This is a genomic window from Streptomyces sp. NPDC057623 (assembly GCF_042800355.1).
Classification (GTDB): Bacteria; Actinomycetota; Actinomycetes; order Streptomycetales; family Streptomycetaceae; genus Streptomyces.
This window is the reverse complement of sequence record NZ_JBHVGZ010000023.1, coordinates 1-113,956: the sequence shown is the minus strand read 5'-3', so window position 1 is coordinate 113,956 and position 113,956 is coordinate 1. Positions and strand designations below refer to the sequence as shown.

The window sequence follows — 113,956 nt, the reverse complement described above, 5'->3', positions numbered from 1 at the left end:
GCATCCGGGCGAACTCCAGGCCGATCCCCGACGTACCGCCCACAACGAGGACGCTGCTCATGACTCCAGGACCTCCCTCAGATACTCCCAGTCCCGCGTGAACCGGTACGAGTGGCGCGGCGGCGGCTGCGGTGCCTGTGTCTCCAGCCAGCGCAGCGGCCCCTGGCCGGCGTTGGCGAAGCCGTGCACACAGCCGGCGCCCGCCCAGGCGCAGTCGCCGGGGCCGAGCCGGTACCGCTCGCCGTCGAACTCCGCGTCCGCCTCCCCTTCGAGGAACAGGTACGTCTCCTCGAAGGGGTGGTCGTGCGTGCCGGCGACGCCGTCGGGCGCGTACCGCACCATGAACATCGTCGAGGCGACCGCGCCCAGGTCGCCGTCGACCATCATCTTCACGCTGATCCCGCTGTACACGAGCAGCGCGGTCCGCATGCTCGCCGACACCGCGAGGAGGTCCTGCGACTGCTTGCCGGGGTCCAGCTGCGCGGGTTCGAAGTGGCCGAACGACCGGGTGCGGGGGTCGCGGACGTCGAGGCGGACGGGGTCCCGCTCGGGCAGTGCGGGTACCGCCTGGGTGTCGTGGCCGTAGCGGGCGCGTGGCACCGGGGCGAGCATGTCGGCCCAGCGTCCGCCGGTGTCCCCGGCGCCGCGCCAGGCGTGCGCGACACCGGTCGCGAGGAGGCCGTAGTCGCCCTCTTCGAGGAGGTACGACCCCTCGGGCAGGTCGAGGATCACGGCCCCGTCGAGCACATGGAAGCTCTCCTCGTACGAGTGCACATGGGCGGCGACCCGACCGCCGGGCCGGATCTCGCACAGGCCGAAGCCGGTGTGTACGCTGCCGTCGCCCTCGCCGACCAACTCACGCCGCCGGTAGCCGAGTTCGTCGTACGGCGGCGGATCGGCGAGGTCGGCCGCGCGGCGCACCAGATGCCGGGTCATGCCGCGCTCCTCGCCTCCTTGGCGGCCAGGAGCCGGTCGCGGGACTCCTGGACCAGTCGCCGGGCCCGGTCGAGGTCGGCCAGGAGCCTGCCGTCGCGCTTGCGGATCACCCCGTCGACGATGGCCGTGTCGACGTTGGAGACGTCCGCCGACAGGGTCACGGCGGCCGCCGCGTCATGCACCGGGGCGACGTTCAGCGCGGTGGCGTCGATCGCGACGACGTCGGCGCGCTTGCCGGGGGTCAGGGAGCCGGTGCGGTCCTCGACGCCGGCGACGTGGGCGCCGTTGCGTGTCGTGATCTCCAGCAGCTGACGTGCCGTCAACATGGTTTCGGGCACGGGGAGGTTGGCCTTCCAGCAGTCGGCGTTGACGCGGGCGCGTTCGGCGCCGAAGGCCGCGCGGATCTGGGTGAACATGTCGCCGGGCACCGTGGTGACGACGTCGATGCTGAGCGACGGCCGCAGCCCGTACTCGATGGCCTTCATCACGGGCGGCCAGCCGTGCCCCATCTGTAGCTCGACCTGTGGTGCGATCGAGACCGTGCCGCCGCTGTCGGCGACCATCTGCCACTCTTCCTCGCTGAAGTAGCAGCAGTGGACGTAGGTGGTGTCGGAGCCCAGGAGCCCCAGGCCATGGAGCTGTTTGACCATGCCGAAGCGGCCCGCCAGGCGGCCCATCGCCACGTGCACGGTGATCGGGATACCCAGCTCGCGGGCCAGCGCCCACTCGGCGGTGACGACCTCGTCGGTGCAGAAGCCGGGGCCGCGGGTGGCCAGGGCCATGGTCAGCAGGCCGTCGTCGGAGGAGAAGTAGGTGCTGCGGATGCGTCGTACGTCGTCACCCGGGATCGTGATCTTGCTCTCGAACCAGTAGTCGGCGAGCGAGGTGTTGGCGCTGCCGTACGCGTACTGGGCGCGGATGCCGGATTCCGTGAGCGCCTGGATCGCGGCGTCCGGGTGGGCGGGCGTGTTGTTGATGTGCGACCAGTCGACGAGGGTCGTGATGCCGGCGTTCAGGCATTCCAGGGATCCGGCGAGGTTGCCCGCGTACACGTCCTCGGGGGTGTAGAGCGGGGCGAAGGTGTCCAGGACGTCGACGAAGTAGTCGTCCAGGGTGGCGTCGGGGGCGACGCCCCGGATCGGCGCCTCCCAGGTGTGGCGGTGGGTGTCGACGAATCCGGGGATCACGATCCGGCCGGTCATGTCGAGCACTTCCGCGTCGGCGCTGATCTCCGGCCGCACGGCCGTGATCTTCCCGTCCTCGATGAGGACGTCCCCTTGGGGGAGGTCCCCGATGTCGGGGTCCATCGACAGCACATGCCCTGCGCGCAGGAGTATCCGATGGGGCATCGTTTCTTCCTCCCATGGGTGTTCAGTAGGCGGCCAGGCCGCGTACGGCCGCCATGACCTTGTCGACGGTGGGGATGACCTCCTCCTCGAGGGCGTCGGCGAACGGCAGCGGGACACACTCCCCCGCCACCCGCCGGACAGGGGCGTCCAGCAGGGCGAACCCCTCGTCGGCGACGACGGAGACGACCGTCGCGCCCCAGCCGCCCTGGTACGGGTTCTCCTCGACGGTGACGAGCCGCGAGGTCCTGCCGAGCGAGGCGAGCACGGTGCTCATGTCCAGGGGCACCAGACAGCGCAGGTCGACGACCTCGGCCTCGATGCCCTCGCCGGCCAGGAGCTCGGCGGCCCGCAGCGCGACCGGCACCATCGAGGCGAGCGCGACGAGCGTGACGTCGGCGCCCTCGCGGACGACGGCGGCCCGGCCCAGCTCGACGACATGGTCCGGCGGCGGGGGCGCGCCCTTGGTGACGAGCAGCCCTTTGTGCTCGAAGAAGACGACCGGGTCGTCGCTGCGGACGGCCGCCGCCATCATGCCGATGACGTCGGCGGGGGTCGCCGGTGCGGCGATCTTCAGGCCGGGCACGGTGAACGCCCAGTTCTCGGTGGCCTGGGAGTGCTGGGCGCCGAAGCCGAGCCCGCCGCCGTTGGCGGTGCGCACGACGAGCGGCACGGTGACCTGACCGCCCGTCATGTACCGCACCTTGGGGATCTCGTTGGCGAGGTAGTCCCAGCAACAGGCCAGGAAGTCGGAGAACATGATCTCGGCGACCGGCCGCATCCCGGTCATCGCGGCACCCATGGCGGCCCCCACGATGGCCTGTTCGCAGATCGGCGTGTCCCACACCCGTCCGGGCCCGAACTCCTTACGCAGTCCGACGGTCGTCTTGAACACGCCGCCGGCCTCGCCGATGTCCTCGCCCAGGCACACGACGGACGGATCGCGTCGCATCTCCCGCGCGATGCCCTCGGCGACCGCCTCCCGGTAGCTGATCACGTCCGCCACGCCGCACCCCCGTCCGCCCACACGTCGGCCAGCGCCTCGCGCGGATCAGGCCCGGGGCCCGCCTTCGCGGACTCGACCGCCTTCCGTACGAGGGCCGCCGCCCGCTCGTCCGCCTCGGCGACGACCGCCTCCGGCACCCCCAGTTCGACGAGCCGCCCCCGAGCCAGGTCCAACGGGTCGTGCTTCAGCCAGCGTTCGACCTCCTCGGCCGGGCGGTAGGTCGCCGGATCGGCGCGGCTGTGCCCGAAGTGGCGGTAGGTCCGCGCCTCCAGCAGCGCGGGCCCGTCTCCTGCCCGGGCCCGCCCCGCGAGCCGGGCCACCGCCTCCAGCACGACGACGACGTCGTTGCCGTCCACCACCTCGCCCGGGACGCCGTACGCGGGCGCCCGGTCGGCCGCGGGGCGGGGCACGGCCGTGACGTCGGCGATCGGGGTGTACTCCATGTACAGGTTGTTCTCGCAGACGAACAGCACCGGCAGCTTCCATACGGCGGCCAGGTTGAGCGCCTCGTGGAAGGCGCCGATGTTGGTGGCACCGTCGCCGAAGAAGGCGACCGCGATCTGCTCGGTGCCGCGCAGCTTGGCCGACCAGGCGGCGCCGGCCGCCATGGGGAGGTGGGCGCCGACGATGGCGTAGGAGCCGAGCATGCCGGTGGACGCCTTGGTCAGGTGCATGGAGCCGCCCTTGGCCTTGCACAGGCCCGTGGCCCGGCTCATCAGTTCGGCCAGGCACTCCTCCGGGGTGGCGCCCCGGGCCATCGCGTGATGGTGTCCCCGGTAGGTGGCGAACACGTAGTCGTCGGGGCGCAGGGCGGCGCTCGCTCCGACGGCGATGGCCTCGTGTCCGGCGGCGAGGTGGGTGGTGCCCTTGACCAGGCCCTGGAGGAACAGGTCGTGGGCGGCCTTCTCCGTACGGCGGATGACGGCCATCTGCTCGTAGGCGGCGAGGAGTTCGGCCGGGTCCATCAGCGCGTCCCGTCGCCACGGGCGGTGTTGAGGTGGGACTGCGACTCGCGCCGGGTGTCGAGCTCGCCGCCCACCGTCCAGTACTTGCGGCCCGCCACCAGCAGCTCTTCTGCCGGGAACTTGGTGATGACCTCGCAGCCGTCGGCGGTGACGACCAGTTCCTCCTCGATGCGGGCGGCGGACCAGCCGTCGGCGGCCGGCCAGTACGTCTCCAGGGCGAACACCATGCCCTCTTCGAGGACCTCGGGGTGGTCGAGGGAGACCAGCCGGCTGAAGATCGGCTTCTCCCAGATCGACAGGCCGACGCCGTGCCCGTACTGGAGGGCGAAGGCGGCGGTCTCGTCGGCGAAGCCGAACTCCTCGGCGCGCGGCCAGACCTGGACGATGTCGGCGGTGGTGGCGCCGGGGCGGACGAGGTCGATGGCCTGGTCCATGTACTCCCGGCAGCGGACGTAGGCGTCGCGCTGGGCACGGGAGGCGCTGCCGACGGCGAAGGTGCGGTAGTAGCAGGTGCGGTAGCCGAGGTGGCTGTGCAGGATGTCGAAGAAGGCGGGGTCGCCGGGGCGGATCAGACGGTCGCTGTAGACGTGCGGGTGGGGTGAACAGCGTTCGCCGGAGATGGCGTTGACGCCCTCGACGTACTCGCTGCCGAGGTCGTACAGCACCTTGCTGACCACGCCGACGCACTCGTTCTCGCGCACGCCGGGACGCAGATAGCCGTACAGTTCCTCGTACGCGGCGTCGACCATCGCGCAGGCCTGGGTGAGCAGGGAGATCTCGTCCGGCGTCTTGATGCGGCGCGCCTCCAGGAAGACCTGCTGTCCGTCGACGACCTCGATGCCCTCGGCGCGCAGCGCGGTGAGGACCGGCATCTCGGCGACGTCGATGCCGAGCGGCTCGCCGGCCAAGCCGTGTTCGCGCAGTTCGGCGGCGATCTTCGCGGCGACGTCCTGGGCGATCCCGGCGTCCGGGTGGAAGGCGCCGCGGAGGGTGGAGATGCCGGCGCGGGCGCCGGTGGGCGGGCTTCCTTCCTTGCCGTCGCTGTAGTCGAGCCACGGGTTGTAGAGCTGGTGGTGCCGGGCCGCGGAGCCGAAGTCCCAGACGACCGGTTTCCCGCCGCGCACCAGCAGGGCGAAGCGGATCAGCTTGTCCATCGCCCAGGTGCCGATGTGCGTGGCGGTCATGTAGCGGATGTTGGCGAAGTCGAAGCTGAGTACCGCGCCCAGCTCGGAGCGGTTCAGGGTCTCGTTCAGGCGGGCCAGCCGCCGTTTGCGCAGCCGGTCCAGATCGACGCGCTCTTCCCAGTCGACGGCATTGGGTCCGAATGTGCGGATCGCCATGGCGACCACCCCCACTTCGGAGTGAACGACCGTGCGCCGCGAGTGTCAAGTGTCACTGAACACGAACCAGACGCCCACGGCCGGTACGTCACCATCATTGCGGTACCGGTGGGGGGTCGTCGACTCGAAGCAGACCGCGTCGCCGGGGCGCAGGGTGGACTCCTCGAAACCGAGGGTGAGGACCAGCTCGCCCGAGGTCAGGTAGCCGTACTCGGTGCCCGGGTGGCGCATGAGGCCGCCTGAGCTGGAGGAGGCGCCGCCGGGCCGGTAGGTCACCTGGAGGAAGTCGACGTCCGTGCCGGGAACATGGCCGAGACGCTCCCACACCACCCCCGAGTCCAGCTCCAGCACCTCCCGCTCGTCCGGTGTGACCAGCGGGCCGATGCGGCGGCCGGGGTCGGCGGCGAAGGCGGCCAGGGCGTGCAGGACGGTGCCGGGAGCCGCCGCCGCGGGGGGCCCGGACGCGGTAGGCACGGTCGCGGGGGACACGGCCGCGGACTCGCCCGCGTCGAAGAGTGACTCGACGGAGATCGCGAGGGCCGTGGTGATCGCGTACAACGTGCTCACGGAGGGCTGGGTCTTGCCGGTCTCGATCTGCGAGACCAGGCTCGCCGACACGCCGACCTCGCGGGCCAGAGCGCGCAGGCTCATCCCGCGCGCGAGGCGTGCGTGCCGGATGCGCGCTCCGACGGGTGGTGCGTCGGCGGGTGACACGTACGGCTCCTCCCCCGGTGTTCGTGGGCCGCTGGGCCACGGTGTGCAGCCTCATTGAACAGCGGGGGTGGGTCACGGCGCCAGCGTGGCGGGCCGGCCGCCCCTCGGGGCGCCACCGCGGTAGAGGCTCAGCGCTTGGCAGGCGGGAACACCGCCCGCACCTCCCACCCCTCGCCGCCCCGCGGCCCGGCGTGCAGTTCGCCGCCCAGCGCGGTCACCCGTTCCTTCAGACCGACCAGGCCGAAGCCACCCCCGTGCGCGGCCGCCGGAAGCTGCGTGCCGCCCCGGCCGTCGTCGGCGACCGACACCTCCAGGCGTCCGGAGTCGTCCCCCAGCCGGACCTCGACATGCGCGGCATCGGCCGCGTGACGGCGAATGTTGGTCAGGGCCTCCTGGACCACCCGGAAGGCCGCGGCCTGCACCTCGTGGGGAAGGCCGTCCGACACGGTGGGATCGCGGCGCAGGGTGACCTGCTGGATCGGGCTCGCGAAGCCGTCCGTCAGCTCCGCGATGCCGGCCAGGTCGCCGACCGGGCGGCGGTCGGCCGCCTCGGGGCCGGTGTCGCGCAGCACGCCGACCGTGCGGCGCATCGAGGCGAGGGCCTCGGTGGCCGCACGCTCGATACCGGACAGGACCGGGTCGATGTCGTGCGGCTGGGTCTGCGCCATCATGCGGGCCACCTGCGTCTGCACGAGGATCCCGGTGACATGGTGGGCGACGAAGTCGTGCAGGTCGGCGGCGATGGCGACGCGTTCGGCGCGCCGGGTCTCGCTGACGGCGAGGGTCCGCCGGTAGTCCATCGTGCGCAGGTACACGGCGAGCCCGGCGACGAGCCCGATCAGCACCAGGCCGGCCACCACGAAGCCCAGCACGCCTGCGTCCAGCGGCCCGAGAAACCGGACCGGCAGCAGCAACAGCGCAGCCACGTCGAGGGCGCCGCACCACCAGGCCGCGCGCGGCGGGCACTGCCGTACCGCGATGAACAACAGGCACAGCAGGATCACGACCTCGCCGGGACCGAAGACGTTCGCCTTCAGGGTCACCAGCGACCCCACCGAGTACAGGGCGGAGACGAGGGCGGGCACGGCGGTGCGCACCTGGGGCGTCAGCCAGTCCGGCCGCCGCCCCTCCGGCCACAGCACCGCGGCCAGGCCCACCAGCAGGACACCCAGAGTCGGCCAGACGGGGCTCGCCGTCGGCAGGATGCTCGTCCCGTCGGAACCGGCGAAGAGGACGTCGACGACAGCGGCGGCCAGCAGGACACCGACGGCGAAGCCCCGGGCGCAGCCGCGGGGGGAAACGGACTTCATGCCGATCACGGTAGGCGAGGCCGGGACCGGCGGGATCGGCCGATCGGCCGAGGGGACCGGCGCTGACGCCGACCTTATGGCCGAGGCGCGCGCCCGGACCCGCGGGCGAGGGTGGAGCCACCTCCCCACCACGGACATCAGCACTTCAGGAGTACGCGATGCAGCGCAGCAAGTTCCTCGTCGGCGTCGTCGGCGGCGTGACCGCCGCGGTCGCGCTGGGCGGCGTCGGCACCCATCTGCTCGCCGGTACCGAGTCGACCACCGGCCTGGACGACAGCAGCACCGCTTCGGTCAACGGCCATCGGGCACTCGCGGCGAACATCGTCGCGGCGCGCACCGAGGGCAAGTACCACCCGCTGCCCTGGGTCGGCGAGAAGCTGACCGGCATCTCCTGCCCAACCGGCCTCAAGGCCGTGGCCGGCGCGAGCATCACCTGCACCGGCAAGAAGGGCGACGGCGAGACCGTGCGCATACCCGTCCGTGTCACCAAGGCCGACGCGAAGAGCGTCACCTGGAAGTTCGAGCGCTGAGAAGGGCCACGACACACCATGAGCACAGTTCTGGCCGGGTACGGCCTGGTGAAGAAGTACGGCACCACCACAGCCCTGGCCGGGGTCGACGTGGAGGTCCGCGAGCGCGACTCGCTGGCGATCATGGGCCCGTCGGGGTCCGGCAAGTCGACCCTGCTGCACACCCTCGCCGGGATCATCCGGCCGAACGGCGGCCAGGTGCTGCTGCGCGACGAGCGAAGCGAGATGGGGGTCCCCCCGGCCGAAGGCTGGGGGCGCATCGACAAGCTCGGCGAGAACAAGCTGAGCGAGCTGCGCCGCAAGCGGTTCGGGTTCGTGTTCCAGTTCGGCCAGTTGCTGCCGGAGCTGCCCGCCGAGGAGAACGTCGCCCTGCCGCTGATGCTGGAGGGCACCCCGCGCAAGCAGGCCGTCGCCCGCGCCCGCCGCTGGTTCGCGCCGCTGGGCCTGGAGGGCCTGGAGCGGCGCCGGCCCGGACAGCTCTCCGGCGGCCAGGCCCAGCGCGTCGCCATCGCCCGCGCTCTGGTCGCGGAGCCGGACGTGGTCTTCGCCGACGAGCCGACCGGTGCTCTGGACCAGCGCACCAGCGACGAGGTGATCCGGCTGCTGACCTCCGTCACCCGCGCCTCCGGAGCCGCCCTGGTGATGGTCACCCACGACGCCGACGTCGCCGCCCACTGCGACCGGATCCTCCAGGTCCGCGACGGGCGGATCAGCAGCTACAGCCAGTACACGGTCGCCTGACCCCACAGCCACCCCGGAGACCCGCCCATGCGTTCCCCCGTCCTTCCCCTGACCTGGCATCTCGCCCGGTCCTCCGGCCGTCGCGGCCTGCAGTCCCAGCTCCTCGCGGTGGGTGCCGCCGCCGTCGGCTCGTTCCTCCTGCTGCTGATGATCGCCGCCGCCCTCGGCGCCGGAACCCGCGCCGACCAGACCACGTGGCGCACCCCCGACGCCGTACCGGCGAAGCAGGCGACCGCCGTCCAGGCCACGACCACGACGCACGTACGGCACGAACCGGTCACCGTCGTGAACCTGGCCCAGCTGCCCGATCGCGCGGCGACCCCCGCGCCGCCCGGCCTCAAGGGCTTCCCGAAGCAGGGTGAGGTCTACGTCTCGCCCGCCCTGGCCGAGCTGATCAGGGAGCTTCCGGCGAACCGACTGGCCGACCGTCTCCCGAAGGCGGCCTCCTACGGCACGATCGGCGCCGCCGGTCTCGCCTCGCCGGACGAGCTGGTCGCGGTGGTCGGACGGATGCCCGGCGACGCGGCGGTGTCGAAGGCGGCCGGGGAGCAGAACTACTACGACGAGGGGCTGACGGAGCGCGCGCTCGTCGCCGGGTTCTCCAGCGGCAAGGCGAGCGTGTTCACCGGCCTCGACCAGGGGACCGTGCTGCTGGGCGTGGTACTGCTCGTCATGCCGGTCGTCGTGCTGGCCTCGGCCGCCGGACGGCTCGGCGCTGCCCGGCGCGAACAGCGGCTCGCCGCACTGCGGCTGGCCGGGGCGACCCCGCGGCAGATCCTCGCCATGACCGCCGCCGAGGCGGCGGGAGTCGGCGCGGCCGGCGCGCTGACCGGCGCCCTCGCCTACACGGCACTGCTGCCCGCGCTCGCCGAGCTGCCGTACGGCGTCGGAGGCTGGTACACCGGCCAGTTGTGGGTGGGACCGCTGTGGCTCGCGGCAGTGGTGCTGGCCGTCACCGCCCTCATCACCGTCAGCGCGGTGACGATGCTGCGCCAGGTCGCCACCTCGCCCCTGGGCGTCGCCCAGCAGGCGAACCCGCGGCGTACCCGCGCCATCCGCCTGGTGCTGTTCGTCGCGGCCCTGCTCTACATCTGGAGGAGCACGGGCGACGGCGGCCAGCTGAAGACCCCGCAGCTGCTCACCCTGCTGGCGCTCTTCTACGGCGCGTTCTGGCTGTTCGGCCCCTGGGTCGTGGACCGGCTGGGGCGGATCGTGGCCCGTCGCGCCAAACGCCCGCACACGCTGCTCGCCGCGCGCCGGCTCAGCGACGACCCGCGCGGGGCCTGGCGGACCGTCAGCGGACTGGTGCTCGCCGGGTTCGTGGCCGGGTTCTTCTCCGTCAGCACACTGAGCTTCCAGGGCCCGAGCCACGAGGGCCAGGTCGCGGTGATCACCGCGAACGCCGCCGACGCCCGGCACGCCGCCGCCGAGGCCCGTACGGAGTTGCGCGAGGCGGGCGTCAAGGCGACGGTCTCCGTCGCGAGCGAGGACGACTACCTCGGCCTGTTGGGCGGTGTCCCCGGTGTGATCGCCCATGTCTCCGGCGGGCAGGAGCACGTCGACACCGCCGTCACCGCCCTGACACCCCTCGGGTCGGGCAGGTACCCGATCACGCAGGAGTACGTGTCCGCACCGGACGACACGGCCACCGACCGCGTCGCCACCGTCAGCACCGCCACCCTGGTGCTGAGCTTCCTCGTCGCGGCCGCCTCCGCCGGCCTCACCGCCGCCGCGAACGTCCTCGACCGGAGCCGGGTGTACGGCCTGCTGCGCCTGTGCGGCACCCCGCTGAAGGTGCTGGACCGGGCCCGGATCCGCGAGACCGTCATCCCGTTGGCCGTCCTGGCGGGCGGCACCACCGCGATGGGCGTCTTCGGCGCCATGCAGCTCAACGCGATGGCCGGTACCACGATGAATGTCTCCGGTGCCGTGCAACTGGTGATGTGCTTGGTCGTCGGCGCGCTGGCCATGTTCGCCGCGATCGCCGGCAGCAGACCTCTGCTGCGGAGGGTGACCGCGGGTCCGGCCCAGACGGCGGACTGACGCCGTACCGGCATCCCGTCGTCTTCACCGCATCCCGACGCCCCTTCCACTGAGGCATGATCGAGCCATGACCACCCCAGCCCCGTCCGGGGCGCCCATCCGCGTCCTCATCGCCGACGACCAGGAGATGGTCCGCACCGGCTTCCGCTTCTTCCTCGACGCCCAGCCCGACATCACCGTGGTCGCCGAGGCCGCCGACGGGGAGGAAGCGGTGACGCTGGCCCGGCGGGAGCGGCCGGACGTGTGTCTGCTGGACATCCGGATGCCGAAGCTGGACGGGCTGGAGGCGACCCGGCTGCTGGCCGGGCCCGGGGTGGCCGACCCGATGCGGGTCGTCGTGGTGACCACCTTCGACCTCGACGAGTACGTGTACGGGGCCCTGCGCGGCGGCGCCTGCGGGTTCCTGCTGAAGGACTCGGGGCCCACCCTCCTCGCGGAGGCGGTGCGCGCCGCCGCGGCAGGTGACTCCCTGGTCTCGCCCTCGGTCACGGTCCGCCTCCTCAAGCACGTCACCGCCCCCCAGGTCGTCTCCGCCGCCCCGGTGAAGCCCACGGCCCCTCCCACGGCCCCTCCGACGGAACCCCTCACCGACCGTGAACTCGACGTCGTCCGCCTGGTCGCACTCGGCCGTACGAACGCGGAGATCGCCGCCGAGCTGTATGTCTCCCTGTCCACGGTCAAGACACATCTGTCCAGCGTCCAGCTGAAACTGTCGGCCCGGAACCGCGTCGAGATCGCGGCCTGGGCCTGGCAGCACGGGTACGGACAGCCGGGCGGATGAGGCGCGGGCCCTGCCGGTGGCGGTCACTCGAACGGGCCGGTGCCGGTGGTGGGCCCTCGTGTCCGGTGGTGCGCTGAGGACATTCGTCACGTTCTCTGGAGGCCCCCGATGACCCGTCGCCCGACCCGGCTCGTCCGTGTTCTCTCCTCGGCTCTGGCGGCAGGCGCGCTGGTCACCACCGCCGCCTGCTCGTCCGACGGCGACGGCGACGGTTCACGTGGCTCGGGCGTGACCGCGTCACCCGCGGCCAGGAAGCAGCCGACCTCGTCGCCCACCACCTCGCCCGCCTCCACCCTCACCGAGTCGGGTGCGCAGACCGCGCTGATCACCGCGGCGGACATCGAGGACGACTGGACACAGGTCAAGGACACGGAGGCCGAGAACTGGCACGACGGCCTGCTCATCGGCACGGTCGACGTCTCGGGCTTCCTCACCGGCAAGGCCGATGCCGCCGACTGCCAGCGGCTCATGGACTCCCTCTTCGACGACGACCTGCTGGGCAAGCCGTCCGGAGCGAACGCGCTGCGCGGCTTCACACAGGGCGACTCACGTCTGCTGTACCAGGTCGCCGCCTACGACCGCACCGACCCGCAGGGCGCTCTGAACTGGATGGCGAAACTGCCGGACGAGTGCGACTCGTTCACGATGACCGAGGACGGCGAGCAGCGCGCCGTCCAGGTCATCGACACCTCGCTGCCCGATGTGGGCGACGCCCGGGAGGGCCTGCGGGTGACGGTGAAGGGCGAGACCGGGGGCGAGGACGCCACGCTGACCCTGGACGTCGCCGCCGTTCGCGTCGGCAACAACGCGATCACCGTCACGGCGGGCGGCCTCGACGGGGACGAGCACGACTCCGTGGAGCAGGCGGTGCAGCTCGGCACCCAGCGCCTCAAGGACGTCCTGGCCGGGAAGTCGCCGGCCGCGAGCCCCAGCGAGATCGAATAGCACGAGCCGCCCGCCCCCTCCCCCGTACCGACGGCCGCACGCCGACGTCCGCACGCCAACCGCCCTGCCGGCTCTGCCGATTCCCGGGACAGCGTGATCAACGGAGCGGCACAATGGCGGCGATGGCCGGTTTCGGTCGTTCGTGCGAGGAGAGGACAAGTCGTGAGTGATGGCCACACCCCGTCGGGCGGGTCGGCGAGGCTGAACACCGGTGTGGCGCACAACGCGCGCGTGTGGAACTACTGGATCGGCGGCAAGGACAACTACGAGGTCGACCAGCAGGTCGGCGAGCACGTCGCCGGGATGTTCCCGATCATCCGCGACATCGCCCGCGCGGACCGTGACTTCCTCGGCCGGGCCGTGCGCCTCGTGGCCGAGGAGCGTGGCGTGCGGCAGTTCCTCGACATCGGCACCGGGCTGCCGACGGCGGACAACACGCACGAGATCGCCCAGCGCGTCGCACCCGACTCGCGGATCGTGTACGTCGACAACGACCCGATCGTCCTCGTGCACGCCCGCACCCTGCTGACCGGCACCAGCGAGGGCGTCACCGCCTACATCGACGCGGACGTGCACGACCCGGACGCCATCGTCGAACGCGCCGCGCAGACCCTGGACTTCACGAAGCCCGTCGCCGTGATGATGCTGGGCATCCTCAACTTCGTCCTCGACTACGACAAGGCCCGCGAGATCGTACGGCGCGTCCTGGCCGCCGTACCCTCCGGCAGCCACCTCGTCCTGACGCACCCGACCTTCGACTCCGAGCTCGGCGGCGAGGGCCAGATCCCGGCGATGAAGTTCTGGAACGAGAACGCCACGCCTCCGATCACGGCCCGCAGCGGCACGGACATCGCCGCCTTCTTCGAGGGCCTGGAGCTGCTGGCGCCGGGCATGGTGTCCTGCTCGCAGTGGCGGGCTCCCGACTCTCCCGCTGCGGTACCGCAGTACGGCGCGGTGGCCGTGAAACCCTGACGCCCAGCAGGGACCGCACGAACCGGCCCGACCGGCCGAGCTCGTCGAGGAGACCGGGAGACCGTATGACCACCCTTGCCGATCCCGTGCCGGGAGGGCGTCCCGGCGACGTGGAGCGGGCCGGCACGCTGAGCGAGGAGCTGTCCGGGCGGGGTGTGCACGGGATCGTCCTGGCCTACGTCGACACCGCGGGCATCGCCCGGGTGAAGACGATCCCGACGGCGAAGCTCGCCTCCGCGGCGGCCTGGGGCGTGGGGATGTCACCGGTGTTCGACACGTTCCTCGCGAACGACTCCATCGTCACCACCGATGTCCTCGGCTCCCCGGACGGCGATCTGCGCCTCTACCCCGACCTCTCGCAGCTGGTGGAGCTGTCCGGGCAGCCGGGCTGGGCGTGGGCGCCGGTCGACCGGATCACGCAGGAGGGCGACCGGCACCCCGCGTGCAGCCGCACCTTCCTGCGACGGACGGTCCGGGAGGCCGCCGGGCGTCATGGCATCACCTTCAAGGCGAGCATCGAGATCGAGTGGGCCGTGGGGCGGCCTCCCGGTGCCGACGGGGAGTTCGTGCCCGCGGCCACGGGTCCGGCGTACGGCGCCATCCGCCAGGTCGAGTTGAGCGACTGTGCCGCCGATCTGCTGGCGGCGCTCGCACGGCAGGGCGTGGAGGTCGACCAGCTCCATCCCGAGTACGCGGCCGGGCAGTTCGAGCTCTCGGTGAGCGCGCTCGACCCGGTGGCGGCGGCCGACCGCAGCGTGCTGGTGCGGCAGACGATCCGGGCGGTGGCACGGCGCCACGGCCTCGCGGTGTCCTTCGCCCCGGCGGTCCTGGGCCAAGGCGTCGGCAACGGCGGCCACGTCCATCTCTCCTCCTGGCGCGACGGGGTCAACCTGCACGCGGGCGGCGAGCGGCGCCACGGCATGCGGCCCGAGGCCGAGTCCTTCGCGGCCGGCGTGCTCGCCCACCTCCCCGCCCTCACCGCGGTGACCGCCCCGAGCCCGGCGAGCCGTCTGCGGCTCAGACCCTCGCAGTGGGCCGGGGTGTTCACCGCGTGGGGCCGGGAGACGCGCGAGGCGGGGCTGCGCGTCGTCACCGGCACGGCGGGCGACCGCGACCGGGCGGCCAACCTGGAGATCAAGCCGGTGGACCTGGCCGCCAACCCGTACCTCGCGCTCGGCTGCCTCATCGCCGCCGGGTTGGACGGAGTGGCGTCGGGCGCACGGCTGCCGCAGGAGATCACCGGCGATCCGGCCCACCTGGGTGCGCGGGAGGCGGCCGAGAGCGGTGTCCGCAGACTGCCGGCCTCCCTGGACGAGGCAGTGCGGGAGTTCCGCACGGACGAGCCGCTGCGTGCCGCGCTGGGCCCGGTCCTCGCGGACGCCGTCATCGCCGTACGGCAGGGAGAGGCCGCCGCCGTGGCCGGGCTGGACGACGACCAGGTGGCGGCGGCCTACCGCTGGAAGTACTGACATGAGCGCCACCGGGCCGGTCCACGAGGCGCTCGCGGCGCTGCCGCTGGTCGACCATCACTGCCACGGGGTCGTCACCGCCGACCTGGACAGGGCCGGCTTCGAGCGCCTGCTCACCGAGGGCGAGCCCTGGCCCGGCAGCTCGCCCTTCGACACCCCGGTCGGTGTGGCCGTACGCCGCCACTGCGCACCCCTGCTGGATCTGCCGCGCCACGCCGCCGCCGTCGCCTATCTGGCCCGGCGTACGGAGCTGGGCCGGTCCGAGGTGAACCGACGGTTCCTGACCGCCGCCGGCACGAAGGTGTTCTGCGTCGACACCGGCTACACCCCGCAGCTCCTCAGCACTCCCCGGGAACTGGCGCAGACCGCCGACGCGAGCGCGTACGAGGTCGTACGGCTGGAAGTGGTCGCCGAGGCGGTGGCGGCCGAGGGAGTCGAACCGGACGCGTACGCCACCGCGGTCCGCACGGCCGCCGAGGAAGCCGTACGGCGTCCGGGTGTCGTGGCCGTGAAGTCGGTTGCCGCCTACCGCACCGGCTTCGACCTGAACCCCGCGCGCCCCTCGGACGCGGAGGTCACCGAGGCGGCCCGGCGCTGCGGCCCGGAGGGCGGCCGGCTGAGCGACCCGGTCCTCGTACGGCATCTGCTGTGGACCGCCGTCGATCTCGGCCTCCCCCTCCAGCTGCACACCGGGTTCGGCGACAGCGACATCCGCCTGCACCGGACCGACCCCACCCTCCTGACGGACTGGCTGCACCTGACCAAGGGCACGATCCCCGTCCTGTTCCTGCACTGCTGGCCCTACCAGCGCCAGGCCGCGTTTCTGGCGGCGGTCTTCGAGCAGGTGTACCTGGACGTGGGCCTCACCCTGCACCATGTCGGACCTGCCCGGTCCCGGGCGATCCTGGCGGAGGCACTGGAGATCACCCCGTTCCGCAAACTGCTGTACAGCTCCGACGCGTATGGTCTGGCCGAGTTCCACCTGCTCGGCGCACTGGCGTTCCGCCGCGGTCTGGGCGAGTTGCTCCAGGCCCGGGTGGACGCCGACGAACTGAGCCTGCCGGACGCGCTGCGGATCGCGGCGTGGGCGGCCGGCGACAACGCCCGCCGCCTCTATGGGCTGCCTTTACCCGAACCCGTCCCCGCCCCCGCCCCCCGCCCGCACCGCGACTGAGCGTTCGCAATTCCCGGAAAGTATGATCAAGCAATGTCTGACATGACCGAAACCACGCCCGGCTGGCTGACGAGCGACGAGCTGGAGCAGGCACGCGCCCGCATGCCGATCTTGTACGTCGAGGCCGTGCCCATGCGCGTCGACGACAGCGGCGAGGTCACCAGCATCGGCCTCCTGTTGCGCATCGGACCGGACGGAACGGTCAGCCGGACCCTGGTCTCCGGCCGCGTGCTGCACCACGAGCGCGTCCGCGACGCCCTCCTGCGGCACCTGGAGAAGGATCTCGGTCCGGTGGCGCTCCCCCGGGTCCCGACGTCCCTCCAGCCGTTCACCGTCGCCGAGTACTTCCCGACGCAGGGCATCACGGCGTACCACGACCCGCGCCAGCACGCGGTCTCCCTCGCCTACGTCGTCCCGGTCACGGGCGACTGCCGCCCCCGCCAGGACGCCCTCGACCTGGTCTGGTTCAGCCCGCAGGAGGCCCTGTCGCCTGCGGTGCAGAGCGAGATGCCGGGTGGGCACGGGGTGCTGCTGAAGCAGGCGCTGGCGCATGTGGGCTGCGTGGTCTGACCCGTCGCGAGGGCTGCTTTCCGGGTGGGCGCCGAGGAGATCCGTGCGCCCGAACCCGCCCTGAGCAGCGCGCCGACGCACTCGGCCGTCCTCGTTCGGCGGTCGTGAGGCGCGCTCAGTCGACCAGCTCGTCCTTGGCGCCGAAACGGCCCCTCTCGTGCCGCAGAATCGCCTGCCGAAGCCCGTACCTGCGGAAATGAGGGTGGCGATGATCGACGTGATCGTGGCCGGCGGCGGACCGACCGGCTTGATGCTCGCCGCCGAGTTGCGGCTGCACGGCGTGCACGTGGTCGTGCTGGAGAGGGACGCGGAGCCGCCCCCGTTCGTGCGTGCGCTGGGCCTCCATGCGCGCAGCATCGAGGTGATGGCCCAGCGCGGCCTGCTGGAGCGGTTCCTCTCGCGGGGGCGGCAGCACCCGGTCGGCGGCTTCTTCGCCGGTATCAGCAAGGCCGCGCCCGACCGGCTGGACACCGCGCATCCCTATGTCCTCGGCATCCCGCAGACCACCACCGACCGTCTCCTGGCCGAGCGCGCCACCGAACTCGGCACCGAAATCCGGCGCGGCCGCGAGCTGGTCGGGCTGAGCCAGGACGGACACGGGGTCACCGCCGAGCTGGCCGACGGCACCGAGCTGCGCTCGCGCTACCTCGTCGGCTGCGACGGCGGCCGCAGCACGGTGCGCAAGCTGATCGGCGTCGCCTTCCCCGGCGAGCCGACCAAGGTGGAGACCCTGCTGGGCGAGATGGCCGTGACCGCGCCGCCGGAGACGCTGACGGCCGTGGTCGCCGAAGTGCGCAAGACCCAGAAGCGGTTCGGCATCGCGCCCTTCGGGGAGGGCGTGTTCCGCGTTGTCGTCCCCGCCGAGGGGGTGACCGAGGACCGCTCGGTCCCGCCGACCCTGGAAGAGGTCAAGCGGCAGCTACGGGTGTTCGCCGGCACCGACTTCGGCGTGCATTCACCGCGCTGGCTGTCCCGCTTCGGCGACGCCACCCGGCTGGCCGAACGCTACCGGTCCGGCCCGGTGCTGCTGGCCGGCGACGCGGCGCACATCCATCCGCCGGTCGGCGGACAGGGGCTCAACCTCGGTATCCAGGACGCGTTCAACCTCGGCTGGAAACTCGCCGGCGCGGTGCACGGGTGGGCACCGGAAGGGCTGCTGGACAGCTACGGCACCGAGCGGCGCCCGGTCGCCGCCGACGTACTGGACAACACCCGGGCACAGATGGAGCTGATGTCCCCCGAACCGGGCCCCCGGGCGGTGCGCCGGCTGCTGGCGGAGCTGATGGACTTCGAGGAGGTGAACCGGCACCTGACCGAGAAGATCATCGGGACCGGGATCCGCTACGACTTCGGCGAGGGCCACGAACTGCTGGGCCGCAGGCTGCGGGACGTGAGGCTGAAGCGGCGTCGCCTCTACGAGCTGATGCACGCCGGCCGCGGGCTGCTCCTCGACCAGACGGGCGGGCTCTCGGTGGCGGGCTGGTCGGACCGGGTCGACCATGTCGTCGACGTCAGCGAGGAACTGGACGCCCCAGCGGTGCTGCTGAGGCCGGACGGTCACGTGGCGTGGGTCGGTGCGGATCAGCAGGATCTGCTCGGCCATCTGCCCGAGTGGTTCGGCGCCGCCACCGGCTGAGCACGCGCCCGCCCAGCAAAAAGGGCCCTCACAGGCTTTCGCCTGCGAAGACCCTTCGCACCGTCGGGACGACAGGATTTGAACCTGCGACCCCTTGACCCCCAGTCAAGTGCGCTACCAAGCTGCGCCACGTCCCGGTGCCTGTCTGACCTGGGGTTTCCCCCGGCCGAACGTGCATGGAAACAATACCGCACTCGGGTCGGTGGTCGCGCACCCGTTTCTGCGCGCCCATCGGCTTCAGGCCCGCTCCGGACACACGTTCTCGCCGGTCGCGGTGGGGGCCGACCGCAGCGTCGTCGGCGCGTCCATCCGCACCAGGTCGCGGATCGCCCGCACCGAGAGCAGCGCAGCCACGACGACGAGGCTCATCCCTCCGGCGGCCAGGAGCACATGGTCGGCGCCGAGGGTCGCCGCGGCCGGGCCCGCGAGTGCCTGGCCGACCGGCATCATGGCCAGGGAGCCCGCCACGTCGTACGCGTGGATGCGGTTGAGGACATCGGCGGGGACCTGGGTCTGGACACTGGTCGCCCACATCACGCTCCAGAAGGCCATCCCCGCCCCGGCGACGGCGGCTCCGGCCGCCATGGCCGCGACGTCGAGGTCCGCGCCGACCGTCACGGGGAAGCCGGCGCAGGCGAACAGGGCGATCGCGCCGGCACGGAGCATACGGCGGGGGCGCAACCGCAGGGCGAGCAGGCCGCCTACGACGGTGCCCGCGCCTAGCGCGGAGTTGATCAGGCCGTAAGCGCCGGGGCCGTGTTGCCGGACCACCTCCGTCGCCACGAGCGGGACGGTCGGGCCACGCACGGCGATCATGTAGACGCACCAGACGGCTATGACACTCCAGAGCCAGGTGCGGGCTCTGAACTCCCGCCAGCCCTCCGCCAGATCGGCCCGGAAAGCCCTGGCGCCCCGGCCGACGCGGTCGCCGCGCGAGCGGGCCGCCGGGGGCAGGCGCAGCAGCAGGAGACACAGAGCGCTCACCGCGTACGTGGTCGCGTGGGCCGCGAACACGGTGCCGGGTGACGCGAGGCCGACGAGCAAGCCCGCGAGGGCCGGGCCGGCGAGCTGTGCCACGGCCTCGGCGATGCGTATGGCGCCGTTCGCGCCCTGGACGTCTGTGGCGAGCCGGGGCACCGTGCCGGCGACACCTGGCTGGAACACGGCGCCCGCCACGCCGTTGACGAAGCCGATCGCACAGATCTGCCACAGCACCACATGCCCGGAGAAGAAGAGCACGGCGGCCAGGGACTGGGTGCCGAGGCGCACCAGATCGGCGCCGATCATCAGCCTGCGGGTGCTGAACCGGTCGGCGATGACCCCGCCGAAGACGATGAGCCCGGCGAAGGCGGCCGACGTCGCGGCCAGCGCCAGGCCGACGGCGCCCGCGCCGTATCCGTGCTGGAGCAGGCCCGCGGCGAGAGCCACGGGCAACATGGTGTCACCGAGCTTGGCGACGGCCCGCGCGACGAAGAACAGACTGAAATCGCGCGACCACACCGGGTGCGCTCCGGACGGATCATCCAGCGACGGCCGCGCCGGCGTCCCACTCATCCCCTCCAGCCCCCTCCGCCCCGGGCTCCGACCCTCGCCCTCGGATCATGGCACGGGGCACTGACAACGCCCCACGGGTTTCACTCCCCCCTCGACAGCCCCAGTTCCGGATACGCGTCCAAGAGCCGCGGCGGCGCCGCCTGCCGCCAGGAGTCGGCGAGGATGTCGCGCAGTTCGTCCTCGTCCTCCAGGGCGGCGAGCCTGGCCCTCACCCAGGCGAACTGCGCCTCGTGGTCGGCGATCCAGAACTTCCCCGGCTCGGCAAGGACCAGTTCGTCGCGCTCTTCCTTGGGACAGCGCACGGCGATGGAGGTCTCCTCCTCGGGCAGGGTGGCGAACATCCTGCCCGCGACCCGGAAGGTGGGCATGCTCCAGGCGATCTTCTCCGTCGTGTCCGGCAGGGCAAGGGCGATACGGCGTACGTCTTCGGCATCCGGCATGAGACGCACGGTAGCGGTCGGCACTGACAATCACCTGGTGAGAGGGGCATTCCCGCACCCGTGAAAGGGATCGCCGAACGCACCCTAGAAACTGAAGTTCATGAAGGCTCCCAGGCCCCGGTCGGCGGCTTCGCCGAAGAACGCGACCAGCTCCTCATAGGTGGCCTCGAGCCCCTCCAGCCGCCCCTCGGGGTCGAACCTCCACATGTTGGGGTACACGTCCTGCGCCGCCATCCGCTCCGGGTCGTAGTGGGCCGCCAGCTTCTCCCACGGGGTCTCCCGCAGTTCCCGTGCCGTGCCGGCGATCTGCTCCGCGGTCCACCCGAACAGGGTGCCGTCCTCCTGGATCTGGAACCCGTCCAGCACGAACTCGAGTGCCATCCGGGCCTCGTCGAACAGGAACTGGAGGCCGGCGAAATCCCTGTCGGGGCCGCCGTAGAGGCGGCCGGGCATCGGGTAGGTGTCGCCGCCGTACAGGTCATAGACGAACTGACCGGCCCAACTCGGGTCCTTCTCCGCCCTGTCCAGCTCCTCCGTCGTCGCGCTGACGAACGAAATGCTCACGCCCATGGCAGGCGAACCCCCTTGGTGTAGCGCTTGTCCGACCGTGGATCGGCCCTCGATCGGCCCTTGATCAGCCCCCTTGGCCGATCAACGACGGCGAGTGTTCCACGCGGCACTGACACCCACCCGTCGCGACCTGTCACACGTGCTTGTAGTAGATCGTCGTCGGCCGCAGAATCCCGTCCGGGCTCGCCGCGTAGTCGGGGATGACCCCGGCCCGGGTCCAGCCGGCCGAGCCGTACAGCCCCTCGGCGCGGCTGTCGGTCTCGGTGTCCAGGTGGAGGAGGGTGACCCCGGCCCTGATCGCCGCCTCTTCCGCGGTCGTCAGAAGGCTGCGGCCGAGGCCCCGACCCCGCGCGTCCCGGTGCACCATCAACTTGACCAGTTCGGCCCGGTGACGGCTGTTGGGCTTGTCGGCAAAGGCCAGGCTGACCGTGCCGACGGCCCGCCCGCCCTCACGTACCGCCCACACGGCCAGCCGCCCGGCGGTCACGGCGGCCGCGCGCTCCGTCCACCAGGCCAGGGCCGCCGCACGGTCCAGAGGTGCGAGGAACCCGACGGAGGCACCGTCCGCCACGGTGTCCACCAGCAGATCGGCCAAGTCCTCCACCTGCTCCAGCAGTTGGCTCGCGTCGAGTCGCGTCACGGTCACGGCAGCACCACCGCGAGTACGTACCGCACCTCGTCGGGCCCCGCACACCGGAACCGGGTGGGTCCCCAGACCCGCATCCGCAGACAGTCCCCGGCGTCCAGATGGTGCTCGCTCTCCTGGACCGTCACGTCCAGCGCGCCGTCCAGCACCCAGATGTGCTGCTCCAGCCCCGGCACGGGCGGCCGGTCGTACGCGATGTCGGCGCCCGCGGTGAGCCGCCCCTCGACGACCTCGGCGCGCAGCCCGGCTTGCGGCGGCGACACGGACCTGCGCACGAAACCGGAGGAGCGGTCCTCCCACACCGGCTGGTCGGCCGCCCGTACCAGCAGCGCGGGCGCGGCCTCGACCTCGCTGAGCAGCTGGGACATGGTCCGGCCGTACACGTGGCACAGGCGGTTCAGCAGCGAGGCCGTAGGGCTGATCTCCGCGCGCTCGGCCCGGGACAGGGTCGAGCGGCTGATGCCACTGCGCTCCGCCAACTCACCGAGGGACCAGCCGTGTTCGGCCCGCAGCTCGGCCAGGCGGGCGCCGAGACGGGCGTCGACGGTGTCGGCGGGTTCACCACCATCCAGTGAATCTTTCACATCCGGGACGCTATCCCATATATGAAACGCGGGGGTTACGGGCGGCTCACTCCCCGGCTCAAGCCCCGGCCCATTCCCCCGCCGCCACCCCGAGCGCCGCCAGAACCGGCCGGATCAACGGGTGCCCCTCGGCGCCTCGGCGTACGGCCGCGAACACCCGGCGCGTGGGCGCCACGCCGTCCACAGGCCGTACGACAACCCCGGTGAGGTCCATGCCGCGCAACGCCGAGCGCGGTACGAGCGCCACTCCGGCGTCGGCCGAGGCGAGGGCGACGACCGCCCTGAAGTCGTCCGAGGAGTGTTCCAGGCGAGGCTGGAAGCCGGCGTTCTCGCAGGCCAGAACGACGACGTCATGGCAGGGGTTGCCGGGATACGGCCCGATCCACGGGTCCTTGGCCAGCTCCGCGAGGGGCACCTCGGCCGAGTCGGCCAGCCGGTGCCGCACCGGGACGACCGCGTCGAAGGGCTCGGCGTACAGCGGTACGTGCGCCAGGCGGGGGTCGTCGGCGGGCGGCGCCCCCCGGTACTCGACGGCCACCGCGATGTCGACCTGCCGGTCCAGCACCATCGGCAGACTGGCGTCGCCCTCGGTGTCCTGGACGCGGATGCGGATGCCGGGGGACGTCTCGGCGAGGCGGGTCACCGCGGGCGCGACGACCAGGGCGATACCGGTCGCGAACGAGGCGACGGTGACCGTGCCGGCCGCGCCCGAGCTGTACGCGGCCAGCTCCGCTTCCGCCCGCTCCAGCTGGGCGAGGACGGCGTTGGTGTGATTGAGCAGGATCTCGCCGGCCGGGGTCAGCCGTACGCCCTTGGCGCCGCGCTCGACGAGGCGGTGACCCGTCTCCTGCTCCAGGGCCGTGAGCTGCTGGGAGACCGCCGAGGGGGTCAGATACAGCGCGGCGGCAGCCGCCGTCACCGTGCGGTGGTCGGCCACCGCACGGAGGATGTGGAGCCGCCGCGCTTCGATCATGAGATCGATTATCGCAATATGTCCGGGCCGGCCGGACCTCAGGCCTCCAGTTCCGCCCGGGCCGCGATGAAGGCGTCGACGGCACGGTTGACGTCGTCCGTCGAGTGCGCGGCGGACAGCTGCACGCGGATGCGCGCCTGGCCCTGCGGCACCACCGGGTACGAGAAGCCGATCACGTACACACCGCGTTCCAGCAGCAGCTCCGCCATCCGGCCGGCGACAGCCGCGTCACCGATCATCACGGGCGCGATGGCATGGTCACCGGGGAGAACGGCGAAGCCCTCCTCGGACATCCGGCGGCGGAACAGCGCGGTGTTCTCGGCCAGCCGGATCCGCAGGTCGTCCGCCGCCTCCAGCAGGTCGATGACCTTGAGCGAGGCGGCCGCGATCACCGGGGCCAGGGTGTTGGAGAACAGGTACGGCCGGGAGCGCTGACGCAGCAGGGCGACGATCTCGGCGCGGGCCGCGACATAGCCGCCGGACGCGCCGCCGAGCGCCTTGCCGAGGGTGCCGGTGATGATGTCGACGCGGTCCATGACGCCGTGCAGCTCGGGCGTGCCGCGGCCGCCGGGACCGACGAAGCCGACGGCATGCGAGTCGTCGACCATCACCATGGCGTCGTAGCGGTCGGCGAGGTCGCAGATCTCACCGAGCGGGGCCACATAGCCATCCATGGAGAACACGCCGTCGGTGACGATCAACCGGCGGCGGGCGTCGGACGCGTCCTTCAACTGCCGCTCCAGGTCCGCCAGATCGCGGTTGGCGTACCGGAAGCGGCGGGCCTTGGACAGCCGGATGCCGTCGATGATCGACGCGTGGTTCAGCGCGTCGGAGATCACCGCGTCCTCCGGGCCGAGCAGCGTCTCGAACACGCCGCCGTTGGCGTCGAAGCAGGAGGAGTACAGGATCGTGTCCTCCTGGCCGAGGAACGCGGAGAGCCGTGCCTCCAGTTCCTTGTGCACCTTCTGCGTGCCGCAGATGAAACGGACCGACGCCATGCCGTAGCCCCAGCGGTCAAGGGCCTCGTGGGCGGCGGCGACGACCTCGGGGTGGTCGGCGAGGCCCAGATAGTTGTTGGCGCAGAAGTTGAGGACCTCGCCGGGGCGGCCGCCCGCGGTGACGTTCACCGTCGCGGACTGCGGGGTGCCGATGACGCGCTCCGGCTTGTGCAGGCCGGCGGCGCGGATCTCGTCGAGGGTGGCGCGCAGGTCGTCGCGCACGGAGTCGAACATCAGAAAGCTCCTAGAAAGGCAGATGGCTTACGCGGAGGCTCGCGCGGTGACTTCTGGCAGTGAGTTACGCGGTGGCTTACGCGGTCCAGTCGAGGATGACCTTGCCGCCGCGGCCGCTCGCCGCGTCGGCGAACGCCGCCTCGTAGTCGCGGTAGCCGTACCGGCCGGTGATCACGGGGGCGAGGTCGAGGCCGCCTTCCAGCAGCACGGACATCGCGTACCAGGTCTCGAACATCTCGCGGCCGTAGATGCCCTTGATGGTGATCATCGAGGTGACGATCCGGGCCCAGTCGACCGGGAAGTCCTGCGCCGGGAGGCCGAGCATGGCGATACGGCCGCCGTGCGTCATGTTGGCGATCATGTCGCGCATCGCCTCGGGGCGGCCGGACATCTCCAGGCCGATGTCGAAGCCCTCGCGCAGACCGAGTGCGCGCTGCCCGTCGCCGATGGACGCCTCCGACACGTTCAGCGCGAGGCTCACGCCCACCTTGCGGGCCAGCTCCAGTCGCTCCTCGCTCACATCGGTGATCACGACGTTGCGCGCGCCCGCGTGCCGGGCCACCGCCGCCGCCATCAGGCCGATCGGGCCCGCGCCGGTGATCAGAACGTCCTCCCCGACCAGCGGGAACGACAGCGCGGTGTGCACGGCGTTGCCGAACGGGTCGAAGATCGCGGCGACATCGAGGTCGACGGGCACCCGGTGCACCCACACATTGGCGGCCGGCAGCGCGACGTACTCGGCGAAGGCGCCGTCCCGTCCCACGCCGAGGCCGATGGTGGCCCGGCAGAGATGCCGACGCCCGGCCAGGCAGTTGCGGCACTTGCCGCACACCAGATGGCCCTCGCCACTGACCCGCTCGCCGACGGCGATGTCACTGACGTCGCGCCCGACCTCGACGACCTCGCCCACGAACTCGTGACCGAGCACGAGCGGGGTGCGGATCGCCTGCTGCGCCCAGCCGTCCCAGGCCCGGATGTGCAGATCGGTGCCGCAGATGCCGGTGCGCGACACCTTGATCAGTACGTCGCCGGGTCCGACAGCCGGTTCCGGGACGTCCGCGAGCCAGAGCCCGGGCTCCGCCTTCTCCTTGACCAGCGCCTTCAACGGTACGGCTCCTGAGAGTGAGTCCCGGCCACGGGCATGCCGAAGGCGCCCGCGGCCGGGGAGGGGGGTGGAATCGCAGATGAATCTGCCGTACGGCGGCGCCCAGGTCCATCGAGGATTTCTTAAGCGGCGCCACAGCTTTCCTTCACGCCCTCCGCCGGCGCTCCCTCAAGCCCTCGGCCATCCGCACAGCCACCGGCGCAGCGACGCAGCGACGCTCTCGCCGATCTCACCGTGCGCGACGATGTCCCGCATCAGCCGGATCACCGGCATGTGCCGCATGTCGTGTCCGGGGCGCACGCCGTGCGGGCTAGAGAGGCAGCCCGTCCGCGGCCCGTCGCTCCAGCCGCATCACCAACTCCGCCGCGGACGCCTTGATGGTCTCCAGCCCCGCCTTCCCCCACGGCCGCGGCTCCACGTCGATGACGCACACCGTGCCCAGCGCCATTCCCGTGGAGTCGATGAGCGGGGCGCCCAGATAGGAGCGGATGCCGAACTCGTCGACGATCGGGTTCCCGGCGAACCGCGGATAGTCGCAGACGTCCTCCAGAACCAGCGCCTTGTGTCGCACCACCACATGGGGGCAGAACCCATGGTCGCGTTCCATGGGGCGGCCCAGCACCGGCTTGGAGTCGTCGGTCCGCGCCAGGTTCACGGTCGGCCGCACATGCAGGCCGGCGAAGAACTGCCGGTTCTCACCGATGAAGTTGACCATGGCGTACGGCGCCCCGGTGAGCTCGGCGAGATGGCCCGCGAAGGTGTCCAGGGCCGGATCGGGGTACTCCCCCAGACCCAGTTGGAACAGCCGCAGTGCGCGGGCTGGGGCCTCCTTGTCCTCGGGGGTGAGCAGCAGGCGAGCGACCGGGTGGGGTGGGCCGTAGCTCATGGGCGGATTCCCTCGCTGTGGGCGTGGGTCATATGCGGCTCCGTGCTGGTGTGTGCGGATGTCACATGTGGGCACCGTGGCTCGGCGCGGGTGCAGGTGCATGGGCGATGAGGTGCCGTACCAGGGTCAGCAGAGTCTGGACACCGGAGCTGGAGATCCGGGCGTCGCAGCGGACGACGGGGATCTGCGGGTCGAGGTCGATCGCGGCTCGGACCTCCTCCGGGTCGTACCGGTAACCGCCGTCGAACTCGTTGATCGCGACGATGAAGCCGAGGCCCCGCTGCTCGAAGAAGTCGACGGCGGCGAAGCAGTCCTCCAGGCGCCGGGTGTCGGCGAGGATGACCGCGCCGAGCGCACCCTCGGAGAGTTCGTCCCACATGAACCAGAACCGTTCCTGTCCGGGCGTGCCGAACAGATACAGGACGTGTTCCGGATCGAGGGTGATGCGGCCGAAGTCCATGGCCACCGTCGTCTCGACCTTGTTCTCGATGCCTTCCAGGTTGTCGGTCGCGGCGCTGACCGTGGTGAGCAGCTCCTCCGTGCTGAGCGGCGCGATCTCGCTCACCGCGCCGACGAAGGTCGTCTTGCCGACCCCGAACCCTCCCGCCACCAAGATCTTCAGTGCGGTGGGGAAGGGGTCAGAGCTGTCGTCGTAGTCCATCGAGCACTGCCTCCAGAAGGGCCCGGTCAGTCGGGTTGTGGTGGAACTCGGGGGGCTTGGTGGTGACCGCCCCGCAGTCGACGAGGTCCGACAGCAGCACCTTGGTGACCGCCGCCGGCAGCTTCAGATGGGCGGCGACCTCGGCGATCGAGACGGGACCGCGGCACAGGTCGAGCGCCTGCTCGTGCTCGGGGCCGAGGTAGCCGAGGGGGGTCGCCCCGGTGGCCATGACCTGCGACATGAGATCGAGCGCGATGGTGGGCCGGGTGCGGCCGTTGCTGACCGTGAAAGGGCGCACCAGCCGTCCGGCCGCGTCGTCGAGCCAGGGCCCGTCGCCGGCCGCCGTCACGTTCAAGGCCTCAGCGCCGAGGGTTCGACGGAGTGCTGCCGGGGTGCGGTGACCAGATACGGGCGGACGCTCTTGACCAGCATCGCCATCTCGTAGCCGAGCACCGCCGCGTCGGCCTCGCGGCCGGCCAGCACGGCGAGACAGGTGCCGGAACCGGCCGTCGTCACGAAGAGCAGGGTCGAGTCGAGTTCGACGACGACCTGGCGCACGTCTCCGCCGTCGCCGAACCGGACCCCGGCGCTGCGGCCCAGGGAATAGAGGCCGGAAGCCAGGGCTGCCATGTGGTCCGCGCTGTCCGGGTCAAGGCCGTGAACCGACTTCACGAGCCCGTCGCAGGAGAGGAGTACCGCACTGGTCGTATGCGGTACACGCTGCACGAGGCCGCTCATCAGCCAGTCGAGATCGGAGACCTGGGCGGTCGGCGCTTCGCTCGCCATGATGGATCGACTCCTTGAGGTACGAAGGTCAGCGGGAGCGCTGGGGGTGGGGGTGGACTTCCAGGCGGATGTCGAGCTGGTCACGGTCGTGGTCATCCGGCTGGTGCGCTCCCGTCCTGCCAGGGGGTGTGGTCGGTGCCGGGCGCGGGCCCGGGCCCGGGGTGGGTCTCGGTCATGCGGGCCGGGTCCATGGACGATGCGTCCATGACGGGCCGGGGAGGCATGGAGGTCACGTCTGCGTGGAGCCCGTCCAGGGCTGTCGGGTACATACGTGGGGCCTGCACCCGACCTGTCTCGAGGCTCGTCGATTCCAGGCGGATCGACGCCGGGCGCAGGGACTCCAGACGCAGGGACTCCAGGCGTGCGGGGTCCGGGTGGGTGGGCGTCGTGCCGGCGGGCTTGTGCGGCGAGGGGGTGTAGGCGGATGTGGTGCCTTGGGTGCTGGCGGTGTGTGCCGAGTCCATGTGGGTCGCATCCACGTGGCTCGCATCCATGTGGGTCCCATCCATGTGGGTCGCATCCACGTGGCGCGAACTCACGTGGCTTGACGCTGTGTGGCCGAACGCCGTCGGCCCCGAGGCCATGTGGCCTGACGCCATGTGTGCGGTGCCCACGTGGCCTGCGCCCATGTGCGCCCCGCCCGTGTGCCCACCGCCCATGTGCTCCGCATCCGGACGTCCGGCATCCGTACGCACGGTGTCCATCCGTCCGCTCTCCACATGCCCGACCTCCACATGCCCGGCATCCATGTGCGCCGACTCCATGTGCGCCGACTCCATGTGCTGCTGCGTCTCGGCGAGCCCGATGCCCCGTTGGAAGGCAGCCATCAGCCCCGGGTCGTGCCCGGCGAGGTGGTCGGATTCCTGACGTGGCGCGGGCGCGCTCCGCAGCTGGGGCACGATGTGTTCCTGGGCCCGGCGTCTGGGCAGTTGGGGCTTGCCCATGGTGCCGCGGACGGTGCTGGTGCGCGGGGTCGGCGGTGTGGCGGTGTTCTCCGCGACGAGCCGACGTTCGTCGGGCCTGATGCCGGGCACGGCCTCCGAGGGGTTCGCCCGTTCTCCGCGAGCGCCACGTACGGGCAGCGGTGCCGGCCCGGCGCCGTTCGCCCCGGAGGGCGCCCCCCAGCCGCCGGACTCCGGCTGCTGCCTACGCGGCGCGCCCGCCGACGCCTCGGCCGCACCTCGCTGCCCACCCTCCGATGCGGCCGACGCCGCCGAGGCGGCCGACGCGGCGGGCCCGGCAGGCATGGGCTGCCGAAGCTGCTGCGGCGGCACCGGCGCCTGCTGCGGACTCGCCTGACGCGGGGAGTGCTGCGGTACGGCGGCGCCCGCGGCCTGTTGCGGATCCTGCGCCCGCGGCGCGCTGCCGTGGGCCCCGGGCTCCGTCCCCAACAACCCCTGCGGCACGACGAGTACGGCCTGGACACCGCCGTAGATGTTGGTCTGGAGCCGTACATGGATGCCGTGCCGCTTCGCGAGCTGCGACACGACGAACAGTCCGATGCGCCCGTCCGCCAACAGGCTGGCCACGTTGACCTGGTCGGGGTCGGCGAGCAGGGCGTTCATACGGTTCTGCTCGCCGACCGGCATGCCCAGCCCACGGTCCTCGACCTCGACGGCGAGCCCCGAGGTCACGAGGTTGGCCCGGAGCAGGACCTGGGTGTGCGGGGCGGAGAACACCGTGGCGTTCTCGACCAGTTCGGCCAGCAGGTGGATGACGTCGGCGACGGCGTGTCCGCGCAGGGTGCCGTCGATGGGCGGCACGAGCTTGACCCGCGAGTACTGCTCGACCTCCGCGATGGCGGAGCGCAGCACCTCGGTCATGGACACCGGGTTGCTCCACTGCCGACGGGAGACCGCGCCGCCGAGTACGGCGAGGTTCTCGGCGTGGCGGCGGATGCGGGTGGCGAGGTGGTCGACGTGGAAGAGGCCCTTGAGCAGGTCGGGGTCCTCGATCTCGTTCTCCAGCTCGTCGAGGATGGAGATCTCGCGGTGGACGAGCGACTGGAGGCGCCGGGCGAGGTTGACGAAGACCTCGAGCTTCTGTTCGCTGCCCGCCTGGCTGGAGAGCTGGGATGCCTGGACGACAGCGATGACAGCCCCGTCCTGGGCGCGGGCCAGATCGGCGGCGAGCAGTTCGAAGTCGTCGGCCCCCTCGGGCGGACCGCTGCGCTGCTTACGCTTCGGCGGACCGTCGCCGCGCCGCAGCGTCTCGACGAGGGCTCGCAGATCGGCCTCGCCGCGCGCGCTGCTGCGGCGGAGTGCGCCGATGCGGTCGCTCACGGCCTTGGCGGTGCGGTTGGCGGCCACCGCGGCGATCAGGATGCCCACCACGGTCACCGAGAACGCCCCGGCGAGCACGCCCCACAGGGTGAGACTCGGCCGTGCCCCGGTGGAGCGGACGACGAAGAGTACGGCCGCACAGGCGCTGAGGCTCACCGCGACGGGCGGCAGCACGGCCAGACGCAGGAGTTGGGGCCGTATTTGGGTCTCGGGCAGCGCGGTCGCGGTGCGTGCGGTCGGGCGCCCGTGCCGCCCGCCCTCACGGCGGTCTGCGCGTGCGGCCGGGGCGCGGAGTGGAGACATCGGGGTCCTCGTACTGGTCCGTCGGTCGGGGCCTTGGGAGTGCGCGCGGTCTGCGCGGCCCGGGGCATGCGCCATCGCGATGTCGGTCGACAGAGCCCATGAATGCGGCTCCGTGTCGCCCGACGGACACTGACAGTAGTCGCCTCTGCATCAAGTGCGGTGGGCAGTTGACAAAGTCCCGCAGGCAGCGTCCCGCTCTGGTATGAGGTCTCGTACGACAGACCGATAACCAGCTCCGCCGTACGCCCAGAAGGGGCGATCGAACGATCGGACCTGGTCAGAAGTGGTCACGAAGAAAAGTCGAGCGGCGCGGCCCCGCAGCCGCCGCCGGCCGCGCCACCTCCTGGTCCCCTCGGCCGGGGCCGCCCTGGCCGGGACGATTCAGCACTGCGCGGGCCCGTTGTCCGCCACCGGGAATGTCACCGGCCGTATCTGCGCGCAGTACTCCACGAGCGCTCCGAAGCGCCCCTGCACGCTCCCACGCGCCCCGCGCGAACCGCCCCCAAGGGCGCGCGCCGCTTGGTGGGCACCCGCACGATTTCGTTGTGCGCCACGCCGAGTGGTCGCGCACCACGGGCAGTTCGTCGCGCACCACAGGCGGTTCGTCGCGCACCAGGGCGGGCTCATCGCGTGCCAGAGCGGGCCCCGCTCCACAACTGTCGGGGCCCGCGAAGTCACGTCGCGCTCTAGCCGACCGCCACGCTCTCCGGCCCGGACACGACCGGCGGCCAGGCCGGCCATCCCCCGGCGGGCTCTTCGGCCGCCTCACGCCACCACGGCGTGACAGGCCGCACCGAGGCGGGTTCGAAGGGCTCACCGCAGAGGGGAGCCGCCATCGTGACCCCGGCCTTGTGCGTGGCGCGCATCGTCCACTCACCCGGCTCCGCCCACGGGTGGGTCGCCAGGTTGAAGGTGCCCCAGTGGATCGGCAGCATGACGCCCGCCGCCGGTTCGCCGCCCTGAAGGTCGAGGTGGGCCCGGACGCCCTCGTCCGGCGTCATGTGGATGTCGGGCCAGAAGTCGGAGTAGGCACCGAGCTGGATCATCGTGGCGTCGAAGGGGCCGTGCTCGGCGCCGATGTCCGTGAAGCCGTCGAAGTATCCGGTGTCACCGCTGTGGTAGATCCGGTGCTCGTCCGAGGCGACGACCCAGGACGCCCAGAGGGTGTGCTGTGTGTTGCGCAGGCCGCGGCCGCAGAAGTGGCGGGCCGGGGTGGCCGTCAGGGTGAGTCCGCCGACCTTCGTCGTCTCGTGCCAGTCCAGCTCGCGCAGCCGGTCGGCCGACACGCCCCAGTGTTCGAGGTGCGCGCCGACGCCGAGCGGTACGGCGAAGAGCGTGTCCGTGTCGACCAGCGCCTTGATCGTGGGCAGGTCGAGGTGGTCGTAGTGGTCGTGGGAGATGACGACGACGTCGACCGGCCCGAGCTCGGCCAGCGGCAGCGGCACGGGGTGCAGCCGCTTGGGCCCGGCGAAGGGGAACGGGGAGCAGCGATCGCCCCACACCGGGTCGAAGAGCACCCGGTGCCCGTCGATCTCCGCAAGGACGCTCGAATGTCCCATCCAGGTCAGGCGCAGCCCGCCCGCGGGAGGTTTGGCCAGGTCGGCGTATGTGGTGGGGTGGACCGGCACGGTGCTCTTGGGGGCGCGGCGGGGCCGGGCGTCCCGGTCGAAGAAGACCTTGGAGAACTCCAGCATCGATCCGGAGGGTCTGGTCCGGGCGGTGCCCCCGGGGTTCTGGAAGACCCCGTCCCGGAAGTGCGGGGATCTGCGGATGCGCGCCATGCGCTCACCGCTCGGGTCCACGCCGAAGGCCTCGGGCCGCAGGGCACGGAGCCCGGAGCTCGGGAAACGGAAACCGGCCACGGTACCTCCAGGTGGAGTCGGTGAGTAGTCCATTATGGTCGGCCCCTCCGACAACCCCGGACGGCCCCTGATCCATTCCACACGTTGACATGTCCCCGCCGTCACTTCGATACTGACCCGTCGTTCAGTAACCGCGCGCGGCACGCGGCCCTCGCCACCCTTCCCCCGGAGAGACCATGACCACCCCCCTGCTGTCGCTCACCTGGACCGACGACGTCACCGGCCGCCAGGGCTTCCTGGTCATCGACCGGCTGGTACGCGGCGTCTCCAGCGGTGGGCTGCGCATGCGGCCGGGATGCACGCTGGAGGAGGTCACCGGGCTCGCCCACGGCATGAGCCTGAAGGAAGCCCTGCACTACGACCCCGAGGCCCGGTACGTCCCCCTGGGCGGCGCCAAGGGCGGCATCGACTGCGATCCCCGGGATCCGGAGGCGTACGGGCTCCTGGTGCGTTTTCTGCGGACCATGCGACCGTACGTCGAGAGCTTCTGGACCACGGGCGAGGACCTCGGGCTCACTCAGGACGTGGTCGACCGGGCGGCATCCGAGGCGGGGCTCGTCTCGTCCGTGCAGGCCGTGTATCCGCTGCTCGACGACGAGGCCGGCGCGCGTCGGCGGCTCGCGGACGCCTTCGCGGTCGAGGTGGACGGCATCGGGCTCGACGAGCTGGTCGGCGGCTGCGGGGTCGCCGAGTCGGTGCTCACGGCGCTGGACCGGGCCGGTGTCCCGTGCTGGCGGACGCGTGTCGCCGTGCAGGGCCTCGGGACCATGGGTGGGGCGACGGCGCGCTTCCTCACACGCGCGGGGCTCACCGTCGTGGCCGTCGCCGACATCAAGGGCACGATCGCCAACCCCGCGGGCCTCGACGTCGAGGCCCTGCTGGCGGCGCGGGACGCCTACGGCACGGTCGACCGCGCGGCACTGCGCCGCGGAGACCGCGAACTGCCGGGTGACGCCTGGCTGTCGGCCGAGGCCGAGGTGCTGGTGCCGGCGGCCGTCTCGTATGTGATCGACACCGCGAACCAGGCGCGGATCAGTGCCCGCTGGATCGCCGAGGCGGCCAACATGCCGGTACGCCCGGACGCGGAGCGGCTGCTGGCCGCGCGGGGCGTCACCGTGCTGCCGGACGTCGTGGTCAACTCGGCCACGAACGCCTGGTGGTGGTGGACGCTGTTCGGCGACATCGGCCCGTCCGCGGACGAGGCGTTCGCCCACACACGACGCTCGATGCGCGCCTTGACCGACCTGATCCTGGGCCGCGCCGAGGCCGACGGGACCACGCCCCGGGACGCCGCCCACGCCATCGCGGAGGACCGGTTGCCGGTGATCGCCGAGCGGTTCGGCCGCCACCGGTGACGGCGGACGAAGGCCCCTCACCCGACCACGGCCCGGGAGCGGCCCGCGGCCAGGCCTTAGGGTGACCGAGTGGCGAGAGTGCGGTTGAGCGTGGCCGAGCGGCGCGAGGAGTTGCTGCGGGCCGCCGTGGAGCAGATAGAGGCGCGGGGCGTGGCGGCGGTCAGGATCGCCGACGTGGCCTCGACGCTCGGGGTGAGCAACGCGCTGGTGCTCTATCACTTCGCCACGAAGGAGAAACTGGTCGCCGCCGCCTTCACCCACGCGGCCGAGGGCGACCTGGCCAGACTGCGCGGGATCCTCGGCCGCCGTACGACGGCGCTGCGACGACTGCGGGCGGCCGTGCGCTGGTACGCGCCGACCGGCCAGGCCAAGGGCTGGCGGCTGTGGATCGAGGGCTGGGCAGGGGCCTTGCGTGAGCCCGCGCTCCAGGACGTCACACGGGACCTCGACCGGCAGTGGAAGGGCGCCATCATCGAGGTCATCGATCAGGGCGTGGCCGCGGGCGAGTTCCGCTGCCCGGACCCCACCGGAACGGCCCTGCGCCTCACGGCCCTCCTCGACGGTCTCGCCGTACAGCTGACGTCGTACCGCGGCGCGGTGTCACGCGCGCGTGCCCGGGAGTGGGTGGACGAGGCGCTCGCCCGGGAACTGGGTCTGGAGCGGGAGGCGTTGACGGCGTCGGCGCGGTGAGGCCGCCGGTCGCCGGGCGGCCGGTTCACCGCGGCCACGGCAGCCGTGTGGGCCGCGCCCCCGAACCGGGCACGGCCCACACCGCCGAGGCGCCGCCTCAAGCCACCGATTCGATCCGCATCTTGATGTCGTCCGGGGACAACGCGCCCTTGGCGGTCACATGGTCCCCCGACGACTCGCCCCGCAGACGCCGCCCGATCCACGGCACCAGGTACTCACGCGCCCAGTGGACGTCGTCCCGGCGGATCTCCAGGGTGCCGCGGGCCGGGAGCGGCGGCCAGGGCTGGTCCGGGTCGGCCGGGACCTCCAGGCCGAGGACCTGGCCCGCACGGAGCGCCACGCGCGTGTGCCCCTCGGCGGACAGATGGAGCCGGTCGTGGTCCCACGCCCGGCGGTCCTGAACGGTCTTCAGGGACCACAGGTCGAGCACCGGACAGCCGTACCGGTCGGCGATGGCCCGCACATGACCGTTGTACGTGGCGATCTTGCCGCGCAGATGCTTCAGCACGGGGACGCCACGGGTGTCGAAGCCGGTCGTCACCATGACGGTGCCGACGGCGGAGGTGAGCTGGATGATCGCCCGCTCGAAGCGTTCGGCGACCTCGTCGGGGTCGGTTCCGGGTCGGATGATGTCGTTGCCGCCCGCGCAGAAGGAGACCAGGTCCGGGGCCAGTTCGGCGGCCCTCGGAAGCTGGTCCTCGACGATCTGGTCGAGCAGTTTGCCGCGCACGGCGAGGTTCGCGTAGTCGAAGTCGCCCTCGGGGCGCCGGTCCGCGAGCAGGACCGCGAACCGGTCTGCCCAACCGACGAAGGCCCCGTCGGGGCCGGGGTCGCCGACGCCCTCGGTGAAGCTGTCCCCCACCGCAACGTACGACCCGATCACTGATCTGCTGTCACTCTTCGAATCGTCTGCCACATCGGCACATGATTCACCTTCGAATGTGACCTACGCGACCGTAGGCGAGGGTTGACGAGCGGTGAGATAAGCCACTCCTAAAGGGTTCACCAAACTCGGAATAACCCTCCGATCAGGCGCGTTGTGGGCGCAACCGCCACACCCGGAAGTCGCTGACCCGGAAGTGACTCCACACGGTCCGGAAGGCGAAGTGCCCGCCGGTGTACGGCTCCTGGTCGGTATGGTCGAAGACGAGCCGCCCGTTGTTCCACCACTGGACGGTCGAGCCGTCGGAGACGATACGGACCCGGTTCGGCTGGTTGGGCACCAGCAGCGGCTCCGTGTAGTCGAAGATCAGCGGGCGGACCCCGGCCTCGCCGACGTACCGGCGCAGCCGTGTCGTGGTGTTGTAGTTGGCGCCGTAGCCGGCGTAGTACGTCTTGAGGTGGTCGTACTCCTCCAGCGCGCCGCCCCGTCGCGTGGCGAAGAGGTCGTCCGGGGAGCGGACGTCGAGGGCGTTCCAGAAGTTGTTGAGGTCGGAGACACGGTCGTTGGGGCCGCCGGCCGAGACCGCGGTGGCCGTGTACTCGATGGCGTAGGGCCCTTCGAGCCGCTGCCTGAACCACACGGTGGCCCCGCTGGGCACGTCGATCTCCAGTACACCGTGGGCGGCGGTGACGGTGCCGCCGTTCTGCAGCTCGGTCGCCCACTGGCCGAGGCCGTGGCAGAAGTCGTCGCGGGCGATGAGCCGGCGGTGGGGGCCGGCGGCGCTCGCCGCACCCGCGGGAACCAGCGCTCCCAGGGCGGCGCCCGCGGCCAGGGTTCCGAATGCTCTGCGCGTGGTCGACACGGATGGGCTCCTTCGCTGGGGCGATGACATAGAAAGCGCTTGCACCGACTGGACGGAGATCACTCTCCCCCCATCGCCCCCACTCTGTCGACACCCGCGAACACACCGAAGGCCGGACCCGGGGATCGGGGTCCGGCCTTCGGTTGCGTGTCAGGCAGGTGGCTGTCGCGGGGCCGCCGTCAGCCGATGGCGACGCCCTTCGAACGGAGGTAGGCGACCGGGTCCAGGTCCGAGCCGTAGTCCGGCGTGGTCCGGATCTCGAAGTGGAGGTGGGGGCCGGTGACGTTGCCGGTCGCGCCGGAGAGGCCTATCTGCTGGCCCGCGGTCACGGTCTGGCCGCTCGAGACGGAGAGGGAGGACAGGTGGGCGTACTGCGCGTAGTAGCCGTCGGCGAGCTGGATGACGACCTGGTTGCCGTACGCGCCGCCCCAGCCGGCCGAGACGACGGTGCCCGCGCCGACCGCCTTCAGCGGGGTGCCGGTGGCGGCGGAGAAGTCGACACCGGTGTGGTAGCCGCTCGACCACATGCTGCCCGCCACCTTGTACGCGGTGCCGACGGCGGCGCCGTCGACAGGGGCGGAGAAGCCGCTGGACGTGCCGGCGTCCTCGGCACTCTCGGTGGTCGTGGCGGTCTTCGACGCGGCGGACTTCGAGGCGGCCGCGTCGGAGGGCGACTTGGAAGGCGCGGAGGAGGAAGACGAGGGGGAGGACGACGACTTGGGAGTGCTCGCCGTCGCCTTCTTGCCGCCGATCGAGAGCTTCAGGCCGGGGTGGATCAGCGACGGGTCGTCGCCGACGGCCTCGCGGTTGTCGGCGTAGAGCTGCTTCCAGCCACCGCTGACGTTCTGGTCGTCGGCGATCTTCGAAAGGTAATCGCCGACCTTCACCGAATAGGTCCGCAGACCGGCCTTCTTCTCGGTGTCCTTCTTGTCGACCGCCTTCTTCTCGGCGACCGGAAGGGACTGAACGGCCTTTTCCGAAACGGACTGCGAGGGAGCGGCGTGGGCGCCGGTGGCACCGATGAGCGGGAGAGCGAGAGCGGCTCCACCGGTTCCGGCGACGGCGATGGAGCGAGTGAAGCGCAGGGACTTCGGGCGGCGGTGCTTACCCTTCGCGGGCATGGCGAATTCCTCTCCGGCGCCTGCGAGGTGAGCTGTCGGGTTCGGGCTGGAGATGCCCGGTCGCGTGGGGACGCGACTTGACCCCAAGCCTGTTCCGGAGACCGGAACAGGCGGTTGTACCTGTGGGTCCCCCGCTCCTGCCGTACACGGGTGAGTTTGCGCGGGATCCGGTCGGCGGCAGGATTCGGCGTCCGTCCGGATTGGTGGCGAACGTAAGCGAGGAAGACGCAAGGGAACAAGTGAGGGGTTCCGCCCGAATGCGTTCCTGTTGATCCCTTGTGGGAATTACCCGTCACCCTGCGTGAATTATCAGGCGTCGTCCGACTCAAAACCCCTTGAAAAGCACCTTAATTACATGAACATGACGGGCGACGCACCGTCACGGATATGACGCTCCTCACGTGACACTGCTCCACCTTCCTTTACTCCAGAGCGAGTTGGAATGAAGGCACCAATTCGGACAGAAACCCTAGATGCGACGCAGCCGGATAACCGTCGCATCAAGGTCGCCCCGCAAACCGACACGAAGTCCATGATGTCCCAGTACGGCGCCTCGGTGAATTTCGCCCGTTTCAAGGCATTCATACGCTGCCGTCGGGTCCAGGGCGCGCAGCCGCAGCGTCGGGACGGGCTCGCCGTAGCGCTGCGCCTGGAGCCAGGCGAGGACGACCGTCTCGTCCCCGAGCACGTACTGCACCGCGCTGAGCCCGCCCCGCGGAGCCCGCAGCCGGTAGAGGTCGCCCCGCTGCACCAGGGGCCGGATCTCCTTGTAGAGGGTCACCCACTCCCGCGCCTCGGCGAGCTCCTCCTCGGTCCACCGGGCGAGGTCGCCACCGACCCCGAGCACCCCGGCCATGGCGCTCACGAACCGGAAGCGCAGGGAGCTGGCGCGGTGGTTGAGCATGGCGTTCGGGCTGTCGGTGACCCAGGCGGCCATGGCCCGGGCCGGGTGGATCTGACTGAAGCCGTGCTGGATGGCGAGCCGGTCGAGCGGGTCGGTGTTGTCCGAGGTCCACACCTGGTCCGTCCGGCCCAGCACACCGAGGTCGATCCGTCCGCCGCCGCCCGAGCAGGACTCGAAGGCCACGCCCGGGTGGGCCGCGCGCAGCCGGTCCAGCAGGCCGTACAGGGCGCGCACGTGGTCGACCCACAGGCGCTGCGGGTACGGCTCACCGGGCCAGCCCGCGTCGGTGAAGCAGCGGTTGAAGTCCCACTTCACATAGTCGATCGGGGCACTGGAGAGGAGTCCGTCGAGCCGCTCCCACAGGTACTCCTGGACGTCCTCGCGCGCGAGGTTCAGTACGAGTTGATTGCGGAATTCCGTCCGGTTTCGTCCCGATTGATACTGAACCCAGTCTGGATGGGCTCGATACAACTCACTGTCCGGATTGACCATTTCCGGTTCGACCCAGATGCCGAACTGCATGCCGAGCGCGTGCACGTACTCGGCGAGCGGCTTGAGACCGGCGGGAAACCGGTCGGGGTTCGGTGTCCAGTCGCCGAGCCCGGCCCGGTCGCTGGTGCGGGTCCCGAACCATCCGTCGTCGACCACGAACAGCTCCACGCCGATGGCCGCGGCCCGCCGCGCGAGCACACTCTGCTGCTCCTCGGAGATGTCGAACTCCGTCGCCTCCCAGGAGTTGAACAGCACCGGCCGGTCCTGGTCGGCGTTCGGGATCACATACCCGCGCTGGTAGGCGTGCCAGGCGCGACTCGCCCCGCCGAAGCCGCCGTCGCTCCACAGGCCCGCGAAGACGGGCGTGGTGAAGGACTCCCCCGCCGCCAGCCGCAGCAGGCCCGAGTCGTCGTGTCCGGCGCCGCCCGTGACCTGCACGCGCGCGTCCGGGAGTTGGGCGACGGCGATGCGCCAGGACCCGGACCAGCCCAGGGCGCAGCCGTAGACCTCGCCGCGCTCCTCGGTGGCGTCCGTGTCGAGCGCGACCCAGGGCAGGTGCTGGTGCCCGGTGTGCCCGCGGCGGCTGCCGATGACCTGCTCACCGTAGGTGAGAGGGGAGCGCGCCAGCCGGGACTCGGCACCCCAGCGGCCGTGCAGCTGGGACAGCCGCCAGTCCTCCCGGCCGGGCAGCGTCCAGGTCGCGGAGTCGGCGCGCAGCAGCTCCAGGACGGGTCCCTGGTTGTCCAGGGTCACCCAGCGCTCCACGACGTCCCCGCGCATCCGGTAGTGCAGGGTGACGGTCAGCCCGTCGTCAGCGAAGCGCAACCGCAGCTCGTCACCCCCGACCTCGTACCGCTCGAAACCCCACTCGGTGCCGCGGCGCTCCCCGGTGCGCACGGACAGGGCCGGCCGGACGAAGCGGGGGCCGCCCTCGACCGGATACTCCTCGCGCCCGTCGAGCGGGGACTCGAAGGGCCAGTACTCCGGCAGCGGGCCAACGGCGAGGGCCTCGGCGTCGGCGAGCGCGATCCGCGGCCCCCAGTGGAGGTGCAGCAGCTCGTCGCCGTCGGTCAGGTGGACGGCGTAACTGCTGGTGGGCCCGGAGAGGAGCCACGTACGGCCGTTGTCGGAGATCTCCAGCATCAAGCCCTCACAGAGACGAACAGGTGCGATCAAGTACCAACATCATCAAGGCCCGCGGCGTCCCGGGGCAACGCCTGTGGACAACTCATTGCCCCAGGAAGCCATGTCGTATGGTCGAGAGCGCACCCCGTCGGCCGCATAGCCGAGCCATGCCGCCGGGGCCGACTGGGAGGAGCCCCCGTGACGCAGCAGATCCCGTCGACCGAGCCCGAACTGGCCGGAGTTCGCAATTTCCGCGATGTGGGCGGGCTACCGACGGTGGACGGACGGCGGGTGCGGCACGGGGTCCTGTTCCGCAGCGGTCACCTCGCGCACGCGACCGAGGACGACGCGGCCTTCCTCGGCTCCCTCGGGCTGCACACGATCTTCGACTTCCGCAACGCGGCCGATCAGAAGCTCGAAGGGGCCGATGTGGAGCTGCCGGGGGTGCGCAATGTGAACCTGCCGCTGTCCGACCCCGCGGACGGCGCGGAGTTCTGGAAGATGGTCCGCGACGGCGACCTCGACCAGTTGCGGGAGATCCTGGCGGACGGCAAGGGCGCGGGCCGGATGATCGCCTCCTACCGCATGATCATCAAGGAGCGCACCGCCGAGCACTCCCAGGTGCTGCACGCGCTCGCGCAGGACAGCGTCCCCGCCCTGATGCACTGCGCGGCCGGCAAGGACCGCGCCGGCCTGTCCATCGCGGTGACACTGCTCGCCCTCGGCGTCGAGCGCGAGGCGATCATCGTCGACTACCTGGAGTCCAACGCCAAGCACCGCCGCTACAAGGTGCGCCGCAGCGGCAGCGACGCGTCGGCGTACTCACCCGAGGTCATGGAGCTGCTCAGCCCGCTGTTCGACGCCCGGGGCGAGTATCTGGCGGCGGCCTTCGAGACGATCGACGAGACATGGGGCGGCGTCGACACCTACCTGGAGCAGGGTCTGCGGGTCACCCCGGAGCTCCGGGAGCGCCTGCGGGATCGGCTGCTCGACTGACCCCGGACGCCACCACGCGCCCGTGCCTACTTCGCGCCCACCTCGAACAGCAGGTAGAGGAAGCCCGCGAAGACGTGCCCCACCGCGATGTAGATGATGAGCCGCACCCACAGGGCACGCGGGAACTTCTCCTCCGTGTCGCTCATGGCGTCTCTCCAGGGGTGGGGCCCAGGCACAGCGTGGCCGTGGGGCTCTGCAGCAGGGTTTGGACGAAGAGCAGCTCGACCCCGCCCGGGTCCTGGGCGGCGATGCGGTGCGGGGTGAGCGAGTCGAAGTGCGCGCTGTCGCCGGGCGCGAGCCGGTGGGTGGTGTCCCCGAGCCGCAGCCGCAGCCGGCCGTCGAGGACGTAGAGCCACTCCTCCCCGGGGTGCACCCGCACGATGTCGCCCTGCGAGCCGTACGGCACATGGACCCGCAGGGCCTGCATCCCGCGTCCGGAGGCACCGGCCTGCCAGTACGTCCAGCCGCCGGCCGCGGTCGGTTCCATGTCGGCCGCGCGCACCACGGCGTCCCGGTCGGCGACCGTCTCGCCGAGCAGCTCGGAGACCGTCGTACCGTAGATACGCGCGAGCGCGAGCAGCATCGGCAGCGAGGGCTGGCGCTGTCCGGTCTCCAGTCGGGAGAGGTGCGCGGGCGACAGCCCGGCCGAGCGGGCCGCGGCCTCCAGGGTGAGCGAGGCGCGGCGGCGCAGCGCGCGCAGCTGTGGCGCGACGGCGGGCAGGACTTCGTCCGGCCCGGTCGTCGACTCGGCGAAGGGACCGGCACCGGGCCCGGCCTCGGGCTCGTTCTCGGGCCCCGGCCCGACATCGGGGGAGCTCATGCTCCCCATTCAGCCGCAGACTTGCCTCTGCGGCAAATTTCTTGCCTCAGAGACAAAAGCGTCCCGGCCTGCCCGACCTGCCCGGCCTCGCAGGACCCGGTCCCTCAGCGGTTGGCGACCGCCTGCTTGATCAACGTCTTGCCGAAGTCCCACATCAGCCCGCCACCACTGTGCGCGTCGTCCATCACGTCGGTGAAGGCGTCGACGAACCGATCCACCTCCCGCTCGCCGATGACCAGCGGCGGAATGAGCTTGATCACCTCCAGGTGGTCACCGGAGACCTGAGTGAGGATCCGGTGCCGTCGCAGCAGCGGTACGACCACCATCTGCGCGAACAGCCCCTTGCGCGCGGCCTGGAGCACGGTCCAACGGCTGCGCAGCTTCAGCGAGTCGGGCCGGCCGAACTCGATGCCGACCATCAGGCCCCGGCCGCGCACGTCGGCGAGCAGCTCGTACTTGTCGATCAGCGCGGCCAGCCGGGACTTCAGCAGTTCCCCCGTCGCCCGGGCGCCCGCGACGATCTGCTCGTTCTCCATGACGGACAGGACCGCGAGCCCGGCCGCCATGGCCTGCGCGTTGGCCCCGAAGCTCGCCGAGTGGACCAGCACCCGGTCCATGGACGAGTAGACCTTCTTGAAGATCCACTCCTTGCCGAGCGTGGCGCCCACCGGCACATAGCCGCCGGAGAGCGCCTTGGCCACGCACACCAGGTCCGGCTCGACACCGTCCTCGTGCTGGTAGGCGTAGAAGTCGCCGGTACGGCCCAGCCCCGTCTGCACCTCGTCGACGATGAGCAACGCCTTGTGCCTGTGCAACAGCTCCTGGGCGGCCCGCAGATAGCCCGGCGGGGACTCGTGCACGCCCTTGCCCTGGATCGGCTCGACGATCAGGGCGGCCACGTCCCCCTTCTTCAGCTCCCTTGCCAGGGCGTCGAGATCGCCGAGCGCCACGGCCGTGTCGGGCAGCAGCGGGGCGAAGCCGTCCCGGAAGCCGGCTTCGCCGTTGACGGACAGGGAACCGGTGGTCAGCCCGTGGAAGGCGTGGTCGCAGTAGAGGATCCTGGGCCTGCCGGTGGCGTACCGGGCGAACTTGAGCGCGCCCTCGACCGCCTCCGTGCCGCTGTTGCCGAAGAACACCCGGTCCAGGTGCGGGCTGTGCGCGAGGAGCCTCTCGGCCAGCAGCCCGGGCAGCGGCTGGCAGTCGAAGCGGGTGAGGTCGGCGAGCTGGGCGTCGAGGACGTCGTGCAGCGCCTTGCGGACGACGGGATGGTGGCGCCCCAGGCCCATCACCCCGAATCCGGCGAGCATGTCCAGGTAGTCGTCGCCGTCCGCGTCCCAGAAGTAGGCGCCCTCGGCCCGCTCGTAGACCTTGTCGAAGCCGATGGTGTGCAGCATGCGCGGGAGCTGGTGGTTCAGATGCCTGGTGTGCAGCTCGTAGCGCTCGGCTCCGCGCTCGGCGAGGAGTCTGCCGAGGTCGAACTCGGTGGTCATTCGGCTTTCTCCTCGGCTGGCCCGACGTTCCGTCCGTCCTGCCCGCCGTCGGGCTGCCCGGTGCCGGCCGCACCGCCCTCGGCGTCCTTGAGGGCGAGGCTCGCGCTGATCCGTCCGGCCACCTCGACGGGTGTGAGCCCGATGTCGGCGAGCACCTCGCCCCGCTTGGCGTGTGCGAGGAACTGCTCCGGGATGCCGAACCGCCGCACGGGTACGTCGACATCGGCATCGCCCAGCACCAGCGCCACGGCGGCGCCCACACCGGACGAGCGGCTGTTGTCCTCGACCACGGCCACCAGCCGGTGCTGTGCGGCCAGCGGCGCGAGTGCGGGGTCGACGGGTTTCACCCACCGCGGGTCGACGACGGTGCAGTTGATGCCGCGTGCCGCCAGCAGCTCGGCCGCCTGGAGGCACACCGGAGCCATGACTCCGACGGCGACCAGGAGGACCTCCGGCTCGCCCGTGTCCCGGTGCAGCACGTCCAGCCCGCCCACCCGCTCGACGGCCGGGATGGACGGGCCGACGGACTCCTTCGGGAACCGCAGGAGTGTCGGCGCGTCGTCGACGGCCACCGCCTCCCGCAGCTGCGCCCGCAGCTGGTCGGCGTCGCGCGGTGCGGCGATCCGCAGTCCCGGTACGACCTGGAGGATCGACATGTCCCACATGCCGTTGTGGGAGGCCCCGTCGACGCCCGTGACACCGGCCCGGTCCAGCACGAACGTCACTCCGCACCGGTGCAGCGCGACGTCCATCAGCAGCTGGTCGAAGGCCCGGTTGAGGAAGGTGGCGTAGACGGCGACGACCGGATGCAGCCCGCCCGTCGCGAGCCCGGCCGCCGACACGGCCGCGTGCTGCTCGGCGATCCCGACGTCCCAGACCCGGTCGGGGAACCGCTCCGCGAACTTGCCGAGCCCGACCGGGTGCAGCATGGCCGCCGTGATCGCCACGACGTCCTCCCGCTCCTCCCCGATCCGCACGATCTCCTCGCCGAACACCGAGGTCCAGGACGGCCCGCCCGACGGTGCCAGCGGCTCGCAGGTCAGCGGGTCCATCACGCCGACGGTGTGGAAGTGGTCCTCCTCGTGGGCGAGGGCGGGTTCGTAGCCGCGCCCCTTCTCCGTGAGGCAGTGGATCAGCACCGGCCCGTGGAAGCGCTTGGCCCGGCGCAGCGCGGACTCGACGGCCCCGATGTCATGTCCGTCGATCGGGCCGACGTACTTCAGTCCCAGGTCCTCGAACATGCCCTGCGGCGCGAACGCGTCCTTGAACCCCTTCTTCGCGCCGTGCAGCGACTCGTAGATCGTGTTGCCCACGAGCGGGGTCCGCAGCAGTACGTCCTTGCCCCAGGCCAGCACCTTCTCGTAGCTGTCGGTCGTGCGCAGGGTCGCGAGGTGGTTGGCGAGCCCGCCGATGGTGGGGGCGTACGAGCGTTCGTTGTCGTTGACGACGATGATCAGCGGCCGGTCCTTGGCGGCCGCGATGTTGTTGAGCGCCTCCCAGGCCATCCCGCCGGTCAGGGCCCCGTCGCCGATCACCGCGACGACATGTCCCTTCTCCCCCTGCACCGCACGGGCCTTGGCGAGCCCGTCGGCCCAGCCGAGCGCGGTGGAGGCGTGGCTGTTCTCGACGATGTCGTGCTCGGACTCCTCACGCGAGGGGTAGCCGGACAGGCCGCCCTTGCCGCGCAGCTTGGAGAAGTCCTGACGTCCCGTCAGGAGTTTGTGTACGTAGCTCTGATGACCGGTGTCCCAGACGATGCGGTCGACCGGCGACTCGAAGACCCGGTGGAGCGCGATGGAGAGTTCCACCACCCCCAGATTGGGCCCGAGGTGTCCCCCGGTCCTGGCGACCGCGTGCACCAGGAACTCCCTGATCTCATGGGACAGATCCCCGAGTTCCGCCTCGGACAGCGCCTTCAGGTCACGTGGTCCCCGGATGCTCTCCAGAATCGTCACGCTCGGGCCCCCTCTCGGTCCGTGCCTCGCTTCAACTCACCGTCACTGCCGGTTTCCCCGTGGCGGTGGGGGCGCCCGATGCGGCCCCGTCCTGCTCCATCTGCTCTGCGATCTTCATGGCCTCTTCGATCAGGGTCTCGACGATCTTCGACTCGGGGACGGTCTTGATGACCTCGCCCTTCACGAAGATCTGGCCCTTGCCGTTGCCGGAGGCGACCCCCAGGTCCGCCTCCCGCGCCTCACCGGGGCCGTTCACCACACACCCCATGACGGCCACCCGCAACGGCACTTCCATGCCTTCGAGGCCGGCCGTGACCTCGTCGGCCAGCTTGTAGACGTCGACCTGCGCCCGCCCGCACGACGGACAGGAGACGATCTCCAGCCGCCGCTGCTTGAGGTTCAGCGACTCCAGGATCTGGAGGCCGACCTTGACCTCCTCGGCGGGCGGGGCGCTCAGGGACACCCGGATGGTGTCGCCGATGCCCTGGGAGAGCAGCGCGCCGAAGGCGACGGCCGACTTGATCGTGCCCTGGAAGGCAGGCCCCGCCTCCGTGACACCGAGGTGCAGCGGGTAGTCGCACTGGGCCGCGAGCTGCTGGTATGCCTCGATCATCACGACCGGGTCGTTGTGCTTGACGGAGATCTTGATGTCCCGGAAGTCGTGCTCCTCGAAGAGCGACGCCTCCCAGAGCGCCGACTCGACCAGGGCCTCCGGCGTCGCCCTGCCGTACTTCTGGAGGAGCCGCCGGTCCAGCGAGCCCGCGTTCACGCCGATGCGGATCGGAGTGCCGTGGTCCTTGGCGGCCCGCGCGATCTCCTTGACCTTGTCGTCGAACTGCTTGATGTTGCCGGGATTGACCCGTACGGCCGCACAGCCGGCCTCGATCGCCGCGAAGACGTACTTCGGCTGGAAGTGGATGTCTGCGATCACCGGGATCTGCGACTTGCGGGCGATGGTCGCGAGCGCGTCGGCGTCGTCCTGCGTCGGACAGGCCACCCGCACGATCTGGCAGCCGGACGCGGTGAGCTCGGCGATCTGCTGGAGGGTGGCGCCGACGTCCGACGTACGCGTCGTCGTCATCGACTGCACCGATACGGGGGCACCGCCCCCGACCGCCACCGGGCCGACCTGGATCTGCCGCGACACACGCCGCTCGGCGACCGACCGGAGAGGTACCTCGGGGATGCCCAAGGAGATGGCGGTCATGGTGTCACTCCCGGTTTCCGGAGACGGTCTCGCGCATGGCGCGCAGCGACTCCTTGAGCGAGCCCATGGTGGCGAGGACGGCGGTGGGCTCGTAGCCGCAGTGCGCCATGCAGTTGGCGCAGCGCGGGTCCTTGCCGCGGCCGTACTTGTCCCAGTCGGTGTCCTCGATCAGTTCGCGGTACGTCGGGACGTATCCGTCGGCCATCAGGTAGCAGGGGCGCTGCCAGCCGAACAGCGAGTAGTTCGGGATCGCCCAGGCGGTGCACGGGAAGTCGACCTTGCCCTCGAGGAAGTCGAGGAACAGCGGCGAGTGGTTGAGCCGCCACTTCCCGCGGTTGCCGCCCGCGAAGGCCTTCTTGAACAGCTCGCGGGTCTGCTCGACGCCCAGGAAGTGCTCCTGGTCGGGGGCCTTCTCGTAGGCGTAGGCGGGCGAGATCATCATCTCGTCGACCTTGAGGTCGTCGTTGAGGAAGTTGAGCACCTCGACGATGGTCTGCGGGGTGTCGGTGTTGAAGAAGGTCGAGTTGGTGGTGACCCGGAAGCCGCGTCGCTTGGCCTCCTTGATCGCCTCCACGGCCTCGTCGAACACTCCCTCCTTCGCCACCGACTCGTCGTGGCGCTCGCGCAGGCCGTCGATGTGCACGGCGAAGGCGAAGTAGGGCGAGGGCGTGAAGCTGTCCATCTTCTTGCGCAGCAGCATGGCGTTGGTGCACAGGAAGACGTACTTCCGCTTGGCCACCAGCTGCCGCACGATCTCGTCGATCTGAGGGTGCATCAGGGGCTCGCCGCCGGCGATGGACACCATCGGCGCGCCTGATTCGAGGACCGCTCCCACCGCCTGGGCGACCGGCATGCGCTGCTTGAGTACGCCGGCCGGGTGCTGGATCTTGCCGCAGCCCTCACATTTGAGGTTGCAGGCGAAGAGCGGTTCCAGCTCGACGATGAGCGGGAACTTGTCCCGCCGGCGGAGCTTCTGTTCGGCCAAGTAAGTAGCGACCTTGATGGACTGACGCAGCGGCATGGCCATCTGGCTCACCTCCTGGGGAGCAGCAAAGAACGGTGCCATTCATAGAATGCGGGTAGAACGACACGAAGGACGCGGAAGGCTGATATTCCACCGCGCAATGTGCCGATCCGGACGAGTTCATGTTCTGGAGCGTCCACGACCACCCGTACGGCCGCAACCGGGCGCTCGCCCGCGCGCACGGCGCTCAGGAGCGTGGCCGCCGACTCCATGTCGACCGCGATTGCGCCGGTCGCGAGCAGATCGGACCGTTCCTGACCTCGGATGATGTGATCCGAACCGGTGAGCGGTCCGGTGTGGACGGTGCGGCCGGGGAGGGCGCGCCTGAGTTCTTTGACGAGTAGGTCGGTCCTGACGCACGGAACGATTCCGCCCGGATCCCGGGTCTCCTCGGCGACGACCAGGTCACCGGGGTGCATGTCGGGAGCCAGCCCCGCGCAGAAGCCGGTGGCGAGCACGGCGGCCCCGTCCAGGGCCGGGTCGGCCAGCATCCGAGTGACGGAGCGCTCGGCCGCCCGGGGTCCCATGCCCGTCCGGAGCACGGTGACGGGCCCGCCGGCACCGCCGCGGTCGCCGGCGCGCAGGGCGAGCTGCTCGATGCCGAGCGCGCAGGCGATCAACAGCGGGGCCGGGGCGGGCTGCGGGCTCATCAGCTCCCCTTGGCCTCGGCCAGAGCCGCCCCGGCCTTGTCGGCGAAGGGCTCTCCGTGGACGTACCGGCCGAGCGCGGTGAGCGGGAAGACCTGACGGTAGAGGTGGTAGTTGATCGAGAAGTCCCAGGGGAACCCGGTGCCGGTGAAGTAGGGCTCGTCCCAGGAGCCGTCGTCGCGTTGAGTGGCCGCCAGCCACTCGATGCCCCGCTCGACGGCCTTGGAGTCCTTCTCCCCCGCGGCCAGCAGGGCCATCAGCGCCCACGCCGTCTGCGAGGCGGTCGAGGCGCCCTTGCCGCTCCACTGCTTGACGTACCGGTAGGAGCGCAGGTCCTCGCCCCAGCCGCCGTCGTCGTTCTGCACGGACTCCAGCCAGGTCACGGCTCGGCGGATCGCCGGGTGCGAGCCCGGGAACCCGGCCGCCACCAGGGCGGGTACGACGGATCCGGTGCCGTAGACGTAGTTGACGCCCCAGCGCCCGAACCACGAGCCGTCCGGCTCCTGCTCGGCGAGCAGCCACTGGATGCCGCGCCGGGTGCGCGGGTCGTGGGAGAGTCCCTCGACGGCCAGCATCTCCACCACGTGGGCGGTGACGTCGGCGGACGGCGGGTCGATGACCTCACCGAAGTCGCAGAACGGCAGCCGGTTGGGGAACGGGCTGGTGTTGTCGACGTCGAAGGCACCCCACGCCCCGTTCCTCGACTGCATGCCGAGGTTCCAGCGCACCCCGCGCCCGATGGCCTTCTCGACCCGCTCCGGGTCGTGGTGCTTCACCCGGCGCAGCGCGAGGACGACCTCGGCGGTGTCGTCGATGTCGGGGTAGTTGTCGTTGTGGAACTCGAACGCCCAGCCGCCCGGGGGCAGTTGGGGCCGCTTGACCGCCCAGTCGCCGGGCCGCACGATCTCCTCGCCGAGCATCCAGTCCGCGGCCCTGACGAGCTGCGGATGGTCGGCGGGCACGCCCGCGTCGACGAGTGCGATGGTCGCCAGGCAGGTGTCCCAGACCGGGGACTGGCATGCCTCGATCATCCGGGCCCCGTCCTCGCGCCAGACGGCAAAACGGTCCAGCGACGCCAACCCCTCGCGCATGACGGGGTGTTCGAGGTCGTATCCGAGCAAGTGAAGCGCGATGATCGAGTACACCGCCGGGGGCTGGATGCCGCCCCAGCAGCCGTCGTTCTCCTGGCGCTCGATGATCCAGCGGGCGGCGCTGTTCATCGCGGCTCCGCGCAGTTTGCGCGGGGCGACCTTGCGCAGCCGGTGCAGTGCCTTGTCGAGCCGCTGGAAGGCGCCGTCCCAACTCGCCGCCGGGGCGAGGGGCTTGACCGGGTTGGGGTCGGCCGGGTCGGTGTGCAGTTCGTCGAGCGGGAAGGGCGCGGGCCGTACCGGCCGCTTCGCGGAGACGATCGTCAGCGGGACGATGGTCTGCCGGGCCCAGCAGCCGAAGTCGTAGATGTTGAGCGGCACCCACTTGGGGAAGTAGATGAGTTCCGGCGGGAGTTCGGGCAGGTCCTCCCACTTCCACCAGCCGAACAGGGCCAGCCAGATCCGGGTGAACACCCGGGCGGCGGCGATCCCGCCCCGCTCGCGGATCCAGGCCGACGCCTTCGCCATGTGCGCCGCGTCCGGGGCGTCGCCGGCCAGCCGGAGGGCGACGTACGCCTCGACGGTGGCGGAGAGTTCGCCCGGCCCGCCGTAGAAGGTGGCCCAGGCGCCGTCCTGGCGCTGCTCGCCGCGGATGAAGAGCGCGGCGGCCTGGGTGGTCTTCTCGTCGCGGATGCCCAGGAACTGACGGAGCAGCAGGTCCTCGGCGTCCATCGTGACGTTCGTTTCGAGGTCGCCCTTCCACCAGCCCTGGGCGTCCTGCTGCGCCAGCAGGAATTCGGTGGAGCGCCGTACCGCGCGCACGGCGGCGTCGTGCACCCCGGCCGCCACAGGGGTCTCACTGTCGGTGTCGCTGGCCGCGGTTGCCCGGGGCGGGAGAGCCCCGGTGCTTCCGTCGGTCGTCGCTGTCATGGCTTCCCCTTCGTGCAGTGCTCCTGTAGTGCGTCTGCTGTGGGTCCGCCGTCGGCCGGTGCGCTGGTTCCCGCCACACCGGCCGGCGACTACGCGAGGGCTATTCGACCGATACTGATCATCTCTTTTCGCCCGGTGGGGCTCATCTCTTCCGTACGACGACGAAGTCGGCGAGCGCGGTGAACTGCGCCCGCACCCGGTCGGGCATGTCGACGGCGTCGAGCGCCTCGACGGCGACGGCGTGCTGACGGCGCGCCTCGTCGGCGGTCCACTCGCGGCCGCCCGCCTCCTCGATCAGGGCGGCACGCGCCGCGAACTCCTCCTCGGAGAAGTTCTCGAAGTCACTGCTCTTGGCGTCGGCGGCGAGGATCTCGCCGAGCCGCTCGGAGGCGGAGCCGCCCGCCGCGAGCGCGGCCACGACCGGCAGGGACTTCTTGCGCTGGCGCAGGTCGCTCCAGGTCTGCTTGCCGGTGGCGACCGGGTCGCCCCAGATGCCGAGGAGGTCGTCGACGGCCTGGAAGGCGAGGCCCAGGTGGTAGCCGTACTTCTCCAGAGTGTCCGCGGTGCGGTCGTCGGCGCCGCCGAGCACCGCGCCGATGGAGCAGGCGCAGGCGAGCAGGGCGCCGGTCTTGTTGCCCTCCATCTCCAGGCACTCCTCGACGCTGACGCGGTCGCGGTGCTCGTAGGAGATGTCCTGCGCCTGACCGTCGATCAGCGCGCGGGTGGCGGTGGTCAGACGGCGCGTGGCGCGGCCGGCCTCGACCGTGCCGAGCTCCAGCAGGACCTCGTTGGCGAGGGCGAACAGGGCGTCGCCGACGAGGATGGCCTGGGCCGGGCCGTGCACCTTCCAGACGGTGTCGCGGTGGCGGCGCTGTTCGTCGCCGTCCATCAGGTCGTCGTGCAGCAGGGAGAAGTTGTGGACCAGCTCGACGGCGACCGCGCCGGGGATGCCGACCTCGGGCTCGGCACCGGTGACCTCGGCGGAGAGCACCGCGAGGGCGGGGCGTACGGCCTTGCCGCCGTCGCCGGCCGTGGGGTTGCCCGCGGCGTCGATCCAGCCGAAGTGGTAGGCGGAAACGGTGTCCATGGGAGCGGCCAGGCGGTCGATCGCCGCCCGCAGTACCGGTGTGGCCAGGGTCCTCCCGCGCTCCAGGAGCGCGGTCACGTCCACCGCGGTCTCTCGAGCGGCCTTCTCGGCCGGGGGCACAGTGGGCACGGTCTCTCCTCTTGTTGCGGTACCGGGGGTGCGGGGGCCTGCCGCCGGGCGCTCGTTCAGCATCACGCCGCCTCCTCGACGTCGAAGAGGTGGTGGGGGCGGGGCCGGCCCAGGGCGCTCAGCGCGGCTCCCGCCGCACTCACGCCACTGCGGACCGCACTCTCCATGGTCGCGGGCCACCCAGTGGCGGTCCACGCTCCGGCCAGACAGAGGCCGGGTGCCTTGGTACGGGCGCCGGGCCGCAGCCGCCCGACGCCGGGGGTGGGAGCGAACGTCGCTGTGCGCTCCCGGGTCACGAAGAAGTCGTTCACCCGCGCACCGCGCGCCCTGGGCAACAGCCGCTCCAGCTCGGGCAGATACCGCTCGCGCAGCGCGGCCACCGGCTCGTCGATCTCGTCCTGCGCGGCCGACTGCGACAGGGCGAGGTACTGGCCGCCGTCCCTGAGCCCGGAGGCGTCGGTGCGGTCGAACACCCACTGCACCGGGGTGCCGAGCGCCGCGAAGAACGGCCTGCCGAGCACCTTGCGGTCGTACACGACATGGACGTTGAGGATCGGCGCGGTGCCGATCTCCAGCAGCCGTTCCGGGGCGTCGAGGGCACCCTCGGGCAGCAGGTCGTACGCCTCGCGCTGGGCCACCGCGAGCACCACCGCGTCCGCCCGCAGCGTCTCGCCGGGAACCTGAACGCTCCAACGCCCGTTCTCGTCAGTGGAGATGGAGGTGACACGTGTACGGACCTCGGTGCGCACGCCCGCGGAGTCGAGCGCCTTGCGGGCCAGCCGGTCATGCAGTTCACCCAGCGGGACGTGCGCCCATCCGATGTCGGCCGCGCCCGGGTCGGAGAGCAGACCGGTCTTGAACACCATCGCGGCGAGCCCCAGCGAGGCGTCGCCCGCGACCGCGTTGAGGGTGGCGACCCCGACCAGGTCCCACAGGGCCTCGACGGCACGCGCCGACTGACCGTGGGCGGCCAGCCAGCTGCCGAAGTCCTGTGCGTCCAGGCTCGGATCGGCCAGGTCGAGCCCCTTGAGCGCGAGCGCGGCACGCCCGACGTTGGCGCGATCGGCGAGCGACAGATGCGGATACGTCGCCAGGCTCCGGCCCAGGTGCAGGGGTACGGGCAGCGCGTCGCGCCGCAGTCTGCCGAGCCGTCGCCCCTCGGGCCGCGCGAGGTCGACCACGGGCACGTCCAGACGCTCCTGAAGCGGTGCCAGCGCCGTCCCCTCGATGCGGTCGAGGAACCAGCGGTAGGCGGTGCAGCAGCGCAGATAGACATGCTGTCCGTTGTCGACGGTCAGGTCGCCGCGCTGGAAGGAGAAGGCCAGGCCACCGAGCCTGGGCCTGCCCTCGATCAGGGTGACGCGCACTCCGGCGTCGGCGAGCGCGAGCGCGGCGGTGATGCCGGCGAGCCCACCGCCGACCACGACGGCGTCCTTCCCGGGGCGTCCCACAAGGTCCGCGAGCGGCTCTTGCGGCCGCGTGCCGTCGGTCATCGTGCACCCTCCCCCGCGTGACCGTCGCGCCGGTACTTGAACGGTGCACGGCCGGTCGTCTCAGTCAGGGACGCGACCGGGCAGCGGAGGGTTGCCCGCCGCTTTTCGCCGACGGCATCACCTTGGGCCGCGATGTCCATCAGGCGCGCCTCCTGACGGTACGACTGACGGTTCGCCGGGTCACATGCCGGGCGTCCAGACCGGACAGGCCGCGCACGGCGACGTACGCCTTCTCGCGCCCGGGCAGGGAGACCCGGCCGCGCAGCACGGCCTGAGGGTCGCGCTCGATGCGGTCGAGGAGGCGGAGGTAGATGCCGGCCATGGCGGCGACACAGGCGCCGCTGCGCCGGTCCAGCATGGGGAGCAGCCGGTAGCCCTCGGCGAAAAGGGCGCGGGCCCGACGCACTTCGAAGTGCACGAGGCCCGCGAAGTCGGAGCCCTCCGGTGGTGTCGACCCGCTGAAGCCGGTCGAGCAGCCGAATTTGGCGAGGTCGTCGGAGGGCAGATAGGTGCGCCCGCCCTCGGCGTCCTCGCGGACGTCCCGCAGGATGTTGGTGAGCTGGAGGGCGAGCCCCAGCGTGTCGGCGTACTCGGGCGCGCGCTCGGCGCCGCGCGCGCCGGGTTCCGTGCCGAAGACACCGAGCGAGAGCCGACCGATGGCGCCCGCCACACAGCGGCAGTAGACCTTCAGGTCGTCCCAGGTCTCGTAGGTCTCGCCGCGCACGTCCATCAGGACGCCGTCGATGAGTTCGTCCAGGCCGCCGAGCGGGATCGGGAAGGTGTCGGCGGCGTGGGCGAGAGCAACGGCCACGGGGTCGATGTCGTCCTCGTCGACCGCCCGGTCGCGGATCCGGGTCAGCAGCTCCCGGGTGTCCTCGAGTCTGGCGATCTTGACGTCGTCGGTCAGGGCGCCGTCGCCGATGTCGTCGACGCGGCGCGAGAACGCGTACAGCGCCGACATCGCGCGACGCTTGGGCGTGGGCAGCAGCCTGATGCCGTAGGCGAAGTTGCGGGCCTGCTGCCCGGTGACGGCCTCGCAGTAGCTGTAGGCGGCGAGTACCGGTGCGGACGCGTGTGGTGCAGACTCCACGGTCCGGATCACCCCTCTCCTCGCAGAGTCACGCCCACCTCGCGCAGCAGCTGGAGCCTGCTGGCCTTGGGCGGGCCGGGAAGTACGTCGTATTCGGCGGCGGCGATCGCTCGGATCGCCGCCCTTCCCCCGGCCACGAAACCCGCGAGCAGCAGTTTGAGTCTGCCGTGGACGCTACCCACCAGGGGGGTGCCTTCATTCAGGAGGTTATGAGCGCGTTCGGCTTCGTATGCGACCAGTGCGCGCACCGATGCGCCTGCCGTTTTCGCCGCGAGATCGGTTTCCTCGACGTGAAAGCGTTTCATGTCCGCCGCGGGCAGATAGATCCGGTCACGGCCGAGGTCCTCGGCGACGTCCTGGAGGTGCTCGACGATCTGGAGCGCCGTGCACACCGCGTCGGAGAGACGGATCCGCTCGGGCGTCGCGGTGCCGGTGACGGCGAGGACGAGACGGCCGACGGGGTTGGCGGACAGTTCGCAGTAGGCAAGGAGGTCGTCGTAGGTCTCGTACCGCCCCACCAGCTGATCCTGACGGTTCGCGGCGATCAGGCCGAGGAAGGGCTCGGGGGTCAGCGAGCGACGGCGGACGGTCGGCTGGAGGCGGCGCAGCAGGGGGTGGTGCGGGGTCCCGTCGAAGACGCGGCGCAGGTCGGCCTCGAAGGCGTCGAGGAGGACGGTGCGGTCCTCGGCCTCCTCGGGCGACACGCCGAGCAGCCGGGCGTCCGGGCCGCCGGGCGCGAGATCGCCGTCGCCGATGTCGTCGACGAGGCGGGCGAAGCCGTAGACGGCCATGAGGTCGGTGCGCCAGGCTCTGGGCAGGAAGAAAGGCGCCACGGGGAAGTTCTCCGCGGCGGCCTTGTCGAGCGTGCCACGCTCCGCGTCATCTGTGCGCGCGCCGGTTCCCGTCACCGTGGACTGCCCGGGGCGGGGACGGCACATGCTGCGTGGAGCTGGGGAGTTTCCGTAGCCATTGCCGTCACATCTCCCGTTCTACACCGCAGACCCAATGCACACTATTTCGGACACGCCGCCCGGCCGTCCGCGCCGCAGCCCGGGGTGGGGGTGTCGTTCCTTATCGCCCCACTTGCCGCGTTTCGGTGCCGGTACAGCTTACGTTGTACAACGGGGCCGGGCCCGTGGGGGTGTCCTGCACATCACAACAACACACCGATTGGCGTCAAGGTTCCCGAGGCCAGGCGGAGTTGACGTTTCCTTTGCAGACGCGGGGCCCCGCCGGGGCAGTTCCGGCAGGGCCCTGCGAAGCGTCCTGGGCCACACGGCCCATACGGGGGTGGACTACTTGCCCGTGAACTTCTCGTACTCCTTGAGGACCTCGTCCGTCGGTCCGTCCATCCGCAGCTCGCCGCGCTCCAGCCACAGGACGCGGTCGCAGGTGTCGCGGATCGACTTGTTGTTGTGGCTGACCAGGAACACCGTGCCCGCCTCCTTGCGCAGCTCGCGGATGCGTTCCTCGGAGCGCTTCTGGAACTTGCGGTCGCCGGTGGCCAGCGCCTCGTCGATCATGAGGACGTCGTGGTCCTTGGCGGCGGCGATGGAGAAGCGCAGGCGGGCCGCCATGCCGGACGAGTACGTGCGCATGGGGAGCGTGATGAAGTCGCCCTTCTCGTTGATGCCCGAGAAGTCGACGATCTGCTGGTAGCGCTCCTTGATCTGCTCACGGGACATGCCCATGGCGAGCCCGCCCAATATGACGTTGCGCTCGCCGGTGAGGTCGTTCATCAGCGCCGCGTTCACCCCGAGCAGGGAGGGCTGGCCGTCGGTGTAGACCTTGCCCTTCTCGGCCGGGAGCAGGCCGGCGATGGCGCGCAGCAGGGTGGACTTGCCGGAGCCGTTGGAACCGATCAGGCCGATGGCCTCACCTCGGTAGGCGACGAAGGAGACGCCTCTGACGGCGTGCACCTTGCGCACGCCTCGCGCCGCGTCGTCGGAGCCCCTCTTGAGGATGCGGCTGAGGGCGGCGGTGGCGCTGCCCTTGCCGGACTTGGCGCCGTTGACGCGGTAGACGATGTGCAGCTCGTCCGCGATGACGGTGGGGATGGGAGCATCCGTCTTCTGCTCAGCCACGGCCGTACCTCTCCTCCGCCTTCCAGAAGTACACGAAGCCTCCGACGGCGAACAGCACCGCCCAGCCGAGGGCGGCCGCCCAGACGTGGTCGGGCAGGTTCGAGGAGCCGTAGCCGTCGATCAGGGCGAAGCGCATCAGGTCCATGTAGATCGCGGCCGGGTTCCACTGGAGGACGGTGGCGATCCAGTCCGGCTTGTCCTCCAGCATGATCGGGATGGAGAACATCACGCCGGACGCGTACATCCACGTACGCATCACGAACGGCATGAGCTGCGCCAGGTCCGGCGTCTTGGAGCCGGCCCGGGCCATGATCATCGCGAGGCCGGTGTTGAAGAAGAACTGAAGGACCAGCACCGGGACGATCAGCAGCCAGGACAGGGCCGGGTAGCTGCCGAAGATCAGGGCCACCGCGAACAGCACGATCATCGAGAACAGCAGCTGCTGGAGCTGCTGGAGCGCGAAGGAGATCGGCAGTGAGGCGCGCGGGAAGTGCAGGGCGCGGACCAGGCCGAGGTTGCCGGAGATCGCGCGCACGCCCGCCATCACCGAGCTCTGGGTGAAGGTGAACACGAAGACGCCCGTGACCAGGAACGGGACGTACACCTCGCGGGACATGCCGCGGTCGGCCTCCAGGATCAGGCCGAAGATGAAGAAGTACACGGCCGCGTTCAGCAGCGGGGTGGCCACCTGCCAGAGCTGGCCGAGTTTCGCCTGGCTGTACTGGGCGGTCAGCTTCGCCCGCGAGAACGCGAGGATGAAGTGCCGCCGGTCCCAGAGCTGGCGGACGTACTCGAACAGCGAGGGGCGGGCGCCGCTCACGGTCAGCCCGTACCTGGCGGCCAGCTCGGCCGCCGTGAGTCCCTCGTCGGGCGACGGAGGCGCGCTCACCGCGACTCCGCCGTCGTGCGTTGTCTCACTCACCAGTGGAAACTTTCGTCTTCGAGATGCGCAGCCTGTGCGGGCATGGGCATGAACCTGGGGCCCGGACGGGGCCCGGGGGCTCTTCAGGACCGAGCTTGTCAGATGACGGGAGGTCGGCCCAGTCGAGTCAGCCGCCACACCGTACGCCACTTCATGGGCCGGCGGGGACCGCACGAAGTGGTCCACCCTTCCCGGAAACCGCCGAACCATGCCTTGAGGGCGGGGCGGGAGGGGCGGCGGGCGAGGGTGAGCAGCATCCAGACACCCAGATAGACCGGGACGAGGGGAGCCGGAAGGTTTCGGCGGGCCAGCCAGACGCGGTTGCGGGCGACCATGCGGTGGTAGACCGCGTGCCGCGAGGGCGCGGTCGTCGGGTGGTACAGCACCATGTCGGACCGGTAGTCGATCATCCAGCCCGCGTCGAGGGCCCGCCATGCCAGGTCGGTTTCCTCGTGGGCGTAGAAGAATTCGTCCGGAAGCCCGCCGACTTCGGCGAAGACCTGGGTACGGACGGCGTTGGCGCCGCCCAGGAACGTGGTGACCCGGGAGGAGCGCATCGGGTCGGCGGCCCGCAGTCGCGGCACGTGGCGGCGCTGGGTGACGCCGGTCTCCGGGTCGGCGATGCGGAAGCTGATGATGCCGAGCTTCGGGTCGGCGTCGAACGCCTCGCGGCACAGCTCGGCGGTGTCGTGGTGGGCGAGGAGGCCGTCGTCGTCGAGGAAGAGCAGTATGTCGACATCGCGGCCGCTGGGGCCGAAGGCCTCGATGCCCACGTTGCGGCCGCCGGGGATGCCGAGGTTCTCGGGCAGCTCGATCGTGCGGACGCCCGCGGGGACGTCCGGGACCGGGGAGCCGTTGCCGACCACGACGACCTCGACGCGGTCGCCGTCCTGCTTGGCGACCGAGTCGAGGAGGGCACGCAGTTCGTCGGGGCGGTTGCCCATCGTGATGATGACCGCGCCGACCTTCGGTGCGGGTCCGGGGGAAGAGCTCATGCCGTTCACTTCAGCCTGCTGGAGGCGAGGATGGACACGAGGTGCAGCAGGGTCTGGAGCAGCGCGATGCCGGCGAGCACGGCGACGCCGAGCCGGGAGAAGAACAGGTCGCCGCGGGCCTGGTCGACGAACGCCAGGACCAGGATCAGCAGCGAGGCCTCGATGCCGAGGATCAGACGGTGGAACTTGAGCATGGCGGCGGCCCTGCGGGCCAGGGCCATGCCGGAGGAGCGCATCTCGGAGGCCGCCTCCTGCACCGGCGGCTTGCCGGCCTGGTGCCGGGCGACGCCGACCAGGTCGGTCTCGGCCTTGATCAGGATCGCGCCGAGCGCGGCCAGCGTGCCGAGGAAGGCCCACAGCCAGTCGATACGGCCGCTGCCCCACACGTCGGCGGCGCGCAGCCCGAAGCCGACGAGCACGGCGGCGTCGGTGAGGTAGGCGCCGACGCGGTCGAGGTAGACGCCGTTGAGCGAGTACTGCTTCTTCCAGCGCGCGATCTCGCCGTCGACACAGTCCAGCAGCAGATACATCTGGACGCACACCACGCCCAGCACGGCGCCCGGGATCCCCGGCACCAGAAGTGCCGGGGCCGCGAGTACACCGAATACGGTCATCAGGTACGTGAGCTGGTTGGGCGTGACCCTGGTGTTCACCAGATAGCGGTCGACCCGCAGGGACACCTCACGCATGTAGAGGCGTCCCATCCAGTGCTCACCGCTGCGCCGGTCCTTCACCCCCGCGGGGTGAACGACGGGGCGGAGTTCAGCTACCGATGGCCTTGACATAGTCGGCGTAGATGTCCTTGATCTGGTCGGTTGTCAGGTCGAGGTGTTCGAGGATCGTGTAGCGGCCAGGCCGGGTCTGCGGAGCGAACTCCACCACGCGGACGAACTCGTCGTCCGTGAAGCCGATCTCCTCCGGCAGTACCGGCAGCCCGTGCCGACGCAGCACCTCGGCCATGAAGGCCGACTCCTCGTGGGCTCCGCGCAGGTACATGGCGAAAGCCGCGCCCAGTCCGCACTGCTCGCCGTGGGCGGCGGCGCGCTGAGGGAACAGCAGGTCGAAGGCGTGGTTGATCTCGTGGCACGCGCCGGAGGACGGGCGGGAGTCGCCCGACACCGACATCGCGATACCGCTGAGCACCAGCGCCTCGGCGAGTACCTGGAGGAAGCCGGTGTCCCCTATACCGCCGGGGTGCCGGAGTACCGCCTCGCCCGCCTGGCGGGCGATCGCGGCGGCGAGGCCGTCGATCTTCTCGCCGTTGACGCGGTTGGCGAGCTCCCAGTCCGCGATCGCCGAGATGTTGGAGATCGCGTCGCCGATGCCGGCCCGCACGAAACGGGCCGGGGCCTCATGGATGACATCGAGGTCGATGACGACCGCGATCGGGTTCGGCACACCGTACGAGCCGCGGCCCGCGTCGTTGTCGAGGGTGGCGACCGGCGAGCACAGACCGTCGTGCGCGAGGTTCGTCGGCACGGCGACCAGCGGCAGACCGACGCGCGCCGAGGCGAACTTGGCGCAGTCGATGATCTTGCCACCGCCGAGCCCGACGACCGCGTCGTAGTGGCCGGCCCTTATGGCACCGGCCAGCCGGACCGCGTCGTCGAGGGTGCCGCCGCCGACCTCGTACCAGGTGGCGCCGGGCAGCGCGGGAGCGAGCCGCTCCTTGAGCCGGGCACCGGAGCCGTTGCTGACCGCGACGGCCAGCTTGCCGGAGTGCGAGATGCGCTCGTCGGCGAGCACACCGCCCAGGTCGTCGAGGGCCCCCGGACGGATGTCGACGACGACCGGCGAGGGAATCAGCCGGGTCAGTACAGGCACGCGATCTCCCGTCCACGGGCGAGATCGTCGTGGTTGTCGATCTCCACCCACTTGACGTCGCCGATCGGCGCCACGTCGATCCTGAAGCCGCGGTTCACGAGCTCCTGGTAGCCGTGCTCGTAGAACTGCTGCGGGTCGGTCTCCCAGACCGTCTTCAGAGCGTCGGCCAGCTCAGGGGCGGCGTCTCCCTCGATGAGGGTGACGCCGATGTACTCGCCGGTGGCCTCGGCGGGGTCCATCAGCTTGGTGATCTTCGTCATGCCCCGCTCGGGGTCGACGACGACCTTCATCTCCTCGTCGGCCAGGCTCTTCACCGTGTCCAGCGCGAGGATGATCTTCTTGCCCTCGCCGCGGGCGGCGAGCAGCGTCTTCTCGACGGAGACCGGGTGCACGGTGTCGCCGTTGGCGAGGATCACGCCGTCCTTGAGGGCGTCACGGCCGCACCACAGGGAGTAGGCGTTGTTCCACTCCTCGGCCTTGTCGTTGTCGATGAGGGTGAGCTTCAGGCCGTACTTCTGCTCCAGGGCTTCCTTGCGCGCGTACACGGCCTCCTTGCGGTAGCCGACGATGATCGCGACCTCGGTCAGCCCGATCTCGGCGAAGTTGCCGAGGGTCAGATCGAGAACCGTGGGTTCGCCTTCTATGCCCGCGGGCCCCACCGGCACCAGAGCCTTGGGAAGGCTGTCGGTGTAGGGGCGCAGACGCCGTCCGGCGCCGGCCGCCAGCACGAGGCCGATCATGCGGGTTCTCCTTCATCGTGTACGGCGGGCGCCCCGGAGGACACCCAGAAGCGGATGCTCTCGACGAGCACCACCAGGGCCACGGCCACGGCCAGGGCCGTGAGCGCGACCGTGAACTGTGAGGCGGTGAGCAGCGCCGCCAGTACGACCACCACCAGCGTGCGGCCCTCGTGTCCCCCGATGGACCGCACCAGCCAGCGCGGAGGCGCGCCCGCGTTGCCGCGGATGCGATAGACCGTGTCGTAGTGATGGTAGGCGACAGCCGCCACCAGCCCGAAAGCCGCAGGGAGGGCTCCGTTCACGTCCGCTTTGAAGGCGAGGACGAGAACGGTGCAGTATTCAGCGGCGCGGAAGATCGGGGGGACCAGCCAGTCGAGGGCGCCCTTGAGGGGCAGCGCGACGGCGGCGGCCGAGGTGAGCGCGTACAGGGCGGCTGCCGCGACCGGCAGCGCACTGCCGTACGGCTCCAGCACCGCGGCGAGAACCAGCAGGACGGCGCCGGGCACGGCGAGGAGGACCCGGGCGCCGAGCGGCGGCCGGGCGGGCAGCTTGCCCAGTACGCGCGCCAGCGCCTCGGCGATCGGCCCGCTGTCCGCCAGGTCCGCCAACGCCTCGGCGGCCCGGTCGGTCCGGCGCGCCCTGCGGGTCAGCGAGCGCAGGACGCGGCCCGCCGTGGTGTACGTCGCGGCGAAGGCGCAGCCGATGAGCAGCGCGTAGAAGGTGATACGGGGAGTGGTGGCCGCGGTCAGCACCGCCATCATCGCCCAGCGCTCGCCGATCGGAAGGACGATCATCCGGCGCGCCCACACCGTCCAGCCGACGCTGTCGAGCTTGTCGGAGAGGGCTGCCGTGGGGCTGGTGTTGGCGGTGGCGTCGTGGTTGGCCTCGTTGAAGGAGAAGTCCACGACATGCCGGCAGATCTGGAGGATCATCGCGCCGAGAGCCAGGGCCCAGACGTCGTCGCCGCCGCGGGCCGCGCCGAGGGCGAGGCCCGCGTAGTAGGCGTACTCCTTGGCCCGGTCGAAGGTGGCGTCCAGCCAGGCGCCGAGCGTGGAGTACTGCAAGGAGTAGCGGGCGAGCTGGCCGTCGGCGCAGTCCAGGACGAACGAGAAGATCAGCAGGAGACCGGCCGCGACGAACCCGCCCCGGGTGCCGGTGGCGGCGCAGCCCGCCGCGATGAGCGCGGTGACCAGGGAGGCGGTGGTGACCTGGTTGGGGGTCAGGCCCCGGCGGGCGCACCAGCGGGCGATGTAGCGGGAGTACGGGCTGATGCAGAAGGTGGTGAAGAAGCCGTCGCGGGACTTCACGGCCGACTTCAGGCGTACGGCCTCGTCGTCGACGGCGGCGACGGACTGCCGTGCCTCGTTGCGGGCCTGCGGGTCGGCCGGGACGGCGGCGACCAGGCTGCCGAGCTCGGGACGGTGGACGTCGGTGCCTTCGTCGTCGAGGGCGGTGACGATGCGGTCGGCGAGGCTGTCCACGGCCACCGCCGTTCCGCCGCCCGCGGAGTTCTCGCGGGCCATCGCGCGGGTCAGGGCCTGCCGGCCGGCGGGCTGGGCCGTCACGGCGCCCGGGATGGCGGCGAGCGGGAAGCGGGGGTCGGTCAGGCCGAGGCGCAGCGCGTGCTGGTGCCCGACGAAGCGGGCGTCGACGACGGCGACTCGCTGGTCGCCGGGTACCTGGGCGAGGAGCGTCTCGGCCTCGGTGGCGTCGGCGGCGGCCCGTACGTCATAGCCGAGGGACCGCAGATCACCCTCGATCGACGATCCGGGGACCGGCTGACCGGTGAGGATGGCGGTCGACAACCGAACTCACTCCCTGGGTGCCGGCGCATGCGCCGGTCATGTTCATGATGGGGGCGCCCCTTGCCGGGGGCTCTGGCATGCCGGGCGTCACCCGGCAGACGTCAACTTGATGACAGGGCCCGCCGGGCGGCGTGTCGGCAGAGGCTATCGGATGACGGGAAGCCCACGTTCACCGGCCGTTCGGCGGAACGATCAACGCGGTTTGCCCAGAGCCCTGCCGCGATCATCATCGGGGATTGCGGGGCCCGCCCACAAACTCGCGCCGCCAGACCGGGACATCGGGGACATTGCCTGCCGCGCCGGTGCCCCGGCATAGGGTGGTCGACCATGACATGGCTGATCACAGGCGGAGCCGGCTACATCGGAGCACATGTGGCGCGGGCCATGACCGACGCCGGGGAGCGGGTCCTCGTACTGGACGACCTCTCGGCCGGCCGGCCCGCGCGGCTCCCCGCCCACATCCCCCTCGTCGAGGGTTCCTCGCTGGACGGTGACCTGCTGAAGCGGGTGTTCGCGGAGCACGGCGTGACGGGTGTGGTGCATCTCGCGGCGCGCAAGCAGGTCGCCGAGTCGGTGGCGCAGCCGACGCGCTACTACCGGGAGAACGTGGGCGGTCTCGCCACGCTCCTGGAGGCGGTCGCCGAGGCGGGCGTCAAGCGGTTCCTGTTCTCGTCGTCCGCCGCCGTGTACGGCAACCCGGATGTGGATCTCATCACGGAGGACACCGCGTGCGCGCCGGTGAACCCGTACGGCGAGACCAAGCTCGCCGGGGAGTGGCTGGTGCGGGCCGCTGGTCACGCGCACGGCATCGCGACCGTGTGCCTGCGGTATTTCAACGTCGCGGGCGCCGCTTCGCCCGAGCTGGCCGACACGGGCGTGTTCAACATCGTCCCCATGGTCTTCGACCGGCTCACCCGTGACGAGGCCCCGCGGATCTTCGGCGACGACTATCCGACGCCGGACGGCACCTGCGTCCGCGACTACATCCATGTCGCCGACCTCGCCGAGGCCCATCTGGCGGCGGCCCGGCGGCTCGGCGAGGCGGACGCGAGCGGTGATCTGACGGTCAACATCGGCAGCGGCGCGGGCGTCTCCGTCCGCGAGCTGGTCACCGTCATCGGCGAGGTCACCGGCGACGCGCGCCCCGCCGTCGTCGAGAACCGGCGGCCCGGGGACGCCCCGCGCGCGGTCGCCTCGGCCGCACGGGCCGCCGAGAAGCTCGGCTGGACGGCTCGGCGCGGGGTACGCGAGATGGTCGAGTCGGCGTGGCAGGGGTGGCTGCTGCATCACGGCGGCCGGTCGAGCGGCTGATCATGCAAGGCCCTGACCTGCGGATCGTTTCCGCAGGTCAGGGCACATGACAACGGTGTTCAGTGCCGCGTTGCCCGATACCCCCCACCCGTAGTTGACTGTGACCCCGGACGGAAATTCCGATCGTCGGACGGACCGCGAAGGGCGGCTTTCTCATGGGGGCTGGGCACGATCACGGGCACTCGCACGTGCCGACCAGTGGTACGGCGGCTGCCGCGTACCGCGGGAGACTGCGGGTGGCGCTGGCGATCACGCTCGGTGTCATGGTGGTCGAGATCGTCGGCGGTGTGGCGGCGGACTCGCTCGCCCTGATCGCGGACGCGGCGCACATGGCGACCGACGCGCTCGGTCTGGGCATGGCCCTGCTCGCCATCCACTTCGCGAACCGGCCGCCCAGCACGACACGCACCTTCGGCTTCGCCCGCGCGGAGATCCTCGCCGCCCTCGCCAACTGTCTGCTGCTGCTGGGCGTCGGCGGCTATGTCCTGTACGAGGCGATCCAGCGGTTCTTCACGCCCGCGGACACCGAGGGCGGCCTGATGATCGTGTTCGGCGCGATCGGCCTGGTCGCGAACATGATCTCGCTGACGCTGCTGATGCGGGGCCAGAAGGAGAGCCTGAACGTGCGCGGCGCCTTCCTGGAGGTGGCCGCGGACGCGCTGGGCTCGCTCGCGGTGCTGATCTCGGCGGCGGTGATCCTCGCCACGGGCTGGCAGGCCGCCGACCCGATCGCCTCGCTGGTCATCGGTTTGATGATCGTGCCGCGCACCTTCAAGCTGCTGCGCGAGACCCTCGACGTACTGCTGGAGTCGGCCCCGAAGGACGTCGACATGGCGGAGGTCCGGTCCCACATCCTCGCCTTGGACGGCGTCGAGGACGTCCACGATCTGCACGCCTGGACGATCACCTCCGGCATGCCGGTGCTGTCCGCCCATGTGGTGGTGCGCTCCGACGCCCTGAACGCGATCGGCCACGAGAAGATGCTGCACGAGCTCCAGGGCTGCCTCGGCGACCACTTCGACGTGGAGCACTGCACCTTCCAGCTGGAGCCGGTCGGGCACGCGGAGCACGAAGCCCGACTCTGTCACTGAAACAACCGTACGGTCCGATAAGACGTCAGTACGGACGGAATGCAGCGATCCGGTGGTCGGTCGCGTCCTCATGCTCACAGCGCCCCTCCACACGGTTCCGTGCCCGCCGCGCCGGGCACGATCAACTGCCGGGAGTGCCGGATTCGTACGGCACACTTGGGGCGCAAGACCGAGGCGAAGGATGGGTATGCCGATCACACCTGCCACCGCGACGCACAGTCCGTCGAACGGCACCGCAGAGGCGATTTTGCTGGAACTGGTCGACGAGAACGGTGTGACGATCGGCACCGCGGAGAAGCTCGCCGCCCATCAGCCTCCCGGGCAGTTGCATCGCGCCTTCTCCGTGTTCCTCTTCGACGAGCAGGGCAGGCTGCTGCTCCAGCGGCGGGCGCTCGGCAAGTACCACTCCCCCGGCGTCTGGTCCAACACCTGCTGCGGCCACCCCTACCCCGGCGAGGCGCCCTTCGCGGCCGCGGCCCGCCGGACGCACGAGGAACTCGGTGTCTCCCCGTCGCTGCTCGCCGAGGCGGGCACGGTCCGCTACAACCACCCGGACCCGGACTCGGGCCTGGTGGAGCAGGAGTACAACCACCTCTTCGTCGGCCTGGTGCAGTCCCCGGTGCGGCCGGACCCGGACGAGGTCGGTGAGACCGCCTTCGTGACGCCGGCCGAACTGGCCGAACGCCACGCGAAGGACACCTTCTCGTCCTGGTTCATGACCGTCCTCGACGCGGCCCGCCCCGCGGTCAGGGAGCTGACGGGCCCCTCGGCCGGCTGGTGACGAGCGCCGGCGTCTAGGGCACGCGCGCGGGTTCGAGCGGGACGGCGGCCCAGATCACCTTGCCGCCGCTCGCCGTGTGCTCGACGTCGCACACGCCGCCCGCCTCCCGGGTCACCTCACGGACCAGGAGCAGTCCGCGGCCGCCGGTCTGGCCGTGGTCGGCCTCCAGGGCGGTCGGGCGGTAGGGGTGGTTGTCCTCCACCGACACCCGCAGCCACTCGGCGCCGACGGCGACCTCCACGGCGAGCGTCGGCGACAGCAGCGCCGCGTGCCGGACGGCGTTCGTGACCAGTTCCGACACGATCAGCAGCACTCCCTGCACCAGCTCGTCGGAAACCGGCACACCCTGGCGGTACAGCAGGTCCCGGACGGCGTGCCGGGCCTGCGGGACCGAGGCGTCGACGGCTGGGGCGGTGAACCGCCAGACGCCCTCGTACGGCAGGGGGTTCGGCGGCCGCTGGACGAGATGCTCGTCCGCGCCACCTCCTGGGCGTGGGCCGGACCCGCGCCCGTGGTTCTCCATCGTCCGGTCGCCACCCTCGCGCTCGATTGTCACCACACGTCGAGTGTTGGTAACGCGCAGGTCCGGACCGCATGACTGAACAGAAGTCAGCGGGTATCGAGCGATTCTGACCGTTGGCGTATGACACGGTCAGTTGTTGGACCGCTCCGACGCCGCTTGTGCCGACTTCACGAACTCTTCGGGTTGTACGGGTTTGCCGTCACCGCCGTCCGCCCGCCCCGCCCGTCACTCTCCGTGGTGCCTGATCGTACGGTTGGGAGGTACGGCTAGCATCCGGGCATGGAGCCCCAGCTGCAGCACAGCGTCACCGACTCGGTCGCCACCGTGGTCATCCATCATCCGGCCAAGCGCAATGCGATGACGGCCGCGATGTGGCGGGCGCTGCCGCCGCTGCTCGGCACGCTGGCCGCCGATCCGGACGTACGGGTGCTGGTGCTGACCGGCGAGGGCGGCACGTTCTGCGCGGGGGCCGACATCTCCACGCTCCGGGGGTCCGCCCAGGAGGCGCAAGGGCTGGCCGTGGCCGCGGAGGAGGCGCTGGCCGCCTTCCCGAAGCCGACGCTGGCGGCGATCCGGGGACACTGTGTGGGCGGCGGGTCGCAGCTGGCGGCGGCGTGTGATCTGCGGTTCGCCGAGGAGGGGGCGCTGTTCGGGGTGACCCCGGCGAAGCTCGGGATCGTCTATCCGGCCTCCTCCACCCGGCGGTTGGCGTCGCTGGTGGGGCCGTCCACGACCAAGTACCTGCTGTTCTCAGGAGAGTTGATCGACGCGGAGCGCGCTCTGCGGACGGGCCTGGTGGACGAGGTGTCGCCCCCGGGTGAACTCGGCGCGCGGGTCACCGAGTTCACCCGGGTCCTGGTGTCGCGCTCGCAGCTGACGCAGGCCGCGGCGAAGGAGTTCGCGGACGGGCGCACCGATCGCGACGACCACTGGGCGGAACAGGCGCGCGCGAGCGGCGACCGGGCCGAGGGCGTCGCCGCGTTCCTGGAGCGCCGGCAGCCCCGTTTCACCTGGAACGTGCCTACATCAGGCTGAAGCGGCTGTTCGTGCGGAACTCCTCGACGAGGTGCGCGGGCGCCTTCCGCGGGGAGCCGGCGTCGTAGGGCGGTTGCGGGTCGTACTCGGTCAACAGCTGTACGGCCTGGGCGTGTTCGTCGCCGGCGATCCTCCCGACCAGGGTCAGGCCCATGTCGATGCCGGAGGAGACACCGGCCGCGGTGATGTACTTGCCGTCCGGGACGACCCGGTCGCCCGTGGGCTCGGCGCCGTACTGCGACAGGAAGTCCAGCGCGAGCCAGTGGGACGTGGCGCGGCGGCCCGCGAGGAGTCCCGCGGCGCCGAGGAGCAGCGAACCGCTGCAGACCGAGGTCGTCCAGGTGCTCGTACGGTCGGCTGTCCTGAGCCACTCCAGCAGGACCTCGTTCCCGGTCTCGGCGAAGGTGCCGGGTCCGCCCGGGACCACGACCACGTCGGGGTGCGGCACGTCCGCCAGGGTCTTGTCGGCCATGAGCGCGAGGGACCCCGTGTCGGTGCGCACGGGCCCCGCGGTCTCGGCGACGAAGTCGACCCGTGCTCCCGGGAGACGGCTCAACACCTCGTAGGGCCCCACGATGTCGAGGGCGGTGAACCGGTCGTAGAGGACCATCGCGATCTGCATGGTGCTTCCTTTCAGCAGGGTGTCAGTGGGTCGGTGCGGGGCGGAACCGGCGGCGGTACTCGACCGGGGCCGTCCCGAGGGTCTTGACGAAGGCGCGCCGCATGGCCTCGGGCGTGCCGTAGCCGCTGGCCCGGGAGATCTCCTCGACGCCGTCGGCGGAGTCCTCCAGGAGGCGGCGGGCGTGTTCGAGGCGGACCCGGTCCACATAGCGGCCCGGGGTCATACCGGTCTCGGTCTGGAAGGCGCGGGCGAAGTGGCGCGGGGAGAGGCTGGCGCGGGCGGCGAGTGTCTCGACGCTCAGGTCGGCGTCGGGGTGCTCGGCGATCCAGCGCTGGACGTCCCGCAGGGGCTCGCGCTGGGCGGTCTGCGCGGCGAGCTGGGCGCTGAACTGGGCCTGGTTTCCGGGGCGGCGCAGGAAGACGACCAGGTGGCGGGCGATGCCGAGGGCCACGTCCCGGCCCAGGTCCTCCTCGACCAGGGCGAGGGCGAGGTCGATGCCGGAGGTGACGCCGGCGGAGGTCGCCACGCGCCCGTCGCGGACGTAGATCGGGTCGGGGTCGACCTCGACCGCGGGGTGATCACGGGCGAGCTTGCCGCAGTACGCCCAGTGGGTCGTGGCCCGGCGGCCGTCGAGCAGGCCCGCCGCGGCGAGAAGGATCGCGCCGGTGCAGACGGAGACCAGGCGCTCGGCACGGGGCCCGTGCTCGCGCAGCCAGTCGGTCAGAGCGGGCTGGGGACCGCGTGTCCCCTCACCGCCCGGGACGAGGAGGGTGTGCGGGTCGGACACGTCGGCGAGTGCCGCGTCCGGTACGACGGTCAGGCCGCTGGACGTGCGCACGGGGCCGCCGTCCAAGGAGGCCGTGCGGATGCGATAGGTGCCCGGGCGGTGCTTCTCGGCCCCCGTGAAGACCTCCAGCGGGCCGGTCAGGTCGAGGCTCTGCACACCCTCGAAGAGAACGAAGAGAACGGTTCGCTGCGCCATGTCCTCGATTGTTCGAGAGCGGCGCCATGACCACAATGACGAGGACCCCACCTTTCCTGCCATGGGCGCTCGCGCACGCTGGAGCGACGTACCAAGCGGTTGGTAACCTTCCGGCCATGACTACTGCCGCCCTGGAACCCCGCGCCGGCCGCCGCTGCCACCACGTGCTCAACTCCCTGCACGCGACGTCCTACTTCGCCCCAGAGCTGGGCAAGGAACTGGGCGCTCTGGGGATCACGCATCCCAAGGCCGTCAATTTCGCGGTGCGGTCCGCCGCGCTGGGACCCGTCGGCGCCGGCGCGGTGACGGCGACGTTCTACAGCTACAAGCACGAGCTGGTGGCCCGGCACGTACCCGCGGTCTGGGCGATCGCCTCACCCGAGGACGTACTGGCGGCACGCGCGCGTGCGGTCGACTCGGCGCTGCGGCGGCTGCTGGGCGAGGACCGCGTGACGTCCCCGGAGATGGCGGAGGCCGCCCGGCTCGCGCTCCGGGCCACGCAGGCCTGTTCCCGCAGCGCACGGCCGCTGTACTCGGCCCACGCGGACCTGCCGGTCCCCGAGGAGCCGCACCTGGCGTACTTCCACGCCACCACGCTGCTGCGCGAGCATCGGGGCGACGGGCATCTCGCCGTGCTGATGGCGGCCGGGCTCGACGGGCTGGACGCCGTCGTCACCCACACGGCGACCGGCAAGGGCATGACTCCGAAGTGGGTGTTCACCACGCGTGGCTGGAGCCAGGAGGACTGGGAGGCGGCGTCCGGCCGGCTGCGTGAGCGCGGTCTGCTGGAGGACAGCGGTGACCTGACGCCGGAGGGTGTCGCCCTGCGCGAGGAGATCGAGTCCGAGACCGACCGCCTGGATCAGGCACCCTACGAGCACCTCGGGGCGGAGGGGGTCGCACAGCTGACGGAACTCGGTGCGGAGTTCGCGCGGGCGGCGGTGGCGGCGGGGGCGTTTCCGGCGGACCTGATCGGCAAGGGCTGAGCCCTCCGGGGCCCACCGTCGGCGCCAAGGTGCATAGCGAACCCGAGACGCGGCACCCGGTCCTCAACTGAAGAAGGAGTCACCACGTGTTCCGTGCAATCGCAGACGTACTCCGGCAGATAGGCGGCGCGATCGCCACTGTCGTGACATTGCCGTTCCGGGCTCTCGCCCGGCTCTTCGGCGGCGCGTCGAGCAGTACCCGCAGTCGCAGGGTCTGATTCCGTCCCGCCGCGACCGGCCGAGTCGCCGCCCTGATCCCCGGTTGTCGGTGCTACCTGCCACAATTGCCGCGCAACCTCAGTCAGAAGGCGGGACGGGATCGTGACGACACCCCTCGTAGGGTCCATCGAAGGCAGGATCGCCGCGGAGCTCGGCGTACGAGAGCGGCAGGTGAAGGCTGCCGTGGAGCTGCTCGACGGCGGTTCGACGGTGCCTTTCATCGCCCGCTACCGCAAGGAAGCGACCGAGATGCTCGACGACGCGCAGCTGCGCACGCTCGAGGAGCGGCTGCGCTATCTGCGGGAGCTGGAGGAGCGGCGCACGGCGATCCTGGAATCGGTGCGCGAGCAGGGCAAGCTCACCGACGAGTTGGAGGCCCGGATCCGCGGCGCCGAGACCAAGGCGCGGCTGGAGGACATCTACCTGCCGTTCAAGCCCAAGCGCAGGACCAAGGCACAGATCGCGCGTGAGGCCGGGCTGGAGCCGCTCGCCGAGGGGCTGCTCGGTGACCCGGGCGTCGAGCCCCTGGCCGCCGCCGCGGCCTTCGTCGACGCCGACAAGGGCGTGGCCGACGCGCAGGCCGCCCTGGAGGGCGCCCGCGCGATCCTCACCGAGCGGTTCTCGGAGGACGCCGACCTGATCGGCGAACTGCGCGAACGCATGTGGGTGCGCGGGCGGCTGGCCGCCAAGGTGCGCGACGGCAAGGAGGAGGCGGGCGCGAAGTTCGCCGACTACTTCGACTTCGCCGAGCCGTTCACCGAACTGCCCTCGCACCGCATCCTGGCGATGCTGCGCGGCGAGAAGGAGGAGGTCCTCGACCTCGTCCTGGAGCCGGAGGAGCCGACCGAGGGGCCTTCGTCGTACGAGGGGATCGTCGCCGCGAAGTTCGGGATCGCCGACCGCGGCCGCGCCGCCGACAAGTGGCTGAAGGACACGGTCCGCTGGGCCTGGCGGACCCGCGTCCTCGTCCACCTCGGCATCGACCTGCGGCTGCGCCTGCGCACGGCCGCCGAGGACGAGGCCGTGGGCGTGTTCGCGGCGAACCTGCGCGATCTGCTGCTCGCCGCCCCGGCCGGCACCCGTGCGACGCTGGGCCTGGACCCGGGCTTCCGTACGGGCGTCAAGGTCGCCGTGGTCGACGCGACCGGCAAGGTGGTGGCCACCGACGTCATCTACCCGCACGTCCCCGCCAACAAGTGGGACGAGGCGGTCGCCAAGCTGGCCCGGCTGGCGAAGGAGCACGCGGTCGAACTGGTGGCGATCGGCAACGGCACGGCGTCCCGTGAGACGGACAAGCTCGCCGGTGAACTCATCACCAGGCACCCTGAGTTGAAGCTCACCAAGGTGATGGTGTCCGAGGCGGGCGCGTCCGTGTACTCGGCCTCGGCCTTCGCCTCGCAGGAACTGCCCGACATGGACGTGTCGCTGCGCGGCGCGGTCTCCATCGCGCGCCGGCTCCAGGACCCGCTGGCCGAGCTGGTGAAGATCGACCCGAAGTCGATCGGCGTCGGCCAGTACCAGCACGACCTGTCCGAGGTGAAGCTGTCGCGCTCGCTGGACGCGGTGGTGGAGGACTGCGTGAACGGCGTGGGCGTCGACGTCAACACCGCTTCCGCGCCGCTGCTGTCCCGCGTCTCGGGCATCACCTCCGGGCTGGCCGAGAACATCGTGGCGCACCGGGACGCGAACGGCCCGTTCAAGTCCCGCCAGCAGCTCAAGGGCGTGGCCCGGCTGGGCCCGAAGGCGTACGAGCAGTGTGCGGGCTTCCTGCGGATCCGCGGCGGCGACGACCCGCTGGACGCGTCGAGTGTGCACCCCGAGGCGTACCCGGTCGTGCGGCGCATGGTGAAGACCTCCGGTCAGGAGGTGGCCGCACTCGTCGGCAACACGGGCGTGCTGCGGTCGTTGAAGGCGAACGACTTCGTGGACGAGACATTCGGTCTGCCGACCGTGACCGACATCCTCAAGGAGCTGGAGAAGCCCGGCCGCGACCCGCGGCCCGCCTTCAAGACGGCCACCTTCAAGGAGGGCGTCGAGAAGATCTCCGACCTGTCGTCCGGGATGGTCCTGGAAGGTGTCGTGACGAACGTGGCCGCGTTCGGGGCGTTCATCGACGTCGGTGTCCACCAGGACGGCCTGGCACACGTCTCCGCGCTGTCGAAGACGTTCGTCAAGGACCCGCGGGACGTGGTGAAGCCCGGTGACATCGTCAAGGTGAAGGTCCTCGACGTCGACATCCCGCGCAAGCGGATCTCCCTGACGCTGCGGCTCGACGACGAGGCGGCTCCGCAGGGGCAGCAGGGCGGCGGGGGCGGCGGCGAACGCCGGCAGCGGGGCGGCCGCCCGCCGCAGCAGCGGCAGAGCCGCGGTGGCGGCGGGGGCGGTGGCGGCTCTCGGCAGGCGCCGCCTCCGGCCAACAGCGCCATGGCCGACGCACTGCGCCGCGCGGGTCTGGTCGACCCCAAGAAGGGCAAGCGCTGAGACGACGCACGGGCCCGGACTCTCCGGTACGAGACGGGAAGTCCGGGCCGGTTCGCCCGTAGGGTGGCGACATGTCGACGTCGCGTGTCATCACCTGGGAAGTGTCGGGGAGCCAGGGCATCGAGACCGCCTGGGTCGAGCTCGGCGACGACACCCTGCGCGGGCGTGGCCGAGCGGTCGGCACGGTGCCGGAGCCGTACTGGATCTCGTACGAACTCGACACGACCGACGCCTTCGTGACGCGTCGGCTCCAGGTCACCGTCGAGTCCGTGGACGGCGTCCGCACGCTCGATCTGCGGCACGACGGAGCGGGCCGGTGGACGGCGAACGGTGAGCCGGTGCCCGCGGTCGACGGCGCCCTCGACTGCGACCTGGGCCTGTGCCCGCTCACCAACACGATGCCGGTGCTGCGGCACGGTCTCCATCTGGCGCCCGGGGAACGGGAGTTCCTGATGGCCTGGGTGTCGGTGCCCGATCTGGCCGTGCTCCCCTCGCGGCAGACCTACACCCATCTGGGGCAGCACCGCATCCGCTTCGTCTCCGGCGACTTCCGCAGCGACATCGGGTTCGACGACGGCGGCTTCGTCGTCGACTACCCGGGGCTGGCGACTCGGCTCGTCCGAGCGGGCGGGCACGGCCGGTTGGGCCAGGTGCAGTAGCGCGAGCGGCCGACCGGATCCGGGACGGCGAAGCTGGACGCCCAGTCCGCGTGATCGCCGCCCGCCCAGGGAGAACCGATGCCTGCCCCTGTCCCACGCCGCCGCCGTTCCCCGCTCGGGCCCCGTCTGGGCGCGGTCTCCCTCATCACCGTCTGTCTGGCCCTGCTGTCCCCGGCCACCGCGGGCGCCGCCACGCCGCCCGGACCGCACACCGACGCCGCGCTCCAGCAGCAGCTCGACGACCTGGTCCGCACGCCCGGCGGCCCGCCCGGTGCCATCGCCGTCCTGCGGGACGGCGGGGGCAGCCGGGTCCTGCGGGCCGGCGTCGCGAACCTGGCGACCGGCCGCAGGCCAGGCCCGGACGACCACATGCGCATCGCCAGTACGGCCAAGGCGTTCAGCGGCGCGGTGGCGCTGTCCCTCGTCGACCGCCGCTACCTGCGGCTCGACGACACGCTGCGCGAGCGGCTGCCGCGCCTGCCCAGGGCCTGGGGCGCCGTGACGCTGCGCCAGCTGCTGAACCACACCAGCGGCCTGCCGGACTACACCCTGGCCCCGGCGTTCCTGAACATCCTGATGGCTGACCCCCGGCACCACTTCGACTCCCGCCGGCTGCTGGACTACGTCGCGGGCCAGCCCCTGCGGTTCCGGCCCGGCTCCCGGTACGAGTACTCCAACTCCGACAACATCGCCGTCGCCCTGATGGCCGAAGCGGCCACCCGCACCCCGTACGAGCGCCTGCTGGAGGATCTGGTGTACCGGCCGCTGGACCTGCGCCGGACCAGCCTGCCGCAGGGCTACCGGATGCCGAGGCCCTATCTGCACGGCTATGACGTGAGCCCGCCCGAGCCGCCGGAGGACGTCAGCGAGGTCCTCAGCGCGTCCGGGGTGTGGGCGTCGGGCGGCATCGTCTCCACGCCGAACGACATGACGCGCTTCATCCGGGGCTACGCCGGCGGCCGGCTGTACGGCCACCACGTCGTGCGGGAGCAGCGTCGCTGGATCCCCGGGGCCGCGTCCGAGCCCGCCGGGCCGGGGCGCAACGACGGCGGGCTCGCCATCTTCCGGTACACGACCCGGTGCGGGGTGGTGCTGGGGCACACCGGCAACTTCCCCGGCTACACCCAGCTGATCGCGGCCACCCCGGACGGGCGCCGGTCGCTGACCTTCTCCGTCACCACGCAGATCAACGCGGCCATGAAGCCTGACCTGCTGCGGAAACTGCGCGCCGTGCAGGAGAACTTCGTCTGTGGCCTGCTGAACCGCGGGCGCTGACGCACACGCCCCCGGCACACCGCCCTAGCGTTCGGTCACCTTGCCGTCGGCGACCTCCAGGCGGCGGGTGACGTGGACCGCGTCGAGCATGCGCCGGTCGTGGGTGACCAGGAGCAACGTGCCCTCGTAGGCGTCCAGGGCCGATTCCAGCTGCTCGATGGCCGGCAGGTCGAGGTGGTTCGTGGGCTCGTCCAGGACGAGGAGGTTGACGCCCCTGCCCTGGAGGAGGGCGAGGGCCGCGCGGGTCCGTTCGCCCGGGGAGAGGGTTGCCGCCGGGCGCAGGACGTGGTCCGCCTTCAGACCGAACTTGGCCAGGAGGGTGCGGACTTCCGCCGGTTCCGTGTCGGGGACCGCCGCGCAGAAGGCGTCCAGCAGGGACTCCTCGCCGTGGAAGAGCTTGCGGGCCTGGTCGACCTCGCCGATCAGCACGCCGGAGCCGAGCGTCGCCTGTCCCTCGGTCAGCGGGACGCGGCCCAGCAGGGCGCCCAGCAGCGTCGACTTGCCCGCGCCGTTGGCGCCGGTGACCGCCACCCGGTCCGCCCAGTCGATCTGGAGGCTCACCGGGCCCAGGGTGAAGTCGCCGCGGCCCACCTCGGCGTCCCGCAGGGTCGCGACCACCGCGCCCGAGCGCGGCGCCGACGCGATCTCCATGCGCAGTTCCCACTCCTTGCGCGGCTCGTCGACGACGTCCAGGCGCTCGATCATGCGCTGGGTCTGGCGGGCCTTCGCGGCCTGCTTCTCGCTGGCCTCGCTGCGGAACTTGCGGCCGATCTTGTCGTTGTCGTTGTTCGCCTTGCGGCGGGCGTTCTTGACGCCCTTGTCCATCCAGGAGCGCTGCATCTGTGCCCGTTCCTGGAGGGCGGCCTTCTTGTCGGCGTACTCCTCGTAGTCGTCGCGGGCGTGCCGGCGGGACACCTCGCGCTCCTCCAGGTAGGCCTCGTAGCCGCCGCCGTAGAGGTTGATCTGCCGCTGGGCGAGGTCGAGTTCGAGGACCTTGGTGACGGTGCGGGTGAGGAACTCGCGGTCGTGGCTGACGACCACCGTCCCGGCGCGCAGGCCGCCGACGAAGCGCTCCAGGCGCTCCAGGCCGTCGAGGTCGAGGTCGTTCGTCGGCTCGTCCAGCAGGAAGACGTCGTAGCGGGACAGCAGGAGCGAGGCCAGCCCGGCGCGGGCCGCCTGGCCGCCCGACAGGGACGTCATCGGCTGGTCCAGGTCCACCGCCAGGCCCAGCGAGTCGGCGACCTCCTCCGCCCGCTCGTCGAGGTCGGCGCCGCCCAGGTCGAGCCAGCGCTCCAGGCTCGTGGCGTACGCGTCGTCCGCGCCCGGTGCCCCGTCGACGAGGGCCTGCGTCGCCTCGTCCATCACCCGCTGCGCCTCGGTCACGCCGGTGCGGCGGGCCAGGAACTCGCGGACGGTCTCGCCGGGGCGCCGCTCGGGCTCCTGCGGCAGGTGACCGACGGTCGCCGTCGGCGGGGAGAGCCGCAGCTCGCCCTCCTCCGGTGCGAGCAGCCCGGCGAGCAGGCGCAGCAGCGTGGACTTGCCCGCGCCGTTGGCCCCGACCAGGCCGATCACGTCTCCGGGGGCCACGACGAGATCGAGCCCGCTGAACAGGGGGTGGTCGCCGTGGCCGGCGGCGAGGTTCTTGACGACGAGGGTTGCGGTCACAGGGAGCGATCCTAATGCGCGCGCCGCCTCGGACGCGCCGAGGTTTCCCGCCGCGTGAGAACGCCGGGACGGCAGCGCCCTCAGGGGCGCGGGGAACTGCGCGACCAGCCACAACGAACCCGCACACGCCCGACGGCATGGCGCGGCACCCACCTCTCACCACGGCACCCGGCGGAGCGCTACCGCGCCATCGCCTCCACCAGCACACTCCCCGACGTCCGAGCCACCACGAACGACTCCCCCTTCACGGCCTTCGCATCCAGCGCGATCCGGTGCCGCCCCGCCTCCAGAACACCGTCGAAGACCTCGTGGGCATGGGTCCGGTACAGACGGTCGAGGCGGTACGCGGTGAGGCGGACCCGGCAGGGAGAGGTGACCTCGACGCCCGCCTCGCCGTCGGCGGCCACCAGACGGGTCAGCCGGCGCTGTTCGGCAGGGCTGCGGTCCAGGGCGTGTTCGATCTGCGCGACGAGCAGCGGCACGATCGGCGCGAGGCCGTCGACGTACGCCACCTCGACCCCGGCGTCCGTGAAAGCGCGGCGTACGGCGGCGCGCTGCTCCGCGCCGATCCCGCGGCCGAAGGCCACGGCGCCGTAGGTGCGCAGTTCGTCGGGTGCGACGCCGCTCACGTCGTGGGTGATCTCGGCGCCGATGCCGATGGTGCGCAGGGCGGCGGCGAGCTTGGCGAGGACGGCGACGCGGGCGCCGATGAGGAGTACGCGGCGCCGCGGCGCCCCGGAGTCGCGGTCGAGCAGGGAGCCGAGCGCCGCGCGGTACTCGGTGGCGTGGAAGCGGAAGGGGCCGATGCCGTGGTAGCCGTTGAGCTCCAGGTCGGCGTGTTCGTCGGTCTGCCAGGCGAAGTCCCGCCAGACGTAGTCGTCGCCGTCCTTGTCGATGAGCGCGGTGACGGCGCCGCAGGCGAGGTCCTCGCAGTCCGGGCAGCCGTAGATGACGTACCGGCCGCCTGGAAGCGGGGCTTGCGCCTCCAGGAGCAGGCTCTGGACCTGCGCGGTGAAGATGGCGGGCGGGACGTCGGAGGCGAGCGGGGAGACGGCGTCGAGGTCGGAGAGCTGGAACAGCAGCGGGCGTCCGTCGACGATGAAGTCGACGAAGTCCCGGTGCACCTGGTAGTCACCGTTGGCGAGGACGCCACCGGCACGCATCGCCGGTGCCAGGCCGAAGGTCGCGTACTCGGCAGACATGCTGTGAGTATCCCCAGGGCGGGACCGATATGAGCGCGGCATGACATATTCCGCTAAAGGTCCCGGCTCGGGGCGAACGGGGAGGCGGGGTCGCCGCGGGCGGCGCGGTGGTGTGATCGGGCCGGTGACGGCCCGTGTCCTGGCCGTGACCGGGGCGCGTGCGTGTATGGGCGCACAGGCTCGTCGAAGGGGCCTGCCGAAGGGGCCACCACCAGGGTTGCCGGGGGCGCGTTGATGGCCGTACCGGATCGGGCCGCGCGCGCCGCCCTGGGCGGGTGCGCTCCCGCGCCGGAGGCGTCCGGCTGGGGCACGGGGGCGGAGGAGGCCGTCCTGCTCGCCTCCTCCCCCGGTGCGTGCCCCGCTCAGCCGTGGTCGTGGCCCAGCGGGTCGCCCTCCGCGTCGGTGCCGGGGCCCGGGCCGACCTTGATCTCGAAATCGCCGTCGTACCTCCTGTGGCCCTCGATCACGGCGAGTTCGACGGCCTCGGAGCCCATCTCGGTACGCACGATGACCGGGTCCCGGCGCAGGTCGCGCATGAGGGCGACGCACATGCCGATCATCACGAGGACGAACGGCGCGGCGGCCAGGATCGTGAGGTTCTGCAGGCCGGTGAGCGCGTCACCCTGGCCGCTGCCGACGAGCAGCATGATGGCGGCGACGGCGCCGGTCACCACACCCCAGAACACGACGACGAAGCGGCCGGGTTCCAGGGCGCCCTTCTGGGAGAGCGTGCCCATCACGATGGAGGCGGCGTCGGCGCCGGAGACGAAGAAGATGCCGACCAGGATCATCACCAGCAGGCTGGTGGCGGTGGCGATGGGGAACTCCTGGAGGACGCCGAAGAGCTGGCCCTCGGGGGTGTCCTCGCCGCTGAGTGCGCCGCCCTCCTTCAGCTTCATCGCCGTACCGCCGAAGATCGCGAACCAGACGAGGCTGACGGTGCTGGGCACGAGGATGACGCCGCCGACGAACTGCCGGATCGTACGGCCCCGGCTGATCCGGGCGATGAACATCCCGACGAAGGGCGTCCAGGAGATCCACCAGGCCCAGTAGAAGACGGTCCAGCTGCCGAGCCAGTCCGCGACGCCCTCGCCGCCGCTGGCCTCGGTGCGGCCGGCGAGCTGCGGCAGGTCGCCGAGGTAGGCGAAGATCGACGTGGGCAGCAGGTCGAGCACGATGATCGTGGGGCCCGCGATGAACACGAAGAGCGCGAGGATCAGGGCGAGCACCATGTTGGTGTTGGACAGCCACTGGATGCCCCGCTCGATGCCGGAGATGGCGGAGGCCACGAAGGCGAGGGTCAGCACGGCGATGATCGCGACCAGCAGACCGGTGCTCACGTCGTCCATCCAGTCCAGCTCCTGGAAACCGGAGCCGATCTGGAGCGCGCCCAGACCCAGTGAGGCCGCGGAGCCGAAGACGGTGGCGATGATCGCGAGGATGTCGATCACCCGGCCCCCGGCGCCGTTGGCGTGCTTCTCCCCGATCAGCGGGGTGAAGACCGCGCTGATGGTCTGGCGCCGGCGCTTGCGGAAGGTGCTGTAGGCGATGGCGAGTCCGACCACCGCGTAGATCGCCCAGGGATGCAGCGTCCAGTGGAAGAGGGTGGTCGCCATCGCCGTCTCCATGCGTTCACCGGAGTTGGCGGGGTCGGTGCCCGGGGGCGGGGTCGTGTAGTGCGAGAGCGGCTCGCTGACGCCGTAGAACATCAGGCCGATGCCCATGCCGGCGCTGAACATCATCGCGACCCAGGAGACGGTCTTGAACTCGGGTTCCTCGCCCTCGGCACCGAGGTGGATACGGCCGTAGCGGCTGACCGCGAGCCACAGGGCGAAGACCACGAAACACGAGGCGGCGAGCATGAAGGCCCAGCCGCCGTTGTGGATCAGGCCGTCCAGCAGCGTCGTGGACACGCTCTCCAGCGAGTCCGTGGCCGCCCAGCCCCAGATGACGAAGGCCACGGTGATGACGGCGGTGACGCCGAACACCACTCGGTCCGTGCTGCCCTGGCCGGAAACGTCCGACGGACCTTCCCGGCCACCTCTCTTCTTCAGATCCTCAGTCATCTGCGGCACCTTCCCCGGTGAACGGTGGATACGCCGGTTCCACGTCGTCTCCCAGGACCTACCACAGATCCCGTCGATCTCAGCCGTTTGAGCAGTCGGTGTCGGGCTCACCGGCCGTGATGCGGTACGGGGCGCGCTCGTCGAGGAGCAGCGGGACGAGGGCGCGCAGGGACTGGCGGAGCGGGACCAGGGCGCCCGTGGAGGTCGCCTTCGACTTCACGCCGTGCAGCGCCAGTTCGTCCTTCACCTGCCGGTACTGGTCGGCGGTGAGCCGGTAGCCGCAGGGCGGGTCCTGGATCACCTCGGCGGGTTCGGCCTCGTCGTTGTCGGCGCCGCCGACGTAGACGGGCCCGGTGTCGGCGAAGCCCGCGAGGCGGGCCCTGCCGGTCGCCGTCTCGACCTGTCCGCGGCGGACGTCGGTGAAGTCGAACAGGCCGTCCAGTGCGGCCAGTTGGGAGGACACCCGACGCCGGTTGTTGAGGGACTCGTCGGCCTGCTCCTCGTCGGTCAGGGGATCGACGCGGCTCTCGATGAGCAGGCCCACCGAGTGCTTGATGCCGGACATGTTCCGCAGAATGCGTTCCTGGCCGTCACCGGCGACCTGCTTGACCGGCTCGCCCGTCGCCGGGTCGGTCCAGATGCCGTAGGTGCCCGTGGAGTAGCCGGTGCCCGTCGCGGCGGGGCGCACATACGCCTGGGACAGGGTCCGCGCCTCGTCGTGGACGTGCGCGTCCGTGTTGAGGTTGCGCGGCCACAGGTCGAACAGGTCCTTGTCGTAGTACTGCGGAGTGGCGCCGTACTCGTGCAGGTCGTAGATCACGTCGGGACGTTGGTCACGGACGAGCGCGGCCATGGCACGGCCCTCGGCGGTCTGCAGCGCGAGATGGTCGCGGTTGATGTCCACGCCGTCGGCGTTGCCCCGGGTGTCGGCGGCCCGGCCGTCGGGGTTGGCGGTGGGCACGACCAGCAGGGTGGTGCGCTCCAGGAAACGCCGGGTCCGCCGGTCGTTCGCGTAGGCCAGGTCGCGGATGGTGGACAGGCAGGCCTCGCGGCCGGAGGGCTCGTCGCCGTGCTGGCTGCACACCAGCAGCACCTTGTTCGGGGTGGGGCGGGTGCCGATCCGGACGAGCTGGAGCGGGCGGTCCTGCTCGGTCGTGCCGATGCGGGTGACGGAGACCCGGTCGCTCGCCCGGTCGACGGCCCTGAGGAAGCTCTGTTCCTCGGGCTGGCTGGTCCAGCGGGCGCCGTTCGACTGCTCGAAGCCGGTGTGCGGCGGGGAGTCGGCGGCGTCGGCGGGGACCGCCACGAGGGATGCGGCGAGGGCAGCCGTGGCGAGGGTCAGGGCGCGGGTACGGGTGCGGGTCACTGGCCTCCCTCCGGGATGCGGTGCGTGGTGCGCGGCGGGGAAACGCCGTCGAGGGGCGTGGCCGCGGGGGCCGCGGCGACTGAGCCCGCCGTGGCGCGGGCGAAGGCGTGGGCGCCGCCGACCAGCGGGACGCGGGCCTTCGTGCGGGAGAGATCGAGGGTGAGGGTCGGCGTGGTCGACGGCGGGTCGATCAGGTCCTTGTCCGTGCCCGCGACGATCAGGGCGAGGCGGTGACCGACCGGGACCACGTGGTCGGTGGCCGCCAGGTCGAGGGTGATCGTGTACGCCTTGCCCGGGGTCAGCGGCAGGCCCTCGCGGTCCGAGGCGTGGTTGCCCAGGTCGGCCCAGCCGCGGCTGACGACGGTGTAGTCGACGTCGGCGGTCCTGGCCTCGGTCTCCTTGAAGCAGGCGCTGTCGCCGGTGGTGCTCACGCCCCAGCAGCTGCGGTCGGCGAGCGTGCTGATGCCCTCGCCGCTCGCCGCGTAGTCGCGGATGGTGTCGGGGCCGAGGTCGACCAGGACGGCGGAGAGGTGCGCCGTCGAGGTGGTCGAGGTCGCGGTGACGGTGACCTCGGAGGAGCCGGACAGGCGCAGGTCGCGGGTGAGCGGCCTGGTCGTGAAGCCCGCCTTGTCGGGGGTGGGCCGGTCGATGTGGGCGGCCCAGTCGGTCTCGCCGCGCTGCGGGTCGTCGGTGAAGGTCTCGGTGCCCTTGCCCTTGCGCAGGCCCAGGGTGCCGACACCGGACCGGCTGCCCTCGGCGGGGCGCAGGGTGGTGGTGTCGGTGCCGCGCGGCGGCCAGACCCTGGAGGTGACCCACTGGTCGGGGTGACGCTCGATGTCGGCCATCGGCTCACGGTCGATGCCGTTGTCGTAGCCGAGGAGTTCGTGGTCGAACCAGCGGTGCAGGGTGTCGACCCAGTCCGCGCGGCGGAAGTCGAAGGGGTCGACGTGACCGGTCTGGGAGAGCCAGATCTTGCGCTCCACGCCGTTCTTCGCGAGGGCGTCCCACCACTGGCCGACGTGCTTCATCCGCACGTTGAGGTCCTGCATGCCGTGGATCAGGAAGACGCTCGCCCGGACCTTGCGGGCGTCCTTGACGTAGTCACGCTCGGTCCACAGGGGCGTCCAGGCTCCGGTGCGCGGGGCCCCGTCGACGAGCTTCTGCTGGACGGCGCCGCAGCGGGCGCGGGCGTCGGGGCTGTCGACGTAGTCGGACAGCGCGTCGGGGCCGGAGTCGTACAGCGGGGCGCCCTGCTGGAAGTAGTAGTCGTACCAGGAGGAGATGGCGCTGATCGGGACGATGGTCTTCAGCCCCTCGACCCCGGTGGCCGCCACGCCGTTGGCGATGGTGCCGTCCCAGCTCTTGCCGATCATTCCGGTGCGGCCGTTGGTCCAGGTCGCTTTGGCCTTGGTGCTGCCGGTGCGGGTCGGGGCGAACGAACCCGAGGCCGCCTGGTGGTGGTTCCCGAGCAACGACCACCCGCTCGACAAGGCGACGTTCGACGTCTCGGTGCAGGTCCCGGACGGTACGCAGGCCATCTCCAACGGCACGCTCCAGTCGACGAGTTCACGGCTGGGCTGGACCCGCTACAACTGGCGCTCGAACAAGCCTCAGACGACGTATCTCGCCACGCTCGCGGTGGGCAGGTTCGACGTGACCACGGGGACGAGCGAGAGCGGCATTCCGGTCATCAACGCCTACAGCAAGGACCTGGGCGACAAGACCGGTGCGGCGAAGGCGAGCATCGAGCGGACCGGCGAGATCGCCGACTGGCTGAGCGGGTACTTCGGGCCGTACCCCTACAACGCGCTCGGCGGATATGTGCCGAACACCGACACCGGGTACGCGCTGGAGACGCAGACCCGGCCGTACTACAGCCCGCGGAACTTCGCGAACGGGTCGAACACCACCATCGTCGTCCATGAGCTGGCCCATCAGTGGTACGGCGACCTGGTGTCGGTCAAGGGCTGGAAGGACATCTGGGTCAGCGAGGGCTTCGCGCGGTACGCGCAGTGGCTGTGGTCGGAGCACGAGGGCGAGGGGACGGCGCAGGAGATCGCCGACTACGTGTACGCCTCGCGTGCGGCCGACGATGCCTTCTGGCAGGTGCGGCCCGGTGATCCCGGGCCGGACAACCAGTTCCACCTCGCGGTCTACGACCGGGGCGCGCTGACGCTCCAGGCGCTGCGCAACGAGATCGGTGACGACGCGTTCTTCGCCATTCTCAAGGGCTGGACGCAGAAGTACGCCTACGGCAACGCGTCGGTGGCCGACTTCCAGCAGTACGCCGAGGAGGTGTCCGGGAAGTCGCTGGGGGCGCTCTTCGACACCTGGCTGTTCCAGCCGTCGAAGCCGGCCGCACCGGCGGCGCGGGCGGCCTCGATCGCGAAGGTGTCCGGGGTTCCCGCTCAGCCGACCTCGTGGAAGAAGATCGCCGCGACGAACCAGGTGCATGAACACGAGCACTGAGTGCGGGTGCGTCGTGGCTGCTCGCGCGGTTCCCCGCGCCCCTTCGGGGCGCGGGCCCCACCGCGGAGGCCGCCGCTGACAACGGCCTTCGACCGGGTCCTACTTCGTGAGGTCGGCCAGCTCGCGGTCCCCCGCGCGGGCGACCCGGCGGCGGATCGCGAACCAGCCGCCGGTCAGCATCAGGGCGATGACGGGGATGAGGAGGAGGGTCTTGCGGCCGACCTCGGGGTCGTTCCACATCAGGCCGAGTACGGCGACCAGGAAGACGATGGTCACGATCTCGGTGACCGGGCTGCCCGGGAGGCGGAAGCCGGGCCGGGTGACGAGGCCCTCCTTGGCGCGGCGGACGAAGAGCAGGTGACAGATCATGATGATCACCCAGGTGGAGATGATGCCGAGCGAGGCGACGTTCAGCACGATCTCGAAGGCCTGGCTGGGCATGAGGTAGTTCAGGCCGACGCCGAGGACGCACACCGCGCAGGTGAGCAGGATGCCGCCGTAGGGAACCTGGCTGCGGTTCATGCGGGCGGTGAATCCGGGCGCCGAACCCGCCATCGCCATCGAGCGCAGGATGCGGCCCGTGGAGTACAGGCCGGAGTTGAGAGAGGACATCGCCGCGGTCAGGACGACCAGGTTCATCACGTCGCCGGCGCCCTCGACGCCGCTCTTCGACAGGACCGTGACGAAGGGGCTCTCGTCGGCCGAGTAGACCGAGCCGGGGAGGAGGAGAGCGAGGAGGACGACCGAGCCGACGTAGAAGAGGCCGACGCGCCACATGATCGAGTTCACCGCGCGGGGGACGACCTTCTCCGGCTCGGCGGTCTCGCCCGCGGCGACGCCGACCAGTTCCAGCGCGGCGTAGGCGAAGATCACGCCCTGCATGACGAGGACGACGGGCATCAGGCCGTGCGGGAGGACACCGCCGTTGTCGCTGATGACGTTCAGGCCCGGGGTCTGCCCGCCGACCTCGTGCCGGGTGGCGAGCAGGAAGATGCCCACGCACATGAAGGCGACGAGCGTGGCGACCTTGATGATCGCGAACCAGAACTCCATCTCGCCGAAGATCTTCACCGAGATCAGGTTCACGGCGAGGACCACCGCGAGGGCGGCCAGGGCCAGCACCCACTGGGGGATGTCCGTGAACATGCTCCAGTAGTGGGTGTAGAGCGCGATCGCGGTGATGTCGGCGATCCCGGTGGTCGACCAGTTCAGGAAGTACATCCAGCCGGCGACGTACGCGCCCTTCTCGCCGAGGAACTCCCGCGCGTACGACACGAAGGAACCGGACGACGGGCGGTAGAGCACGAGTTCGCCGAGGGCACGGACGACGAAGAAGGCGAAGATGCCGCAGACCAGGTAGGCGATCGCCAGCGCCGGGCCCGCGGTGTGGAGGCGGCCGCCGGCGCCGAGGAAGAGGCCGGTGCCGATGGCCCCGCCAATGGCGATCATGTTGACGTGGCGGGCCTTGAGGTCCTTGCTGTAACCGGCGTCGCCCGCGTCCGCGGGCAGCTGCGCCGCTTCGCTCTGGGGTGCGGCCACGGCCGTGTTCACGGCGTCCTTGCTCACGGGTGGTACCACTCTCTGGTGCGCCCGAGCGGATCGCGCTCGGGTGTCCGGACGTACGTAGGTCTGCACCCTCGGTGGAAGGCACAGACCAAGGGGCCACCTTCCCCGGAATCCGACCGGCACGCGGTGGCGCAGGTCACAGAGCGGGACATCTCACATGGTCATCCAGGGTGCGACAGAGGTTTCACAGCATTGGTGAGCCAGCGATACTGCTGCACATGACGACCGAACCCACCGACGTCGGGGAGCCGACCCTCACGATCGACGAACTCGCCGCGCGGGCGGGTGTCACGGTCCGCACGGTCCGGTTCTACGGCACCAAGGGGCTGCTGCCACCGCCGGTGATCGGTCCCCGGCGGGTGGGCCACTACGGGCAGGAGCATCTGGCCCGGCTGGCGCTCATCGAGGAACTCCAGCAGCGAGGGATGACGCTCGCCGCCATCGAGCGCTACCTGGAACAGCTGCCGACGGATCTGAGCGTCCACGGCCTCGCCATCCACCGCGCCGTCGTCGCCTCCTGGGCCCCGGACACGGTGGAGACGGTGACGCGCCAGGAGCTGGAGCGGCGGGCGGGGCGGGCTCTGGGCGACGACGACGTCGAGCGGCTGGGCGCGATGAACGTGGTACGGCAGGAGAACGGGTCGTACCGCGTCGACCTCGGGCTGCTCAGGCTCGGCGTCCAGCTCCTCGACGTACCGCTGTCCCAGGACGCGATCCTCGCCGCGCGCAAGGTGCTGATCGAGCACTCGCGCGCGGCGGCCCACGAACTGTCGCAGCTGTTCAGAGGAGAGGTCTCCGAGCGCGCCGCGCAGGACGTGAAGTCCCTCTCCGCCCATATGCAGCCCATCGTCGTGCAGGCCCTGCTGACGACCTTTCAGCGGTCGTTGAAGGAAGAGCTGCACGACTGGCTGACGAACTCAGAGGAACGCGGATCCGTCTGACCCCTGCGGTGGGGGCAAGGGTCGCGCGCCGGAGGGGCTGAACGACCAGCCCGTCCGGCGTTTGAGGACGGGGCTCGTTCACACGTCCCCGAACCGCTCCCCCTTCTCGCCCTTCTCCACCAGCAGCGCCGGCGGCGCGAAGCGCTCGCCGTACTGCTCCGCCAGCTCACGCGCGCGTGCCGTGAAGCCGGTGACACCGCCCTCGTAGCCGTTGATGTACTGCAGGACACCGCCGGTCCAGCCGGGGAAGCCGATGCCGAAGACGGAGCCGATGTTGGCGTCGGCGACGGACGTCAGGACGCCCTCCTCCAGGAGCCTGACCGTGTCCAGGGCCTCGGCGAACAGCATGCGTTCCTGCATGTCCCGGAAGGGGATCTGCGCGTCCTCGCGCGTGAAGTGCTCGCGCAGGCCCGGCCACAGGGCCACCCGCTTGCCGGCCTCGTCGTAGTCGTAGAAGCCCGCGCCGCCGCTGCGCCCGGGGCGGTCGAACTCGTCGACCATGCGGTCGATGACGGCCTCGGCGGGGTGGGACGTCCAGGTGCCGCCCGCTTCCTCCACGGCCCGCCTGGACTCGTTGCGGATCTTGCGCGGGAGCGTGAGCGTCAGTTCGTCCATCAGGGACAGGACCTTGGCGGGGTAGCCCGCCTGCGCCGCCGCCTGTTCGACCGACGCGGGCTCGATGCCCTCGCCGACCATCGCCACACCCTCGTTGATGAAGTGGCCGATGACGCGGGAGGTGAAGAAGCCACGGGAGTCGTTCACGACGATCGGCGTCTTCTTGATCTGCCGGACCAGGTCGAAGGCGCGCGCCAGCGCCTCGTCGCCCGTCCGCTCGCCCTTGATGATCTCGACCAGCGGCATCTTGTCGACGGGCGAGAAGAAGTGCAGTCCGATGAAGTCGGACTGGCGCTCGACGCCCTCCGCCAGCGCGGTGATCGGCAGCGTGGAGGTGTTGGAGCACAGCAGCGCGTCCGGCTCGACGATGTTCTGGATCTCCTGGAACACCTTGTGCTTGAGCTCGGGGTTCTCGAAGACCGCCTCGATGACCGCGTCGCAGCCGGCCACGTCCTGCGGATCGGCCGTCGGCGTGATGCGGGCGAGCAGCGCGTCGGCCTTCTCCTGCGTCGTACGGCCCCTGGAGACGGCCTTGGCGCACAGCTTCTCGGAGTAGGCCTTGCCCTTGACGGCGGCTTCGAGCGCCACGTCCTTCAGGACGACCTCGATGCCCGCGCGGGCGCACGAGTAGGCGATGCCCGCGCCCATCATCCCGGCGCCCAGGACGGCCACCTTGCGGACCGGGCGCGACTCGATGCCCTTGGGGCGGTTGGCGCCGGAGTTGACGGCCTGGAGGTCGAAGAAGAACGCCTGGATCATGTTCTTGGAGGTCTGGCCCGCCGCCAGCTCCACGAAGTAGCGGGCCTCGATGACCTGCGCCGTCTCGAAGTCGACCTGCGAGCCCTCGACGGCGGCCGCGAGGATGTTGCGCGGCGCCGGGTAGGGCGCGCCGTTCGTCTGCTTGCGCAGGCTGGCCGGGAAGGCGGGCAGGTTCGCCGCGAACCTGGGGTTGGCGGGTGTGCCGCCGGGGATCTTGTAGCCCGGCTTGTCCCAGGGCTGCTGCGATTCGGGATGGGCCTCGATGAAGGCGCGGGCCTTGGCGAGCAGTTCCTCCTGGGTGGCGGCCACGTCGTCGATCAGGCCGTTCTGCAGGGCGCGCTCGGGGTTGTACTGGGTGCCCTGGAGGAGGACCTTCAGCAGCGCGTCGGCGATGCCGAGGAGGCGGACGGTGCGGACGACGCCGCCTCCGCCCGGCAGCAGACCGAGGGTGACCTCGGGGCAGCCGATCTTGGAGCCGGGCGCGTCGAGGGCGATGCGGTGGTGGCAGGCGAGCGCGATCTCGTAGCCGCCGCCCAGGGCCGCGCCGTTCATCGCGGCGACGACCGGCTTGCCCAGGGTCTCGATGCGCCGCAGGTCGCGCTTGATGGCCAGGCCGCCGTCGAACAGGTCCTGTGCCGTTTCGGGCGTGACGCGGATCAGGTCGCGCAGGTCGCCGCCGGCGAAGAAGGTCTTCTTGGCCGAGGTGATGATGACACCGCGGATGGTGTCCTTCTCGGCCTCCAGCCGGTCGGTGATCACGGCGAGGGAGTCGCGGAACGCCTGGTTCATGGTGTTCGCGGACTGGTCGGGGTCGTCCAGGACGAGGGTGACGACGCCGGTGCGGTCCTGTTCCCAGCGGATGGTGGTGCTCTGCGTCATGACGGGTTCTCCGTAGAAGTCTCTGAAGTCTCTTGGTTCCGCCGGGGGTTCAGATGCGCTCGACGACCGTCGCGATGCCCATGCCGCCGCCGACACAGAGGGTCGCGAGGCCGTACCGCTTGTCCTGGCGCTCCAGTTCGTCGATCAGGCTGCCCAGGATCATCGCGCCGGTGGCGCCGAGCGGGTGGCCGAGAGCGATGGCGCCGCCGTTGACGTTGACCTTGTCCAGGGACAGGCCCATGTCGCGCACGAAGCGCAGGACGACCGCGGCGAAGGCCTCGTTGATCTCGACGAGGTCGATGTCGTCGATGGTCAGCCCGGCCTTGGCGAGGGCCTTGCGGGTGGCGGGCGCGGGGCCGGTGAGCATGATGGTGGGCTCGGAGCCGGAGACGGCCGCGGAGATGACGCGGGCGCGCGGGGTGAGGCCGTAGCGGTCGCCGACCTCCTTCGAGCCGATGGCGACCAGGGAGGCGCCGTCGACGATGCCGGAGGAGTTGCCCGCGTGGTGGACGTGGTCGATCTTCTCGACCCAGTGGTACTTCTGGAGCGCGACGGCGTCGAAGCCGCCGAGGTCGCCGATGTCCGCGAAGGACGGCTTGAGCTTGCCCAGCGAGTCGGCGGTGGTGCCCGGGCGCGGGTGCTCGTCGTGGTCGAGGACGACCAGTCCGCTGCGGTCCTTCACGGGGACGACGGAGCGGTCGAAGCGGCCTTCCTTCCAGGCCGTCGCCGCCCGTTCCTGCGAGAGCGCCGCGTACTCGTCGACGTCGCGGCGCGAGAAGCCCTCGATGGTGGCGATGAGGTCGGCGCCGATGCCCTGCGGGACGAAGTTGACGGCGAGGTTGGTCATCGGGTCGTTGAACCAGGCGCCGCCGTCCGAGGCCATCGGCACCCGGGACATGGACTCGACGCCGCCCGCGAGGACGAGGTCCTCCCAGCCGGAGCGCACCTTGGCGGCGGCCATGTTGACGGCTTCCAGGCCCGAGGCGCAGAAGCGGTTCTCCTGTACGCCGGCCACCGTGTCCGGCAGGCCGGCGGCGATCGCGGCGATCCGGGCGATGTCGGAGCCCTGGTCGCCGACCGGGCCGACGACGCCGAGCACGATGTCGTCGACGGCGGCCGGGTCGAGGCCGGGGAAACGGTCGCGGATCTCGTGGATGAGGCCGACGACCAGGTCGATCGGCTTGGTGCCGTGCAGGGCGCCGTTGGACTTGCCGCGGCCGCGCGGGGTGCGGATCGCGTCGTACACGTACGCTTCGGTGCTCACAGGGAAGCCTTTCGAGGGTGAGGGTCAGCCGGGCAAGGGAGCTGAGCGGAGGAGCCCTAGCCGAGCAGGGAACGGCCGATGATCTCCTTCATGATCTCGGTCGTCCCGCCGTAGATGGTCTGGATACGGCCGTCGGTGAAGGCCCTGGCGACGGGGAATTCGCTCATATAGCCGTAGCCGCCGTGCAGTTGGAGGCAGCGGTCCGCGACCCGCTTCTGGAGCTCGGTCGCCCACCACTTGGCCATGGAGGCGTGCACGGCGTCGAGCTCGCCGCGGTCGTGGTCCGCTATGCAGCGGTCGAGGAAGGTGCGGGTGACGGCACACTCGGTGGCCATCTCGGCGATCTCGAACCGGATGTGCTGCTTGGTGGCCAGCGGCCGGCCGAAGGCCTCGCGCTCCTTGACGTACTGGGTGGTGATCTCCAGCAGGTGCTCGGCGGCGGCGATCGCGGAGACGGCGATGCTCAGCCGCTCCTGTGCGAGGTTCGTCATCAGATGGACGAAGGCGCCGTCGGCATCGCCGAGGAGGTTCTCCCTGGGCACGCGGACGTCGCGGAAGAACAGCTCGGCGGTGTCCTGGGCCTTCTGGCCGATCTTTTCGAGGTTGCGGCCGCGCTCGAAGCCGTCCATGCCCCGTTCGACGACGAGCAGCGACAGCCCGTGCGCGCCGCCCTCGGGGGTCGTCTTCGCGACGACGATCACCAGGTCGGCGAGGATGCCGTTGGAGATGAAGGTCTTGGAGCCGTTCAGGACCCAGTGGTCGCCGTGGTCCTCGGCGTGGGTGCGGATGCCCTGGAGGTCGGAGCCGGCGCCGGGCTCGGTCATGGCGATGGCCGTGATCAGCGAGCCGTCGCAGAAGCCGGGCAGCCAGCGCCGCTTCTGCTCGTCGGTGGCGAGTGAGGTGAGGTACGGGCCGATGATGTCGTTGTGCAGGCCGAGGGCGAGTCCGGGGGCGCCCGCGCGCGTGAACTCCTCGGCGAGGACGGCGCTGTAGCGGAAGTCGGGGGTGCCGCCGCCTCCGTACTCCTCGGGGACGGCGAGGCCGAGCAGGCCCTGCTTGCCGGCCGCGCGCCAGGCGTCGCGGGAGACGATGCCGTCCTTCTCCCACTGCTCGTAGTGCGGCAGCACCTCCCTGGCCAGGAAGCTGCGCACGGTCGCGCGGAACGCGTCGTGCTCGGGAGCGAAGATCTGCCGCTTCATGCGAGGTCCTTCGTCACGGGGCCGTCGGTGTCGGCGCCCTTCGTCAGGTCGGGTAGGTCCCAGTCGCGCGCCACGTCGGCGGTGTCCGCGCCGGGCCGGGCCGGGCCGGTGCGTACGGCCGTCGGGGTCGCGGAGAAGCGGGGCGCGGGGGCGGGCTGGGTGATGCCGCCGTGGTCGGTGAAGGTGCCGCGGGCGGCGAGGTGCGGGTGGTGCGGGGCCTCGCGCAGGGACAGGACGGGCGCCACACAGGCGTCGGTGCCCTCGAAGACGGCCGTCCACTGCTCCCTGGTCCGGGACTTGAAGCGGGCCGCGACCGCCTCGCGCAGCTCACCCCAGCGGGACCAGTCCCTGCGGGCGGACGTGTGCTCCTCGATGTCGAGCAGCCGCAGGAACTCGGCGTAGAACTGCGGCTCCAGGGCGCCGACGGCCATGTACTTCCCGTCGGCCGTCTCGTAGGTGCCGTAGTAGGGGCAGCCGCCGTCGAGGAGGTTGGCGCCGCGCCGGTCCTGCCAGCCGCCGGCGGCGAGCATGCCGTGGATCATCGCGGAGAGGTGGGAGGTGCCGTCGACGATGGCGGCGTCGACGACCTGGCCGGTGCCGGTGGCGCGGGCGTGGTGGAGGGCGGCGAGGACGCCGACGACGAGGTAGAGCGAGCCGCCCGCGTAGTCGCCGACCAGGTTGGCGGGGACGGCGGGCGGTGCGTCGGGGCTGCCGATCATGCCCAGGGTGCCGGTGAGGGCGATGTACGCGATGTCGTGGCCGGCGCGGTCGGCGAGCGGCCCCTCCTGGCCCCAGCCGGTCATACGGCCGTAGACCAGCTCGGGGTTGCGGGCGTGGCAGGCGTCGGGGCCGACGCCGAGGCGCTCGGCGACTCCGGGGCGGTAGCCCTCGATGAGGATGTCGGCGCGGGCGGCGAGGTCGAGGACGCGCGCGGGGCCGTCGGGGGACTTCAGGTCTACGATCACCGAGCGCTTGTTGCGGTTGGTGATGTCGTACGCGGGGTCGATGGCGAGTCCCGTGCCGCCTGGCCGGTCCACGCGGACCACGTCGGCGCCCAGGTCGGCGAGGAGCATGGCGGCGAACGGACCGGGTCCGATCCCGGCCAGCTCGACCACGCGCACGCCGGTGAGCGGGCCCTGTCCTGGCGTCGTCGCCATCCTGCCCCCAGGTGTATGACACCACTGCTGTAACACCAGCGATGCTAAGAACATGTTCCGGCGGACACAAGAGCAAGCGCTTAGGAAGTTACCCGCCGGAAGCCCCGACGCGAACCCGCCCCGGCGGAATCAGCGCCCGTCCAGCTCAGCTATCAGCCGCTTCGGCGCGATCGTGCGGTAGCTCTCCTCCACCCAGTCGCACAGCAGCTCCGCAGCCGGGGCGCCCTCCCGCTCCAGCGGGATGCTCACCCAGCCGGACTTGCCCAGTCCGTATCCGGCGGGCTCGGCGCCCGGGCAGGTCAGGGCGTGGGCGTGAGCGGACTCGTCCTTGAGCTTCACGGTCACCCCCAGCGGATGGCTGCCGTCGTCGACACCGAGGAAGACGAACACCTTCTTGTTGACCTTCGCGACCGTCTCGCCCCACGGGTGCTCCTCGCCGGCACCCGGCATCCCGAGCGCGAACGCGCGCGCTTTTTCCCACTTCTTCAGGGCAGACCTGGGCACGGTCACCGCTTACCTCCGGGCTCGTCGTCGGGCTCCGCACACCTCACGCTAGCCTCGGCCACCGACAACGGCGCGTGCTGCGAGACCGAGGGGTGTCATGACCAGGCTGAACAGGACGGATCGCCCGTACGACATCGTGCTCTTCGGAGCGACGGGCTTCGTCGGGATCCTCACCGCGGAGTACCTGGCCGCGCAGGCTCCCGAGGGGCTGCGCTGGGCGATCGCCGGGCGCAGCAAGGAGAAGCTGGAGCGACTGCGCGAGCGACTGCCGGGCGGCGCGGAGGTCGGGCTGCTGGAGGCGGACGTCGCGGATCCGGCCTCGATGCGCCGGCTCGCCGAGCACGCGCGCGTGGTGGCCACGACGGTGGGGCCGTACGTGAAGTACGGCGAGGACCTCGTCGCCGCCTGCGCGGAGACCGGGGCCGACTATCTCGACCTCTGCGGCGAGCCGGAGTTCGTGGACCTGACGTACGTCCGGCACGACGCACGCGCGCGTGAGACCGGCGCACGGCTGGTGCACGCCTGCGGTTTCGACTCGATTCCGCACGACCTCGGCGCGTACTTCACCGTCCAGCAGCTGCCGGAGGGCGTGCCGCTCTCGGTGGACGGGTTCGTGACCGCCGACGCCACCTTCTCGGGGGGCACGTTCGCTTCGGCGCTCAACCAGTTCTCGCGCGGACGTCAGATGGTGTCCGCCGCACGCGACCGCTCCCGCCACGAGCCACGGCTGATGGGACGCCGGGCGCAGGCGCCGACGGGTGCGCCCCGGTTCGCCAGGGAGGTCGGTTCCTGGGCGGTGCCGCTGCCGACGATCGACGCGCAGATCGTCAAGCGGTCCGCACGTGCCCTCGACCGGTACGGCCCCGACTTCCGCTACCGCCACTACGCCGCCGTACGGCATCTGCCCGTCGCGCTCGGCGGGGTCGCGGCGGTCGGCGCACTCGCCACGGCCGCCCAACTGCCGCCCGCGCGGCGCTGGCTGTCCGACCGGCTCAAGCCCGGCGAGGGGCCGAGCGCCGAGAAGCGCGCGAAGAGCTGGTTCTCCGTCCGCTTCGTCGGCGAGGGCGGCGGCCGGCGCGTCTTCACGGAGGTGGCGGGCGGTGACCCCGGGTACGGCGAGACGGCGAAGATGTTCGCCGAGTCCGCCCTGTCCCTCGCTTTCGACGACCTGCCGCCCACGGCCGGTCAGGTCACCACGGCGGTCGCGATGGGGGACGCGCTGATCGAGCGGCTGCGGACGGCGGGGATCACCTTCCGGGTGGCCGCGACCCGCTGAACCGGCCCTGCGCGAGCGGCGGGACGGGCCCTACAGGGTCCATCCCGCCACGGTGAAGATCATCCCGCCGATCCAGGCCAGCCCGGCCACCACGGCGAGGACCAGCGCGGCCGTCACGGCACGCTCCACGGGACGGTCGGGGTCGGCGAGGGGCTTCGGGGCACGGTGCGTCGTCATGCGTCACAGCCTGCCGATCATGGCGGGGACCGGCATCCGTACGGGTACTCAGACGACGTACTCAGACGGCGTGGTCAGCCGGGGCTCTCAGCCGGGTCGTCAACAGGCGTCATCGGTCGGGGGCCAGTCCCCCAGCGCCTGCGCGATCCGGTCCCGCACGGCCGGATCGGGCGCTGCGGCCGCGAGCCGGACGGCGACGGGGCCGATCTCCCAGCCCGCGTGATGGTCGAAGAAGGGAGCGGGCCCCGCCTCGTTGTGGGCGACCTTGCCGACCAGCTCCGCGAGCCGGAGCAGCAGCCGCTGCTGCTCCGTCGGGTGCTCCCAGGCATCGTGCCCTCGCCCCCGGACCAGCTCGAACGCCTCGCGTCCACGGCTCCATCGAGCGCGGTCGGCCGCGAATTCCACCGTGGCGTCGATCTCCGGGGTCCGGCCCAGACCCTCCGCCGCCGCCACGAGCACCCGCCCCGCCCAGCTCACGGGCAGGGGCTGGCGCTCGAAGACGGAACGCCCCCATGTCCGGGTGGGATCCGCCGTGGCGCGGGCGGCGTTTTCCGGCCTCGGGCCGGTCGCCTCCTTGAGCGCCTGCCGGCACAGGGAGTCCGCACGCCGGGTCGTCTCCGGCAGGCGGTACTCGGGGGTGAGAGCGAGTGTGTGGGCGCAGGCGTTGTCGAGGCTCACCCGGTGGCCGACCGAGACGAAGACCGGCTTGACGGCGTCGCGGGTGCGCAGGGCGCGGCCGACCTCCTCGGCGCCCGCGAGGAGGGGCGCGGCGGCGCCGCGCTCGGGGCCCGGGGCGTCGTACGTGAAGGTGAACGGGTTCTTCGCGACGCCGATCGTCGGCAGGCCGGTGAGGACGCCGAGGTGGCTGGCGAGGCCGAAGCGGCGGGGGTGGGCGCGGCCGTAGCCGTCGCAGACGACCAGGCCGGGCGGGCAGGGCAGGGCGCCGAGGGCGGCCAGCACCGTGGGGATCTCGCGGAAGGCGAGCAGGCCGGGGACGTACGGGAAGGAGATCCGGCCGACGGCCGTGGCCTCGGCGACGACGTCCAGGGTCGCCGCGTCGAGGACGACCGCCGCGGCGGCGACCACGTCCCGCTCGTCGTCGTAGGCCACGTCGACGCCGGTCACATGGCCGGATCCGGGCGGTGGGCCGGGCTCGTCGAGCACCACGCGCGCCCGCAGTTCGTCCTGGACGGCACGGGCCGCTTCCTCGGTCGCGGGCCAGCCCGCGGGAATGCTTACGGTCGTCATGGTGGGCACGAGCGTACGGGGACGGGGCCACACGCGGCGGGCCCAGGGGTAGGCTCGCGATCATGTTCGTGCTGGAGCTGACCTACACCGCCCCGACCGAGGACGTCGACGCCGTGCTGGAGGCGCATGTGGCGTGGCTCGACGAGCAGTACGAGCGGGGGGTGTTCCTCGCGTCCGGGCGCAAGGACCCCCGCGACGGCGGGGTGATCCTCGCCGTCGCGGAGAGCCGCGGACGTGTCGAGGAGATCGCCGCGGGGGATCCGTTCGTCACCGCCGGGGTCTGCGCGTACCGCATCACCGAGTTCGTCGCCACGAAGACGGCGCCGGAACTTCAGCGGTACCGCGAGACACCCCGCTGAACCTCACCTGCCCAGCGCCTGCCTGAGCTGGGCGCTCTCCTTGATGTGCTCGTACTGGCGTTCCCGCTCGGGCTCGAACGGGGTGGCATGCCGGGTCTCTGCTCTCGCAGTCGGCGCCCGGGTACCCACTTCGCGGCGTCAGCTCTCCAGGCGGGCGACCCTGCCCTTCTCCCCCGCGGCCCAGCAGCCCAGGTCCGGCGTGCAGTCCACGGTGTCGTACGAGCCGGTGTCGACGGTGCGCCAGGTGCGGCCGCCGTCGGTCGTCAGGTCGGTGCCGGTGGGGCCGACCGCGAGGGCGGCGGTACGGCTGTGCGGGAGCCAGGCGACGCCGGAGCGGTAGGCGGGCGGGGGCGTGGCGGCGGGCTGCCAGCGGTGCCCGGCTTCGTGGCTGCGTGCGGCGGCCTGCGGGGATGCCTGGTCGGGGCGGTAGTCGCCGCCGACCGCGAGGCCGTGCGTACGGTCGCGGAAGGTGAGGGCGAAGACGCCACGGGCCGGGTCTCCGGCGGGGATCGGCGTGTCGGCGGCCGTCCAGGTCAGTCCTCGGTCGCGGGAATGCAGGACACGCGCGCGTGCGGCTCCGCCGGTGGCCAGCCAGACGTCCCTCGGCCCGGACGCGACCAGGCACTGCCCGCTCGCCGCGAAACCGGCCTCGCCCTCCAGGGCGGCGGGCATGCCGTCGTCGGGCAGCACCTCCCAGGAGCGGCCGCCGTCGCTGGTCGACAGGATGCGGAACCTGCCGTCGACCGGGTCGCTCATCGCCAGTCCGTGGCGGCGGTCGAAGAAGGTCATGCAGTCGTAGAAGGCCCGTGCGTCGGTGTTGCGGAAGGACTCCGTCCAGGTCTCGCCGCCGTCGTCCGTGCGGTACACGCGGGACGCCTCGCCCTCTCCGATGGCCAGCACCACGGCGCGGCGCGCGTCGAACGCCTCGACGTCCCGGAACTGGAGCTCGCCGGCGCCGGGCGGCGAGACGTTCCGCCAGCTTCCCCCGCCGTCGGTGGTGCGCAGGACGGTGCCCTCGGTTCCGGCCAGCCACGCGGTGTTCCGGCTGACCGCGGACAGGCCGCGGAAGCGCACCTCGGGCGTGCCGCTGTCCTTGGGTTCCCAGTGCGCCGCCCGGCGCTCCGGCTCGTGCGCCTGCGCGGGTACGGCTGTCAGCGCGGCCAGCGCCGCCCCGCAGGCCACCCCCGCGGCCACTGTCCGAAAAGTACGCCCCGACCGTCGCGTGTTCCCCGAACGCCTCATGGCGGGCGAAGCTAGCCCAGCGCCCCGGTGGCGTCCAGACGGCCACCGAAGTCACAGGTGACTTTCCCGGCACACAGGGACGTACGAGTCACCCCCGTGCATGAAGGCGGTGACAGAGGTCACTCGCCCCCCGTGTGCACCGATTGGCTGATTCCGTCGTCTCTACCAGTGCCCGGTCTCGTCCGCCCGGATGTTCGTCCAGCTGTCACAAGGGAGCAAGGCGTTGTCCACCGTCATCGAGCAGCCCGTTGAGGCCCGTCTCGTCGCCGCCGCACCGCGGATGCCGAGCATTCCGGCGACCCTCCACTACGACCGGCGCGACCCGTTCGCCGTCCGCATGACCTTCCCGGCCCCGGCCACGCTGGAAGGCGTGGAGGTCTGCTGGACCTTCAGCCGTGAGCTGCTTCTGGCCGGTCTGGAGGGGCCCGAGGGACACGGCGACGTCCGGGTGCGGCCGTACGGCTACGACCGGACGGTGCTGGAGTTCCACGCGCCCGAGGGCACGGCGGTCGTGCACATCCGCTCCGGTGAGGTCCGGCGGTTCCTGGAGGCGACGAGCGAGCTGGTGCCGCTCGGGCTGGAGCACCTCCAGCTGGACCTGGACCGGGACCTGGCGGAGCTGATGCGGGACGCCTGCTGAGGTCTGCCGAAGGGTCCCTGTGCGGGGTGTGCGGCCGGCGCGACCGGGCGGCCGATCAATTGCGTTGACACCCTCCCCGCCCCCTCCTACGGTGTAAAGCGGTCCTGTTGCCGCCGATTGGAGAAGGACGTTGCTCGTCTGAGGTCCTGAGACACCGCGCCACACCTGAGGTGTGTTTGCGCTGCGTGCGACCTCGGCGTTCGAGCCGTCCTCCGGAACAGGGCTTTTCTCATTTCCTGAGCCCTCCGAGGCCTCCCCCGTCGGTCGCCGGTGTCTCGAAACGCGTTTGCCCCTGATCGCTTCGAGCATCCGCGGAGGCCCGTATGTCTACTTCCATCACCTGTACGTCCCTTTCCTTCACCTGGCCCGACGGCACCCCCGTCCTCGAGGGCCTCGACGTCGCGTTCGGCCCCGGAAGGACCGGACTCGTCGGCGTCAACGGGTCGGGAAAGTCAACCCTGTTGAAGCTCATCGCCGGTGAGCTCACCCCGGCCGACGGCGCGGTACGCGTCGCGGGCGAGGTCGGCTACCTCCCGCAGAACGTCACCCTCGACACCGCCCTGAAGGTCGACGAGGCCCTCGGTATCGCGGACCAGCGAGCCGCGCTGCACGCCATCGAGGCGGGCGACGTGGCCGAGGAGCACTTCGAGACCGTCGGCGACGACTGGGACGTGGAGGAGCGGGCCGTCGCCACGCTCGGCGAACTCGGGCTGGGCCACGTCGAGTTGGACCGCACCATCGGCGAGGTGTCGGGCGGCGAGTCGGTGCTGCTGCGGCTGGCCGCGCTGCTGCTGCGCCGCCCGGACGTCCTGCTGCTCGACGAGCCCACCAACAATCTCGACCTGTACGCACGCAGGCGGCTGTACGCGGCCGTCGCGTCCTGGCCCGGGGTCATGGTGGTGGTCAGCCACGACCGCGAACTCCTGGACCTCGTCGACCAGATCGCCGATCTGCGCTCCGGGGAGGTCACCTGGTTCGGCGGCAACTACTCCGCCTACGAGGAGGCACTCGCCATGGAGCAGGAGGCGGCCGAGCGCATGCTGCGGGTCGCCGAGGCCGACCTGAAGAAGCAGAAGCGCGAACTGATCGACGCCCAGGTCAAGTTGGCCCGCAGGAAGCGGTACGGGCAGAAGATGTGGGACCAGAAGCGCGAGCCCAAGATCGTCATGGGTGCGCGCAAGCGGGCGGCGCAGGAGTCCGCCGGCAAGCACCGCATCATGCACGAGGAGCGGCTCGCCGAGGCCAGGGAGCGGCTCGACGAGGCCGTGGACGCGGTGCGGGACGACGACGAGATCCGCGTCGACCTGCCGTACACGGCCGTGCCCCCGGGGCGGACCGTCCTGACGCTGCTGGACCTGGAGCTGGCGTACGGCGCGCGGGTGAGCGGCGGTCTCGATCTGCGCGGGCCGGAGCGGGTCGCCCTCGTCGGACGCAACGGCGCCGGCAAGACGACGCTGCTGCGGACGATCGCCGGGGAGCTGCCGCCGGTGTCGGGTGAGGCGACGACCCATGTCCCGCACCGCTTCCTGCCGCAGCGGCTCGACGTGCTCGACGACGAGTTGTCGGTCGCCGAGAACGTGGCCCGGTTCGCGCCGGGGGCCACCAACAACCGGATCCGGGCGCGGCTGGCCCGCTTCCTGTTCCGGGGTGGCCGCGCCGACCAGAAGGCGGCGACGCTGTCCGGCGGCGAGCGCTTCCGGGCCGCGCTGGCCGCGCTGATGCTGGCGGAGCCCGCGCCGCAGCTGCTGATGCTGGACGAGCCGACGAACAACCTGGACATGGCGAGCGTGCGGCAGCTCACCACGGCCCTGGAGTCGTACGAGGGGGCGCTGCTCGTGGCCAGTCACGACCTGCCGTTCCTGGAGTCGATCGGCATCACGCGCTGGCTGATGGTGGAGAACGGGGAATTCAAGGAAATCACGCCAGAAGCTGTCGGGTATCCCGCCTAGCTTCGGCCTCATGGCCGATTCCACGCCCGATTCCTCGCCCGATTTCATCACCATCACCGGAGCCCGGGAGAACAACCTCAAGGACGTCTCCCTCCGCATCCCGAAAGGCCGGCTGACCGTGTTCACCGGCCTTTCGGGCTCGGGGAAGTCGTCGATCGTCTTCGACACCATCGCGGTGGAGTCGCAGCGCCAGCTGAACGAGACCTTCACGTGGTTCGTGCGCAACCGGCTGCCCAGGTACGAGCGGCCGCACGCGGAGGCGCTGGAGGACCTCTCCCCCGCGATCGTCGTCGACCAGCGGCCGATCGGGGGCCACTCCCGGTCCACGGTCGGCACGATGACCGACATCTACTCGGTGATCCGGGTGCTGTTCTCCCGCCACGGCACCCCGAGTGCCGGTCCGGCGAGCGCCTACTCCTTCAACGACCCCTCCGGCATGTGTCCCGGCTGCGACGGCCTGGGGCGTACGGTACGGCCGGACTGGGACCGTATCCTCGACCCGGAGCGGACCCTCGCCGACGGGGCGGTCCGCTTCCCGCCGTTCGCGGCCGGCACCTGGCAGGGGCAGACGTACACGAACAGCGCCGACCTCGACCCGGACAAGCCCGTCGGCCGGTTCACGGCGGCCGAGCGGGATTTCCTGATGTACGGCCGTCCCGGCAGCAAGGTCACCGTCGACGGCACGGGCGGCACCTGGACCACCGACTACGAGGGTCTCGCCCCCCGCTTCGAGCGGCTGTACCTCAAGCGGGACCTGTCGGCCATGAGCCAGAAGACGCGCGACCTGGTGCGGGAGTTCCTGGCGGACGGCGCCTGCCCGATGTGTGACGGTGCCCGGCTGAACGCGGCCGCGCTCGCCACCCGCGTCAACGGCCTGACCATCGCCGACTGCACACATATGCAGGTCACGGACCTGATCGCCGTGCTGAAGGACATCGACGACCCGGTCGCCGGACCGATCGCCGGAGCCGCCGTCACCGCCCTCGACCGCATCGACGCCATCGGCCTCGGCTACCTGAGCCTGGACCGCGAGACATCCACACTCTCGGGCGGCGAGGGACAGCGTCTGAAGACGGTCCGCCACCTGGGCTCCAGCCTGACCGGCATGACGTACATCTTCGACGAACCCAGCGTCGGGCTGCACCCGCGTGACGTCGGCCGTCTCGGCGATCTGCTGCTGCGGCTGCGCGACAAGGGGAACACGGTGCTGGTGGTCGAGCACGACCCCGATGTCATCGCGCTCGCCGATCACGTCGTCGACATGGGACCGGAGGCCGGCGCGGGCGGCGGACGCGTCGTGTTCGAGGGGACGCCGGGCGAGCTCGCCGGGTCCGGCACGGTGACCGGGCGGTGTCTGGGGCGTCGTACGGCGGTCAAGGAGGTTGTACGACCGGCGGGAGGTGGGCTCTGGGTGAAGGGCGCCGACCGGCACAATCTGCGGGACGTGACGGTGGAGTTCCCGAGCGGGGTGCTCACCGTCGTCACCGGGGTCGCGGGGTCCGGGAAGAGCACGCTGGTCGCGGAGTTCACGGCCGCTCACGCCGACGCGGTGGTGGTGGACCAGTCGTCGATCGGGATCTCCGCGCGGTCGACCCCGGCGACGTATCTGGGAATCATGGACGCGGTACGGAAGACCTTCGCGCGCGAGACGGGCGCCGAGCCGGGGTTCTTCAGCTTCAACTCCACAGGCGCGTGCGGCACTTGTGAGGGCCGCGGAATCATCCACACCGACCTGGCCTTCATGGACCCGGTGACGACGACGTGCCACGACTGCGAGGGGCGGCGCTTCCGGGAGGAGGTGCTGCGGCTGACCGTCGACGGCAACTCCGTCGCGGACGTCCTGGAGATGACGGCCGATCAGGCGCTGGGGTTCTTCGAGGACCCGGGGGTACGCCGCCGTCTGCGCTCGCTGCGGGACGTGGGGCTGACGTACCTCACACTGGGCCGGTCCCTGTCCACGCTCTCCGGCGGTGAGCGGCAGCGGATCAAGCTGGCGACGCGGCTGCACCGGACGGGAGCGCTGTACGTCCTCGACGAACCGACGACCGGACTGCACATGTCGGACGTCGACGGGCTGCTCGGCCTGCTGGACCGACTGGTCGACGCGGGCAACACCGTCGTGGTCGTCGAGCACGACCTGAACGTGGTGGCGCACGCCGACTGGATCATCGACCTGGGACCGGACGGGGGCCGCGACGGGGGCCGGGTGATCTTCGAGGGAACCCCGCGCCGGCTCCTCGAAGTACCCGGTTCCTTCACCGCGGAGCATCTCAGGAGGGCTACAGCCTGATACCGAGGGGTTTTGTACGGGCGGGTAACACCTGCATGATGGCGGGTCGGTGCCCCCTGCGTCATGGCGCCGACACCTGCCACCGACCCGGAGATCCCCCGTGCCCAGCAAGAAGGCCCTCATCCGCCACCCCAGCCCGCGCCTCGCCGAAGGGCTGGTGACGCACATCGACCGGGAGAAGGTCGACGTCGACCTCGCGGTCGAGCAGTGGGAGGCGTACGCGGAGGCCCTGCGCACGCACGGCTGGGAGACCATCGAGGTGGACCCGGCCGACGACTGCCCCGACTCGGTGTTCGTCGAGGACACGGTCGTCATGTACAAGAACGTCGCGCTGATCACCCGGCCGGGCGCCGAGTCGCGGCGCGACGAGACCCTCGGCGTGGAGGAGGCCGTGGCCTCGCTCGGCTGCTCCGTGAACTGGATCTGGGAGCCGGGCACGCTGGACGGCGGCGACGTGCTGAAGGTCGGCGACACGATCTACGTCGGCCGGGGCGGCCGGACCAACGCGGCCGGCGTCCAGCAGGTGCGGGCCGCCTTCGAGCCGCTGGGGGCGCGGGTCGTCGCCGTACCGGTGAGCAAGGTGCTGCACCTGAAGTCGGCGGTCACGGCGCTGCCCGACGGAACGATTCTGGGGCGTATCCCGCAGCTGGACGTCCCGTCGCTGTTCCCCCGCTTCCTGCCGGTGCCGGAGGAGTCCGGGGCGCATGTGGTGCTGCTCGGCGGCGGCAAGCTGCTCATGGCCGCGAGCGCGCCGAAGACGGCGGAACTCCTCGCCGATCTGGGCCACGAGCCGGTGCTGGTCGACATCGGCGAGTTCGAGAAGCTGGAGGGGTGTGTGACATGCCTCTCGGTCCGGATGCGTGATCTGTACGCCTGACCGGTCGAGCGGAACACTCGTGCAGCCCTGGGACCTGCGGCTCCTGGGGCTTCTCGCACGCCCGGGAATTCCTCGCGGCACGGGTGCTGATCAGCGGTCTTTACACCGCTCTTAACCTACGGCTTCGTAACCTACGGCTTCGTAGCCTACGATCCCGTAGGTTCCCGGCAACCGCTCGCCGGTCACCCTTCCCTGTGTTGTGCGTCCCCTGGAGTTCCCGTGACGATCGCTTCCCCGCACCTCGGTAGTCCCGCCGTCTGGACCGACGCCCGGCTGCTGTACGCCTTGGAGGAAGTGGTCGAGAATGAGCTCAACCGGCATCTGCGGGTCACCAAGGACTGGATGCCGCACGAGTACGTGCCGTGGACGGACGGCCGCAACTTCCCCGGCCTGTTCGAGGACGGCGAGGCCTGGGACAAGGAGCAGTCCAAGGTCACCGAGATCGGCCGGATCGCCCTGGTGGTGAACCTCCTCACCGAGGACAACCTCCCCAGCTACCACCACGAGATCGCCTCGCTGTTCGGCCGTGACGGCGCCTGGGGCACCTGGGTGCACCGCTGGACCGCCGAGGAGGGCCGGCACGGCATCGTGATGCGCGACTACCTGCTCACCTCGCGCGCGGTGGACCCGGACAAGCTTGAGCAGTTCCGCATGGCCCACATGAGCGAGGGCTTCGAGTCGGACAACCGGCACTCGATGCTGCACTCGGTCGCCTACGTCGCCTTCCAGGAGCTCGCGACCCGCATCTCGCACCGCAACACCGGCCACCAGTCCGGTGACCCGGTCTGCGACCGCATGCTGGCGCGCATCGCGACCGACGAGAACCTGCACATGGTCTTCTACCGCAACCTGCTGAAGGCCGCCTTCGAGCTCGCCCCCGACCTCACCATGCAGGCGGTGCGGGACGTCGTCGTGAACTTCCGCATGCCCGGCCACGGCATGCCCGGCTTCGAGCGGTGGGCCGCGCAGATGGCCATCGGCGAGGTCTACAACATGCGCATCCACCACGACGACGTCATCCAGCCCGTCCTGCGCTTCCTGAAGATCATGGAGATCGACGGCCTCGGCCCCGAGGGCCAGAAGGCCCAGGAGGAGCTGGGCCTGTTCATGAGCGGCCTGGACGCGGAGGCCCTGAAGTTCGACGAGAAGCTGGCGGCCCGCAAGGCACGGATGGCGGCTCGGGCCGCGGGCTGACGAACGCCGACAGGGGCTGAGGAGGTTCCGGGTCAGGCACCCCACGGGGCTGCCGAGGCGGTCAGCGTGACGTACGCCTGAGCTCCAGCCGCTCCTTCTCCGACAGGCCGCCCCAGACACCGAAGCGTTCGTCGTTGTCGAGCGCGTACTCCAGGCAGGCCGAGCGGATCGGGCACATGCCGCAGATCCGCTTCGCCTCACGTACGGAGCTGCCCGGCTCGGGGAAGAAGAAGTCCGCCCCGGTCTGCGCGCACAACGCCTCCTGCTGCCAGTCCAGGTCGGGCGAGGTGATCGTTGTGATCGTTTCGATGTGCATGCGCAGGATCGTGCCGGTCGGCGAAAAACGTTCGATCAACGCGGGATCAACGCCGCACCGCAGGGCCGCCAGCCGACCCGATGGTCTCCCGCCGTGCCGCGCGGCGCACGGCGGCGCGCTGAAACAGTTGAAAGCGAAGAGATCCCCTCCCCTCACCCACGGTGATCGCGGCAATCGCCGCAGCCGACGGCGGCGCTCCGGCAGCGGTTGTCAGTGGGCGGTGGAAGACTCGGCAGGGCAGACATCGGCAGAGCCGACCAGGGGACCCTTCCGAGGAGGGCGATGATGCTCACCACCCGCTATGTCACCGGCGCGCCGAACTGGATCGATGTCGGCACACCCGACATCGAGGGCGCCGGTTCCTTCTACGGCGGCCTGTTCGGCTGGCGGTTCCAGCCGGGCGGGCCCGAGACCGGCGGCTACGGCCTCTTCCAGCTCGACGGCAGGACGGTGGCCGGCGGTATGCAGACCACCGAGGGACAGGGTCCGCCGTCCTGGACGGTCTACTTCCAGACGCCGGACGCCGACGCCACGACGAAGGCGGCCGAGCAGGCGCACGGCGCGGTGTGGATGCAGCCCATGGACGTGCTGGACCTGGGCCGCATGGCCATCCTCGCCGACAAGGCGGGCGTCCCCTTCGGCCTCTGGCAGCCCGGCGCCAACAAGGGCCTCGATGTCGTCCAGGAGCCCGGCTCGCTGTGCTGGCTGGAGCTGTACACCACGGACGTGCCTGCCGCGGCGGGTTTCTACCACGCGACGCTCGGCCTGGAGACCTTCGCCCTCGACTTCTACGGCGGCACCTACACGACGTTCAGCCCGGCCGCGGCCGGAGAGAACGCCATGTTCGGCGGCGTCGTCGACAAGGCCGACGACCCGGCGGAGGCGGAGGGGCCGGCGTACTGGCTGCCGTACTTCGAGGTCACCGACACGGACGCCACGGTCGCCAGGGCGCGGGAGCTGGGCGGCACGGTCCGGATGCCGGGCACGGACCTGCCGGACGTCGGCCGCATCGCCAAGCTCACCGACCCGTACGGGGCGCGCTTCGCGGTGATCAAGAGTGCGCCGCCGAAGGACTGAGGGGACCGGCAAGCATCTCAGCCCGGCCTCCACGGCTTTCGCAGCCCTGCCGCACCGGTTGGCAGTGGTTCGTCAGGTCTAGGCGGAAGCGCGTCGGACCAGCGTGGTCGGCAGGACGACGCTGGACGGCGCGCCTCCCACCTGTTCACCGGCCCGGCGGTCGACGCCGCGCAGCAGCAGCCGGGCCATCAGCCGGCCCATCTCCTCGATGTCCTGACGGACCGTCGTGAGCGCCGGGTCGGTCTGCTCCGCCACCGGGAGCATGTCGTCGAACCCGACGACCGCGACGTCGTCCGGCACCCGCCGCCCCGACCCACGCAGCACGCGCAGCGCGCCGGCCGCGGTGAGATCGTTGGCGGCGAAGACGGCGTCCAGGTCCGGGCAGCGTTCGAGAAGCTCACGCATGGCCCGTTCACCGCCGGTCGGCGTGAAGTCGCCCTCGACGATCAGCCGTGGATCGGCGTCGACCATGACATCCCGGTATCCGTCGAGGCGGTCCACTGCCGACGTCTGGTCGAGGGCGCCGGTGATGTGCGCGATCCGGGTGCGGCCGAGGCCGGCCAGATGCCGTACGGCGTCGCGGGCGCCGCCCCGGTTGTCGCTGTCGACGTACACCACGCCACGCCGGTCGCCGCTCCAGCCGGGCCGTCCGCCGAACACCGTGGGGACGCCGGCGTGCTGGATCAGTCCGGGCAGCGGGTCGTCGAGGTGCAGCGAGAAGACGAGCGCCCCGTCGACATGGCCGCCGGCGAGGTAGCGGCCGACGCGGGCGTGGTCGTCGCGGCCTTCCGTGAGGAGCAGCACGAGTTGGTTGTCGTGGGCCGTCAACTCCTTGCTGATTCCGCGCAGTTGCAGCGCGAAGAAGGGGTCGGCGAAGACGCGGGTCTCCGGTTCGGCGACCACGACGGCGATGGCGTCGTGCCGCCGGGTGACGAGGCTGCGGGCGGCCTGGTTGGGCACGTACCCGAGTTCCTCCACGGCCTTGCGGACCCGCTCCACTAGGGGCTCCCGCACCCCGTCCCCGCCGTTGACGACGCGGGACACGGTGGCCCGCGAGACCCCGGCCCGGGCGGCCACGGCCTCCAGGGTGGGACGCGGGGCGGTTTCGGTCACTTCGGGGCTCCTCGTCGGCGGCTGCCGATCAGGATAGCCCCGGGGTACGCCCGCCGTGAGAGCGCTCTCACCTCGATGGAGGACAGACCCGTCAGTGCGCGTGCCCCGACCCGGACGCCGCCTCATGACCGTGCTCGTGCGGCTCGTACCCCGGAATCGTCCCGTCCGTCTTCTTCACCAGGAACAACCCCGCCATCCCCATGTCCGAATGGCTCTGGACATGGCAGTGGTACATCCACGCGCCCGCCCCGACGCCCTCCCCCGCGATCACCTGGAAACCGAAGGAGTCCGCGGGGCCCACGATCTTGTTGTCGATGACCTGGCTGGGGTCGTCCGGGCCGGTGAGCATGCCCGTGCGGTTGTCCGCCCAGCGGTGACCGTGCATGTGGAAGGTGTGGTAGTACTCGCCGTGCGTGATCATCACGAACTCGACGCGATCGCCCACCGTGGCCTCGAAGTTCGGGCCACTGTGCGCGGGCCTGTTGTTGATCAGCATGTCGTTGAAGACGATCGTGTGGGTCGCGTCCGGGAGGATGTCGCCCTTGCGCCGGACGATCACCGGGCCGTACAGACCCTTGCGGATGCCGCCCGTGCCGTGCTCCGTGCCGACGACGTGGTCGTGGTAGTGCCAGTAACCGGCGCTGCCCGCCCGCCAGGTGCCGTCCCCCCGACGGCCGGGGGCGTGGGTGCGCCAGGTGTAGGTGCGGGTGCCGCCGGGTTCGACGTCGCTCTTGTTCAGCCTGGTGCCGTCGCTGGTGATCTCGTAGTCGAGGCCGTGCACATGCAGGCTCACCGGTACGTCCATCGTGTTCTCGAACTCGATGTGCGCGGTGTCGCCCTCGTTGAGCTCGATCAGCGGGCCGGGGACCGTCGCCTTGCCCTTCTCGAAGCCGTAGCCCATCTGACCGTCGGCGAGCTTCTCGGCGTACAGCTTGAGGTGCCTGACCTCGCCGCCGGCCTGGGCGGTCCGCGGGGGTCTGTCGGCGCCCACCGCCTCGGGCACCGACGCCAGGGACAACGATGTCGCGACGGTGGCACCCCCCAGCAGGGCACGCCTGTTGAAGGTACGCCTGTCGAAGCTGCGTCTGTTCATGCCGAACTCCCAGCGGCGGTACGGAAATTACGGGGATGAACCGCTGCGACGGTACCGGTCGGTCTCTCGTTTATCCACACTCAGGACAAAGTTGGTCCCAGTACGGCCATAGGTATTGGCGAGTCGTTCAAAGGGGTCTAGCTTCCTTTTCGCTGTTGCTGTGACCGTGGAGGTGCCCATGCGCTTACGAGGGTTGAGCACGAGAAGACAGACCTGGGTGGCCACTGTGACCACCGGGATCGTCGCCGCCGGGCTGATGTCCGCCCCGGCCGCCGACGCGCGCCCGGTCCCGGAGCCACCCCTGACAACGATGTCCGTCAAGTCGCCGCCGGGCGGCGCGAATGTTCGGGTACTCATCTTCCACGGCTCCGCGGCCGCCGGCGACGAGTCGCCGCTGGTGAACGCCGGGATCGGGGCGATCGAGAAGATCGGCCTGTCGGGCCCGGCCGACCAGCGCTTCAAGGTCGAGGCCACGAACGACGCCTCGGTCTTCACCAACGAGACCAGGCTGGGTCGTTTCAACGCCATCGTGTTCCTGACCGGCGGCGGCGACGTCCTCGACCCCGAGCAGGAGGCGGGCCTGGAGAGCTACATGGAGGCGGGCGGCGGTTTCGTCGGCATCCATGACGCGGCCCGCGCCGAGCCGTACTCGGACTGGTTCACCGGTCTCGTCGGCGCCCGCCCGGCCGCCGGGAGCCCGACGAACGTCCAGCGGGCCGTCGTCGAGGTCGGCGACCGGCAGCACCCGGCCACCAAGGAACTGCCGGTGCAGTGGAGACGGCCGGACAAGTGGCTGAACTGGGCCAGGAACCCGTCGGGCGCGGTGCACACAGTCGCCCGGGTACGGGAGTCGACCTACCAGCCGGGCACCGGCGCCAACGGCTGGGACCATCCGGTGAGTTGGTGCCGTGACTACGACGGCGGCCGCTCCTTCTACACCGGCATGGGCGGCACGGTGTCCTCGTACGACGAGACCGACTTCCGTACGCATCTGCGCGGTGCCCTGCTGTGGACCACCCGCCTCTCGCAGGCCGACTGCAAGGCCACCATCACCGGCAACTACAAGGCCGAGCGCCTCACCCAGCCCAACCAGCCGGGCCGGAACGACCAGATCGGCGAGCCGCACGGCCTGGTCACGGCCCCCGACGGCCGTGTGCTCTACATCGGCCGGGGCGGCGCCGACTCCTCCCAGCCGGTGATCACCGACTGGAACAACCCGGACATCGGCAAGGGCAAGGGCGAAATCCACGTCTACGACCCGAAGACCAAGAAGGTCACCCTGGCCGGGGAGTTGAGCGTCTTCGGCAACAAGGGCGGCGGCGACGAGCTGATCAAGGTCGAGGAGGGGCTCCTCGGGATCGAGCTCGACCCTCGCTTCGAGGAGAACGGCTGGGTGTATCTGCACTACACCCCGCACGCGCAGCTCAACCGCGACACCCGGATGGCCGAACGGCGCGTCTCCCGCTTCACGCTCGACCTGGCCACGAACAAGCTGGACCTGAGCAGCGAGAAGACGCTGCTGAAGTGGCAGGTGCAGGTGCACAGTTGCTGCCACTCGGGCGGCGGGATGGCCTGGGACTCCAAGGGCAACCTGTACATCGCGACGGGGGACAACAACTCCAGCCGCTTCAGCGACGGTTACTCGGGCAACAACCCCGAGCCCGACTACAAGGGCGTCTCCTTCGCCGACGCGCGCCGCACCGCCGGCAACACCAACAACCTCAACGGCAAGATCCTGCGCGTCCACCCGGAGCCGGACGGGACGTACACCCTGCCCGAGGGCAACCTCTTCACCGGCAGGGAGACCGACGAGGGCGGCGGCAAGACTCGCGGTGAGATCTATGTGATGGGCGTCAGGAACCCCGCGCGCATCTCCGTCGACCAGCGGACCGACGTCCTGTACGCGGGCTGGGTCGGCCCGGACGCCTCGGCACCCTCCACCACGTGGGGCCCGGCGAAGTACGACACGTTCGCCGTCATCACCAAGGCGGGCAACCGGGGTTGGCCGTACTGCATGGGCAACAAGCAGCCCTACCGGGACCGCAATCTGCCCGACCCGACGAAGCCGCTGGGCTGGTACGACTGCGACCACCCGAAGAACGAGTCGCCGAACAACGACGGCCTGGTCAACCTCCCGCCGGTCACCGGCAACAACATCTGGTACTCGCCCCAGGGCGGCGCCCCGGACTTCCCGCGCGACGCGAACGGCGTCCCGTCGTACAAGCAGGAGGAGGCCACCTACGGGCTGCCGTGGCTCAAGGGCGGCGGCCAGGCGGCGATGAACGGGCCGCTCTACCGGTACGACTCCGCGGGCGGCGGTGAGACGAGGTGGCCGGCCTACTGGGACGGCAAGTGGTTCGTCGGCGACTTCTACGACGCCGACCAGCCGCGCAACGCGGTGATCACCGACCCGAAGACGCACGGGGACGGCGGCCTGCCGGTCCACTCGGAGTCGCTGAAGAAGATCGTGCCGATCGGCAACGACGGCATCAAGAACCTCATGGACTGGAAGTTCGGTCCGGACGGCGCGCTCTACGTCCTCGACTATGGCCGTGGCTTCTTCACCTCGGACGCCAAGTCGGCGCTGTGGCGGGTCACTTACACGGGCGGTGCGCCGACTCCGGCCGCCGACCAGCTGGCGAGGGGGACGACGCGGTGACACGACGACGAAGAATGTGGGCGGCCCTGTTGGCCGCGCTGCTGGTGGTGCTCGGGTTGCAGGCGCTGCCCGCGACCGGACAGCCCCAGCCCGAGGCGGCCGCCGCGCAGGTCCTCACCTGGACCGCCGGTGACGACATCACGAAGTACACCTCGGTGCCCGCGACCGCGGTGGCGGGTACGACGACGATCGTCTTCGAGAACAGCACGGCGACCGGCAACACCACCGGGATGCCGCACACGCTGACGTTCGACACCTCCGACCCCGAGTTCAACAACGACGTCCAGCTGAACATCCTCGCCAACCCCAACGACGACCAGGGCGGCCGCCACACGGCCGAGGTCACGCTCACCCCGGGCCGCTACCGCTACCACTGCACGATCCCCGGCCACGGGCAGATGCAGGGCATCCTGGTGGTGACCGAGGGCAGCGGCGAGGACACGACCGCCCCCGTGGCTTCGGCCCACGTCAGCGGGACGCAGAACGCGCAGGGCCAGTACGTCGGTTCGGCGAGCGTGGCGATCCACGCCACCGACGAGGAGGGCGGCTCCGGAGTCGAGCGCGTCGAGTACGCGGTCGGTGACGCGGGCGCCTGGCAGCCGTACACCACCCCGGTCGTCGTCGACCAGGTGGGCGACCACAAGATCCGCTACCGGGCCCTGGACAAGGCGGGGAACGTCTCGGCGGAGAAGAGCGCCACGTTCACGGTGGTCCCACCGCCCACCGACGACACGACCGCGCCGCAGACCTCGGCGACGGTGAGCGGTGAGCAGAACCCCGACGGCACGTATGTCGACATGGCGACTGTCACCGTCTCCGCCTCCGACACCGGTTCCGGCGTCAACACCGTCGAGTACGCGATCGGCTCCGGCGCCTGGCAGCCGTACACCGCGCCCGTGATGGTGCACGAGGTCGGCGGCCATACGGTGCGCTACCGGGCCACCGACAAGGCGGGGAACGTCGCGGCGGAGAAGAACGTGCAGTTCACCGTCGTGGCGGCGCCCCAGCCGGACACGACCGCGCCGGTGACCGGTGTGACGGTCGAGGGCACGAAGAACTCCGACGGGGCGTACGTCGGCAACGCCAAGGTGACGGTCACGGCGACCGACGAGCACCACGGCTCGGGTGTCGACCGGATCGAGTACTCGATCGACGGCGGGCCGTACCTCGCCTACGGCGCCCCGGTGGTCGTCGACCGCGCGGGCACGCACACGCTCGCCTACCGGGCCACCGACAAGGCGGGCAACACCGCCGCGGCCCGCACGATGACCTTCACCGTGGTCTCCGGCCAGGTCCCCGCCCCCAACTGCCCCGAGTTCGACGAGCGGTTGACGGTGTTCGTCGGCACCGTCGACTCGGGTGTCCCGAACCGGCTCACCAACAGCCGGTGCCGGATCAACGAGCTGATCGAGGACGAGAAGGAGTGGACGTCCCACGCGCTGTTCCTCAAGCACGTGACGACGGTCCTGGACAAGCTCCTCAAGGAAGGGGTCGTCGACCAGCGCGAGTACAACGCCGTCCGCAAGTCGGCCCGGCAGTCCGGGATCGGCAGGCCCGGCCAGACGGAGGGCTATCGCACGATCCTCGACGGCAGTGCGGAGTCGTTCGCCAAGTGGCAGCAGGTGGGCGGCGGTTCGTTCGCGCCGAACGGCGACGGCTCGATCACCAGCGGCACCAGCAAGCCGGGGCTGGGCTTGCTGTGGTTCCCCGAGCGGAAGTACGGCGACTTCTCGCTCAAGCTCCAGTGGCGTGACGACGCTCCGGGCACCGGCAACGCCAACTCGGGTGTCTTCGTCCGCTTCCCGTGGGTGCACGACCACCCCGAGGAGTCACGGCCGGAGTGGGTCGCCATCAAGTACGGGCACGAGGTGCAGGTGCTCGACCGGCCCGACGGTGACATGTACAAGACCGGCTCGGTCTACGGCTTCGACCGGGTGGGACTCGCCGGTGCCGGCGTCACCCAGAAGGGCACGTGGAACGACTACGAGATCCGGGTGGTCGACCAGCACTACTCGGTCTACCGCAACGGCGTGCTGATCAACGAGTTCGACAACACCGGTGGCCAGGACTTCGTCCCGCCCCGCTCGGACGACCCGGGCACGGACGGGCGGCGGTTCGCCTCCGGCTATGTCGGTCTCCAGGTGCACGGCACGACGGATGTGGTCTCGTACCGCGACATCCGGATCAAGGAGCTCTAGCAGGGGCTCCCGCACGGCCCGTTGTCAGTGGCGTACGGCATGCTGTCGATCAGTGGCAGCCGCCGTGCGCCACTGCGTAGGGCCTGTCTGACAATTCCCGTCGTCCGCCCGGAGGGCGGGCCCCGCGGCGCATGGTGCGTGCGATCGCAAAACGCCGGAGCCGCCCTCGATGGGGGTGCCCCCGCGTGAGCCGGGCGAAGCCGGTTCGAGCGTGGGGGAGGAGCCACGTGGGCGGTTCGGCAACGCGGCGAGCGTGCGTGCCATGCGCCGCGGGGCAGGCGGGAATTGTCAGACAGGCCCTACGGGAGGAAAGACGTGTTCACGGGGATCGACGACGTCGACTGGGCGTCGATGGGGCATGCGTACACCGACTCGGCGACCGACGTGCCGGACCTGCTGCGGGACCTGGCCTCGGACGACCCGGCTCGTCGGGAGATCGCGCTCGACGGTATGTACGGGGCGGTGCACCATCAGGGGGACGTGTACGACAGCACGGTCGCCTGCATTCCGTTCCTCTTCGAGCTCGTGACCACCGCGTCGGTCGCCGACCGGGGCTCGGTCGTGCATCTGCTGTGCAGCATCGCGGGTGAGCGGGAACCCGACCCGGCAGAGATCGGGGGCCTCTTCGAGGACGAGGAGGAGGACGCCGCGTTCGTCCGGCCCTTCCTGGACGCCTGGGCGACGGTCCGGGGGCGCGCGGACGTCTTCCTCGGGCTGCTCGCGGATCCGGACGCCGAGGTGCGGGCGGCGGCCGCCGCGGCGCTGGCCCATCTGCATCCGGATCCGGCGCGTGTGTTCGGCGCGCTGCGGGAGCGGCTGACCGCCGAGCGGGATCCGGAGGCCGTGGACGCGCTCGTCCATGCGATCGGCAGGCTCGGCGCCGACCACCGCGAGGCGCTCGGAGCCGAGGCGGGCGCGGTGCTGCGGGAGGTCGTGGCCGTCGCGTCCCACCCGGAGCGGCGTCTGGCGGGGCTGGTCCAACTGGCGCGCTGCGATACCGCGTCACTGCCGGAGGACCTGGTGGAGACCGTCCTGGACATCATGGAGCTCGCGTGCGAGGAGCGGGGTGCCGGGCAGGAGCAGCCGGACACGCCGGAGCGGCCCCGCACGAACACGATGGTGTCGCATCTGCGTGAGCTGGAGGCCGCGCAGCGCGACAGCGTCGACGCGTCGACGGCCGGTGACCTGCTGGAGGAACTGCACTGGGCGCTCGGTGATCACACAGAGCCGAGACTCGATCTCCTCGTCGGGCAGTTGCAGGCACAGGAGTGGGGCCAGCGCATGGCCGCGGTCGACATGGCGGGCAGGCTGCTGACGGGGTGGCGGGTGTCCGACGAGCTGCCGGTCGTACTGCTCGCCCGCCAGCTGATCGAGCACGACCCCCGGCTCTCGGAACGGGCCCTGGGCGAGCTGTGCCATGTGGCTCCGATCGCGGGGGTCATCGCCCGCGTCCTCGCGGCGTGCGTGCGGGAGTGGGACGACACCTGGGAGCCGGGCGACTGGGAGGAGACCCTGTTCGGCAAGGCGCTTGAGGCGCTCGCGCTGCAGGGCGACGCACGGGCCGTCCCCGCACTGGCCGAGGTGCTGGCGCGGGAGGGCACCCTCCCGGAGAACCTGGACGAGTGGGTCGAGAGGATCGGCCCCGCGGCCGCGGCCCCTCTGGGACCGGTGCTGCACCGCCGGCTCGTGGCACCGGCGTCCGACCGCCACGCCTCCACGCGGGAGCGGGTGGTCTCGGCGCTCGGTGTGCTCGCCCACCCCGAGTCCCTGCCGTTCCTCGTCGAGATGATCGAGCCCGGAATCGGGCGCATGCCCATGTGGTGTCTGGCGCGTGCCCTCACCCGGTACGGGCCGGCGGCGGCCGAAGCGGGGCCCCGGCTGCGGGAGTTCGTCGCCACGGCGTCGGTACCGCTGGAGATCCGGCTGGAGGCGGCGGGGGCACTGTCGGCGGTGGGCGGCGGGGGTGCGCCCCTCCTGCCCCTGGTCCGCCAGGGCCTGGAGTCCGACCAGTGGCTGGTGCTGTCCCCGGCTCTGCGGGCCTTGACCGCACTGGGCCCGGCCGCCGCGCCGCTGGCTGCGCGGCTGCGGGAACTGCTCACGGCGCGCGACGCGCCCATGGACGTGATCGTCGCGCTGTGGAAGAGCACCCGGGACGTGGACGAAGTGCTGCCGATGCTGCTCGACAAGTGGACGGCCTTTCCGGGCACCCGGCCGGCCGTCATCGCCTGTCTGATCGAGATGGGTCCCGCCGCCGCGCCGGCCCTCCCACTGATACGTGCGGAGCTGTCGTCCCCACGTCGCCACGGCAACGACCGCCGTGACAACGGCAGTTCCCGCGTGAACACCCGTCACGACGTCGCCGCGGACGAGAGACTGTTGAAGGACTGCCGTCGTCTGTTGACGTTCCCGGGGCTGACCTAGTAGTGCTTCGTTAGGTCTTTTCGTTGCTGCTGATCAAGAGCATCTTGGCCTTGTGGATGCGCATGAAGTGAACCGATTACGGGCGGCGTT

The 113,956-nt window shown here is 71.1% G+C and carries 98 protein-coding genes, 1 tRNA gene, 4 pseudogenes and 1 riboswitch (1 of these 104 cut by a window edge); of the genes and pseudogenes, 35 read left to right on the top strand and 68 right to left on the bottom strand.

Annotation, left to right across the window (positions count from 1 at the left end):
• The 8 genes from ACFU95_RS23855 to ACFU95_RS23820 all read right to left on the bottom strand — a co-directional run.
• Positions 1 to 61, bottom strand: partial view of an SDR family oxidoreductase gene (locus ACFU95_RS23855; RefSeq protein WP_383831087.1) — the 5' portion only. It extends 629 nt beyond the left edge of the window; only the first 61 of its 690 coding nucleotides appear in the window; it begins with the start codon at positions 59 to 61; its stop codon lies beyond the left edge, outside the window.
• Positions 58 to 936 (bottom strand): cupin domain-containing protein, encoded by an 879-nt coding sequence (locus tag ACFU95_RS23850; RefSeq protein WP_383831085.1) that lies wholly within the window; start codon positions 934 to 936, stop codon positions 58 to 60. The genes ACFU95_RS23855 and ACFU95_RS23850 overlap by 4 nt, the downstream gene beginning before the upstream one ends.
• Positions 933 to 2,285, bottom strand: a complete 1,353-nt coding sequence (locus ACFU95_RS23845) for an amidohydrolase family protein (RefSeq protein ID WP_383831083.1) — start codon at positions 2,283 to 2,285, stop codon at positions 933 to 935. The genes ACFU95_RS23850 and ACFU95_RS23845 overlap by 4 nt, the downstream gene beginning before the upstream one ends.
• 22 nt (positions 2,286 to 2,307) lie before the next feature.
• Complete coding sequence (locus ACFU95_RS23840; RefSeq protein WP_383831081.1) at positions 2,308 to 3,288, bottom strand: alpha-ketoacid dehydrogenase subunit beta; 981 nt, start codon at positions 3,286 to 3,288, stop codon at positions 2,308 to 2,310.
• Positions 3,276 to 4,253, bottom strand: coding sequence for a thiamine pyrophosphate-dependent dehydrogenase E1 component subunit alpha (locus ACFU95_RS23835; RefSeq protein ID WP_383831079.1), 978 nt, complete (start codon positions 4,251 to 4,253; stop codon positions 3,276 to 3,278). The genes ACFU95_RS23840 and ACFU95_RS23835 overlap by 13 nt, the downstream gene beginning before the upstream one ends.
• Positions 4,253 to 5,593 carry a M24 family metallopeptidase gene (locus ACFU95_RS23830; protein WP_383831077.1) on the bottom strand — a complete coding sequence of 447 codons (1,341 nt, stop codon included), beginning with the start codon at positions 5,591 to 5,593 and terminating at the stop codon, positions 4,253 to 4,255. Before ACFU95_RS23830 ends, ACFU95_RS23835 begins: the two co-directional genes overlap by 1 nt.
• Positions 5,594 to 5,638: 45 nt before the next feature.
• Complete coding sequence (locus ACFU95_RS23825; protein ID WP_383831075.1) at positions 5,639 to 6,307, bottom strand: helix-turn-helix domain-containing protein; 669 nt, start codon at positions 6,305 to 6,307, stop codon at positions 5,639 to 5,641.
• 128 nt (positions 6,308 to 6,435) lie between these two features.
• Complete coding sequence (locus ACFU95_RS23820) at positions 6,436 to 7,617, bottom strand: sensor histidine kinase (RefSeq protein ID WP_383831073.1); 1,182 nt, start codon at positions 7,615 to 7,617, stop codon at positions 6,436 to 6,438.
• 158 nt (positions 7,618 to 7,775) lie between these two features.
• Between ACFU95_RS23820 and ACFU95_RS23815 the strand changes: the two genes are divergently transcribed.
• The 10 genes from ACFU95_RS23815 (at position 7,776) to rox (ending at position 18,478) form a co-directional block, all read left to right on the top strand.
• Positions 7,776 to 8,147 (top strand): DUF4333 domain-containing protein, encoded by a 372-nt coding sequence (locus ACFU95_RS23815; protein ID WP_383831072.1) that lies wholly within the window; start codon positions 7,776 to 7,778, stop codon positions 8,145 to 8,147.
• An 18-nt stretch (positions 8,148 to 8,165) separates the two neighbouring features.
• Positions 8,166 to 8,888 (top strand): ABC transporter ATP-binding protein, encoded by a 723-nt coding sequence (locus tag ACFU95_RS23810; RefSeq protein ID WP_383831070.1) that lies wholly within the window; start codon positions 8,166 to 8,168, stop codon positions 8,886 to 8,888.
• A gap of 27 nt (positions 8,889 to 8,915) precedes the next feature.
• Positions 8,916 to 10,931, top strand: coding sequence for an FtsX-like permease family protein (locus ACFU95_RS23805; RefSeq protein ID WP_383831067.1), 2,016 nt, complete (start codon positions 8,916 to 8,918; stop codon positions 10,929 to 10,931).
• A gap of 67 nt (positions 10,932 to 10,998) precedes the next feature.
• Positions 10,999 to 11,712, top strand: a complete 714-nt coding sequence (locus ACFU95_RS23800) for a response regulator (RefSeq protein WP_383831064.1) — start codon at positions 10,999 to 11,001, stop codon at positions 11,710 to 11,712.
• A 108-nt stretch (positions 11,713 to 11,820) separates the two neighbouring features.
• Positions 11,821 to 12,657 (top strand): hypothetical protein, encoded by an 837-nt coding sequence (locus ACFU95_RS23795; protein WP_383831061.1) that lies wholly within the window; start codon positions 11,821 to 11,823, stop codon positions 12,655 to 12,657.
• Between the two features lie 162 nt (positions 12,658 to 12,819).
• A complete protein-coding gene (locus tag ACFU95_RS23790; RefSeq protein WP_383831058.1) occupies positions 12,820 to 13,629 on the top strand; it encodes an SAM-dependent methyltransferase in 810 nt (269 codons plus the stop codon).
• Between the two features lie 65 nt (positions 13,630 to 13,694).
• Positions 13,695 to 15,098, top strand: coding sequence for a glutamine synthetase (locus ACFU95_RS23785; RefSeq protein ID WP_383831055.1), 1,404 nt, complete (start codon positions 13,695 to 13,697; stop codon positions 15,096 to 15,098).
• 1 nt (position 15,099) lies between these two features.
• On the top strand, positions 15,100 to 16,272 hold the full coding sequence (locus tag ACFU95_RS23780) for an amidohydrolase family protein (protein WP_383831052.1): 1,173 nt from the start codon (positions 15,100 to 15,102) through the stop codon (positions 16,270 to 16,272).
• Positions 16,273 to 16,314: 42 nt separating this feature from the next.
• The gene (locus tag ACFU95_RS23775) at positions 16,315 to 16,842 is read left to right on the top strand and encodes an NUDIX hydrolase family protein (RefSeq protein WP_383831135.1); all 528 of its coding nucleotides are present in this window, start codon (positions 16,315 to 16,317) and stop codon (positions 16,840 to 16,842) included.
• A gap of 208 nt (positions 16,843 to 17,050) precedes the next feature.
• A complete protein-coding gene (gene rox, locus ACFU95_RS23770; protein WP_383831049.1) occupies positions 17,051 to 18,478 on the top strand; it encodes a rifampin monooxygenase in 1,428 nt (475 codons plus the stop codon).
• A 63-nt stretch (positions 18,479 to 18,541) separates the two neighbouring features.
• Here the strand turns inward: rox and ACFU95_RS23765 are convergent.
• From ACFU95_RS23765 to ACFU95_RS23690, 16 genes and pseudogenes are all read right to left on the bottom strand, one after another.
• Positions 18,542 to 18,615, bottom strand: a tRNA-Pro gene (locus tag ACFU95_RS23765).
• A gap of 100 nt (positions 18,616 to 18,715) precedes the next feature.
• On the bottom strand, positions 18,716 to 20,032 hold the full coding sequence (locus ACFU95_RS23760) for an MFS transporter (RefSeq protein ID WP_383831046.1): 1,317 nt from the start codon (positions 20,030 to 20,032) through the stop codon (positions 18,716 to 18,718).
• An 80-nt stretch (positions 20,033 to 20,112) separates the two neighbouring features.
• On the bottom strand, positions 20,113 to 20,472 hold the full coding sequence (locus ACFU95_RS23755; RefSeq protein WP_383831043.1) for an MmcQ/YjbR family DNA-binding protein: 360 nt from the start codon (positions 20,470 to 20,472) through the stop codon (positions 20,113 to 20,115).
• An 84-nt stretch (positions 20,473 to 20,556) separates the two neighbouring features.
• Positions 20,557 to 21,042, bottom strand: coding sequence for a DUF1877 family protein (locus ACFU95_RS23750; RefSeq protein WP_383831040.1), 486 nt, complete (start codon positions 21,040 to 21,042; stop codon positions 20,557 to 20,559).
• Positions 21,043 to 21,175: 133 nt separating this feature from the next.
• Positions 21,176 to 21,688, bottom strand: coding sequence for a GNAT family N-acetyltransferase (locus tag ACFU95_RS23745; protein WP_383831037.1), 513 nt, complete (start codon positions 21,686 to 21,688; stop codon positions 21,176 to 21,178).
• The gene (locus ACFU95_RS23740; protein ID WP_383831034.1) at positions 21,685 to 22,272 is read right to left on the bottom strand and encodes a helix-turn-helix domain-containing protein; all 588 of its coding nucleotides are present in this window, start codon (positions 22,270 to 22,272) and stop codon (positions 21,685 to 21,687) included. The genes ACFU95_RS23745 and ACFU95_RS23740 overlap by 4 nt, the downstream gene beginning before the upstream one ends.
• A gap of 58 nt (positions 22,273 to 22,330) precedes the next feature.
• Complete coding sequence (locus ACFU95_RS23735) at positions 22,331 to 23,245, bottom strand: LysR family transcriptional regulator (RefSeq protein ID WP_383831031.1); 915 nt, start codon at positions 23,243 to 23,245, stop codon at positions 22,331 to 22,333.
• A gap of 38 nt (positions 23,246 to 23,283) precedes the next feature.
• Complete coding sequence (locus ACFU95_RS23730; RefSeq protein ID WP_383831028.1) at positions 23,284 to 24,477, bottom strand: glycine C-acetyltransferase; 1,194 nt, start codon at positions 24,475 to 24,477, stop codon at positions 23,284 to 23,286.
• A gap of 76 nt (positions 24,478 to 24,553) precedes the next feature.
• On the bottom strand, positions 24,554 to 25,582 hold the full coding sequence (tdh, locus tag ACFU95_RS23725) for an L-threonine 3-dehydrogenase (protein WP_383831025.1): 1,029 nt from the start codon (positions 25,580 to 25,582) through the stop codon (positions 24,554 to 24,556).
• Between the two features lie 168 nt (positions 25,583 to 25,750).
• Positions 25,751 to 25,882 carry a hypothetical protein gene (locus ACFU95_RS23720; RefSeq protein ID WP_383831022.1) on the bottom strand — a complete coding sequence of 44 codons (132 nt, stop codon included), beginning with the start codon at positions 25,880 to 25,882 and terminating at the stop codon, positions 25,751 to 25,753.
• A 10-nt stretch (positions 25,883 to 25,892) separates the two neighbouring features.
• A complete protein-coding gene (locus tag ACFU95_RS23715; protein WP_383831020.1) occupies positions 25,893 to 26,468 on the bottom strand; it encodes a GAF domain-containing protein in 576 nt (191 codons plus the stop codon).
• Between the two features lie 61 nt (positions 26,469 to 26,529).
• Positions 26,530 to 27,129 carry an ATP/GTP-binding protein gene (locus ACFU95_RS23710; RefSeq protein ID WP_048579917.1) on the bottom strand — a complete coding sequence of 200 codons (600 nt, stop codon included), beginning with the start codon at positions 27,127 to 27,129 and terminating at the stop codon, positions 26,530 to 26,532.
• Complete coding sequence (locus ACFU95_RS23705) at positions 27,107 to 27,478, bottom strand: DUF742 domain-containing protein (RefSeq protein ID WP_383831133.1); 372 nt, start codon at positions 27,476 to 27,478, stop codon at positions 27,107 to 27,109. The genes ACFU95_RS23710 and ACFU95_RS23705 overlap by 23 nt, the downstream gene beginning before the upstream one ends.
• Positions 27,479 to 27,480: 2 nt before the next feature.
• Positions 27,481 to 27,915, bottom strand: coding sequence for a roadblock/LC7 domain-containing protein (locus tag ACFU95_RS23700; protein WP_383831016.1), 435 nt, complete (start codon positions 27,913 to 27,915; stop codon positions 27,481 to 27,483).
• Positions 27,916 to 28,862: 947 nt separating this feature from the next.
• Positions 28,863 to 30,500: pseudogene (locus tag ACFU95_RS23695) on the bottom strand (ATP-binding protein); the annotation flags it as partial.
• A 686-nt stretch (positions 30,501 to 31,186) separates the two neighbouring features.
• Entirely contained in the window at positions 31,187 to 32,362 is a 1,176-nt protein-coding gene (locus tag ACFU95_RS23690) for an MBL fold metallo-hydrolase (RefSeq protein WP_383831013.1), read from the bottom strand.
• Between the two features lie 176 nt (positions 32,363 to 32,538).
• On the opposite strand from ACFU95_RS23690, the gene ACFU95_RS23685 reads away from it, so the two are divergent.
• Together ACFU95_RS23685 and ACFU95_RS23680 are read left to right on the top strand one after the other, a co-directional pair.
• A complete protein-coding gene (locus ACFU95_RS23685) occupies positions 32,539 to 33,717 on the top strand; it encodes a Glu/Leu/Phe/Val dehydrogenase dimerization domain-containing protein (protein WP_383831010.1) in 1,179 nt (392 codons plus the stop codon).
• 69 nt (positions 33,718 to 33,786) lie between these two features.
• Positions 33,787 to 34,407, top strand: coding sequence for a TetR/AcrR family transcriptional regulator (locus ACFU95_RS23680; protein WP_383831007.1), 621 nt, complete (start codon positions 33,787 to 33,789; stop codon positions 34,405 to 34,407).
• 97 nt (positions 34,408 to 34,504) lie between these two features.
• Here the strand turns inward: ACFU95_RS23680 and ACFU95_RS23675 are convergent, their stop codons facing one another.
• The 4 genes from ACFU95_RS23675 to ACFU95_RS23660 form a co-directional block, all read right to left on the bottom strand.
• Positions 34,505 to 35,290: an SGNH/GDSL hydrolase family protein gene (locus ACFU95_RS23675; RefSeq protein ID WP_383831004.1), complete on the bottom strand. Its 786-nt coding sequence runs from the start codon at positions 35,288 to 35,290 to the stop codon at positions 34,505 to 34,507.
• 145 nt (positions 35,291 to 35,435) lie between these two features.
• Positions 35,436 to 36,152, bottom strand: a complete 717-nt coding sequence (locus ACFU95_RS23670) for a DUF6250 domain-containing protein (RefSeq protein WP_383831001.1) — start codon at positions 36,150 to 36,152, stop codon at positions 35,436 to 35,438.
• Between the two features lie 179 nt (positions 36,153 to 36,331).
• Positions 36,332 to 37,273 carry a peptidoglycan DD-metalloendopeptidase family protein gene (locus ACFU95_RS23665; RefSeq protein WP_383830998.1) on the bottom strand — a complete coding sequence of 314 codons (942 nt, stop codon included), beginning with the start codon at positions 37,271 to 37,273 and terminating at the stop codon, positions 36,332 to 36,334.
• Between the two features lie 4 nt (positions 37,274 to 37,277).
• Positions 37,278 to 37,473: riboswitch (cyclic di-AMP (ydaO/yuaA leader) on the bottom strand.
• A gap of 269 nt (positions 37,474 to 37,742) precedes the next feature.
• Positions 37,743 to 39,812, bottom strand: coding sequence for an alpha-galactosidase (locus ACFU95_RS23660; protein WP_383830995.1), 2,070 nt, complete (start codon positions 39,810 to 39,812; stop codon positions 37,743 to 37,745).
• A 180-nt stretch (positions 39,813 to 39,992) separates the two neighbouring features.
• On the opposite strand from ACFU95_RS23660, the gene ACFU95_RS23655 reads away from it, so the two are divergent.
• Positions 39,993 to 40,790 (top strand): tyrosine-protein phosphatase, encoded by a 798-nt coding sequence (locus tag ACFU95_RS23655; protein ID WP_383830992.1) that lies wholly within the window; start codon positions 39,993 to 39,995, stop codon positions 40,788 to 40,790.
• A 26-nt stretch (positions 40,791 to 40,816) separates the two neighbouring features.
• On the opposite strand, the gene ACFU95_RS23650 is transcribed toward ACFU95_RS23655, so the two are convergent.
• The 20 genes from ACFU95_RS23650 to ACFU95_RS23555 form a co-directional block, all read right to left on the bottom strand.
• A complete protein-coding gene (locus ACFU95_RS23650; protein WP_383830989.1) occupies positions 40,817 to 40,936 on the bottom strand; it encodes a DUF6126 family protein in 120 nt (39 codons plus the stop codon).
• Positions 40,933 to 41,610, bottom strand: a complete 678-nt coding sequence (locus tag ACFU95_RS23645) for a helix-turn-helix domain-containing protein (protein WP_383830986.1) — start codon at positions 41,608 to 41,610, stop codon at positions 40,933 to 40,935. Before ACFU95_RS23645 ends, ACFU95_RS23650 begins: the two co-directional genes overlap by 4 nt.
• A gap of 104 nt (positions 41,611 to 41,714) precedes the next feature.
• The gene (locus tag ACFU95_RS23640; RefSeq protein ID WP_383830983.1) at positions 41,715 to 43,100 is read right to left on the bottom strand and encodes an aspartate aminotransferase family protein; all 1,386 of its coding nucleotides are present in this window, start codon (positions 43,098 to 43,100) and stop codon (positions 41,715 to 41,717) included.
• Positions 43,097 to 45,055: a 1-deoxy-D-xylulose-5-phosphate synthase gene (gene dxs, locus ACFU95_RS23635; protein WP_383830980.1), complete on the bottom strand. Its 1,959-nt coding sequence runs from the start codon at positions 45,053 to 45,055 to the stop codon at positions 43,097 to 43,099. Before dxs ends, ACFU95_RS23640 begins: the two co-directional genes overlap by 4 nt.
• A 31-nt stretch (positions 45,056 to 45,086) precedes the next feature.
• Positions 45,087 to 46,262, bottom strand: coding sequence for a flavodoxin-dependent (E)-4-hydroxy-3-methylbut-2-enyl-diphosphate synthase (ispG, locus tag ACFU95_RS23630; RefSeq protein ID WP_383830977.1), 1,176 nt, complete (start codon positions 46,260 to 46,262; stop codon positions 45,087 to 45,089).
• Between the two features lie 4 nt (positions 46,263 to 46,266).
• Positions 46,267 to 47,289, bottom strand: coding sequence for an adenosyl-hopene transferase HpnH (gene hpnH, locus ACFU95_RS23625; protein WP_383830974.1), 1,023 nt, complete (start codon positions 47,287 to 47,289; stop codon positions 46,267 to 46,269).
• A 5-nt stretch (positions 47,290 to 47,294) separates the two neighbouring features.
• Entirely contained in the window at positions 47,295 to 47,936 is a 642-nt protein-coding gene (locus ACFU95_RS23620; protein ID WP_383830971.1) for a 1-hydroxy-2-methyl-2-butenyl 4-diphosphate reductase, read from the bottom strand.
• Positions 47,936 to 49,951 carry a squalene--hopene cyclase gene (gene shc, locus ACFU95_RS23615; protein WP_383830968.1) on the bottom strand — a complete coding sequence of 672 codons (2,016 nt, stop codon included), beginning with the start codon at positions 49,949 to 49,951 and terminating at the stop codon, positions 47,936 to 47,938. The genes ACFU95_RS23620 and shc overlap by 1 nt, the downstream gene beginning before the upstream one ends.
• A gap of 142 nt (positions 49,952 to 50,093) precedes the next feature.
• On the bottom strand, positions 50,094 to 51,230 hold the full coding sequence (locus ACFU95_RS23610) for a polyprenyl synthetase family protein (RefSeq protein ID WP_383830965.1): 1,137 nt from the start codon (positions 51,228 to 51,230) through the stop codon (positions 50,094 to 50,096).
• Positions 51,230 to 52,660 carry a hydroxysqualene dehydroxylase HpnE gene (gene hpnE, locus ACFU95_RS23605; protein ID WP_383830962.1) on the bottom strand — a complete coding sequence of 477 codons (1,431 nt, stop codon included), beginning with the start codon at positions 52,658 to 52,660 and terminating at the stop codon, positions 51,230 to 51,232. The genes ACFU95_RS23610 and hpnE overlap by 1 nt, the downstream gene beginning before the upstream one ends.
• Positions 52,657 to 52,800 carry a DUF6380 family protein gene (locus ACFU95_RS23600; RefSeq protein WP_383830958.1) on the bottom strand — a complete coding sequence of 48 codons (144 nt, stop codon included), beginning with the start codon at positions 52,798 to 52,800 and terminating at the stop codon, positions 52,657 to 52,659. Before ACFU95_RS23600 ends, hpnE begins: the two co-directional genes overlap by 4 nt.
• On the bottom strand, positions 52,800 to 53,762 hold the full coding sequence (hpnD, locus tag ACFU95_RS23595) for a presqualene diphosphate synthase HpnD (RefSeq protein WP_383830955.1): 963 nt from the start codon (positions 53,760 to 53,762) through the stop codon (positions 52,800 to 52,802). The genes ACFU95_RS23600 and hpnD overlap by 1 nt, the downstream gene beginning before the upstream one ends.
• A complete protein-coding gene (gene hpnC / locus ACFU95_RS23590; protein WP_383830952.1) occupies positions 53,759 to 54,688 on the bottom strand; it encodes a squalene synthase HpnC in 930 nt (309 codons plus the stop codon). Before hpnC ends, hpnD begins: the two co-directional genes overlap by 4 nt.
• A gap of 357 nt (positions 54,689 to 55,045) precedes the next feature.
• On the bottom strand, positions 55,046 to 55,834 hold the full coding sequence (locus tag ACFU95_RS23585) for an ABC transporter ATP-binding protein (RefSeq protein ID WP_383830949.1): 789 nt from the start codon (positions 55,832 to 55,834) through the stop codon (positions 55,046 to 55,048).
• A complete protein-coding gene (locus ACFU95_RS23580) occupies positions 55,827 to 56,756 on the bottom strand; it encodes an ABC transporter permease (RefSeq protein WP_383830946.1) in 930 nt (309 codons plus the stop codon). The genes ACFU95_RS23585 and ACFU95_RS23580 overlap by 8 nt, the downstream gene beginning before the upstream one ends.
• A 98-nt stretch (positions 56,757 to 56,854) precedes the next feature.
• Positions 56,855 to 57,751 carry a glycosyltransferase family 2 protein gene (locus tag ACFU95_RS23575; RefSeq protein WP_383830943.1) on the bottom strand — a complete coding sequence of 299 codons (897 nt, stop codon included), beginning with the start codon at positions 57,749 to 57,751 and terminating at the stop codon, positions 56,855 to 56,857.
• 5 nt (positions 57,752 to 57,756) lie between these two features.
• Positions 57,757 to 58,536, bottom strand: coding sequence for a CDP-alcohol phosphatidyltransferase family protein (locus ACFU95_RS23570; RefSeq protein ID WP_383830940.1), 780 nt, complete (start codon positions 58,534 to 58,536; stop codon positions 57,757 to 57,759).
• Positions 58,514 to 59,575 (bottom strand): iron-containing alcohol dehydrogenase family protein, encoded by a 1,062-nt coding sequence (locus tag ACFU95_RS23565; protein WP_383830937.1) that lies wholly within the window; start codon positions 59,573 to 59,575, stop codon positions 58,514 to 58,516. The genes ACFU95_RS23570 and ACFU95_RS23565 overlap by 23 nt, the downstream gene beginning before the upstream one ends.
• Complete coding sequence (locus ACFU95_RS23560; RefSeq protein ID WP_383830934.1) at positions 59,563 to 60,315, bottom strand: sugar phosphate nucleotidyltransferase; 753 nt, start codon at positions 60,313 to 60,315, stop codon at positions 59,563 to 59,565. The genes ACFU95_RS23565 and ACFU95_RS23560 overlap by 13 nt, the downstream gene beginning before the upstream one ends.
• Positions 60,312 to 62,120, bottom strand: coding sequence for a DUF5941 domain-containing protein (locus ACFU95_RS23555; protein ID WP_383830931.1), 1,809 nt, complete (start codon positions 62,118 to 62,120; stop codon positions 60,312 to 60,314). The genes ACFU95_RS23560 and ACFU95_RS23555 overlap by 4 nt, the downstream gene beginning before the upstream one ends.
• A 327-nt stretch (positions 62,121 to 62,447) precedes the next feature.
• Here ACFU95_RS23555 and galE point away from each other — a divergent pair, with 327 nt between their 5' ends.
• The 3 genes from galE to idi all read left to right on the top strand — a co-directional run bounded on the left by galE (position 62,448) and on the right by idi (position 65,303).
• The gene (gene galE, locus ACFU95_RS23550; RefSeq protein ID WP_383830928.1) at positions 62,448 to 63,431 is read left to right on the top strand and encodes a UDP-glucose 4-epimerase GalE; all 984 of its coding nucleotides are present in this window, start codon (positions 62,448 to 62,450) and stop codon (positions 63,429 to 63,431) included.
• 155 nt (positions 63,432 to 63,586) lie between these two features.
• The gene (locus tag ACFU95_RS23545; RefSeq protein WP_383830925.1) at positions 63,587 to 64,522 is read left to right on the top strand and encodes a cation diffusion facilitator family transporter; all 936 of its coding nucleotides are present in this window, start codon (positions 63,587 to 63,589) and stop codon (positions 64,520 to 64,522) included.
• A 187-nt stretch (positions 64,523 to 64,709) separates the two neighbouring features.
• Positions 64,710 to 65,303, top strand: a complete 594-nt coding sequence (gene idi / locus ACFU95_RS23540) for an isopentenyl-diphosphate Delta-isomerase (protein ID WP_383830922.1) — start codon at positions 64,710 to 64,712, stop codon at positions 65,301 to 65,303.
• A gap of 13 nt (positions 65,304 to 65,316) precedes the next feature.
• On the opposite strand, the gene ACFU95_RS23535 is transcribed toward idi, so the two are convergent.
• Positions 65,317 to 65,826, bottom strand: a complete 510-nt coding sequence (locus tag ACFU95_RS23535; protein WP_383831132.1) for an ATP-binding protein — start codon at positions 65,824 to 65,826, stop codon at positions 65,317 to 65,319.
• A gap of 279 nt (positions 65,827 to 66,105) precedes the next feature.
• Here ACFU95_RS23535 and ACFU95_RS23530 point away from each other — a divergent pair, with 279 nt between their 5' ends.
• Positions 66,106 to 66,861, top strand: coding sequence for an enoyl-CoA hydratase/isomerase family protein (locus ACFU95_RS23530; protein ID WP_383830919.1), 756 nt, complete (start codon positions 66,106 to 66,108; stop codon positions 66,859 to 66,861).
• On the opposite strand, the gene ACFU95_RS23525 is transcribed toward ACFU95_RS23530, so the two are convergent.
• A complete protein-coding gene (locus ACFU95_RS23525; RefSeq protein ID WP_383830916.1) occupies positions 66,848 to 67,483 on the bottom strand; it encodes a DJ-1/PfpI family protein in 636 nt (211 codons plus the stop codon). The genes ACFU95_RS23530 and ACFU95_RS23525 overlap by 14 nt on opposite strands.
• Before the next feature lie 22 nt (positions 67,484 to 67,505).
• Positions 67,506 to 68,465, bottom strand: coding sequence for a GlxA family transcriptional regulator (locus tag ACFU95_RS23520; protein WP_383830913.1), 960 nt, complete (start codon positions 68,463 to 68,465; stop codon positions 67,506 to 67,508).
• A gap of 116 nt (positions 68,466 to 68,581) precedes the next feature.
• Between ACFU95_RS23520 and ACFU95_RS23515 the strand changes: the two genes are divergently transcribed.
• The 5 genes from ACFU95_RS23515 to ACFU95_RS23495 all read left to right on the top strand — a co-directional run bounded on the left by ACFU95_RS23515 (position 68,582) and on the right by ACFU95_RS23495 (position 74,085).
• Positions 68,582 to 69,451, top strand: coding sequence for a hypothetical protein (locus ACFU95_RS23515; RefSeq protein WP_383830910.1), 870 nt, complete (start codon positions 68,582 to 68,584; stop codon positions 69,449 to 69,451).
• Positions 69,452 to 69,537: 86 nt separating this feature from the next.
• On the top strand, positions 69,538 to 69,669 hold the full coding sequence (locus tag ACFU95_RS23510) for an LPFR motif small protein (protein WP_010042827.1): 132 nt from the start codon (positions 69,538 to 69,540) through the stop codon (positions 69,667 to 69,669).
• Between the two features lie 103 nt (positions 69,670 to 69,772).
• Positions 69,773 to 72,151: a Tex family protein gene (locus tag ACFU95_RS23505; protein WP_383830907.1), complete on the top strand. Its 2,379-nt coding sequence runs from the start codon at positions 69,773 to 69,775 to the stop codon at positions 72,149 to 72,151.
• A 71-nt stretch (positions 72,152 to 72,222) separates the two neighbouring features.
• Complete coding sequence (locus tag ACFU95_RS23500; protein WP_383830904.1) at positions 72,223 to 72,810, top strand: putative glycolipid-binding domain-containing protein; 588 nt, start codon at positions 72,223 to 72,225, stop codon at positions 72,808 to 72,810.
• Between the two features lie 78 nt (positions 72,811 to 72,888).
• Positions 72,889 to 74,085 (top strand): serine hydrolase domain-containing protein, encoded by a 1,197-nt coding sequence (locus ACFU95_RS23495; RefSeq protein ID WP_383830901.1) that lies wholly within the window; start codon positions 72,889 to 72,891, stop codon positions 74,083 to 74,085.
• Positions 74,086 to 74,109: 24 nt separating this feature from the next.
• On the opposite strand, the gene ACFU95_RS23490 is transcribed toward ACFU95_RS23495, so the two are convergent.
• From ACFU95_RS23490 to ACFU95_RS23470, 5 genes and pseudogenes are all read right to left on the bottom strand, one after another.
• Entirely contained in the window at positions 74,110 to 75,750 is a 1,641-nt protein-coding gene (locus tag ACFU95_RS23490; protein WP_383830898.1) for an ABC-F family ATP-binding cassette domain-containing protein, read from the bottom strand.
• Positions 75,751 to 75,929: 179 nt separating this feature from the next.
• Positions 75,930 to 76,952 (bottom strand): oxidoreductase, encoded by a 1,023-nt coding sequence (locus ACFU95_RS23485; RefSeq protein ID WP_383830896.1) that lies wholly within the window; start codon positions 76,950 to 76,952, stop codon positions 75,930 to 75,932.
• A gap of 362 nt (positions 76,953 to 77,314) precedes the next feature.
• On the bottom strand, positions 77,315 to 79,018 hold the full coding sequence (locus ACFU95_RS23480) for a BCCT family transporter (RefSeq protein WP_383830893.1): 1,704 nt from the start codon (positions 79,016 to 79,018) through the stop codon (positions 77,315 to 77,317).
• A 79-nt stretch (positions 79,019 to 79,097) separates the two neighbouring features.
• Positions 79,098 to 80,384 (bottom strand): M14 family metallocarboxypeptidase, encoded by a 1,287-nt coding sequence (locus tag ACFU95_RS23475; RefSeq protein ID WP_383830890.1) that lies wholly within the window; start codon positions 80,382 to 80,384, stop codon positions 79,098 to 79,100.
• Positions 80,381 to 81,811, bottom strand: a pseudogene (locus ACFU95_RS23470) (CocE/NonD family hydrolase C-terminal non-catalytic domain-containing protein); the annotation flags it as partial. The pseudogene ACFU95_RS23470 and the gene ACFU95_RS23475, both read right to left, overlap by 4 nt.
• Here ACFU95_RS23470 and ACFU95_RS23465 point away from each other — a divergent pair.
• Positions 81,810 to 82,853 (top strand): annotated as a pseudogene (locus ACFU95_RS23465) (M1 family metallopeptidase); the annotation flags it as partial. The pseudogenes ACFU95_RS23470 and ACFU95_RS23465 sit on opposite strands and share 2 nt — an antisense overlap.
• Positions 82,854 to 82,952: 99 nt before the next feature.
• Here the strand turns inward: ACFU95_RS23465 and ACFU95_RS23460 are convergent.
• On the bottom strand, positions 82,953 to 84,419 hold the full coding sequence (locus ACFU95_RS23460; protein WP_383830887.1) for an amino acid permease: 1,467 nt from the start codon (positions 84,417 to 84,419) through the stop codon (positions 82,953 to 82,955).
• Positions 84,420 to 84,637: 218 nt separating this feature from the next.
• Between ACFU95_RS23460 and ACFU95_RS23455 the strand changes: the two genes are divergently transcribed.
• Positions 84,638 to 85,360, top strand: a complete 723-nt coding sequence (locus tag ACFU95_RS23455; RefSeq protein WP_383830884.1) for a MerR family transcriptional regulator — start codon at positions 84,638 to 84,640, stop codon at positions 85,358 to 85,360.
• Positions 85,361 to 85,438: 78 nt separating this feature from the next.
• On the opposite strand, the gene ACFU95_RS23450 is transcribed toward ACFU95_RS23455, so the two are convergent.
• From ACFU95_RS23450 to ACFU95_RS23430, 5 genes are all read right to left on the bottom strand, one after another.
• Complete coding sequence (locus tag ACFU95_RS23450) at positions 85,439 to 87,613, bottom strand: 3-hydroxyacyl-CoA dehydrogenase NAD-binding domain-containing protein (RefSeq protein WP_383830881.1); 2,175 nt, start codon at positions 87,611 to 87,613, stop codon at positions 85,439 to 85,441.
• Between the two features lie 49 nt (positions 87,614 to 87,662).
• Positions 87,663 to 88,877: an acetyl-CoA C-acetyltransferase gene (locus tag ACFU95_RS23445; RefSeq protein WP_383830878.1), complete on the bottom strand. Its 1,215-nt coding sequence runs from the start codon at positions 88,875 to 88,877 to the stop codon at positions 87,663 to 87,665.
• Positions 88,878 to 88,933: 56 nt separating this feature from the next.
• Complete coding sequence (locus ACFU95_RS23440) at positions 88,934 to 90,076, bottom strand: acyl-CoA dehydrogenase family protein (RefSeq protein WP_383830874.1); 1,143 nt, start codon at positions 90,074 to 90,076, stop codon at positions 88,934 to 88,936.
• Entirely contained in the window at positions 90,073 to 91,233 is a 1,161-nt protein-coding gene (locus ACFU95_RS23435; RefSeq protein WP_383830871.1) for a CaiB/BaiF CoA transferase family protein, read from the bottom strand. The genes ACFU95_RS23440 and ACFU95_RS23435 overlap by 4 nt, the downstream gene beginning before the upstream one ends.
• A 129-nt stretch (positions 91,234 to 91,362) precedes the next feature.
• Complete coding sequence (locus ACFU95_RS23430; RefSeq protein WP_383830868.1) at positions 91,363 to 91,743, bottom strand: MmcQ/YjbR family DNA-binding protein; 381 nt, start codon at positions 91,741 to 91,743, stop codon at positions 91,363 to 91,365.
• A 91-nt stretch (positions 91,744 to 91,834) separates the two neighbouring features.
• On the opposite strand from ACFU95_RS23430, the gene ACFU95_RS23425 reads away from it, so the two are divergent.
• Entirely contained in the window at positions 91,835 to 93,013 is a 1,179-nt protein-coding gene (locus tag ACFU95_RS23425) for a saccharopine dehydrogenase family protein (protein WP_383830865.1), read from the top strand.
• A 30-nt stretch (positions 93,014 to 93,043) separates the two neighbouring features.
• Here the strand turns inward: ACFU95_RS23425 and mmpA are convergent, their stop codons facing one another.
• Together mmpA and ACFU95_RS23415 are read right to left on the bottom strand one after the other, a co-directional pair.
• Positions 93,044 to 93,190: a morphogenic membrane protein MmpA gene (gene mmpA, locus ACFU95_RS23420; RefSeq protein WP_167366184.1), complete on the bottom strand. Its 147-nt coding sequence runs from the start codon at positions 93,188 to 93,190 to the stop codon at positions 93,044 to 93,046.
• Positions 93,191 to 93,754: 564 nt separating this feature from the next.
• A pseudogene (locus ACFU95_RS23415) lies at positions 93,755 to 94,438 on the bottom strand (endonuclease V); the annotation flags it as partial.
• A 62-nt stretch (positions 94,439 to 94,500) separates the two neighbouring features.
• Between ACFU95_RS23415 and ACFU95_RS23410 the strand changes: the two are divergent.
• Complete coding sequence (locus ACFU95_RS23410; RefSeq protein WP_383830861.1) at positions 94,501 to 94,797, top strand: YciI family protein; 297 nt, start codon at positions 94,501 to 94,503, stop codon at positions 94,795 to 94,797.
• 138 nt (positions 94,798 to 94,935) lie between these two features.
• Here ACFU95_RS23410 and ACFU95_RS23405 read toward each other — a convergent pair whose 3' ends face one another.
• On the bottom strand, positions 94,936 to 96,039 hold the full coding sequence (locus ACFU95_RS23405; protein WP_383830858.1) for a WD40/YVTN/BNR-like repeat-containing protein: 1,104 nt from the start codon (positions 96,037 to 96,039) through the stop codon (positions 94,936 to 94,938).
• A 223-nt stretch (positions 96,040 to 96,262) separates the two neighbouring features.
• Here ACFU95_RS23405 and ACFU95_RS23400 point away from each other — a divergent pair, with 223 nt between their 5' ends.
• The 5 genes from ACFU95_RS23400 to ACFU95_RS23380 all read left to right on the top strand — a co-directional run bounded on the left by ACFU95_RS23400 (position 96,263) and on the right by ACFU95_RS23380 (position 102,989).
• Positions 96,263 to 96,679, top strand: coding sequence for an SsgA family sporulation/cell division regulator (locus ACFU95_RS23400; protein ID WP_383830855.1), 417 nt, complete (start codon positions 96,263 to 96,265; stop codon positions 96,677 to 96,679).
• A 323-nt stretch (positions 96,680 to 97,002) separates the two neighbouring features.
• Positions 97,003 to 98,628: an ABC-F family ATP-binding cassette domain-containing protein gene (locus tag ACFU95_RS23395; RefSeq protein ID WP_383830852.1), complete on the top strand. Its 1,626-nt coding sequence runs from the start codon at positions 97,003 to 97,005 to the stop codon at positions 98,626 to 98,628.
• Between the two features lie 10 nt (positions 98,629 to 98,638).
• The gene (locus ACFU95_RS23390) at positions 98,639 to 100,918 is read left to right on the top strand and encodes an ATP-binding cassette domain-containing protein (RefSeq protein WP_383830849.1); all 2,280 of its coding nucleotides are present in this window, start codon (positions 98,639 to 98,641) and stop codon (positions 100,916 to 100,918) included.
• 100 nt (positions 100,919 to 101,018) lie between these two features.
• A complete protein-coding gene (gene ddaH, locus ACFU95_RS23385; RefSeq protein ID WP_383830847.1) occupies positions 101,019 to 101,795 on the top strand; it encodes a dimethylargininase in 777 nt (258 codons plus the stop codon).
• Positions 101,796 to 102,014: 219 nt separating this feature from the next.
• Entirely contained in the window at positions 102,015 to 102,989 is a 975-nt protein-coding gene (locus ACFU95_RS23380) for an acyl-ACP desaturase (protein ID WP_383830844.1), read from the top strand.
• A 61-nt stretch (positions 102,990 to 103,050) separates the two neighbouring features.
• On the opposite strand, the gene ACFU95_RS23375 is transcribed toward ACFU95_RS23380, so the two are convergent.
• Positions 103,051 to 103,305, bottom strand: a complete 255-nt coding sequence (locus ACFU95_RS23375) for a WhiB family transcriptional regulator (RefSeq protein ID WP_383830841.1) — start codon at positions 103,303 to 103,305, stop codon at positions 103,051 to 103,053.
• A 285-nt stretch (positions 103,306 to 103,590) separates the two neighbouring features.
• Here ACFU95_RS23375 and ACFU95_RS23370 point away from each other — a divergent pair, with 285 nt between their 5' ends.
• Positions 103,591 to 104,382, top strand: coding sequence for a VOC family protein (locus ACFU95_RS23370; protein WP_383831130.1), 792 nt, complete (start codon positions 103,591 to 103,593; stop codon positions 104,380 to 104,382).
• A gap of 78 nt (positions 104,383 to 104,460) precedes the next feature.
• Here the strand turns inward: ACFU95_RS23370 and ACFU95_RS23365 are convergent, their stop codons facing one another.
• Together ACFU95_RS23365 and ACFU95_RS23360 are read right to left on the bottom strand one after the other, a co-directional pair.
• Positions 104,461 to 105,495: a LacI family DNA-binding transcriptional regulator gene (locus ACFU95_RS23365; protein WP_383830838.1), complete on the bottom strand. Its 1,035-nt coding sequence runs from the start codon at positions 105,493 to 105,495 to the stop codon at positions 104,461 to 104,463.
• 91 nt (positions 105,496 to 105,586) lie between these two features.
• Positions 105,587 to 106,588 carry a multicopper oxidase domain-containing protein gene (locus tag ACFU95_RS23360; protein WP_383830835.1) on the bottom strand — a complete coding sequence of 334 codons (1,002 nt, stop codon included), beginning with the start codon at positions 106,586 to 106,588 and terminating at the stop codon, positions 105,587 to 105,589.
• Positions 106,589 to 106,766: 178 nt separating this feature from the next.
• Here ACFU95_RS23360 and ACFU95_RS23355 point away from each other — a divergent pair, with 178 nt between their 5' ends.
• The 3 genes from ACFU95_RS23355 (at position 106,767) to ACFU95_RS23345 (ending at position 113,866) form a co-directional block, all read left to right on the top strand.
• On the top strand, positions 106,767 to 109,247 hold the full coding sequence (locus ACFU95_RS23355) for a ThuA domain-containing protein (protein WP_383830832.1): 2,481 nt from the start codon (positions 106,767 to 106,769) through the stop codon (positions 109,245 to 109,247).
• Positions 109,248 to 109,261: 14 nt separating this feature from the next.
• The gene (locus tag ACFU95_RS23350) at positions 109,262 to 111,445 is read left to right on the top strand and encodes an OmpL47-type beta-barrel domain-containing protein (protein ID WP_383831128.1); all 2,184 of its coding nucleotides are present in this window, start codon (positions 109,262 to 109,264) and stop codon (positions 111,443 to 111,445) included.
• Positions 111,446 to 111,760: 315 nt separating this feature from the next.
• A complete protein-coding gene (locus ACFU95_RS23345) occupies positions 111,761 to 113,866 on the top strand; it encodes a HEAT repeat domain-containing protein (RefSeq protein ID WP_383830829.1) in 2,106 nt (701 codons plus the stop codon).
• The last annotated feature ends 90 nt before the right edge of the window (positions 113,867 to 113,956 follow it).

What these genes read in the sequence shown, in the direction of transcription:
- ACFU95_RS23450 (WP_383830881.1), bottom strand. Translation starts at nt 87,613, where the DNA reads ATGACGCAGAGCACCACCATCCGCTGGGAACAGGACCGCACCGGCGTC.
- ispG (WP_383830977.1), bottom strand. Translation starts at nt 46,262, where the DNA reads ATGACCGCCATCTCCTTGGGCATCCCCGAGGTACCTCTCCGGTCGGTC.
- ACFU95_RS23760 (WP_383831046.1), bottom strand. Translation starts at nt 20,032, where the DNA reads ATGAGTGGGACGCCGGCGCGGCCGTCGCTGGATGATCCGTCCGGAGCG.
- ACFU95_RS23515 (WP_383830910.1), top strand. Translation starts at nt 68,582, where the DNA reads ATGACTACTGCCGCCCTGGAACCCCGCGCCGGCCGCCGCTGCCACCAC.
- ACFU95_RS23535 (WP_383831132.1), bottom strand. Translation starts at nt 65,826, where the DNA reads ATGGAGAACCACGGGCGCGGGTCCGGCCCACGCCCAGGAGGTGGCGCG.
- ACFU95_RS23545 (WP_383830925.1), top strand. Translation starts at nt 63,587, where the DNA reads ATGGGGGCTGGGCACGATCACGGGCACTCGCACGTGCCGACCAGTGGT.
- ACFU95_RS23780 (WP_383831052.1), top strand. Translation starts at nt 15,100, where the DNA reads ATGAGCGCCACCGGGCCGGTCCACGAGGCGCTCGCGGCGCTGCCGCTG.
- ACFU95_RS23360 (WP_383830835.1), bottom strand. Translation starts at nt 106,588, where the DNA reads ATGAACAGACGCAGCTTCGACAGGCGTACCTTCAACAGGCGTGCCCTG.
- ACFU95_RS23775 (WP_383831135.1), top strand. Translation starts at nt 16,315, where the DNA reads ATGACCGAAACCACGCCCGGCTGGCTGACGAGCGACGAGCTGGAGCAG.
- ACFU95_RS23805 (WP_383831067.1), top strand. Translation starts at nt 8,916, where the DNA reads ATGCGTTCCCCCGTCCTTCCCCTGACCTGGCATCTCGCCCGGTCCTCC.
- ACFU95_RS23730 (WP_383831028.1), bottom strand. Translation starts at nt 24,477, where the DNA reads ATGTTCGACTCCGTGCGCGACGACCTGCGCGCCACCCTCGACGAGATC.
- ACFU95_RS23620 (WP_383830971.1), bottom strand. Translation starts at nt 47,936, where the DNA reads ATGAGCCCGCAGCCCGCCCCGGCCCCGCTGTTGATCGCCTGCGCGCTC.
- ACFU95_RS23405 (WP_383830858.1), bottom strand. Translation starts at nt 96,039, where the DNA reads ATGAGGCGTTCGGGGAACACGCGACGGTCGGGGCGTACTTTTCGGACA.
- ACFU95_RS23830 (WP_383831077.1), bottom strand. Translation starts at nt 5,593, where the DNA reads ATGGCGATCCGCACATTCGGACCCAATGCCGTCGACTGGGAAGAGCGC.
- ACFU95_RS23355 (WP_383830832.1), top strand. Translation starts at nt 106,767, where the DNA reads ATGCGCTTACGAGGGTTGAGCACGAGAAGACAGACCTGGGTGGCCACT.
- rox (WP_383831049.1), top strand. Translation starts at nt 17,051, where the DNA reads ATGATCGACGTGATCGTGGCCGGCGGCGGACCGACCGGCTTGATGCTC.
- ACFU95_RS23815 (WP_383831072.1), top strand. Translation starts at nt 7,776, where the DNA reads ATGCAGCGCAGCAAGTTCCTCGTCGGCGTCGTCGGCGGCGTGACCGCC.
- ACFU95_RS23700 (WP_383831016.1), bottom strand. Translation starts at nt 27,915, where the DNA reads ATGGCGAGCGAAGCGCCGACCGCCCAGGTCTCCGATCTCGACTGGCTG.
- hpnH (WP_383830974.1), bottom strand. Translation starts at nt 47,289, where the DNA reads ATGGCCATGCCGCTGCGTCAGTCCATCAAGGTCGCTACTTACTTGGCC.
- ACFU95_RS23480 (WP_383830893.1), bottom strand. Translation starts at nt 79,018, where the DNA reads ATGACTGAGGATCTGAAGAAGAGAGGTGGCCGGGAAGGTCCGTCGGAC.
- ACFU95_RS23665 (WP_383830998.1), bottom strand. Translation starts at nt 37,273, where the DNA reads ATGCCCGCGAAGGGTAAGCACCGCCGCCCGAAGTCCCTGCGCTTCACT.
- shc (WP_383830968.1), bottom strand. Translation starts at nt 49,951, where the DNA reads ATGACAGCGACGACCGACGGAAGCACCGGGGCTCTCCCGCCCCGGGCA.
- ACFU95_RS23485 (WP_383830896.1), bottom strand. Translation starts at nt 76,952, where the DNA reads ATGTCTGCCGAGTACGCGACCTTCGGCCTGGCACCGGCGATGCGTGCC.
- ACFU95_RS23425 (WP_383830865.1), top strand. Translation starts at nt 91,835, where the DNA reads ATGACCAGGCTGAACAGGACGGATCGCCCGTACGACATCGTGCTCTTC.
- idi (WP_383830922.1), top strand. Translation starts at nt 64,710, where the DNA reads ATGCCGATCACACCTGCCACCGCGACGCACAGTCCGTCGAACGGCACC.
- ACFU95_RS23410 (WP_383830861.1), top strand. Translation starts at nt 94,501, where the DNA reads ATGTTCGTGCTGGAGCTGACCTACACCGCCCCGACCGAGGACGTCGAC.
- ACFU95_RS23750 (WP_383831040.1), bottom strand. Translation starts at nt 21,042, where the DNA reads ATGGGCGTGAGCATTTCGTTCGTCAGCGCGACGACGGAGGAGCTGGAC.
- ACFU95_RS23435 (WP_383830871.1), bottom strand. Translation starts at nt 91,233, where the DNA reads ATGGCGACGACGCCAGGACAGGGCCCGCTCACCGGCGTGCGCGTGGTC.
- ACFU95_RS23850 (WP_383831085.1), bottom strand. Translation starts at nt 936, where the DNA reads ATGACCCGGCATCTGGTGCGCCGCGCGGCCGACCTCGCCGATCCGCCG.
- ACFU95_RS23710 (WP_048579917.1), bottom strand. Translation starts at nt 27,129, where the DNA reads ATGGACTACGACGACAGCTCTGACCCCTTCCCCACCGCACTGAAGATC.
- ACFU95_RS23455 (WP_383830884.1), top strand. Translation starts at nt 84,638, where the DNA reads ATGACGACCGAACCCACCGACGTCGGGGAGCCGACCCTCACGATCGAC.
- ACFU95_RS23560 (WP_383830934.1), bottom strand. Translation starts at nt 60,315, where the DNA reads ATGATCGGCCTCGTGCTGGCGGCCGGCGCCGGACGGCGTCTGCGCCCC.
- ACFU95_RS23640 (WP_383830983.1), bottom strand. Translation starts at nt 43,100, where the DNA reads ATGACCACCGAGTTCGACCTCGGCAGACTCCTCGCCGAGCGCGGAGCC.
- ACFU95_RS23575 (WP_383830943.1), bottom strand. Translation starts at nt 57,751, where the DNA reads ATGAGCTCTTCCCCCGGACCCGCACCGAAGGTCGGCGCGGTCATCATC.
- ACFU95_RS23495 (WP_383830901.1), top strand. Translation starts at nt 72,889, where the DNA reads ATGCCTGCCCCTGTCCCACGCCGCCGCCGTTCCCCGCTCGGGCCCCGT.
- ACFU95_RS23600 (WP_383830958.1), bottom strand. Translation starts at nt 52,800, where the DNA reads ATGGACATCGCGGCCCAAGGTGATGCCGTCGGCGAAAAGCGGCGGGCA.
- ACFU95_RS23645 (WP_383830986.1), bottom strand. Translation starts at nt 41,610, where the DNA reads ATGAGCTCCCCCGATGTCGGGCCGGGGCCCGAGAACGAGCCCGAGGCC.
- galE (WP_383830928.1), top strand. Translation starts at nt 62,448, where the DNA reads ATGACATGGCTGATCACAGGCGGAGCCGGCTACATCGGAGCACATGTG.
- ACFU95_RS23395 (WP_383830852.1), top strand. Translation starts at nt 97,003, where the DNA reads ATGTCTACTTCCATCACCTGTACGTCCCTTTCCTTCACCTGGCCCGAC.
- ACFU95_RS23735 (WP_383831031.1), bottom strand. Translation starts at nt 23,245, where the DNA reads ATGATCGAAGCGCGGCGGCTCCACATCCTCCGTGCGGTGGCCGACCAC.
- ACFU95_RS23375 (WP_383830841.1), bottom strand. Translation starts at nt 103,305, where the DNA reads ATGCACATCGAAACGATCACAACGATCACCTCGCCCGACCTGGACTGG.
- ACFU95_RS23390 (WP_383830849.1), top strand. Translation starts at nt 98,639, where the DNA reads ATGGCCGATTCCACGCCCGATTCCTCGCCCGATTTCATCACCATCACC.
- ACFU95_RS23440 (WP_383830874.1), bottom strand. Translation starts at nt 90,076, where the DNA reads ATGAAGCGGCAGATCTTCGCTCCCGAGCACGACGCGTTCCGCGCGACC.
- ACFU95_RS23370 (WP_383831130.1), top strand. Translation starts at nt 103,591, where the DNA reads ATGCTCACCACCCGCTATGTCACCGGCGCGCCGAACTGGATCGATGTC.
- hpnE (WP_383830962.1), bottom strand. Translation starts at nt 52,660, where the DNA reads ATGACCGACGGCACGCGGCCGCAAGAGCCGCTCGCGGACCTTGTGGGA.
- ACFU95_RS23820 (WP_383831073.1), bottom strand. Translation starts at nt 7,617, where the DNA reads ATGAAGTCCGTTTCCCCCCGCGGCTGCGCCCGGGGCTTCGCCGTCGGT.
- ACFU95_RS23810 (WP_383831070.1), top strand. Translation starts at nt 8,166, where the DNA reads ATGAGCACAGTTCTGGCCGGGTACGGCCTGGTGAAGAAGTACGGCACC.
- ACFU95_RS23800 (WP_383831064.1), top strand. Translation starts at nt 10,999, where the DNA reads ATGACCACCCCAGCCCCGTCCGGGGCGCCCATCCGCGTCCTCATCGCC.
- ACFU95_RS23845 (WP_383831083.1), bottom strand. Translation starts at nt 2,285, where the DNA reads ATGCCCCATCGGATACTCCTGCGCGCAGGGCATGTGCTGTCGATGGAC.
- ACFU95_RS23500 (WP_383830904.1), top strand. Translation starts at nt 72,223, where the DNA reads ATGTCGACGTCGCGTGTCATCACCTGGGAAGTGTCGGGGAGCCAGGGC.
- ACFU95_RS23795 (WP_383831061.1), top strand. Translation starts at nt 11,821, where the DNA reads ATGACCCGTCGCCCGACCCGGCTCGTCCGTGTTCTCTCCTCGGCTCTG.
- ACFU95_RS23650 (WP_383830989.1), bottom strand. Translation starts at nt 40,936, where the DNA reads ATGAGCGACACGGAGGAGAAGTTCCCGCGTGCCCTGTGGGTGCGGCTC.
- ACFU95_RS23520 (WP_383830913.1), bottom strand. Translation starts at nt 68,465, where the DNA reads ATGGCGCAGCGAACCGTTCTCTTCGTTCTCTTCGAGGGTGTGCAGAGC.
- ACFU95_RS23785 (WP_383831055.1), top strand. Translation starts at nt 13,695, where the DNA reads ATGACCACCCTTGCCGATCCCGTGCCGGGAGGGCGTCCCGGCGACGTG.
- ACFU95_RS23835 (WP_383831079.1), bottom strand. Translation starts at nt 4,253, where the DNA reads ATGGACCCGGCCGAACTCCTCGCCGCCTACGAGCAGATGGCCGTCATC.
- ACFU95_RS23685 (WP_383831010.1), top strand. Translation starts at nt 32,539, where the DNA reads ATGACCACCCCCCTGCTGTCGCTCACCTGGACCGACGACGTCACCGGC.
- mmpA (WP_167366184.1), bottom strand. Translation starts at nt 93,190, where the DNA reads ATGACGACGCACCGTGCCCCGAAGCCCCTCGCCGACCCCGACCGTCCC.
- ACFU95_RS23660 (WP_383830995.1), bottom strand. Translation starts at nt 39,812, where the DNA reads ATGCTGGAGATCTCCGACAACGGCCGTACGTGGCTCCTCTCCGGGCCC.
- hpnC (WP_383830952.1), bottom strand. Translation starts at nt 54,688, where the DNA reads ATGTGCCGTCCCCGCCCCGGGCAGTCCACGGTGACGGGAACCGGCGCG.
- ACFU95_RS23530 (WP_383830919.1), top strand. Translation starts at nt 66,106, where the DNA reads ATGGAGCCCCAGCTGCAGCACAGCGTCACCGACTCGGTCGCCACCGTG.
- ACFU95_RS23350 (WP_383831128.1), top strand. Translation starts at nt 109,262, where the DNA reads ATGTGGGCGGCCCTGTTGGCCGCGCTGCTGGTGGTGCTCGGGTTGCAG.
- ACFU95_RS23525 (WP_383830916.1), bottom strand. Translation starts at nt 67,483, where the DNA reads ATGCAGATCGCGATGGTCCTCTACGACCGGTTCACCGCCCTCGACATC.
- ACFU95_RS23570 (WP_383830940.1), bottom strand. Translation starts at nt 58,536, where the DNA reads ATGTCAAGGCCATCGGTAGCTGAACTCCGCCCCGTCGTTCACCCCGCG.
- ACFU95_RS23610 (WP_383830965.1), bottom strand. Translation starts at nt 51,230, where the DNA reads ATGCTGAACGAGCGCCCGGCGGCAGGCCCCCGCACCCCCGGTACCGCA.
- ACFU95_RS23715 (WP_383831020.1), bottom strand. Translation starts at nt 26,468, where the DNA reads ATGAGCTACGGCCCACCCCACCCGGTCGCTCGCCTGCTGCTCACCCCC.
- ACFU95_RS23755 (WP_383831043.1), bottom strand. Translation starts at nt 20,472, where the DNA reads ATGCCGGATGCCGAAGACGTACGCCGTATCGCCCTTGCCCTGCCGGAC.